This window comes from Streptomyces sp. SUK 48, assembly GCF_009650765.1.
Lineage (GTDB): Bacteria > Actinomycetota > Actinomycetes > Streptomycetales > Streptomycetaceae > Streptomyces.
The window spans coordinates 2,980,467-3,094,228 of record NZ_CP045740.1 but is presented as its reverse complement, the minus strand read 5'-3'; the positions used below and the strand labels follow the sequence as shown (position 1 = coordinate 3,094,228).

General features: G+C 72.6%; 104 protein-coding genes, 2 tRNA genes and 2 pseudogenes (2 of these 108 cut by a window edge). 69 read left to right on the top strand and 39 right to left on the bottom strand.

Going from position 1 to position 113,762, the window contains the following annotated elements; genetic code table 11:
• The 4 genes in view from GHR20_RS13070 to GHR20_RS13055 are tightly spaced (at most 5 nt apart) and all read left to right on the top strand, a layout consistent with a single transcriptional unit that may run on beyond the window.
• On the top strand, positions 1-617 hold the 3' portion of the coding sequence (locus tag GHR20_RS13070) for an ABC transporter ATP-binding protein (RefSeq protein WP_181516459.1). It extends 316 nt beyond the left edge of the window; only the last 617 of its 933 coding nucleotides appear in the window; its start codon lies beyond the left edge, outside the window; the stop codon is at positions 615-617.
• Complete coding sequence (locus tag GHR20_RS13065; RefSeq protein ID WP_111584844.1) at positions 614-1,369, top strand: ABC transporter permease; 756 nt, start codon at positions 614-616, stop codon at positions 1,367-1,369. Before GHR20_RS13070 ends, GHR20_RS13065 begins: the two co-directional genes overlap by 4 nt.
• Positions 1,370-1,374: 5 nt before the next feature.
• Positions 1,375-2,568, top strand: coding sequence for a histidine kinase (locus GHR20_RS13060; RefSeq protein WP_153815958.1), 1,194 nt, complete (start codon positions 1,375-1,377; stop codon positions 2,566-2,568).
• Positions 2,565-3,179: a response regulator transcription factor gene (locus GHR20_RS13055; protein WP_111584843.1), complete on the top strand. Its 615-nt coding sequence runs from the start codon at positions 2,565-2,567 to the stop codon at positions 3,177-3,179. Before GHR20_RS13060 ends, GHR20_RS13055 begins: the two co-directional genes overlap by 4 nt.
• Positions 3,180-3,198: 19 nt before the next feature.
• Here the strand turns inward: GHR20_RS13055 and GHR20_RS13050 are convergent, their stop codons facing one another.
• Positions 3,199-4,065, bottom strand: a complete 867-nt coding sequence (locus GHR20_RS13050; protein ID WP_111584842.1) for a transglutaminase-like domain-containing protein — start codon at positions 4,063-4,065, stop codon at positions 3,199-3,201.
• 29 nt (positions 4,066-4,094) lie between these two features.
• Complete coding sequence (locus GHR20_RS13045) at positions 4,095-5,168, bottom strand: GNAT family N-acetyltransferase (RefSeq protein ID WP_153813257.1); 1,074 nt, start codon at positions 5,166-5,168, stop codon at positions 4,095-4,097.
• Positions 5,169-5,308: 140 nt separating this feature from the next.
• Between GHR20_RS13045 and fdxA the strand changes: the two genes are divergently transcribed.
• Both fdxA and GHR20_RS13035 read left to right on the top strand, forming a co-directional pair.
• Positions 5,309-5,629, top strand: coding sequence for a ferredoxin (fdxA, locus tag GHR20_RS13040; RefSeq protein ID WP_030746389.1), 321 nt, complete (start codon positions 5,309-5,311; stop codon positions 5,627-5,629).
• A 122-nt stretch (positions 5,630-5,751) separates the two neighbouring features.
• Positions 5,752-6,843, top strand: coding sequence for a bifunctional succinyldiaminopimelate transaminase/glutamate-prephenate aminotransferase (locus GHR20_RS13035; RefSeq protein WP_153813256.1), 1,092 nt, complete (start codon positions 5,752-5,754; stop codon positions 6,841-6,843).
• Positions 6,844-6,934: 91 nt separating this feature from the next.
• Here GHR20_RS13035 and GHR20_RS13030 read toward each other — a convergent pair whose 3' ends face one another.
• A complete protein-coding gene (locus tag GHR20_RS13030) occupies positions 6,935-7,351 on the bottom strand; it encodes an ATP-binding protein (protein WP_111584839.1) in 417 nt (138 codons plus the stop codon).
• Positions 7,352-7,640: 289 nt separating this feature from the next.
• Entirely contained in the window at positions 7,641-8,633 is a 993-nt protein-coding gene (locus GHR20_RS13025) for a heavy metal transporter (protein WP_194858878.1), read from the bottom strand.
• A 97-nt stretch (positions 8,634-8,730) separates the two neighbouring features.
• On the opposite strand from GHR20_RS13025, the gene dapE reads away from it, so the two are divergent.
• Positions 8,731-9,810 carry a succinyl-diaminopimelate desuccinylase gene (gene dapE, locus GHR20_RS13020; RefSeq protein ID WP_153813255.1) on the top strand — a complete coding sequence of 360 codons (1,080 nt, stop codon included), beginning with the start codon at positions 8,731-8,733 and terminating at the stop codon, positions 9,808-9,810.
• A gap of 106 nt (positions 9,811-9,916) precedes the next feature.
• A complete protein-coding gene (locus tag GHR20_RS13015) occupies positions 9,917-10,675 on the top strand; it encodes a TIGR00730 family Rossman fold protein (RefSeq protein ID WP_111584836.1) in 759 nt (252 codons plus the stop codon).
• 15 nt (positions 10,676-10,690) lie between these two features.
• Here GHR20_RS13015 and folP read toward each other — a convergent pair whose 3' ends face one another.
• Positions 10,691-11,551: a dihydropteroate synthase gene (gene folP / locus GHR20_RS13010; protein ID WP_111584835.1), complete on the bottom strand. Its 861-nt coding sequence runs from the start codon at positions 11,549-11,551 to the stop codon at positions 10,691-10,693.
• Positions 11,552-11,686: 135 nt separating this feature from the next.
• Between folP and GHR20_RS13005 the strand changes: the two genes are divergently transcribed.
• Together GHR20_RS13005 and GHR20_RS13000 are read left to right on the top strand one after the other, a co-directional pair.
• Positions 11,687-12,049, top strand: a complete 363-nt coding sequence (locus GHR20_RS13005) for a DivIVA domain-containing protein (RefSeq protein ID WP_148027916.1) — start codon at positions 11,687-11,689, stop codon at positions 12,047-12,049.
• Positions 12,046-12,627 carry a DNA-3-methyladenine glycosylase I gene (locus tag GHR20_RS13000; RefSeq protein WP_153813254.1) on the top strand — a complete coding sequence of 194 codons (582 nt, stop codon included), beginning with the start codon at positions 12,046-12,048 and terminating at the stop codon, positions 12,625-12,627. The genes GHR20_RS13005 and GHR20_RS13000 overlap by 4 nt, the downstream gene beginning before the upstream one ends.
• 7 nt (positions 12,628-12,634) lie before the next feature.
• Here GHR20_RS13000 and GHR20_RS12995 read toward each other — a convergent pair whose 3' ends face one another.
• Positions 12,635-13,438, bottom strand: coding sequence for an enoyl-CoA hydratase-related protein (locus tag GHR20_RS12995; protein WP_148027841.1), 804 nt, complete (start codon positions 13,436-13,438; stop codon positions 12,635-12,637).
• A 369-nt stretch (positions 13,439-13,807) separates the two neighbouring features.
• Here GHR20_RS12995 and GHR20_RS12990 point away from each other — a divergent pair, with 369 nt between their 5' ends.
• Entirely contained in the window at positions 13,808-13,975 is a 168-nt protein-coding gene (locus GHR20_RS12990) for a DUF3117 domain-containing protein (RefSeq protein WP_018544333.1), read from the top strand.
• 117 nt (positions 13,976-14,092) lie between these two features.
• On the opposite strand, the gene GHR20_RS12985 is transcribed toward GHR20_RS12990, so the two are convergent.
• Positions 14,093-14,794 (bottom strand): O-methyltransferase, encoded by a 702-nt coding sequence (locus tag GHR20_RS12985; protein ID WP_243878339.1) that lies wholly within the window; start codon positions 14,792-14,794, stop codon positions 14,093-14,095.
• 234 nt (positions 14,795-15,028) lie between these two features.
• Between GHR20_RS12985 and sigE the strand changes: the two genes are divergently transcribed.
• The 5 genes from sigE (at position 15,029) to GHR20_RS12960 (ending at position 20,002) form a co-directional block, all read left to right on the top strand.
• Complete coding sequence (sigE, locus tag GHR20_RS12980; protein WP_111584829.1) at positions 15,029-15,742, top strand: RNA polymerase sigma factor SigE; 714 nt, start codon at positions 15,029-15,031, stop codon at positions 15,740-15,742.
• Positions 15,739-16,824, top strand: a complete 1,086-nt coding sequence (locus GHR20_RS12975; RefSeq protein WP_153813252.1) for a zf-HC2 domain-containing protein — start codon at positions 15,739-15,741, stop codon at positions 16,822-16,824. The genes sigE and GHR20_RS12975 overlap by 4 nt, the downstream gene beginning before the upstream one ends.
• Before the next feature lie 176 nt (positions 16,825-17,000).
• Positions 17,001-18,557: a trypsin-like peptidase domain-containing protein gene (locus GHR20_RS12970; RefSeq protein ID WP_243878337.1), complete on the top strand. Its 1,557-nt coding sequence runs from the start codon at positions 17,001-17,003 to the stop codon at positions 18,555-18,557.
• Positions 18,558-18,641: 84 nt separating this feature from the next.
• Positions 18,642-19,106 carry a sec-independent translocase gene (locus GHR20_RS12965; RefSeq protein WP_153813250.1) on the top strand — a complete coding sequence of 155 codons (465 nt, stop codon included), beginning with the start codon at positions 18,642-18,644 and terminating at the stop codon, positions 19,104-19,106.
• A 233-nt stretch (positions 19,107-19,339) separates the two neighbouring features.
• On the top strand, positions 19,340-20,002 hold the full coding sequence (locus tag GHR20_RS12960; protein WP_187279425.1) for a hypothetical protein: 663 nt from the start codon (positions 19,340-19,342) through the stop codon (positions 20,000-20,002).
• An 87-nt stretch (positions 20,003-20,089) separates the two neighbouring features.
• Here GHR20_RS12960 and GHR20_RS12955 read toward each other — a convergent pair whose 3' ends face one another.
• Genes GHR20_RS12955 through GHR20_RS12945 form a run of 3 tightly spaced genes read right to left on the bottom strand, consistent with a single transcriptional unit; the run spans position 20,090 to position 23,157 of the window.
• A complete protein-coding gene (locus GHR20_RS12955) occupies positions 20,090-21,223 on the bottom strand; it encodes an Mrp/NBP35 family ATP-binding protein (RefSeq protein ID WP_111584824.1) in 1,134 nt (377 codons plus the stop codon).
• A 43-nt stretch (positions 21,224-21,266) separates the two neighbouring features.
• Entirely contained in the window at positions 21,267-21,869 is a 603-nt protein-coding gene (locus GHR20_RS12950) for a DUF1003 domain-containing protein (protein ID WP_111584823.1), read from the bottom strand.
• Positions 21,859-23,157 carry a CBS domain-containing protein gene (locus tag GHR20_RS12945; protein WP_111584822.1) on the bottom strand — a complete coding sequence of 433 codons (1,299 nt, stop codon included), beginning with the start codon at positions 23,155-23,157 and terminating at the stop codon, positions 21,859-21,861. The genes GHR20_RS12950 and GHR20_RS12945 overlap by 11 nt, the downstream gene beginning before the upstream one ends.
• A gap of 250 nt (positions 23,158-23,407) precedes the next feature.
• Here GHR20_RS12945 and GHR20_RS12940 point away from each other — a divergent pair, with 250 nt between their 5' ends.
• Positions 23,408-24,151, top strand: coding sequence for a hypothetical protein (locus tag GHR20_RS12940; protein WP_148027835.1), 744 nt, complete (start codon positions 23,408-23,410; stop codon positions 24,149-24,151).
• Between the two features lie 22 nt (positions 24,152-24,173).
• Here GHR20_RS12940 and GHR20_RS12935 read toward each other — a convergent pair whose 3' ends face one another.
• Positions 24,174-24,689: a hypothetical protein gene (locus GHR20_RS12935; protein WP_153813249.1), complete on the bottom strand. Its 516-nt coding sequence runs from the start codon at positions 24,687-24,689 to the stop codon at positions 24,174-24,176.
• Between the two features lie 22 nt (positions 24,690-24,711).
• On the bottom strand, positions 24,712-25,839 hold the full coding sequence (locus GHR20_RS12930; protein WP_153813248.1) for a magnesium and cobalt transport protein CorA: 1,128 nt from the start codon (positions 25,837-25,839) through the stop codon (positions 24,712-24,714).
• A 502-nt stretch (positions 25,840-26,341) separates the two neighbouring features.
• Between GHR20_RS12930 and GHR20_RS12925 the strand changes: the two genes are divergently transcribed.
• Entirely contained in the window at positions 26,342-26,926 is a 585-nt protein-coding gene (locus tag GHR20_RS12925; RefSeq protein ID WP_153813247.1) for a suppressor of fused domain protein, read from the top strand.
• Positions 26,927-26,947: 21 nt separating this feature from the next.
• On the opposite strand, the gene GHR20_RS12920 is transcribed toward GHR20_RS12925, so the two are convergent.
• Positions 26,948-28,171, bottom strand: coding sequence for an MFS transporter (locus GHR20_RS12920; RefSeq protein WP_111584818.1), 1,224 nt, complete (start codon positions 28,169-28,171; stop codon positions 26,948-26,950).
• A gap of 200 nt (positions 28,172-28,371) precedes the next feature.
• Here GHR20_RS12920 and GHR20_RS12915 point away from each other — a divergent pair, with 200 nt between their 5' ends.
• The 3 genes from GHR20_RS12915 (at position 28,372) to GHR20_RS12905 (ending at position 30,697) form a co-directional block, all read left to right on the top strand.
• Positions 28,372-29,013, top strand: coding sequence for a DUF6758 family protein (locus tag GHR20_RS12915; protein ID WP_153813246.1), 642 nt, complete (start codon positions 28,372-28,374; stop codon positions 29,011-29,013).
• A gap of 150 nt (positions 29,014-29,163) precedes the next feature.
• Entirely contained in the window at positions 29,164-30,021 is an 858-nt protein-coding gene (locus GHR20_RS12910) for a PHP domain-containing protein (protein ID WP_111584816.1), read from the top strand.
• Positions 30,022-30,091: 70 nt separating this feature from the next.
• Positions 30,092-30,697, top strand: a complete 606-nt coding sequence (locus GHR20_RS12905) for a MarC family protein (RefSeq protein WP_111584815.1) — start codon at positions 30,092-30,094, stop codon at positions 30,695-30,697.
• 74 nt (positions 30,698-30,771) lie between these two features.
• Here the strand turns inward: GHR20_RS12905 and GHR20_RS36785 are convergent, their stop codons facing one another.
• Complete coding sequence (locus GHR20_RS36785) at positions 30,772-30,924, bottom strand: hypothetical protein (protein ID WP_086805833.1); 153 nt, start codon at positions 30,922-30,924, stop codon at positions 30,772-30,774.
• Positions 30,925-31,160: 236 nt separating this feature from the next.
• Here GHR20_RS36785 and GHR20_RS12900 point away from each other — a divergent pair, with 236 nt between their 5' ends.
• Positions 31,161-32,054, top strand: coding sequence for an NYN domain-containing protein (locus tag GHR20_RS12900; protein WP_153813244.1), 894 nt, complete (start codon positions 31,161-31,163; stop codon positions 32,052-32,054).
• A gap of 25 nt (positions 32,055-32,079) precedes the next feature.
• Here GHR20_RS12900 and GHR20_RS12895 read toward each other — a convergent pair whose 3' ends face one another.
• Together GHR20_RS12895 and GHR20_RS12890 are read right to left on the bottom strand one after the other, a co-directional pair.
• The gene (locus GHR20_RS12895) at positions 32,080-32,961 is read right to left on the bottom strand and encodes an alpha/beta hydrolase (RefSeq protein WP_153813243.1); all 882 of its coding nucleotides are present in this window, start codon (positions 32,959-32,961) and stop codon (positions 32,080-32,082) included.
• A 106-nt stretch (positions 32,962-33,067) separates the two neighbouring features.
• Entirely contained in the window at positions 33,068-35,701 is a 2,634-nt protein-coding gene (locus GHR20_RS12890) for a DEAD/DEAH box helicase (RefSeq protein WP_153813242.1), read from the bottom strand.
• Positions 35,702-36,204: 503 nt separating this feature from the next.
• Here GHR20_RS12890 and GHR20_RS12885 point away from each other — a divergent pair.
• Positions 36,205-36,948 carry a ferritin-like fold-containing protein gene (locus tag GHR20_RS12885; protein ID WP_181516453.1) on the top strand — a complete coding sequence of 248 codons (744 nt, stop codon included), beginning with the start codon at positions 36,205-36,207 and terminating at the stop codon, positions 36,946-36,948.
• 15 nt (positions 36,949-36,963) lie between these two features.
• Here GHR20_RS12885 and GHR20_RS12880 read toward each other — a convergent pair whose 3' ends face one another.
• The 4 genes from GHR20_RS12880 to GHR20_RS12865 form a co-directional block, all read right to left on the bottom strand.
• A complete protein-coding gene (locus GHR20_RS12880) occupies positions 36,964-37,227 on the bottom strand; it encodes a hypothetical protein (protein ID WP_111584811.1) in 264 nt (87 codons plus the stop codon).
• 173 nt (positions 37,228-37,400) lie between these two features.
• Positions 37,401-37,628: a DUF3107 domain-containing protein gene (locus GHR20_RS12875; protein WP_153813241.1), complete on the bottom strand. Its 228-nt coding sequence runs from the start codon at positions 37,626-37,628 to the stop codon at positions 37,401-37,403.
• Between the two features lie 142 nt (positions 37,629-37,770).
• On the bottom strand, positions 37,771-38,412 hold the full coding sequence (locus tag GHR20_RS12870; protein ID WP_111584810.1) for a TetR/AcrR family transcriptional regulator: 642 nt from the start codon (positions 38,410-38,412) through the stop codon (positions 37,771-37,773).
• A gap of 132 nt (positions 38,413-38,544) precedes the next feature.
• Positions 38,545-38,769: a hypothetical protein gene (locus GHR20_RS12865; protein ID WP_148027825.1), complete on the bottom strand. Its 225-nt coding sequence runs from the start codon at positions 38,767-38,769 to the stop codon at positions 38,545-38,547.
• A 203-nt stretch (positions 38,770-38,972) separates the two neighbouring features.
• On the opposite strand from GHR20_RS12865, the gene GHR20_RS12860 reads away from it, so the two are divergent.
• From GHR20_RS12860 to moeZ, 12 genes are all read left to right on the top strand, one after another.
• On the top strand, positions 38,973-40,031 hold the full coding sequence (locus GHR20_RS12860) for an alpha/beta hydrolase (protein WP_153813240.1): 1,059 nt from the start codon (positions 38,973-38,975) through the stop codon (positions 40,029-40,031).
• Between the two features lie 8 nt (positions 40,032-40,039).
• Complete coding sequence (locus GHR20_RS12855) at positions 40,040-41,557, top strand: DUF3152 domain-containing protein (RefSeq protein ID WP_243878012.1); 1,518 nt, start codon at positions 40,040-40,042, stop codon at positions 41,555-41,557.
• A gap of 56 nt (positions 41,558-41,613) precedes the next feature.
• Complete coding sequence (locus GHR20_RS38335; protein WP_310738795.1) at positions 41,614-41,709, top strand: Ms4533A family Cys-rich leader peptide; 96 nt, start codon at positions 41,614-41,616, stop codon at positions 41,707-41,709.
• Between the two features lie 178 nt (positions 41,710-41,887).
• Entirely contained in the window at positions 41,888-43,606 is a 1,719-nt protein-coding gene (locus GHR20_RS12850; RefSeq protein ID WP_153813239.1) for an ABC transporter substrate-binding protein, read from the top strand.
• A 4-nt stretch (positions 43,607-43,610) separates the two neighbouring features.
• Entirely contained in the window at positions 43,611-44,696 is a 1,086-nt protein-coding gene (locus GHR20_RS12845) for an ABC transporter permease (protein WP_153813238.1), read from the top strand.
• Positions 44,693-45,691: an ABC transporter permease gene (locus GHR20_RS12840; protein WP_111584805.1), complete on the top strand. Its 999-nt coding sequence runs from the start codon at positions 44,693-44,695 to the stop codon at positions 45,689-45,691. Before GHR20_RS12845 ends, GHR20_RS12840 begins: the two co-directional genes overlap by 4 nt.
• The gene (locus tag GHR20_RS12835) at positions 45,688-47,289 is read left to right on the top strand and encodes an ABC transporter ATP-binding protein (protein ID WP_153813237.1); all 1,602 of its coding nucleotides are present in this window, start codon (positions 45,688-45,690) and stop codon (positions 47,287-47,289) included. Before GHR20_RS12840 ends, GHR20_RS12835 begins: the two co-directional genes overlap by 4 nt.
• A gap of 220 nt (positions 47,290-47,509) precedes the next feature.
• Positions 47,510-49,180, top strand: coding sequence for a DUF3492 domain-containing protein (locus GHR20_RS12830; RefSeq protein WP_153813236.1), 1,671 nt, complete (start codon positions 47,510-47,512; stop codon positions 49,178-49,180).
• A 589-nt stretch (positions 49,181-49,769) separates the two neighbouring features.
• A complete protein-coding gene (locus tag GHR20_RS12825; RefSeq protein ID WP_153813235.1) occupies positions 49,770-50,906 on the top strand; it encodes a hypothetical protein in 1,137 nt (378 codons plus the stop codon).
• A gap of 112 nt (positions 50,907-51,018) precedes the next feature.
• Entirely contained in the window at positions 51,019-51,978 is a 960-nt protein-coding gene (locus GHR20_RS12820) for an NAD-dependent epimerase/dehydratase family protein (RefSeq protein WP_148027819.1), read from the top strand.
• Positions 51,966-52,730 carry a spherulation-specific family 4 protein gene (locus tag GHR20_RS12815; RefSeq protein ID WP_153813234.1) on the top strand — a complete coding sequence of 255 codons (765 nt, stop codon included), beginning with the start codon at positions 51,966-51,968 and terminating at the stop codon, positions 52,728-52,730. Before GHR20_RS12820 ends, GHR20_RS12815 begins: the two co-directional genes overlap by 13 nt.
• Positions 52,731-52,793: 63 nt before the next feature.
• The gene (moeZ, locus tag GHR20_RS12810; protein ID WP_111584800.1) at positions 52,794-53,972 is read left to right on the top strand and encodes an adenylyltransferase/sulfurtransferase MoeZ; all 1,179 of its coding nucleotides are present in this window, start codon (positions 52,794-52,796) and stop codon (positions 53,970-53,972) included.
• Positions 53,973-54,039: 67 nt separating this feature from the next.
• Here moeZ and GHR20_RS12805 read toward each other — a convergent pair whose 3' ends face one another.
• Positions 54,040-54,534, bottom strand: a complete 495-nt coding sequence (locus tag GHR20_RS12805; protein ID WP_153813233.1) for a MarR family transcriptional regulator — start codon at positions 54,532-54,534, stop codon at positions 54,040-54,042.
• A 179-nt stretch (positions 54,535-54,713) separates the two neighbouring features.
• Here GHR20_RS12805 and GHR20_RS12800 point away from each other — a divergent pair, with 179 nt between their 5' ends.
• Positions 54,714-55,688, top strand: a complete 975-nt coding sequence (locus GHR20_RS12800; RefSeq protein ID WP_153815955.1) for an alpha/beta hydrolase — start codon at positions 54,714-54,716, stop codon at positions 55,686-55,688.
• A 66-nt stretch (positions 55,689-55,754) separates the two neighbouring features.
• Here GHR20_RS12800 and GHR20_RS12795 read toward each other — a convergent pair whose 3' ends face one another.
• Positions 55,755-57,344, bottom strand: a complete 1,590-nt coding sequence (locus GHR20_RS12795) for an alpha/beta hydrolase (protein ID WP_153813232.1) — start codon at positions 57,342-57,344, stop codon at positions 55,755-55,757.
• Between the two features lie 140 nt (positions 57,345-57,484).
• On the bottom strand, positions 57,485-60,487 hold the full coding sequence (locus tag GHR20_RS12790) for a lysylphosphatidylglycerol synthase domain-containing protein (RefSeq protein ID WP_153813231.1): 3,003 nt from the start codon (positions 60,485-60,487) through the stop codon (positions 57,485-57,487).
• Between the two features lie 186 nt (positions 60,488-60,673).
• Here GHR20_RS12790 and GHR20_RS12785 point away from each other — a divergent pair, with 186 nt between their 5' ends.
• From GHR20_RS12785 to nudC, 5 genes are all read left to right on the top strand, one after another.
• On the top strand, positions 60,674-61,057 hold the full coding sequence (locus GHR20_RS12785; protein ID WP_148027814.1) for an MGMT family protein: 384 nt from the start codon (positions 60,674-60,676) through the stop codon (positions 61,055-61,057).
• Positions 61,058-61,263: 206 nt separating this feature from the next.
• Positions 61,264-64,746 carry an ATP-dependent DNA helicase gene (locus GHR20_RS12780; protein ID WP_153813230.1) on the top strand — a complete coding sequence of 1,161 codons (3,483 nt, stop codon included), beginning with the start codon at positions 61,264-61,266 and terminating at the stop codon, positions 64,744-64,746.
• 107 nt (positions 64,747-64,853) lie between these two features.
• Positions 64,854-68,366, top strand: a complete 3,513-nt coding sequence (locus tag GHR20_RS12775; protein ID WP_153813229.1) for an ATP-dependent DNA helicase — start codon at positions 64,854-64,856, stop codon at positions 68,364-68,366.
• Between the two features lie 47 nt (positions 68,367-68,413).
• Positions 68,414-69,817, top strand: coding sequence for a dipeptidase (locus GHR20_RS12770; protein ID WP_153813228.1), 1,404 nt, complete (start codon positions 68,414-68,416; stop codon positions 69,815-69,817).
• 158 nt (positions 69,818-69,975) lie between these two features.
• Positions 69,976-70,920, top strand: a complete 945-nt coding sequence (nudC, locus tag GHR20_RS12765; protein ID WP_111584792.1) for an NAD(+) diphosphatase — start codon at positions 69,976-69,978, stop codon at positions 70,918-70,920.
• 88 nt (positions 70,921-71,008) lie between these two features.
• On the opposite strand, the gene GHR20_RS12760 is transcribed toward nudC, so the two are convergent.
• A complete protein-coding gene (locus GHR20_RS12760; protein ID WP_111584791.1) occupies positions 71,009-71,251 on the bottom strand; it encodes a mycoredoxin in 243 nt (80 codons plus the stop codon).
• A gap of 174 nt (positions 71,252-71,425) precedes the next feature.
• Here GHR20_RS12760 and GHR20_RS12755 point away from each other — a divergent pair, with 174 nt between their 5' ends.
• The 5 genes from GHR20_RS12755 (at position 71,426) to GHR20_RS12735 (ending at position 75,338) form a co-directional block, all read left to right on the top strand.
• Positions 71,426-73,630, top strand: coding sequence for an ATP-dependent DNA helicase UvrD2 (locus GHR20_RS12755; RefSeq protein ID WP_194858877.1), 2,205 nt, complete (start codon positions 71,426-71,428; stop codon positions 73,628-73,630).
• Between the two features lie 163 nt (positions 73,631-73,793).
• A complete protein-coding gene (locus GHR20_RS12750; RefSeq protein WP_111584789.1) occupies positions 73,794-74,117 on the top strand; it encodes a hypothetical protein in 324 nt (107 codons plus the stop codon).
• Between the two features lie 171 nt (positions 74,118-74,288).
• The gene (locus GHR20_RS12745; RefSeq protein WP_037660091.1) at positions 74,289-74,657 is read left to right on the top strand and encodes a WhiB family transcriptional regulator; all 369 of its coding nucleotides are present in this window, start codon (positions 74,289-74,291) and stop codon (positions 74,655-74,657) included.
• Positions 74,654-74,977 (top strand): hypothetical protein, encoded by a 324-nt coding sequence (locus GHR20_RS12740; protein WP_148027810.1) that lies wholly within the window; start codon positions 74,654-74,656, stop codon positions 74,975-74,977. Before GHR20_RS12745 ends, GHR20_RS12740 begins: the two co-directional genes overlap by 4 nt.
• A 148-nt stretch (positions 74,978-75,125) precedes the next feature.
• Positions 75,126-75,338, top strand: a complete 213-nt coding sequence (locus GHR20_RS12735) for a hypothetical protein (protein WP_153813227.1) — start codon at positions 75,126-75,128, stop codon at positions 75,336-75,338.
• Positions 75,339-75,626: 288 nt separating this feature from the next.
• Here GHR20_RS12735 and GHR20_RS12730 read toward each other — a convergent pair whose 3' ends face one another.
• Both GHR20_RS12730 and GHR20_RS12725 read right to left on the bottom strand, forming a co-directional pair.
• Complete coding sequence (locus tag GHR20_RS12730; RefSeq protein WP_111584786.1) at positions 75,627-77,036, bottom strand: AarF/ABC1/UbiB kinase family protein; 1,410 nt, start codon at positions 77,034-77,036, stop codon at positions 75,627-75,629.
• A complete protein-coding gene (locus GHR20_RS12725; RefSeq protein WP_153813226.1) occupies positions 77,029-78,258 on the bottom strand; it encodes a TOMM precursor leader peptide-binding protein in 1,230 nt (409 codons plus the stop codon). Before GHR20_RS12725 ends, GHR20_RS12730 begins: the two co-directional genes overlap by 8 nt.
• A 219-nt stretch (positions 78,259-78,477) precedes the next feature.
• Here GHR20_RS12725 and GHR20_RS12720 point away from each other — a divergent pair, with 219 nt between their 5' ends.
• The 4 genes and pseudogenes from GHR20_RS12720 to GHR20_RS12705 all read left to right on the top strand — a co-directional run bounded on the left by GHR20_RS12720 (position 78,478) and on the right by GHR20_RS12705 (position 82,387).
• Positions 78,478-79,050: a M48 family metallopeptidase gene (locus tag GHR20_RS12720; protein WP_111584784.1), complete on the top strand. Its 573-nt coding sequence runs from the start codon at positions 78,478-78,480 to the stop codon at positions 79,048-79,050.
• A 148-nt stretch (positions 79,051-79,198) separates the two neighbouring features.
• Positions 79,199-80,922 (top strand): annotated as a pseudogene (locus tag GHR20_RS12715) (TerD family protein).
• A gap of 11 nt (positions 80,923-80,933) precedes the next feature.
• Positions 80,934-81,614: an AIM24 family protein gene (locus GHR20_RS12710; RefSeq protein ID WP_111584782.1), complete on the top strand. Its 681-nt coding sequence runs from the start codon at positions 80,934-80,936 to the stop codon at positions 81,612-81,614.
• Positions 81,615-81,631: 17 nt separating this feature from the next.
• Positions 81,632-82,387 (top strand): AIM24 family protein, encoded by a 756-nt coding sequence (locus tag GHR20_RS12705; protein ID WP_111584781.1) that lies wholly within the window; start codon positions 81,632-81,634, stop codon positions 82,385-82,387.
• Between the two features lie 108 nt (positions 82,388-82,495).
• On the opposite strand, the gene GHR20_RS12700 is transcribed toward GHR20_RS12705, so the two are convergent.
• A complete protein-coding gene (locus GHR20_RS12700; protein ID WP_153813225.1) occupies positions 82,496-83,017 on the bottom strand; it encodes an NUDIX hydrolase in 522 nt (173 codons plus the stop codon).
• Entirely contained in the window at positions 83,014-84,501 is a 1,488-nt protein-coding gene (locus tag GHR20_RS12695; RefSeq protein ID WP_153813224.1) for a zinc-dependent metalloprotease, read from the bottom strand. Before GHR20_RS12695 ends, GHR20_RS12700 begins: the two co-directional genes overlap by 4 nt.
• A 191-nt stretch (positions 84,502-84,692) precedes the next feature.
• Here GHR20_RS12695 and GHR20_RS12690 point away from each other — a divergent pair, with 191 nt between their 5' ends.
• From GHR20_RS12690 to GHR20_RS12680, 4 genes are all read left to right on the top strand, one after another.
• Complete coding sequence (locus tag GHR20_RS12690) at positions 84,693-85,817, top strand: SDR family oxidoreductase (protein ID WP_148027803.1); 1,125 nt, start codon at positions 84,693-84,695, stop codon at positions 85,815-85,817.
• A gap of 92 nt (positions 85,818-85,909) precedes the next feature.
• Positions 85,910-86,371, top strand: a complete 462-nt coding sequence (locus GHR20_RS12685) for a molybdenum cofactor biosynthesis protein MoaE (protein ID WP_111584777.1) — start codon at positions 85,910-85,912, stop codon at positions 86,369-86,371.
• Positions 86,372-86,626: 255 nt separating this feature from the next.
• Positions 86,627-86,800, top strand: coding sequence for a hypothetical protein (locus GHR20_RS36780; RefSeq protein ID WP_167532281.1), 174 nt, complete (start codon positions 86,627-86,629; stop codon positions 86,798-86,800).
• 49 nt (positions 86,801-86,849) lie between these two features.
• Positions 86,850-87,947, top strand: coding sequence for a PDZ domain-containing protein (locus tag GHR20_RS12680; protein ID WP_194858876.1), 1,098 nt, complete (start codon positions 86,850-86,852; stop codon positions 87,945-87,947).
• Between the two features lie 162 nt (positions 87,948-88,109).
• Here GHR20_RS12680 and GHR20_RS12675 read toward each other — a convergent pair whose 3' ends face one another.
• On the bottom strand, positions 88,110-88,652 hold the full coding sequence (locus tag GHR20_RS12675) for a PPA1309 family protein (protein ID WP_111584775.1): 543 nt from the start codon (positions 88,650-88,652) through the stop codon (positions 88,110-88,112).
• Positions 88,653-88,816: 164 nt separating this feature from the next.
• Between GHR20_RS12675 and GHR20_RS12670 the strand changes: the two genes are divergently transcribed.
• The 4 genes from GHR20_RS12670 (at position 88,817) to GHR20_RS12655 (ending at position 94,059) form a co-directional block, all read left to right on the top strand.
• Positions 88,817-91,720: a UPF0182 family protein gene (locus tag GHR20_RS12670; RefSeq protein WP_194859117.1), complete on the top strand. Its 2,904-nt coding sequence runs from the start codon at positions 88,817-88,819 to the stop codon at positions 91,718-91,720.
• A 41-nt stretch (positions 91,721-91,761) separates the two neighbouring features.
• Positions 91,762-91,835, top strand: a tRNA-Met gene (locus tag GHR20_RS12665).
• A gap of 238 nt (positions 91,836-92,073) precedes the next feature.
• On the top strand, positions 92,074-93,885 hold the full coding sequence (locus GHR20_RS12660; protein WP_187279421.1) for a tetratricopeptide repeat protein: 1,812 nt from the start codon (positions 92,074-92,076) through the stop codon (positions 93,883-93,885).
• A gap of 100 nt (positions 93,886-93,985) precedes the next feature.
• Positions 93,986-94,059: transfer RNA gene (locus tag GHR20_RS12655), tRNA-Met, on the top strand.
• A 139-nt stretch (positions 94,060-94,198) separates the two neighbouring features.
• On the opposite strand, the gene GHR20_RS12650 is transcribed toward GHR20_RS12655, so the two are convergent.
• Entirely contained in the window at positions 94,199-94,615 is a 417-nt protein-coding gene (locus tag GHR20_RS12650; protein ID WP_111584773.1) for a Fur family transcriptional regulator, read from the bottom strand.
• 146 nt (positions 94,616-94,761) lie between these two features.
• Between GHR20_RS12650 and GHR20_RS12645 the strand changes: the two genes are divergently transcribed.
• Positions 94,762-96,216 carry a catalase gene (locus tag GHR20_RS12645; RefSeq protein WP_153813223.1) on the top strand — a complete coding sequence of 485 codons (1,455 nt, stop codon included), beginning with the start codon at positions 94,762-94,764 and terminating at the stop codon, positions 96,214-96,216.
• 99 nt (positions 96,217-96,315) lie between these two features.
• Here GHR20_RS12645 and GHR20_RS12640 read toward each other — a convergent pair whose 3' ends face one another.
• Both GHR20_RS12640 and hisN read right to left on the bottom strand, forming a co-directional pair.
• Complete coding sequence (locus GHR20_RS12640; protein WP_111584771.1) at positions 96,316-96,723, bottom strand: CBS domain-containing protein; 408 nt, start codon at positions 96,721-96,723, stop codon at positions 96,316-96,318.
• 149 nt (positions 96,724-96,872) lie between these two features.
• Positions 96,873-97,673 (bottom strand): histidinol-phosphatase, encoded by an 801-nt coding sequence (gene hisN / locus GHR20_RS12635; protein WP_111584864.1) that lies wholly within the window; start codon positions 97,671-97,673, stop codon positions 96,873-96,875.
• Between the two features lie 193 nt (positions 97,674-97,866).
• Between hisN and GHR20_RS12630 the strand changes: the two genes are divergently transcribed.
• Complete coding sequence (locus GHR20_RS12630; RefSeq protein WP_153813222.1) at positions 97,867-98,460, top strand: TetR/AcrR family transcriptional regulator; 594 nt, start codon at positions 97,867-97,869, stop codon at positions 98,458-98,460.
• A gap of 33 nt (positions 98,461-98,493) precedes the next feature.
• Here GHR20_RS12630 and GHR20_RS12625 read toward each other — a convergent pair whose 3' ends face one another.
• The 4 genes and pseudogenes from GHR20_RS12625 to GHR20_RS12610 all read right to left on the bottom strand — a co-directional run bounded on the left by GHR20_RS12625 (position 98,494) and on the right by GHR20_RS12610 (position 102,078).
• On the bottom strand, positions 98,494-98,817 hold the full coding sequence (locus tag GHR20_RS12625) for a multidrug efflux SMR transporter (protein ID WP_111584769.1): 324 nt from the start codon (positions 98,815-98,817) through the stop codon (positions 98,494-98,496).
• A gap of 83 nt (positions 98,818-98,900) precedes the next feature.
• Positions 98,901-99,911, bottom strand: a complete 1,011-nt coding sequence (gene rsgA, locus GHR20_RS12620; protein WP_153813221.1) for a ribosome small subunit-dependent GTPase A — start codon at positions 99,909-99,911, stop codon at positions 98,901-98,903.
• Positions 99,912-99,920: 9 nt separating this feature from the next.
• Positions 99,921-101,260, bottom strand: a pseudogene (aroA, locus tag GHR20_RS12615) (3-phosphoshikimate 1-carboxyvinyltransferase).
• A gap of 95 nt (positions 101,261-101,355) precedes the next feature.
• Positions 101,356-102,078, bottom strand: coding sequence for a M50 family metallopeptidase (locus GHR20_RS12610; protein WP_111584766.1), 723 nt, complete (start codon positions 102,076-102,078; stop codon positions 101,356-101,358).
• Between the two features lie 50 nt (positions 102,079-102,128).
• Between GHR20_RS12610 and GHR20_RS12605 the strand changes: the two genes are divergently transcribed.
• The 8 genes from GHR20_RS12605 (at position 102,129) to GHR20_RS12570 (ending at position 109,518) form a co-directional block, all read left to right on the top strand.
• The gene (locus tag GHR20_RS12605; RefSeq protein ID WP_153813220.1) at positions 102,129-102,944 is read left to right on the top strand and encodes an SOS response-associated peptidase; all 816 of its coding nucleotides are present in this window, start codon (positions 102,129-102,131) and stop codon (positions 102,942-102,944) included.
• A gap of 9 nt (positions 102,945-102,953) precedes the next feature.
• Positions 102,954-103,580 carry an alpha/beta family hydrolase gene (locus GHR20_RS12600; protein ID WP_153813219.1) on the top strand — a complete coding sequence of 209 codons (627 nt, stop codon included), beginning with the start codon at positions 102,954-102,956 and terminating at the stop codon, positions 103,578-103,580.
• A gap of 255 nt (positions 103,581-103,835) precedes the next feature.
• Positions 103,836-104,531: an RNA polymerase sigma factor SigR gene (gene sigR, locus GHR20_RS12595; protein ID WP_153813218.1), complete on the top strand. Its 696-nt coding sequence runs from the start codon at positions 103,836-103,838 to the stop codon at positions 104,529-104,531.
• The gene (gene rsrA, locus GHR20_RS12590; protein WP_111584762.1) at positions 104,528-104,851 is read left to right on the top strand and encodes a mycothiol system anti-sigma-R factor; all 324 of its coding nucleotides are present in this window, start codon (positions 104,528-104,530) and stop codon (positions 104,849-104,851) included. The genes sigR and rsrA overlap by 4 nt, the downstream gene beginning before the upstream one ends.
• Positions 104,852-105,069: 218 nt before the next feature.
• Complete coding sequence (locus tag GHR20_RS12585) at positions 105,070-106,050, top strand: hypothetical protein (RefSeq protein WP_111584863.1); 981 nt, start codon at positions 105,070-105,072, stop codon at positions 106,048-106,050.
• Positions 106,051-106,122: 72 nt separating this feature from the next.
• A complete protein-coding gene (gene def / locus GHR20_RS12580) occupies positions 106,123-106,773 on the top strand; it encodes a peptide deformylase (protein ID WP_153813217.1) in 651 nt (216 codons plus the stop codon).
• A 289-nt stretch (positions 106,774-107,062) separates the two neighbouring features.
• Positions 107,063-108,148 carry an epi-isozizaene synthase gene (gene cyc1, locus GHR20_RS12575; protein WP_148027793.1) on the top strand — a complete coding sequence of 362 codons (1,086 nt, stop codon included), beginning with the start codon at positions 107,063-107,065 and terminating at the stop codon, positions 108,146-108,148.
• The gene (locus GHR20_RS12570) at positions 108,145-109,518 is read left to right on the top strand and encodes a cytochrome P450 (protein ID WP_153813216.1); all 1,374 of its coding nucleotides are present in this window, start codon (positions 108,145-108,147) and stop codon (positions 109,516-109,518) included. Before cyc1 ends, GHR20_RS12570 begins: the two co-directional genes overlap by 4 nt.
• A 68-nt stretch (positions 109,519-109,586) precedes the next feature.
• Here GHR20_RS12570 and GHR20_RS12565 read toward each other — a convergent pair whose 3' ends face one another.
• Positions 109,587-110,549, bottom strand: coding sequence for a helix-turn-helix domain-containing protein (locus tag GHR20_RS12565; protein WP_111584758.1), 963 nt, complete (start codon positions 110,547-110,549; stop codon positions 109,587-109,589).
• Positions 110,550-110,674: 125 nt separating this feature from the next.
• Here GHR20_RS12565 and GHR20_RS37490 point away from each other — a divergent pair, with 125 nt between their 5' ends.
• On the top strand, positions 110,675-110,881 hold the full coding sequence (locus GHR20_RS37490; RefSeq protein WP_237520498.1) for a hypothetical protein: 207 nt from the start codon (positions 110,675-110,677) through the stop codon (positions 110,879-110,881).
• On the opposite strand, the gene GHR20_RS12555 is transcribed toward GHR20_RS37490, so the two are convergent.
• Both GHR20_RS12555 and GHR20_RS12550 read right to left on the bottom strand, forming a co-directional pair.
• Entirely contained in the window at positions 110,794-111,807 is a 1,014-nt protein-coding gene (locus GHR20_RS12555) for a ribonucleotide-diphosphate reductase subunit beta (protein ID WP_111584756.1), read from the bottom strand. The two genes, GHR20_RS37490 and GHR20_RS12555, sit on opposite strands and share 88 nt — an antisense overlap.
• Positions 111,807-113,762, bottom strand: partial view of a ribonucleoside-diphosphate reductase subunit alpha gene (locus GHR20_RS12550; protein ID WP_111584755.1) — the 3' portion only. It continues 402 nt past the right edge of the window; the window shows 1,956 of its 2,358 coding nt (coding positions 403-2,358); its start codon lies beyond the right edge, outside the window; its stop codon occupies positions 111,807-111,809. The genes GHR20_RS12555 and GHR20_RS12550 overlap by 1 nt, the downstream gene beginning before the upstream one ends.

The following is a 113,762-nucleotide window of genomic DNA, read 5'->3' as shown; positions in this document are numbered from 1 at the left end:
TCAAGCTGTCCTGCTCCCTGCACCCGCGGCCGTACAAGGCCACCGATGTGATGGCCCGCGCCGGCATCGCGCAGATCGCCGACCGCAAGGTCAACAAGCTCTCCGGCGGCCAGGCCCAGCGCGTCCGCTTCGCGCTCGCCACCGCCGGCGACAGCGACCTGATCATCCTGGACGAGCCGACCACCGGCATGGACGTCACCGCCCGCCAGGCGTTCTGGGCCACCATGCGCGAGCAGGCCGACCAGGGCCGCGCGGTCCTCTTCGCCACGCACTACCTCGAAGAGGCCGACGCCATCGCGGACCGGGTGCTGGTGCTGCACCGCGGCCGCCTCCTCGCCGACGGCACCGCCGCCGAGATCAAGGCCCGCGCGGGCGCCCGGCGGATCGCCTTCGACCTGGAGGGCACCCTCGACGAGGCCGCCCTGCGCGCCCTGCCCTTCCTGACCGGCATCGACGTGTCCGGGCAGACCGTGCGCATCCAGTCCTCCGACGCCGACGCCACTGTGCACGCCCTGTACGGCCTGGGTGTCTACCCCCGTAACCTCGAGGTCGCCGGCCTCGGCCTGGAACAGGCGTTCGTCGCCATCACGGAGGCCGAGGAGGCCAAGCAGTCATGATGAACACCTCTGCCACGCGGGCCCTGATCAAGCTCGAACTGACCCGGGCCCTGCGCAACAAGAAGTTCCTGTTCTTCTCGGTGCTCTACCCGGCGGTCCTCTTCCTGATCATCGCGGGCAACGCCGACAACGCCAAGATCGACGGCACCGGGCTGACCCTGGCCACGTACATGATGGTGTCCATGGCCTCCTTCGGCGCCCTGACCGCCGTACTGATGGGCAACAGCGAGCGCATCGCCAAGGAACGCGAGAGCGGCTGGGTACGGCAGCTGCGGCTGACCCCGCTGCCCGGGCGCGGCTACGTCCTCGCCAAGACCGCCAGCGCCGCCGTGGTGAGCCTGCCGTCCATCGTGGTGGTCTTCCTGGTCGCCGCCCTGGTCAAGGACGTACGGCTGGACGCCTGGCAGTGGCTCGCGCTCACCGGGATCATCTGGGCCGGCAGCCTGGTCTTCGCCGCGCTCGGCGTGGCCATCGGCTACCTCGCCTCCGGTGACGCGGTCCGCCCCCTCACGATGATCGTGTACTTCGGTCTGTCGATCCTCGGCGGCCTGTGGATGCCCACGACCTCGTTCCCCCGGTTCCTCCAGGACATCGCCAAGTGGCTGCCCACCCACGCGTACGCCGCGCTGGGCCGGGCCATCGAGCAGAGCCAGGCCCCGCACACCACGGACATCGTCGTCCTCGCCGTGTACTTCGTCCTCTTCGCGGGCGGCGCGGCCTGGCTGTACCGGAAGGACACGCTGAAGGCGTGAGCACCATGGCGGACGACCCGAGAACGGCCGAGGACCGGCCGGAGGCACAGATCCGGATCGGACAGGGCCCCCGCAACCGGCGTGAGCTGCTGATCAAGGTCATGTGGATCGGGGTGTGGCTGGTCTTCCTCAGCTCCCCGATCCGCGATCTGACCGGGGGCCGGCACACCACGGCCGCCACCGCGGCCGGAGCGGTGGGCCTCGCCGTCTTCGTCGGCGCCTATCTGACGCTGGTGCTGCGGGGCATGGGGCGGCCCTTCTCGCAGCGGGCCGTGATCGGGCTGCTGGGGGTCCTCGCCGTCCTCGCGACCGTCCTCGGCCTCGGCCTGGGCCTGCCGTGGACCGGGCTGTTCATCTACGTCTCGGTGGCCTGCGGGGCGACCCTGCCGCCGCGGGTCGCGGCCTGCGCGATCCCCTGCTCCGCCACCGTGATGTACCTGGTCCAGGCGCGCTGGGGCGACTTCGCCCTCGACGAGGGCCTGGTGATGGTCGTGCTGATCGGGTTCGCGATGATCGGCGTCAGCCAACTGATCAGCACCACCCGCGAGTTGCGCAAGGCCCGGGCCACCGTCGCCCAGCTCGCCGCCAACGAGGAGCGGCTGCGCCTCGCCCGCGATCTGCACGACCTGCTGGGCCACTCGCTCTCCCTGATCACGCTCAAGAGCGAGCTGGCCGGGCGGATGCTGCCCGAGCACCCCGAGAAGGCGGCGCAGCAGGTCAGCGACATCGAACAGGTCAGCCGCCAGGCCCTGGTGGACGTCCGGGAGGCCGTCACCGGCTACCGGCGCCCCCGGCTCGCCGTCGAGCTGGCCGGCACCCAGGTGGCCCTCACGGCCGCGGGCGTCACCGCCGAACTGCCGGCCGAGCCCGACCTCGCCGGGGTGCCCGAGGAGGCCGAGTCGGCGCTCGCCTGGGCGCTGCGCGAGGCGGTCACCAACGTGGTGCGCCACAGCGGCGCCGACCGGTGCGCGGTACGGCTCACGCACCGCCAGACGCTGGACGGCCCGACGTTCGAACTCGTCGTCGAGGACAACGGATCGGGCACCGGCAACGGCGGCTTCGGCAACGGTCTGACCGGGCTGACCGAACGCCTGGAGAAGGCCGGCGGGACGCTGGAGGCGAGCCGGTTCAGGCATGGCTTCCGGCTGGTCGCCCGCGTGCCCGCGGCCCCCGCCGGGGACGTAGGATCCGGGGCATGACGAGCACCATCAGGGTCCTGCTGGCCGAGGACCAGTCCATGGTCCGCGAGGCGCTGGCCGCGCTGCTCGGCCTGGAGGACGACATCGAGGTCGTCGCGCAGGTCGCGCGCGGGGACGAGGTGCTCGGCGCGGTCGCGGCGCACGACGTGGACGTGGCGCTGCTGGACATCGAGATGCCGGGCTGCACCGGCATCGAGGCCGCGGCCCGGGTCCACCGGGAGCACCCCGGGGTCAAACTGGTCGTGCTGACCACCTTCGGGCGGCCCGGCTATCTGCGCAGCGCCATGGAGGCGGGGGCCGACGCCTTCCTCGTCAAGGACGCGCCCGCCGCCCAACTCGCCGCCGCCGTCCGCAAGGTGCTGGCCGGGGAGCGGGTCATCGACCCCACGCTGGCCGCCGCCGCGCTCGCCGGGGGCGCGAACCCGCTCACCGAACGCGAGCGCGAGGTGCTGCGCGCCGCCGCCGACGGCTCCACCAACGCCGAACTGGCCAAGGCCCTGCACCTGTCCCAGGGCACGGTCCGCAACTACCTCTCCACGGCCATCCAGAAGCTCGCCGTCCGCAACCGGGCGGAGGCCGTGCGCACCGCGCGGGAGAAGGGCTGGCTGTAGAAGCAGCCGGTACGGGGGCTCAGTTGAGCTTGGACCGGGCGGTGCGGGCCTGCTGCCGTACCCGCTCGGCGGCCGGTTCGTCGACGACCTCGATCAGCTCGGCGTACGCGTCCAGTTCGTCCGCCCCGGCCGTGAACTGTCCGCGCTGCACCAGCAGTTGCCCGCGCTCGTAGCGCAGCCGGGCCGGGTGGGCCGGGATCAGCAGCGACAGCTCCACCGCGCGCAGCGCCACGTCCGAGCGCTCGGGGCGGGCCGCGGCCCACGCGCGGATGTTGTTCAGGATGCGCTGGACGACCTCCAGCGGGGGCGCCGGCTCCAGCATCCCGGGGTCCGGCGGGGCCCCGGTCGCCCCCACCACGAGCAGCTCGGCGTCCGGTCCGGTGAGCACCCGCCCACCCTCGAACGGGTCGGCCAGCACCTGTTCCCCGGCCGGGCCGAACCCGACCACGAAGTGCCCGGGCAGCGCCACCCCGTACACCGGGGCCCCGGCCCGCCGGGCCACCTCCAGCCACACCACCGACAGCAGGATCGGCAGGCCGCGCCGGCGCCGCAGCACCTCGTGCAGCAGCGAGGACTCCAGGCGCTGGTAGTCGCCGGGCGTGCCGTGGAACTCGTAGCGTCCGCCGAGCAGCCGCCGTACCGCCTCGGCCCAGGCACGCGGCCCGCCGGGCCGGTACGGCAGCTCGCCCGCGAGCCGGTCCAGCTCGGCCTGCGCGGTGTCGATCCCGGCCTCGTCCAGCGAGCCGTCCGCCTCCGCGCCGATCAGCAGGCACAGCGCCGCCAGGTCCGGCCGCTCGGACCGGGCCTCCTCGGCGAACCGCGCCCGCAGCTCGGCGGACCGCTCGGGCGGCGGCGGATACGGGGGCGGCAGGTAGGGATGGGACATGGCGGGTTCTCGCCCTTCCGGGAGGATGTCTACGACGGGCCGTGAGCGGGCTGTTCCCGGGGCTCCCGGAAGTGGTGGTAGGCGTGGTGCCGGGAGAAGCCCAGAGCCGTGTACAGGGCCCTCGCGGGCTCGTTGTCGCTCTCCACCTGGAGCCAGCCGGCCGAGGCGCCCTCGGCCAGCGCCCGGCGGGCCAGCGCGGCCATCACCTCGGTGGCCAGGCCCTGCCGCCGCCGCGCGGGGTCCACCTCGACCGCGGCGAAACCGGCCCAGCGGCCGTCCACGACACAGCGCCCGATCGCCGCCGGGGCCCCGCCCGGCTCGCCCGGCACGGTGGCGAACCACACCGAGGGGCCTCCCGAGAGCACCCGCAGGGCCACCTCGCTCACCCCCTTGCGCCGGTACCGCGCGAGCCACGCCTCGTCCGCCTCGCGGCCGAGGACCACGTCCGCGCCCTCGGGCCGGTCCGCGAGCGGGGCGAGCGCGCCGATCCACACCTCGGCACTCACCTCCCGCACCCAGCCGCGCCGCTCCAGCTCCGCGCAGAGCAGTTCCTGCGTGCCCTCGGCGCCCGTCGCGGCCTGCACGTAGGCGGGCAGCCCGCGCTCGCCGTACCAGCGTCGTACGGCCGTCAGGGCCGCGTCGAGCGGACGCCCGGGGTCCCCCAGCGGCAGCACGCTGTTGGCCCGCCGGGTGTAGCCCTCCCGTCGCCCGGCCGCCACCTGGGCCGGACGCGCCTCGCGCGGCCCCTCCTCGACCGCGGCCCGCAGCTCCCACTCGCCGAGCCGCTCGCTCTCCAGCGGGGGCCAGCCGCGCGAGGTGACCCGCGCCAGCTCCGCGTAGCCCGCCGCCGGGCCCCTGCGGCGCGCCGGGGCGGCCGGTACGACCTTGCCCGCCACGAGCGAGGTTTCCGGGAACCGGACACTCGTACCGCCCCGCTGTGTGATCATGAGCACGCCATGATCCCAAGATGTGAGAACGCCTACCGTGTCGGTGAACTTCTCCCGCGCCGCACCGGGTTCGCTCAACCGCCGTACGGAGACGCGTTTTCCCACGTCAGCGGGGGTGATTCGGACTTCCAGGCGCCCTTGTGCCGAGATTTCCACCGGTCAGTTCACCCCTCCTGTTCGGATCGTGCTCCGGAACGGAGATACTAGGGGCGGGCATCGACGACGCCGCGCTCCCGCGCGCCAGGCGGCGGAGCCTGGAGAGGCCCGCCAGCGCCCTATCGAGGAGGAACGACAGCGTGACCTACGTCATCGCGCAGCCTTGTGTCGACGTCAAGGACAAGGCGTGCATCGAGGAGTGCCCGGTCGACTGCATCTACGAGGGCCAGCGGTCCTTGTACATCCACCCGGACGAATGCGTCGACTGTGGTGCCTGTGAGCCGGTCTGCCCGGTCGAGGCGATCTTCTACGAGGACGACACTCCGGAGGAGTGGAAGGACTACTACAAGGCGAACGTCGAGTTCTTCGACGAGCTGGGCTCGCCCGGCGGCGCCAGCAAGCTGGGGCTGATCGAGCGCGACCACCCCTTCGTCGCCGCGCTGCCGCCGCAGGGCGAGTGACCGTTTAGCGCCCAAGCGGCCCGCGAACGCGCCGCCTCGGTCCCGTACGGCCCCGATCGCCCAGATCGCCGCCGCACGGGACCGAGGCGTTTGCCGCACCAGACGAAAGTGAGCCACTGATCGTGTCCGCAGTCTCCGACCGGCTTCCCACCTTCCCCTGGGACAAGCTGGAGCCGTACAAGAAGACGGCCGCGGCCCATCCGGACGGCATCGTCGACCTCTCCGTCGGCACCCCGGTCGACCCGGTCCCCGAGCTGGTCCAGAAGGCCCTCGTCGACGCGGCCGACTCGCCGGGCTATCCGACGGTCTGGGGCACGCCCGCGCTGCGGGACGCGATCTGCGGCTGGCTGGAGCGGCGCCTGGGCGCGCGCGAGGTGACCCACCGGCATGTGCTGCCGGTCGTCGGCTCCAAGGAGCTGGTGGCCTGGCTGCCGACCCAGCTGGGCCTCGGCCCCGGCGACCGGGTGGCCTACCCGCGCCTCGCGTACCCGACGTACGAGGTCGGCGCGCGGCTGGCCCGCGCCGGGTACGAGACGTACGACGACCCGCGCGACCTCGACCCGGCCGGTCTGAAGCTGCTCTGGCTGAACTCCCCGTCCAACCCGACGGGCAGGGTGCTGGCCAAGGAGGAGCTGACGGAGATCGTCGCCTGGGCCCGCGCCCACGGCGTCCTGGTCGTCTCCGACGAGTGCTACCTGGAGCTGGGCTGGGAGGCCGACCCGGTCTCGGTGCTGCACCCGGACGTCAACGGCGGCTCCTACGACGGCGTCGTGGCCGTCCACTCGCTCTCCAAGCGCTCCAACCTGGCCGGCTACCGCGCCGCCTTCATCGCGGGCGACCCGGCCGTCCTGGGCCCGCTCCTGGAGATCCGCAAGCACGGCGGCATGATGACCTCCGCGCCGACCCAGGCAGCCGTGGTGGCCGCGCTGGGCGACGACGGCCATGTGCACGAGCAGCGGGCCCGCTACGCCGCCCGCCGCGAGGCCCTGCGCGCCGCCCTGCTGTCCCACGGCTTCCGCATCGAGCACAGCGAGGCCAGCCTCTACCTGTGGGCCACCCGCGACGAGCCCTGCTGGACCACCGTCGCCCACCTCGCCGACCTGGGCGTCCTGGTCGCCCCCGGCGACTTCTACGGCCCGGCGGGCGACACCTTCGTCCGCGTGGCGCTGACGGCGACGGACGAGCGGATCGCGGCGGCGGTCGCGCGGCTGTAGGTTCCGCCCGCGCCCGGCGCCGCTCCCGTGAACGCCGAACGGGGTCCAGGGGGAACGTCCCCTGGACCCCGTTTCACCGGCCGGCCGCGGCTCAGGTGAGGGGCAGGCCCTGCATCGGCAGGTTGGCGGTCGGCAGGCCGCCCTTCGTGGCGCCGGCGGCCGCGTCGCCCAGGGCGTTGCCCGCGGCGCCGGCGACGCCGCCCGCGGCCTGCTGGGCCGCCGGGGCGGCCTTCTTCACGGCACCGCCGGCCGTCTTGCCCGCGGTCGGCACGGCCGACTTCACGGCGTTGCCGCCCGCGTTGCCCGCCAGCGAGGTGGTGTGCTGCGCGGCACCGTCGACGGTGTCGCCGACGTGCGCCGCGTCCAGCGCGGTCAGGCCGCCCAGGTTCGCGGTGGCCGGCAGGTTCGTGGCCGCACCGGCGGAGCCGGCCGCACCGACCCCGGCGGCCGCTCCCGCTGCGACGAGCAGCGCGGCACGGGCGATCCGGCGGGTCAGGGGGAGGGACATGATGCTCCATTCGACGGGAGAAGAACGCTCTCTGTCGTCCGGACCCGGCACCGGGTCGGACGCCATGACTACCGCTCGAAGCCGCCGAAGGTTGCGGACGCCCCGGGTAAAGAACCGATAACGCATCGCATTATCAGGTGGGGATAAAAACGGGCAAAGGGCGTCCGTGAGGGCGCCCGGCAGAATCCTTCCGCCCCTTGCGCCCCAAGGGCTCCCGGCCGGGTTCCCCGGCTCGCCCGTTTGGCCGCGTGTGAAACGCCGACGCCACCCGTCGGCGCGATGACCCGTACTACTGTCCGGTCACGATCTGGACAACGCCGACGGACTTCTCCGCCCCCGCGGCCCCCTGCGGGCGCACCTGCTGCCAGGCCCCGCCGTCGCTGCCGGCGGTCCACACCCGGCCCGCGTACGTCACCCGGTGGATGTGCAGCGCCGAGGAGTTGGCGACCGCCCAGTGCGCGAGCTGCCACCCCCGCTCCCGCTCGTCGCGCCCGCTCGCGTCCGTCCGCGTCCCGAGCGGCACCGGCACGGTCACCGTCCGCCCGCTCGCGGTCGCCGTCACGCTCGGCGAGGGGGACGGCGAGGGCACCGGTGCCCCGCCCACCTCCGCGCCGGTCTCCTGGAGCGCGTCCCGCCCGAAGTCCCGCACCAGCGCGGCCCGTACCGCGTCCGGGCCGATCGCCCCGGCCGCCGGGTCGAAGCGCCCGTCGCAGGTCAGCGTGGCCGCCGCCTGGCCGGTCAGCGCCGCCGACAGCAGCTCGGCGTCCGGCTCGTGCTTGGCGTACGCCTCCGGGTAGCCGCTGCGCTGCACCTTCTGCGCGGCCACGGTGAGCGGCAGAGCGGAGTAGTCGGGCACCTTCGCCAGGTGGGCGTAGAAGATCCCGGCCGCGTACGTGGGGTCCATGATCTGCCGCTCGGTGCCCCAGCCCTGCGAGGGCCGCTGCTGGAACAGGCCGAGCGAATCACGGTCGCCGTGCTCGATGTTGCGCAGCCCCGACTCCTGGAGCGCGGTGGCGAGCGCGATCGTCACGGCCCGCTCGGGCATGTTCCGGCCGGTGCCGACCGCGGCGATCGTCGCCGCGTTCGCCGCCTGCTCGGGCGTGAAGTCGTACGACGCCCCGGCGCCGGTGGCCGAGACCACCTTGCAGCCGCGGGAACCGCCGCCTCCGGTGACGTACTGCACCACGAGGTAGGCGGCGACGCCGCACAGGACCAACAGGGCCGCACAGGACCGGAGAAGACGGCCGCGGCGCTTGGGACGGGTGGGGGACGGCTGTGACACGCGTACAAGGTAGCGGAGCGATCACCACCGCTCACCAGTGGTCCGCCGCCGTGCGCGGGAACGGGGTGCCCCGGGGCGGCGCGCTAGGGTCGGGGCCATGGCCGACACCTCGCTTGACCTCACGCTGGACGCCGCCACGCTCACCGCGCGGCTGGTGGACTTCGCCTCCGAGAGCGGCTCCGAGAAGCCGCTCGCCGACGCGATCGAGAGCGCGCTGCGCGCCCTGCCGCACCTGGCGGTGGACCGCTACGGCAACAACGTGATCGCCCGTACGAACCTGGGCCGCGCCGAGCGTGTCGTCCTGGCCGGGCACATCGACACCGTGCCGATCGCGGACAACGTGCCCTCCCGCCTGGACGAGGACGGCGTGCTGTGGGGCTGCGGCACCTGCGACATGAAGTCGGGCGTGGCGGTCCAGCTGCGCCTCGCGGCCACCGTCCCGGCCCCCAACCGCGATCTGACCTTCGTCTTCTACGACAACGAGGAGGTCGCCGCCCACCTCAACGGCCTGCGCCATGTCGCCGAGGCGCACCCCGAGTGGCTGGCGGCCGATTTCGCGGTGCTTCTGGAGCCCTCCGACGGCGAGGTCGAGGGCGGCTGCCAGGGCACCCTGCGGATGCTGCTGCGCACCGAGGGCGAGCGGGCGCACTCGGCGCGCTCCTGGATGGGCGCCAACGCCATCCACGCGGCCGCGCCGATCCTGGCCCGGCTGGCGGCCTACGAGCCCCGCTACCCGGTGATCGACGGCCTGGAGTACCGCGAGGGCCTGAACGCCGTGCGCATCGGCGGCGGGGTCGCGGGCAACGTCATCCCCGACGAGTGCGTGGTCGCCGTCAACTTCCGCTACGCCCCCGACCGCACCGAGGAGGAGGCGATCGCGCACGTGCGCGAGGTGTTCGCGGACTGCGGGGTGGCCGAGTTCACGGTCGACGACCACAGCGGCGGCGCCCTGCCCGGCCTCTCCCACCCGGCCGCGGCGGCCTTTATCGAGGCGGTCGGCGGCATCCCGCGCCCCAAGTACGGCTGGACGGACGTGTCCCGTTTCGCCGCGCTCGGCATCCCCGCGGTCAACTACGGCCCCGGCAACCCGCACCTGGCGCACAAGCGGGACGAGCGGGTGGAGACGGCCAAGATCCTCAAGGCCGAGGAGCGGCTGGCCGACTGGCTCACCGCGTAGTACGGCCGAGCCCGGCGCACGCCTGGCGGACACGCATATGTCCCCCCTGCTTAACCCGCGTAGATCTAGGCTGGGAGCGAACCACCGGCAAGCGGAGGGAGCGCATATGCCTACCGGGAACCCCGAGGGTAAGAAGCAGCCGCCGGACGAGCAGCGGCTCGGCCCCGTCCTGCGGCGGCGGGGCCAGGTGACGCGGAGCACCACCGATCAGCGGCTGCTGGACGCGGGCGGCCCCTCCGACTGGGTGCACACCGACCCCTGGCGGGTGCTGCGCATCCAGTCGGAGTTCATCGAGGGCTTCGGCACGCTGGCCGAACTCCCGCCCGCGATCAGCGTGTTCGGCTCGGCCCGCACACCCGTGGACTCGCCCGAGTACGACGCCGGGGTGCGGCTCGGCCGCAGCCTCGCGCAGGCCGGCTGGGCCGTGATCACCGGGGGCGGCCCCGGCGCGATGGAGGCCGCCAACAAGGGCGCGAGCGAGGCGGACGGCGTCTCGGTCGGGCTCGGCATCGAGCTGCCCTTCGAGCAGGGGCTGAACCCCTACGTCGACATCGGGCTGAACTTCCGGTACTTCTTCGTCCGGAAAATGATGTTCGTGAAGTATGCCCAGGGCTTTGTCGTGCTGCCCGGCGGCCTCGGCACCCTGGACGAGCTGTTCGAGGCGCTGACCCTGGTGCAGACCCAGAAGGTCACCAGCTTCCCGATCGTCCTGTTCGGCAGCGCGTACTGGGGCGGACTGGTCGACTGGCTCAAGAACACCCTGGTGGCCGGCGGCAAGGCCCTGGAGAAGGACCTCCTGCTCTTCCACGTCACGGACGACGTGGAAGAGGCGGTCGCCCTGGTCTCCAAGGAGGCCGGCCGCTAGGACCTCCCGTCCGGCTCAGGCCAGCCCGCGCCGGGCCACCGCAGGGGGGCGGTGGCCCGCGATGGACGAGACCATGTCGAGGACCTGGCGGGTCTCGGCGACCTCGTGCACGCGGTAGACCATCGCCCCGAGCCAGGAGGACACCGCCGTCGTCGCCAGCGTCCCGATCAGCCGCTCCTTGACCGGCCGGTCCAGCGTCTCCCCGACGAAGTCCTTGTTGGACAGCGACACCAGCACCGGCCAGCCCGCGGCGACCATCTCGTCCAGGCGCCGCGTCGCCTCCAGGCTGTGCCGGGTGTTCTTGCCGAAGTCGTGCCCGGGATCGATCAGCACCGACTCCCGGGGCACCCCGAGCGCCACCGCGCGCTCCGCGAGGCCCACGGTCACGTCCAGCACGTCCGCCATGACGTCGTCGTACGTCACCCGGTGCGGGCGGGTGCGCGGCTCGGCACCGCCCGCGTGCGTGCACACCAGGCCCACCCGGTGGCGCGCCGCGACCTCGGCCAGGCCCGGGTCCGCGCCGCCCCACGCGTCGTTCAGCAGATCGGCGCCCGCGGCGCACACCGCCTCGCCGACCTCGGCCCGCCAGGTGTCCACGCTGATCACCACGTCCGGGAACCGGCGCCGCACCTCGGCCACGAAGCCGACCGTGCGCCGCGCCTCCTCCTCGGCGGAGACCTCCTCGCCGGGGCCCGCCTTCACCCCGCCGATGTCGATGATCGCGGCACCCTCGGCCACCGCCTGCTCGACCCGCGCCAGGGCCGGCTCGTCGCTGAACGTCGCCCCGCGGTCGTAGAAGGAGTCGGGGGTCCGGTTCACGATCGCCATGATCACTCGTTCGTGCGGTCCGAATTCCCGCCTGCCCAGCCTGAGCATCCGCTGTGACCTCTTCCTCGTACGTCCGGCACTGCGACCGCCAGTGACCCTAACTGTCAGACGCGCATGGCACGATCGGAGCTGACAGATTCCGCGTCCGGCAGCGTGCCGGCACCCGAGCTGGGGGCCTCGACGATGGTGATGTTCCTGTTCCTGGTCGTCGCACTGGCCGTCGTGGTCGCCGCGGTGACCCTCGCCGTGGTGGGCGGCGGCAAGGAGGGTGACGGCCCGCTGCCGGACGCCGCGCCCGAGCGGCTCCGGGACCCGCTGCCCGACGACCGGCCGGTGGGCCGCGAGGACGTGGAGAGCCTGCGCTTCCCGCTCGCCGTGCGCGGCTACCGCATGTCCGACGTCGACGACGCCCTCGGCCGCCTCGGCGCCGAACTCGCCGAGCGCGACGCCCGGATCGCGGGCCTGGAGTCCGCGCTGGCCGGCGCCCGCGCCGCCGCCCCGCGCCCCACCCTGGACAAGTCCCGGCACCCGGAGGACCAGCAGTGACCGCCGCCGTCGTGGGCCCGGACGGCGCGCCGCGCTGCCCCTGGGCCCTGTCCACCGACGACTACGTGTCGTACCACGACGAGGAGTGGGGCCGCCCGGTCCACGGCGACGACGCCCTCTTCGAGCGGCTCAGCCTGGAGGCGTTCCAGTCGGGCCTGTCCTGGATCACCATCCTGCGCCGCCGGCCGGGCTTCCGTACCGCCTTCGCGGGTTTTTGCATCGAGAAGGTCGCGGCCTTCACCGACGAGGACCGCGAGCGCCTGCTGGCCGACCCGGGCATCATCCGCAACCGCGCCAAGATCGACGCCACCCTCGCCAACGCCCGCGTCCTCGCCGGCTGGGCGGCCGGCGACCTGGACGAGCTGATCTGGTCCCACGCCCCCGACCCGGCCGGCCGCCCGGCCCCCAGGACCCTGGCCGACGTCCCGGCGGTCACCCCGCAATCGACGGCCCTGTCCAAGGAGTTGAAGAAGCGGGGCCTGAAGTTCGTCGGCCCGACGACGGCGTACGCGCTGATGCAGGCGTGCGGGCTGGTGAACGACCACCTGGAGACGTGCGTGGCGAGGAACAGCGGCTAGGGACGCGTCAGCGCCCCAGGTACTTGGGCTTCTCCTTGTTCACGAACGCCTGCACCGCGATCAGGTGGTCCTCGGACTGCCCGGCGCGCGTCTGGAGCTCGTCCTCCTTCTCCAGCGTCTCCTCCAGGGTGTGCGTCAGCCCGAAGGCCACCGCCTCCTTGATCGCCGCGTAGGCGACCGTCGGCCCCGCGGCGAGCCCGCGCGCCACCTTCTCGGCCTCGGCGCGCAGCTCGGCCGCCGGTACGACCCGGTTGGCGATCCCCAGCTCCAGCGCGTCCCGCGCGCCGATGCTGCGCGGGAACAGCAGCAGGTCCTGCGCCCGGCTCGGTCCGACCACCCGGGGCAGGGTCCAGGAGATCCCGGAGTCCCCGGTCAGCGCGACGCCCACGAACGAGCTGTTGAAGGACGCGGTGTCGGCGACGATCCGGTAGTCCGCCGCGAGCGCGAACCCGAAGCCCGCCCCCGCCGCGACGCCGTTCACCGCGGCGACCACCGGCTTGGCCGCCCCCGCCAGCGCCCGCACGATCGGGTTGTAGTGCTCGCCGACCGTGCTCATCGTCTGCCCGGAACCGGTCTCCCGGTCCTGCGCCAGCAGCCCGATGTGCTCCTTGAGGTCCTGGCCCACACAGAACGCGCGCTCCCCGGCGGCGGTCAGCAGGATCGCCCGTACGGCGGTGTCCCGGGCCGCTTCCTCGGCCGCCTCCCGCAGCGCGACCTTGGTCGCCACGTTCAGCGCGTTCATCGCCTCGGGGCGGTTCAGCGTGATCGTCGCGAGCCCGTCGCTCACCTCGTAGAGCACGGTGTCGGCCATGGCGCATCCCCTCCGGTTCGCGGTGGTGACGTACCGCGCGGTACGTCCCTGTCCGATCACAGCATGGCGGAGATCACCGGCCAAGGGCCCGGCGGCGGGTGTGAGCTGCGTCAAAGAAAACCGGGGCCCGGGTGGCCGGAGGGCGTCCGTGCGGTGGCGCAGTATCGCAGCCACATCCCCGAATTGAGTGGTTTTGCTCGCGCGCGTTGCCCAAGCGATGCCGACCGATGTTGGTCATCGGGTCCTGAGATGCGGGATAATGGCTTAGAAGCAATGTGTTCGATGCCGGTGTCGCGTGTCCGGTTCGGTCCCGCGGGTGCCCGCAGGCCATCGGCAGACGATGAGCTGGTTTCAGGAAGGGGAACGAGCATGGCGGCCATGAAGCCGCGGACGGGCGATGGTCCGCTCGAGGTGACCAAGGAGGGGCGGGGCATCGTCATGCGCGTTCCGCTCGAAGGCGGCGGTCGACTCGTCGTCGAGCTGACCCCTGACGAGGCCGAGGCGCTCGGCGACGCGCTCAAGAAGGTCGTCGTCTGACGCGCGCACGAGTCGGTCCTTGCGGCCGCCCCGGCATCGTACGCGGTGCCGGGGCGGCCGTGTTCCCGGGCGGAGCCTGCCCGCCGGGACCCGCCGGGGCGAGGTACCCCGCCGCCGTCACCGCTTGACGGCGCACAGCAGTCCGTCGCCGACCGGCAGCAGCGAGGGCACCAGCTCCTGGCTCTCGCGCACCGTGCGCAGCAGCTCCCGCAGCCGCAGCACCTCCGAGGGCTGCGGCCCCGAGTCGACCGTACGGCCGCCTGCGAAGACGCCCTCGAAGACCACCAGGCCGCCGGCCCGCAGCAGCCGCAGCGACTCGGCGAGGTACTCCGAGTACTCGTGCCGGTCCCCGTCGCAGAACACCAGGTCGTAGCCCGCGTCCGCGAGCCGGGGCAGCACCTCCAGGGCGCGGCCGGGGATGAAGCGGGCCCGGTTGCTGGCGAAGCCGCAGGCGCGGAACGCCTGCCGGGCGAACTGCTGGTGCTCCGGCTCCGGATCGACCGTGGTCAGCACGCCGTCCGGGCGCATGCCGTGCAGCAGATGGATTCCGGACACCCCGCAGCCCGTGCCGATCTCCGCGACCGCCTTCGCGTCCACGGAGGCGGCGAGCAGGCGCAGCGCGGAACCCGTGCCGGGCGACACCGAGCGCAGTCCTGCGTCGAGGGCGCGGTCGCGGGCCCACAGCAGTGCTTCGTCCTCGGCGGCAAAGGCGTCGGCGAAAGCCGAGCTCGTCTGCCGGTTGCCGGTAATGACCCTCTCCTGTCGTCCCCATGGATGCCTCGGCGTGACTGTATCCGTTGGCGTCGGGAACCCGCAGATGGGACCGGGCGTTTATAGGGAAGAGACAAGGGTGGGGGACGGTCCGGGGGGCGAGAGGTGGAGCAGGGCACCGCACAACTGCTGACGCAGCGGCACGAGCCGGCGCAGCAAGTATCAAATTCTCGTAAAAACGCTTATCCGGAGCTAACGGGCGAGGTGGCTATGGTAGGGGCTCCACTGGACACCACCAGAGCCGACAGGGGAGGTGCGGCCGCACCCGAGGACCGGGGTGGAGTGCTACGGCGCTTCCTCGGATCGGCGGGCAGGCCGAAATCCGTGACCGACACCGCTGCTGACAGCCACGCCACCGGCACCGCCGGGCGCGACACCCAGACCGCGACCTTCACCAGTGACGCGGACGGGCAGGCGTGGACCCCGCCCACCTGGGACGAGATCGTCAGCACCCACAGCGCCCGCGTCTACCGCCTGGCCTACCGCCTCACCGGCAACCAGCACGACGCGGAGGACCTCACCCAGGAAGTCTTCGTCCGCGTCTTCCGCTCCCTGTCGACGTACTCGCCGGGCACCTTCGAGGGCTGGCTGCACCGCATCACCACGAACCTGTTCCTGGACATGGTCCGGCGCAAGCAGCGCATCCGCTTCGACGCCCTCGGCGACGACGCGGCCGAGCGCCTGGCCAGCCGCGAACCCACCCCGCAACAGCTCTTCAACGACGCGCACTTCGACGCCGACGTCCAGCAGGCCCTGGACACCCTGGCGCCCGAGTTCCGCGCCGCCGTCGTCCTGTGCGACATCGAGGGGCTGTCGTACGAGGAGATCGCCGCGACCCTCGGCGTGAAGCTCGGCACCGTCCGCTCCCGTATCCACCGCGGCCGCTCCCAGCTCCGCAAGGCGCTCGCGCACCGCTCCCCGGAGGCCCGAGCGGCCGAGCGGCGCTCCTTCATGGCCCGGGTCCCCGCACTGGGGGGAGGGGGCGCGACGGCGTGAGCGGATCACGACAGAAACCGGTCGAGGCACATCTCGCCGAGCAGCATCTGGGAGACCGGCTCTCCGCCTTGGTGGACGGAGAGCTGGGTCATGACACCCGCGAGCGCGTCCTCGCGCACCTGGCCACCTGCGCCCGCTGCAAGGCGGAGGCGGACGCCCAGCGCGCGCTGAAGAGCAAGTTCGCGACCGCGGCCCCGCCCCCGCCCTCCGCGAGCCTGCTGGCCCGCCTCCAGGGCCTTCCCGGGGGCGGTGACGGCGACGCCGGCACCCCGGCCGCCGGACCGTTCGGCCCCGGCGCCGGTACCGGCGGCGAGAACCAGGCCCCGGGCGACCCGGGCACCTTCGGCATGCGCCGGGGCTTCTCCTTCGGCTATGTCCCCGCGCGCCCGCAGGACACCGGCTCCGGGCGGACCGGTTTCGCCGAGGGGACCGGCTTCGGCGGGCCCGGCGGTCCGCTCGGCGAGGGCGGCTTCCGCATCCATCCGGTCGGCCGCCCGGACGACGGCCGTTCCGCCTCCCGCGGGCTGCGCTTCGCCTTCGCCGCCGCCGGCGCGGTGTCGCTGGCCGCGGTCGCCCTCGGCGGCGTGACCACCGCCATCCCCGGCTACCCGGCCGCGGACGCCCGGGGCTCCGGCAGCAATGTGATCCCGGCCCGCACCACCGGCGGGGGCACCGGCGCCACGGCCTCCTCGGACTCCCAGCGCCGCCGGCAGGGACCGCTGACGGCCCAGGGCGGCGGAGCACCGCTCGGGCGCACGGCACCGCCGACGGCCGCCGTGACCGCGCCCCTGGTGCCGGGCGCGTCGGACATCGCGGCCGGCTCGTCCGAGGACACCGGCGGCCGGACCACCGGACCGCTGCGGGCGGGCGTGAACGCCGTGACGCCGCTGATACGCCCGCTGGACAAGGCCCTGGACCTGCGGCTGGGCAAGTGGTCCACGGCACCCATGGTCCCGGGCATGCTGTCCGACCCGGACCCCGGCCCCGAACCGGCCCCGCACAACCCCATGCGCCCTCCGGCGTCCGCGACCCCCCTGGTGGCGCCCCTGGCGGCTCCGGCGACACCCCCTCGGACGCCCTGACCCGGGCACCGCGACGGGCCCTGCGCCGGGGCCCGTGACCTGGTTGAATCCGGGCATGCAGTCGATGTTCCGGGGCCGCCGCGGTGCGGGGCCCCGGTCAGCTTGGGGAGAGCATGGACGAGGGGAACGGCGTGGCGCCGGGGGCGGAGCCGGCCGGAGCGGCGGGGGCCGGCCCGATGCCGGACGGTGACTTCGAACTGGCCAGGCCGGCGCGCCCCAGCCCGTTGCACGAACCGGATCCCTACAGCACCCCGCCCTACGGCGAACCGGGCCCCTGGGCCCCCGCCCCACCGGTCCAGCACCCGGCGGCACCACCGGCGCGCGGCACGGCCATGGCACCGCAGGCGGCGGGCGCCGTCCCCCCGGACCCCGCACCGGCACCCACGGCACCCCCGGCACCCGTGCCTGCCGTACCCCCGGCCCCGGCCTCCGCGCCCGCGCCCGCCGTACCCCTGGCCACCGCGCCTGCCGCACCCCCGGCAGCCGTGCCCGCCGTCCCCCCGGCGCCCGCCTCCCCGCCCCTTTCCGCCCCGCGGCCCCCGGCCGACCCCTGGGCGCGCTACGGCGCCTGGGAAGCGGGGCCGCTCCGGCAGCCCGGGACCGTGCCGGTGCACGGCGGACGGCCCCGGCGGCGGCGCGCCGCGCTCGGCCGGACGCTCGCCCTCGTCGTGGTCGCGGCCGCGCTCGGCGGGCTCGTCGGCGGCTATGCCGAGCGCGCGGGGACCGGCGGCGATACGCGACCGACGCGGGCCGGGAGCGTGCCCGCCGGGCGCGCGCCGGACAGCGTGGCCGGGATCGCCGCCCGCGCCCTGCCCAGCGTCGTCACCCTGCATGTCTCCGGCTCCGACGAGGACGGCACCGGCACCGGCTTCGTGCTGGACGACCGCGGCCACATCCTCACCAACAACCATGTCGTCGCGCCCGCCGCGTCCGGCGGCACGATATCGGCGACGTTCAGCGACGGAACCTCCGCCAAGGCCACCGTCGTCGGCCGGGACAGCGGCTACGACCTCGCCGTGGTCCGGGTGAGCGGCGTGCACGGACTCGCCCCGCTGGCCCTCGGCGACTCCGACGACGTCCGGGTGGGCGATCCCGTCGTCGCCATCGGCGCCCCCTTCGACCTGGCCAACACCGTCACCTCCGGCATCATCAGCGCCAAGGAACGGCCCATCACCGCGGGCGGCGAGAAGAGCGACGGCAGCGATGTGTCGTACGTGGACGCCCTCCAGACCGACGCGCCGATCAACCCGGGCAACTCCGGCGGGCCGCTGCTCGACTCCCGGGCCCGGGTCATCGGCGTCAACTCGGCCATCCGCTCCGCCGACAGCGGCTCGGCGACCGGGAGCGGCCAGGCCGGCTCCATCGGCCTGGGCTTCGCCATACCGGTCAACCAGGCCAAGCGCGTCGCCGGGGAACTGATCGACGACGGCCGCGCCACCCACCCGGTCATCGGCGTCAACCTCGACATGGGCTACACCGGCGACGGCGCCCGCGTCGGCAGCCGCGCCCCGGACGGCGGCCCCGCCGTCCTCAAGGACGGTCCGGGCGAGCGGGCCGGGCTCAAGGCGGGTGACCTGATCACCGGGGTGGACGGCACCCCGGTGCACACCGGATCGGAACTGATCGCCGGAATCCGCGCCCGCAAACCCGGCGACCGGCTGCGGCTGACGGTCGAACGCGGCGGGACCGAGCGGGACGTCTCACTCGTCCTGGGCACCGCGGAGCAGAACTGACAGAAGTCTCACCTCGGGACGGTACCGGTCGGACCAGTACGCCGGGTACCGTGGACCGACCGAGGACATCGCAAGGAGCGTCAGGTGTTCAATGACATAGGGCCAATGGAGCTACTGACGATCATCGTCATCGCGGTGCTCGTGTTCGGTCCGGACAAGCTCCCCAAGGTCATCCAGGACGTCACCCGCACGATCCGGAAGATCCGCGAGTTCTCGGAGAGCGCGAAGCAGGACATCCGCAGCGAGCTGGGGCCCGAGTTCAAGGACTTCGACTTCGAGGACCTCAACCCCAAGGCGTTCCTGCGCAAGCAGCTCGGCAACGACGACCTGGGACTCCAGGAGATCCGCAACGGCTTCGACCTGAAGAAGGAGATGGCCGAGCTCACCGACGCGGTGAACGGCCATGACGTCAGGTCGTCCTCGTCCTCCTCGTCGTCCTCCGACTCCGCCGCGGCCGCGCCGTCCGCCGGCGGGAAGATCGACATGACGAAGAAGCCCGAGGAGTCCGAGAAGGACGACCGGCCGCCGTTCGACTTCGACGCCACCTGAGCCCCACCCCTCCCGTCCGGCCTCCCGACACGCGCACGTGACGCGCGTCATAGCCCGCGCCCGTCCCGAACGGCCTGAACAGGTCGTTCGGGGGACCCCGGCGACAGGCGCCTGCCCGGCGGCTCTCAGCGGTGTGGATATGCTGCCGAGTTGTTGTGCGGACCGGACGAGTACGCCCGAAGGGGGGCGGGCCGCCGCTTCGGTCCGACGAGCGCGAGGAGGCGTCCGGGCAGATGGAGACGACGAGTCGGGTGGGCGCGACGGCGCCGGCCACGGAGGGCGGACAGGGCCTCGCCGCCGACCGCGGTACGGTCGACGGTTACCTGCGGGCGCCCTTCCCCTGGTACGGGCTCGACGAGGCGTTCACGGGGCCGCGTTGGCTGATGCAGGTCGGCATGGCGGCCGACGGGGCCGTGGAGCACGGTTCGATCGGGCACGGTGACACACCGTCCGTGCTGCACGACAGTGCCTTGGCCGAGCCCAGGGAGAAGTTCGCGGCCGTGGTGACCGTCGCGGCGCATCCGTCCCGGCAAGTGGCCGACGGCTCGGGGATGCTGGAGGCGACGTCCGTGTCGTCGGCGGCCTGGCTGGCGGGCGTGGGGCTGCTGTCCTTCACCTGGCCCGGGCAGATGGACCACGCGCTGCGCGACGACTGGCTGGCCCAGCAGACCGAGGCGGCCTGGGAGCTGGCCGACGACCTCGACGGGCCGGAGTGGTCCAAGCTCTCGCTCCCGGTGGACGGGGTGGCCGCGTCCTTCCGTTACCGGGAGTCGGAGTTCGGCTGGGTGCTGGCCGGGTCCACGGACGCGGGGGTGCATCTCGGCGCGTACGGGCGGGGGATGAGCGCGTACGGGCTCGGGTTCGCCGTGGTGCAGGACGTCTCCGCGTACGTGTGACGCCAGCGGGAACCTCAGGGGCGCCGGGTGATGCCGGCGCCCCTTTCCCGTGCCGTGCGGCTCAGGGCTCGTCCCGTGCCGTACGGCTCAGAACTTGTTCCTCGGGGTCAGACCCAGCGACATGCCCGACAGGCCGCGCTGGCGGCCGCCCAGCTTGCCCGCGATGGAGCGCAGGGCGTTGCCGGCCGGGGAGTCGGGGTCGGTCAGGACGACCGGCCTGCCCTCGTCGCCGCCCTCGCGCAGCCGGACGTCGATGGGGATGGAGCCGAGGACCGGCACGTTCGCACCCGTCGTACGGGTGAGGCCGTCCGCGACCAGCTGGCCGCCGCCGGTGCCGAAGACGTCGACCATCTCGCCGCAGTGCGGGCAGGGCAGCCCGGACATGTTCTCGACCACGCCGACGATCTTCTGATGGGTCTGCACCGCGATGGAGCCCGCGCGCTCGGCCACCTCGGCGGCCGCCTGCTGCGGGGTGGTGACGACCAGGATCTCGGCGTTCGGGACCAGCTGGGCCACGGAGATCGCGATGTCGCCGGTGCCCGGCGGCAGGTCCAGGAGCAGGACGTCCAGGTCGCCCCAGTACACATCGGCCAGGAACTGCTGGAGGGCGCGGTGCAGCATCGGGCCGCGCCAGACCACCGGTGCGTTGCCCGGGGTGAACATGCCGATCGAGATGACCTTCACGCCGTTCGCCGACGGCGGCATGATCATGTTCTCGACCTGGGTGGGACGCCCCTCCGCGCCCAGCATGCGGGGCACCGAGTGGCCGTAGATGTCGGCGTCCACGACGCCCACCTTGAGGCCGTCGGCCGCCATCGCCGCCGCGAGGTTCACCGTGACCGAGGACTTGCCGACGCCGCCCTTGCCGGAGGCGACCGCGTAGACCCGGGTGAGGTTGCCCGGCTTGGCGAACGGGACCTCGCGCTCGGCCTGGCCGCCGCGCAGGGCCGCCGCCAGTTCCTTGCGCTGCTCGTCACTCATCACGTCGAGCGTGACGTCCACCCCGGTGACGCCCTCGACGCGGGAGACCGCCTCGGTGACCCGCTGGGTGATGGTGTCGCGCATGGGGCAGCCGGAGACCGTCAGGTACACGGTGACCGCGACCGCGCCGTCCTCCCCGATCTCCACCGATTTGACCATCCCCAGTTCGGTGATGGGGCGGTTGATCTCGGGGTCGTTCACCGTCGCCAGTGCCTCGCGCACCGCGTCTTCCGTAGCCATAAGGACGATGGTACGGCGCGCCGAGGGCCCTCCGGGTAGCTCCTCAGCGGTCGTCTGCGTCACGTCCCGGCGGGCGTTCCGTCCGTTCCGCCGGGAATACGACCGGGCCGCCGTGACCGCGCCGCTCCTCCATCTCCTTGAGCATGTCCTGGAGCTCGGCCCGGATCCAGTCGCGGGTGGCGACCTCGCCGAGACCCATGCGCAGCGCCGCGATCTCCCGGGTCAGATACTCGGTGTCGGCGATGGACCGCTCGTTCTGTTTGCGGTCCTGCTCCAGGTTGACCCGGTCGCGGTCGTCCTGCCGGTTCTGCGCGAGCAGGATCAGCGGGGCGGCGTAGGACGCCTGGAGCGACAGGGCCAGGGTCAGGAAGATGAACGGGTACTCGTCGAACCGCAGATGCCGGGGCACCACCACGTTCCACAGCACCCAGAGGATGATGACGATCGTCATCCAGACGATGAAGCGTCCGGTGCCGAGGAACCGGGCGATCCGTTCCGACAGCCGGCCGAACGCCTCCGGGTCCCACTCGGGCAGGAACCGGCGCCGGGGCGGGCGCGGCTGGTCGAGCCGGGGCGCGCGCGGGCGGCCGGCGGCCGTGGCACCGGCGGGCGTGCGGTCACGCTCGCGGTCGCGCTCAGAAACCATGGCCGGCCCCCTTGTCGCCCTCGGGGCTCTCCTCCAGATGGAACTCGGTCTCACGCCAGTCGTCGGGCAGCATGTGGTCCAGTACGTCGTCGACGGTCACGGCGCCCAGCAGCGACCCGGCCTCGTCCACCACGGGCGCGGCCACCATGTCGTAGGTGGCGAAGAACCCGGCGATCACCGGCAGCGAGGCGTCCGGGGACAGTGGCTGGAGATCGTCGTCCAGGAGCGAGCTGACCAGGGTGTACGGGGGGTCGCGCAGCAGCCGCTGGAAGTGGGCGGTGCCCAGGTACTTGCCGGTCGGGGTCTCGTCCGGCGGCCGGCAGACGTAGACCTGGGCGGCGAGCGCGGGGGAGAGGTCGGGGTTGCGGACGCGGGCGAGCGCGTCGGCGACGGTGGCGTCCGGGCGCAGCACGATCGGCTCGGTGGTCATCAGACCGCCGGCCGTGTGCTCCTCGTACGACATCAGGCGCCGCATGTCGGCCGCGTCGCCGGGCTGCATCAGGCTCAGCAGCCGCTCCTTGTCCTCCTCCGGCAGCTCGGAGAGCAGGTCGGCCGCGTCGTCCGGGTCCATGGCCTCCAGGACGTCGGCCGCGCGCTCCTCCTGGAGCTTGCCGAGGATCTCGATCTGGTCGTCCTCCGGCAGCTCCTCCAGGACGTCGGCGAGCCGGTCGTCGTCCAGCGCGGCGGCGACCTCGGCGCGCCGCTTGGGGGAGAGGTGGTGCAGCACATTGGCGAGGTCGGCGGGGCGCAGCTGCTCGAAGGTGGCGAGCAGGTTCTCGGCGCCCTGCCCGTGCTCCTCCAGCGAGAACCCGGAGACGCCGGACCAGTCCACGGTCAGCGTCTCGCCCTTGACCCGGCGGAACGCGCCGCCCTTGCGGCCCTTGCGGACGAAGACGCGGTCGATCTCCCAGTCCCGGCGCGCGGGCAGCTGCTGCACGGACATGTCGAGGACGGTGGCCTCCTCGCCGGTCTCCACCAGGGTGACCCGCCGGTCCAGCAGCTCGCCGAAGACCAGCCGCTCGGTGGGCCGCTGCTCGAAGCGGCGCACGTTCATCACCCCGGTGCTGATGACCTGGCCGGACTCGATGCCGCTGATCCGGGTCATGGGCAGGAAGATGCGGCGCCGGGTGGACAGTTCGACGACGAGGCCGAGCACGCGCGGGGGTCTCTTGCCCACGCGCAGCATCACGACAAGGTCGCGTACGCGCCCCACCTGGTCGCCGTTCGGATCGAAGACGGGGACCCCGGCGAGGTGCGAGACGAAGATCCGGGGGGCGCCGGCTGCCATGGTTCTGCTTCCTTGTCAGGGAACGTGCGTACGAGGTTTACATCGGGGTCTGCGCGAAGTGGTTTGCGACCAGGATTGCTTTTGTCGGTGAATTGCTCGGATTTGCCCGCACGGTTGCGCTTCAGGCTAGCCCGTACCGCTCGGATACGCCCTGGTGGGGGGTCCGGACGGACTGGCTCCGCCGGGCGCCCGGAGCACCGGTACGCTGCGGTACGCCGCTGAAGGAACCGTCGGAAAGGCGACCTCACCTGTGACTGCGATTCCCCTCGGCCGTACCCTCCCGGTGACCGCGCTGTGCGCGCTGGCCGTGACGGGCGCGGCGGTGCTGACCGGATGCGGCGGCGGCGATCCGGACGCGGGCACGAACGGGGTCGGCAAGCTGTCCGCCGGAACGATCCAGGCGCGCACGCGATCGGCCGCGCGGGGCGCCTCGGCGGTCCGGCTGTCCGGGACCGTGGTGACCAGCGGCCGTACGTACCGGCTCGACATGCGGCTCAAGGACGACGGCGGGACCGGCTCGGTGACCTCGGGCGCCGACACGTTCAAGCTGCTGCGGGTCGGCACCCAGCTGTATCTGAAGGCCGACGCGGCCTTCTGGGCACAGCCGGACGCCAAGGGCGGCGACGGGAGCGGGGCGGCGGCCAAGCTCGACGGGAAGTACGTGAAGGTGCCGCAGGGGGACCCCGCGTACAAGAAGTTCATCGGCTTCACGGACAAGGACGTCCTCCTCTCGGGTCTGCTGACACTGCACGGCTCGCTGGCGACCGACGGGCGGCACACCGAGGCGAGTACCCCGACCATCCGCATCGCGGGCGACCACGGCTCGGGCGGCACCCTCGACGTCTCCCTCAAGGGCACCCCCTACCCCCTCGCCCTCACCCGCGCGGGCAACGCGGGCACGCTCCGCTTCTCCGACTGGGGCGCGGACTTCACCGTCACGGAGCCGAAGGACTCGGAGACGGTGGACTACGGGCAGCAGCTGCCGGCGTCGTAGCGGAGGAGGCCCCCCGGGGGGCTTACCGCCCCTTGCGGCGCTTGGCGAGCAGCTTCGGCAGCGCCGCCGGCACCGGGCGGCGCGTGGTCGCCGGGGTCGGCACCGGTCTCCGCGCCAGGTCGCCCTCGGGCAGCGCGGCCACCGCACCCGTCGGCACCAGCCGCAGCACCCGGCACTCACGCGCCCAGCGGTCCGTCATCACCTCGGCGTCGGGGGCGTTCAGCCGCTTGCCCTTCAGCTCGGCGACCGCCGCCTCCCACCCGGGCGAACCGGGCGCCGGCTCGCTCACCGCGGCCGTGAAGGAGACCAGCCGGCCCCCCTTGTCCTTGCTGCGCACGGTCACCTCGGCGACGCCCCCGTCGGCCAGCCCCGTCAGCGGCTGCTCCCCGGGCCCGTCGCCGACCAGGCACACCGCGCCCTCGTGCCACACATGCCACACGGCATGCGCGGCGGACGCGTCCGCGCCCCGCACCCACAGCAGGCCGGACTTCTTCGCGGCCTCCTCGATGAGAGCCCTCTCGAGCAGCTCGCCAGTCATGCGTCCACCCTATCCGCGCCGCTCACAGCCACCCGTTGCGCTTCAGCACCCGGTGGATGCCGACACACACGGCGACCGTGAAGGTCAGCACCATGGGGTAGCCGTACTTCCAGTGCAGTTCCGGCATGTGCTCGAAGTTCATCCCGTACACACCGGTCACCATCGTCGGCACGGCGATGATCGCGGCCCACGCGGTGATCTTCCGCATGTCCTCGTTCTGGGCGACGGACGCCTGCGCGAGGTTGGCCTGGAGGATGGAGTTGAGCAGTTCGTCGAAGCCGACCACCTGCTCGTGGACGCGGGCGACATGGTCGGCGACGTCCCGGAAGTACTTCTGGATGTCCGGGTCGATCAGCCGCATCGGCCGCTCGCTGAGCAGCTGCATGGGCCGCAGCAGCGGCGCCACCGCCCGCTTGAACTCCATGACCTCGCGCTTGAGCTGGTAGATCCGCGCGGAGTCCACACCGCGCGAGACCCCGCCCCGCCCGGGCGAGAAGACCTCGGTCTCCACCTCGTCGATGTCGTCCTGGACCGCGTCGGCGACCGCGATGTACCCGTCCACCACATGGTCGGCGATCGCGTGCAGCACCGCCGAGGGGCCCTTGGCCAGCAGCTCCGGGTCGTCCTGGAGCCGGTGCCGCAGCGCCCGCAGCGAGCCCTGGCCGCCGTGCCGCACGGTGATGAAGAACTCCCGGCCGGTGAAGCACATCACCTCGCCGGTCTCCACGACCTCGCTGGTCGCGGTGAGCTGGTCGTGCTCGATGTAGTGGATCGTCTTGAAGACGGTGAAGAGCGAGTCGTCGTACCGCTCCAGCTTGGGCCGCTGGTGCGCCTGCACGGCGTCCTCGACGGCCAGCGGGTGCAGCCCGAACTCGCCGGCGATACCGGCGAATTCGGCCTCCGTCGGCTCGTGCAGCCCGATCCAGACGAAGCCGCCGTCGCGCCGCACCTGGCGCATCGCCTCCTGCGGGGTGAGCGGCTTCGCGCTCGCCAGGCGCCGGCCGTCGCGGTAGACGGCGCAGTCCACCACGGCCGACGGGGTGGCGGGGTCACGCGTGGTGTCGTACGACGCGGACGGCGTGCTCGTGGCCTTGCGCGGCGAGACACGGGAGGGTCGGACCACGGCGCGCAGGTCGCGGATCATCGACATGGGCAGGCTCCTTTGCGACAGGCAACGAAAGACCGCCGAAGACGGGTGGAACTACCCGGAATGGGGACGTCCTGAAGGAATTTCCCCGGCCGGGGCGGGGGAAGGTGTTCGGCTCGTCCACAAAGCGGGGAGCACCGCGCCGTCGCGGTGGCGATTTCGCTGCTGATGCAGAACTGACGCAGATCAGGCAAAGCGAGACGAAGTGCTCTTCCGAACAGTGACGCGCACGGGAAGGCGGCAGCCGGCCAGAACGGAAACCGGTCAGTGGCTACGACAGCCAGTGACTACATTCAGCGGGCGGAAGAGCGAGTGGTACTACCAGGTCGACTTCGATCCATGACAGCCCCACCTCCTCCGGCCGGTCCCTCGTAAGGGAGTTCCCAGGGTTCCGGGCTTGACAGCACGCTTGGCGCGCCGCCCCGAACCGCCGGCTCAGAGTACCAGCCGCCCTTGCTGTCAAGGTGCCGCTTTGCCCGCAGCTGACGAGTTCTATGCTCACCGCATGGTTGATGTTCTTCCTCTGGTCGAGGCACGGTTGACCACCGCGCTGGGCGCCCCGGACGCGCGCGCGGCCGTCACCTTCCTCGGCACGGACCGCATCGAGGTACTCCGCTTCACCGAGGGGGACGTCGTCCGCTACGCGACCCTCGGCATGTCCGCGCACCCGATGAGCGATCCCACCGCGCTGGTCGCCGACCCCGTCGAGGGACCCCGCGCCGAACTGGTCCTGTCCGTGCGCGCGGGCGTCGCCGACACCGACAAGGTGCTCCGCCCGCTCGCCGTGCTCGCCGCCTCCCCGCAGGTCGAGGGGCTGGTCGTGGCCCCGGGTGCCTCCCTGGACGTGGGCGATCCGCTGTGGCCCGGCGCGCCCTTCACCTCGGTCCTGGTGGGCGAGGCCGGCGGACTGGTCGAGGACCTGGAGCTGGACGGTCCGCTGGACCCCGTACGGTTCCTGCCGCTGCTGCCGATGACCCCGAACGAGGCCGCGTGGAAGCGGGTGCAGGGCGCCCAGGCGCTCCAGGAACGCTGGCTGGCGCACGGTACGGACCTGCGGGATCCCGTCCGCAGGTCCGTACCGCTGGAGTGAGCAACCTCACGGGGCCAGGGGTCAGTTGGCGAAGACCGTGACCCCGTCCTCGGTGGCGTGCCGCGGCGCCAGCTCCGCGGCCTCGTGGGTGAGGGCGCGGCGCCGTACGACGACCACCACGGCGCCCAGCAGCGCGGTGACCGCGGCCACCACGAACGGGATGTGGATGTCGGTCCACTCCTCGATCTTCGGCGCGAAGTAGGGCGCGGCCGCCGCCGCGAACCAGCGGACGAAGTTGTAGCCCGCGCTCGCCACCGGGCGCGGGGCGTCCGAGACGCCGAGCGCCAGCTCGGTGTAGACGGTGTTGTTCACGCCGATGAAGGCACCGGACAGGATGGTGCAGACGATCGCGGCCGTGTGGCTGCCGTAGCCGAGCACCAGGACGTCGGCCGCGAGCAGCACCAGCGAGCCGCCGAGCACCTTCAGCGAGCCGAACCGCTCCTGCATGCGCGGGGCGACGAGCACCGAGAAGACCGCGAGCAGCACACCCCAGGCGAAGAACACCGCGCCGGAGCGGTACGGGGTCATGTCCAGGACGAACGGCGTGAAGGCCAGCACGGTGAAGAACGTGTAGTTGTAGAAGAACGCCGAGACCGCCGCCGAGGCCAGACCGCCGTGGCCGAGCGCCTTGAGCGGGTCCAGGATCGAGGTCTTGCGGGCCGGCTTCGGCTGCTCCTTCAGGAACACCGTGATGCACAGGAAGCCGATCGCCATCAGCGTGGCCGTGCCGAAGAAGGGGTAGCGCCAGCTGATGTTGCCGAGGACCGCGCCGAGCAGCGGGCCGCAGGCCATGCCGAGGCCGAGCGCGGACTCGTAGAGCAGGATGGCCGCCGCGCTGCCGCCGGCCGCCGCGCCGACGATGACCGCGAGCGCGGTGGAGACGAACAGCGCGTTGCCGAGGCCCCAGCCCGCCCGGAAGCCGACCAGCTGGCCGACCGTGTCCGAGGTGCCGGCGAGACCGGCGAAGAGGATCACGAAGGCGAGGCCGAGCAGCAGCGTCTTCTTGCCGCCGATACGGCTGGAGACGAAGCCGGTCAGCAGCATCGCGACCGCGGTGATCAGGAAGTACGAGGTGAAGAGCAGCGACACCTGGCTGGGGGTGGCGTCGAGGCCCTGCGCGATCGACGGCAGGATCGGGTCGACCAGGCCGATGCCCATGAAGGCGACGACGGAGGCGCCGGCCGTGGCCCAGACGGCCTTGGGCTGCCGAAGGATGCTGCCGGCTCCCGCGTCTAGGGGGTCCATGTGCTTCTCCCGTTCTGCTGGATAGCGCGTAGGGGGCTGATGGATAGTTGGCGTTTACACATACTAAGTTAGCTCTGCTAATTAATGCAAGATGCACCTACTTGGCCGGGTCGGGGCGCCCGGACGGAGTGCCCGGATGGGGCGCCCGGACGGGTGATCGTCCTTGACGTGGACGGGCCGGGGTAGGACCGTGGAGCCCTATGAGGGGCGAACCCAGTTGCCCGCGGTGTGGTGGCCGGGTCAGGGCTCCCGGTCTCTTCGCCGACACGTGGCAGTGCGCTGTGCACGGGGCGGTGTTTCCGCTACAGCCCGTGATCCCGCCCAGCGTCGAGGCCCTCGGTGCGGTGGCGCAGCGCATGCATGTCCCGCTGTGGATGCCGTGGCCGCTGCCGGTCGGCTGGCTCTTCACGGGCGTGGCCTACGCGGGTGACGAGCGCAGCGGCGGTCGCGCGAGCGCCGTCGCCTGCTCCGGACCCGGCCCGCTCGGCGGCCCCGGCGAACTGATCCTGGTCGCCGAGGAGATGGGCGTCGGCCTCGGCGCGCACTACGCGGGACTCGACGGCCCGGACCCGGGCCCGTACATGAACGTGGAGAAGCCGCCCCAGACCAAGGTGCTCGCCGCCGGCCGCCCCACCCCCCTCTGGCACGTCTACCGCACCCCGGACGACCGCGCCGTCTTCGCCGGCGAGGCGCTCGGCATGTGGCTGTGGGCGGTGATGTGGCCCGAGCCGGCGGGCCTGCTGCTGTACGACGAGCTGGTGCTGACCGACCTGCGCGACGTGGGCGCCGAACTGGACCTGGTGCCCTGCGGCGCGCTGTCCCCCCGGCTGCTGCGCCCCTAAGGGGCCACAAGGGAGGGCCATAAGGGGTCGTAGGGTGCGGGCCGGGGAGTGCTGTAGGGGGCGTACCCCCGGATCGGTCGTGACAAAGCGGGTGTCCCGGGCGGTTATCCTGAGGTGTCCTCTTCCGTCATTGGCCCGTCTGGAGTCACCGTGCGCATCGATCTGCACTGTCACTCCACGGCGTCCGACGGCACGGACACCCCCGCCGAGCTGGTGCGCCACGCCGCCGCGGCCGGTCTGGACGTCGTCGCGCTCACCGACCACGACACCACCCGCGGGCACGCCGAGGCCATCGCCGCGCTGCCCGCCGGGCTCACCCTGGTCCCCGGCGCCGAACTGTCCTGCCGCATCGACGGCGTCTCGATGCACCTGTTGGCCTACCTCTTCGACCCCGAGGAGCCCGCCCTGCTCGCCGAGCGCGAGCTGGTCCGGGACGACCGGGTGCCGCGCGCCAAGGGCATGGTCGCCCGGCTGAACGCGCTGGGTGTGCCGGTCACCTGGGAGCAGGTCGAGCGGATCGCCGCCGGCGGCTCCGTGGGCCGCCCGCACGTGGCGTCCGCGCTGGTCGAGCTGGGCGTGGTGAAGACGGTGAGCGACGCGTTCACCGAGGAGTGGCTCGCCGACGGCGGCCGCGCCTACACGCCGAAGCACGAGACCGACCCCTTCGAGGCGATCCGGCTGGTCAAGGGCGCGGGCGGGGTCTGTGTGTTCGCGCACCCGGCCGCCGCCAAGCGGGGCCGCACGGTCCCCGAGTCCGCGATCGCCGAGATGGCCGCGGCCGGCCTGGACGGCATCGAGGTCGACCACATGGACCACGACGACGCCGCCAAGGACCGGCTGCGCGGCCTGGCGAAGGAGCTCGGCCTGCTGGTCACGGGCTCCTCGGACTACCACGGCAGCCGCAAGACCGTCGCACTCGGCGACTACACCACCGACCCCGAGGTGTACGGGGAGATCACCCGCCGGGCCACCGGCGCGTTCCCGGTCCCGGGGGCCGGCGGAGTCTGAGGCCGCCCCGGCGGCCGACGCGCGCCCACACCCTCAGTTCTTCTTCTTTCAGCAAGGCCAGTACTTCCGCATGTTCGACATCGCCGTCTTCGGCTCTCTGTTCCTGACCCTTTTTGTCATCATGGATCCCCCTGGGATCACCCCGATCTTCCTCGCCCTGACCGCAGGCCGGCCGGCGAAGGTGCAGAAGCGGATGGCCTTCCAGGCCGTCTGCGTCGCGTTCGGGGTCATCGCCGTCTTCGGCGTCCTCGGGCACCAGATCCTCGACTACCTGCATGTGTCCGTGCCCGCCCTGATGATCGCGGGCGGTCTACTGCTCCTGCTGATCGCGCTCGATCTGCTCACCGGCAAGAACGACGAGCCGAAGGCGACCAAGGACGTCAATGTGGCCCTGGTGCCGCTCGGCATGCCGCTGCTCGCCGGGCCCGGTGCGATCGTGTCCGTCATCCTGGCCGTGCAGAAGGCCGGCAGCGTGAGCACCCAGATATCCGTGTGGGTCGCGATCCTCGCGATCCATGTGGTGCTGTGGCTGGTGATGCGCTACTCGCTGCTGATCATCCGGATCATCAAGGACGGCGGCGTGGTCCTGGTGACGCGGCTCGCGGGCATGATGCTCTCCGCGATCGCGGTGCAGCAGATCATCAACGGGATCACCCAGGTGATCCACGGGAGCTGACGCTCAGGTGATCCGGGGGGACCGGGCCGTCGTACACGACTCGGTTCCCCCGGAAGGCTTGAGCGGGAACCCCGTTATGAGGCCGGGGTCTCGGCCGGGCGGATCCACAGGCGCTGCCCCACTGCGGCTGCCTGCTGAACGATCCGGTTGACGGAGGCGGCGTCCACGACGGTGCTGTCCACGGTGGTGCCGTCGACCTCGTCGAGTCGCATGATTTCGAAGCGCACAGGCTTCTCCCTTCGTCTGGTCATCCTCCTGCGGAGAACTACTTGGTGCGCCGGATGTGTATCCGGCGTCGTACTGAGTCAACGTGCCGCGTGTTACAAACATTCCCTACGCTAAAGAAATTTTTCGAACGTCTAACTACCCACTGGTAAGTAGTCGATGGTGACCGTATGAGTTCGCCTGGGACCCACCGGGACCAGTTGTGTTCACAGTGTGACGACGAGGAGAATGGGGGGCGATGAACGACGACCTGGCGCATCTCGCCACCCGCATCGACCGTACGAACGAGCTGCTGGAACGCATGCTCGCCGAGGTGGCGAAGACGCCCTCGACCCACGCGATCTTCGTGGACGCCGGGTATCTGTACGCGGCCGCGGGCCGCCTGATCGCCGGGACGGAGGACCGCAGGGCCTTCGACGTCGACGCCGAGGGCCTGATCGACGCGCTGATCGACCGCGCCCGTACCGTCTTCGCGGACAGCCGGCTGCTGCGCGTCTACTGGTACGACGGCGCCCGGCGCCGCATCCACACCGCCGAGCAGCAGTCCATCGCCGAACTCCCGGACGTCAAGGTCCGCCTCGGCAACCTCAACGCCAACAACCAGCAGAAGGGCGTCGACTCGCTGATCCGCACGGACCTGGAGTCGCTGGCCCGCCACCGCGCCATCAGCGACGCGGCCCTGCTCGGCGGGGACGAGGACCTGGTCTCCGCGGTCGAGGCCGCCCAGGGGTACGGCGCCCGCGTCCACCTGTGGGGCATCGAGGCGCCCGAGGGCCGCAACCAGGCCGAGCCGCTGCTGTGGGAGGTCGACAGCCAGCGCACCCTGGACCTGGAGTTCTTCAAGCCGTACGTCTCCCGGCGCACCGCCGCCTACGAGGCCGGCGCCGGGGCCCGGCCCAGCCGCGACGACGTCCGCTTCGTCGGCGCCCAGATCGCCGCCAAGTGGCTGGCCTCCCGGGGCCGCGACGCCTTGGTCGAACTGCTGCCGGGCCACCCCTATCTGCCCGGCTCCGTCGACCAGGACCTGCTGGTCGAGGCCGAGGGTCTGCTCCAGTACTCGCTGCGCGGCCAGGCCGATCTGCGCCGGGCCCTCAGGGACGGGTTCTGGGACCACTTGCAGGCGCAGTACTAGGGTCTTTCGTTTGGATCAGGCCGGATCAGCGGTTCTCGCCGGTGCCGTCCCAGAAGTCGGCGAGGGCGCGGGCGGTCTCCAGCGGGCGCTCGGTGTTGGGGGAGTGCTCGGTGCCGTCGACGATCGTGCGGCGCGCGCCGAGCCGTATCGCCATCTCGTCCAGCAGCGGGACCGGCCAGGTGTCGTCGTGGGCGCCCGACACGACGTGGAACGGCAGCGCCACCGCGGCCAGTTCCGCGACCCGGTCCGGCTCCGCGTCCAACTGGCGCCCGGCGGCGAGGAGCTGGGCGGGCTTCGTGCCCATCCAGCGGCGCCGCATGTCCTCCTGGATGCCCGGGGTGTCGTCCGGCTCGGGGGTCCCGGTCTGCTCGGGCGTCTCCATCTCCCGCATCGCGGCCCACACTTCGGCCATGGTCAGCACGGCGAGCGCGTCGCGCAGCAGCCGTACCCGCTCCTGCTGGGCCTCGGAGATCCGCGCCGGTCCCGATGCCATCAGGGTCAGCGACCTGAAGGGGGCGTGGTCCAGCAGGACGGCGGCGCGGGCGACCTGGCCGCCGAAGGAGTGGCCCAGCAGATGCACCGGCCCGCCGAGGGCCGCGGCCTGCGCCAGCACGTCCGCCGCCAACTCGTGCTGCGCGTAGGCGGATTCGTCGCTCTCGGGGCCGTCCGACTCGAACTGCCCGCGCCCGTCGACGGCCACGGTCCGGTACCCGCGCCCGGCCAGCGGCGCGTGCAGCGGGTTGAAGTCCTCCTTGCTGCCGGTGAACCCGGGCAGCAGCAGCACGACCCCCTTCGCCTCGACCCCCTCGGCCACCGGAGCGTCGACGACGGCGAACTCCCCGCGCGCGGTGCGCAGCGCGTACGCACGGGCGCCGGGGGGCGGTACGAAGGTATCGGGCCTGCTCATGGGGGAGAGGTTAGCCGGAGGGGTCCGGGGGGACGCCGACGGCCCGGTCCACCGAGGTGAACCGGGCCGTTCGGGGCTGCGGTGCCGCCGCGCGGGCGGCGCCGGATCAGGCGTCCGGGGCCTCCACGGCGGCGGTCGCCTTGCGGGTGCGGCGGCGCGGCTTGGCCTCCGGCTCGCCGGTGGCCTGCGCCGGGATCTCCGCGGTGGCCGTCTCGGCGACGGCCTTACGGGTCCGGCGCGCCTTCGGAGCCGCAGGCTCGACCCCGTCGGCCGTCTCCACGGCGGCGGCGGTCTTCCGCGTGCGGCGCGGCTTGGCCTCCGCGACCTCGGCGGTGTCCGTCGTGGCCTCGGCGGTCGCCGCGGTCTTGCGGGTGCGGCGGGGCTTGGCCTCGACCTCGGGGGCGTCGGTCTCCGGCTTGGCGGCGGCGGTCTTGCGGGTGCGGCGCGGCTTGGCCTCGGCCTCCACCGCGTCCGTCTCCACCGCGTCCGCCTTCACGACGGCCGCCTTGCGGGTGCGGCGCGGCTTGGCCGCCGCGGGGGCCTCCTCCGCCGTGGCCTCGGCGACCGGCTCCACGGCCTTGCGCGTACGACGACGCGGCGCGGCCTCGGAGTCCTCGGTCGCCTCCACGGCGGCGGCGGTCTTCCGCGTGCGGCGCGGCTTGGCCTCCGCGACCTCGGCGGTGTCCGTCGTGGCCTCGGCGGTCGCCGCGGTCTTGCGGGTGCGGCGGGGCTTGGCCTCGGCCTCGGGGGCGTCGGCCTCCGGCTTGGCGGCGGCGGTCTTGCGGGTGCGGCGCGGCTTGGCCTCGGCCTCCACCGCGTCCGCCTCCACCGCGTCCGCCTTCACGACGGCCGCCTTACGGGTACGGCGCGCCTTCGGCTCGGTCTCGGCGACCTCGGCCTCGGCGGTGACCACGGGGGCCTCGGCCGCCTTGCGGGTACGGCGGCGCGGCTTGGCCTCCGCCTCCGCCGTCTCCACCACGGCCTCGGCGACCGGCTCGGCCGCCTTGCGGGTGCGACGGCGCGGCTTGGCCTCCGCCTCGGGCTCCGCGACGACGGCCGGGGCCGGCTGCGGGGCCGCGACGGTGGCGGTCTCCACGACGGTCGCCTCCACCGGCTCCGCGGCCACGGTCTCCGCGCTCTTGCGGGTACGACGGCGACGCGGCTTCTCCGCACTCTCCGCGACCTCGGCGGCGACCGGGGCCGGGGCGGACACGGGCGCCTCCTGCGGCGCCTCGGTGCTCACCTCGACGGCCGGCGTCACCCCGGCCGGAGCCTGGGCGCCGTTCCGGGTGCGACGGCGGCGGCGCGGGGTGCGGGCCGTCGGCTCCTCCGCGGACGCGGACTCGGTGACCGGTGCCTGCGTGGCCGCCGCGTCCATCGGGGCGCCGCCACGGGTACGGCGGCGACGGCGCGGGGTGCGCGCCGGGCGCTCGCCCTCGGCGGCGGGGGACTCCGCACGGTCGGGGCGGCCCTGCCGGTCCTGGCGCTCGCCCCGGCCACCGCGGCCACGGTCGCGCTCACGGCCCTGGCCACGGGCGCCGCGGCCGCCGGTCTCGCCCAGGTCCTCCAGCACCTCCGCGTCCAGACCGGCACGGGTCCGCTCCGAGCGGGGCAGTATGCCCTTGGTGCCCGCCGGGATTTTGAGGTCGGAGAACAGGTGCGGGGAGGTGGAGTACGTCTCCACCGGGTCGTTGAAGTCCAGCTCCAGCGCCTTGTTGATCAGCTGCCAGCGCGGGATGTCGTCCCAGTCCACGAACGTGATCGCCGTACCCTTGGCGCCCGCGCGGCCGGTGCGGCCGACGCGGTGCAGGTACGTCTTCTCGTCCTCGGGGGACTGGTAGTTGATGACGTGCGTGACGCCCTCGACGTCGATGCCGCGCGCGGCGACATCGGTGCAGACCAGGACGTCGACCTTGCCGTTGCGGAACGCGCGCAGCGCCTGCTCGCGGGCGCCCTGGCCGAGGTCGCCGTGGACCGCGCCGGAGGCGAAGCCGCGGCGCTGGAGCTGCTCGGCGATGTCGGCGGCCGTGCGCTTGGTGCGGCAGAAGATCATCGCGAGCCCGCGGCCCTCGGCCTGGAGGATGCGGGCGATCATCTCCGGCTTGTCCATGGAGTGGCCGCGGTAGATGAACTGCTTGATGTTCGCGACCGTCGCGCCCTCGTCGTCCGGCGCGGTGGCGCGGATGTGCGTGGGGCGGGACATGTAGCGGCGGGCGAGTCCGATGACCGCGCCCGGCATGGTCGCCGAGAACAGCATGGTCTGGCGCCGGACCGGAAGCATGTTGATGATCTTCTCGACGTCGGGCAGGAAGCCCAGGTCGAGCATCTCGTCGGCCTCGTCGAGGACCAGGCTCTTGACGTGCTTGAGGTCGAGCTTCTTCTGGCCCGCGAGGTCGAGCAGCCGGCCCGGGGTGCCGACGACGACGTCGACGCCCTTCTTCAGGGCCTCGACCTGGGGCTCGTAGGCCCGGCCGCCGTAGATGGCCAGCACGCGTACGTTGCGGACCTTGCCGGCCGTCTGGAGGTCGTTGGTGACCTGCGTGCACAGCTCGCGGGTGGGGACGACGACCAGCGCCTGCGGGGCGTCGGTGAGGGCGTCGGGGGTGGCGCGTCCGGCCTCGACATCGGCGGGGACGGTCACGCGCTCCAGGAGGGGGAGACCGAAGCCCAGCGTCTTGCCGGTGCCGGTCTTGGCCTGGCCGATGACATCCGTGCCGGAAAGGGCGACGGGGAGGGTCATCTCCTGGATGGGGAAGGGATTGACGATGCCGACGGCCTCCAGGGCCTCGGCGGTCTCGGGGAGAATCCCAAGGTCTCGAAACGTCGTAGTCAGGGTGCTGCCTCTTCTGTGTGGCGCGGTGCGAGGCGAGCGCGGGGGTCATGGCTGACCGTGCCGGGACGTCGGCTGCCGTACGGGCGAACCTGTCAAGGCACGCCGTAAAGCACGGGACCTCTGCCGACGCTCTAGCGCTCGTACCGCTGAGGGTGTCCCTCCGGTCGTCGTACGTACTCAGCCGTACGGCCACGGAGGTCTGTCGGGTCGGAGCCGATCGGGCCACCGACCGGGCATCCTCATGCGTGCGCCCTACCGGAACACGTCGAACATCGTCGACGCACTCCCAGGCGCATTACCACCATACCCCGGATTCGCGCACATGCGATGGCCGAATAGGTCACGTAGTGGCGGTCACAGTGATCGACCGGGGGCTTGAAGGGGGCGCCAAGCGGGCTATTGTGCGCCTCATGACTAGCTCTGACAAGCCTGAGAACGCGTCCGCCGCCCCCGTACGGACCGGTGTCGCCGCGCAGGACTGGGCGCAGGCCGCCGCCGAGCCGCACTACCGCGCCGCCGTCGTGGATCTGCTCGGGGCGCTCGCCTACGGAGAGCTCGCGGCGTTCGAACGGCTCGCGGAGGACGCGAAGCTGGCACCGACCCTCGGGGACAAGGCCGAGCTGGCGAAGATGGCGTCGGCCGAGTTCCACCACTTCGAGCGGCTGCGGAACCGGCTGACGGAGATCGGCGAGGACCCGACGGCCGCGATGGACCCGTTCGTCGCGGCGCTGGACGGCTTCCACCGGCAGACGGCGCCCTCGGACTGGCTGGAGGGCCTGGTCAAGGCGTACGTCGGCGACTCGATCGCGAGCGACTTCTACCGGGAGGTGGCGGCGCGGCTCGACACCGACACGCGGGAGCTGGTGCTCGCGGTGCTCGACGACACCGGGCACGCGGAGTTCGCGGTGGAGAAGGTGCGCGCCGCGATCGACGCCGATCCGCGGGTCGGCGGCCGGCTCGCGCTGTGGGCCCGGCGGCTGATGGGCGAGGCGCTGTCGCAGTCGCAGCGGGTGGTGGCGGACCGGGACGCGCTGTCCACGATGCTCGTGGGCGGAGTGGCCGACGGGTTCGATCTGGCCGAAGTGGGGCGGATGTTCACGCGGATCACGGAGGCGCACACGAAGCGGATGGCCGCGCTGGGCCTCGCGGCGTAGCGAAAGGCGCGCCCGTCATGCCGTCAGGGAGCGGCGGGCTCGTGACGGGCGCAGGAGGAGGGACAGGGAAGCGGCCGAGATGATCGCCGCGCCCAGGACGGGGACCACGAGGGAGCCCGGGCCCACAGCGCTGCGGGTGACGAAGTCGCCCAGCAGAGCGCCCGCGATGCCGGTCGAATAGACCAGGGGGCGGTTCGGGAGGCGGTGGGCGAGGCGGACGGTCGCTGCCCAGGCGAGCAGGAGACCGAGAACGCCGGTGCCGAGTGCTTCCAGGATCATGACGGGGGGTCCCTCCCACGGCCGGTCTGTCTTGAACGGTCGTAGCCCGTCATACCCCTGACCTGCGGACTGCAATCCTCCGCTATGGGGGAGTTGTGCCGTCTCTGTGTGCGAATCCGCTCAGCACAAGGGCCCGGCGGCCGAGTGCCGCCGGGCCCTTGCCATGGCCTTGCCTACAGCGCGCCGAAGCCCACCTTGCGCACGGCCGGCGCGCCGAGCTCCACGTACGCCAGCCGGTCCGTCGGCACCATGACCTTGCGGCCCTTCTCGTCCTCAAGGGTCAGCAGCTGCGTCTTCCCGGCGAGCGCGTCGGACACCAGACGCTCGACCTCCTCGACGCTCTGGCCGCTCTCCAGAACGATCTCGCGGGGCGCGTGCTGCACGCCGATCTTGACCTCCACGGCTTTGTCCCTCCGACGGTCAGTTGTGTGCGCGATCATCCGCGCCGTACCAGCACACATTAGCCCGGTGAGGGGACGCGCACGCGTCCGGCCGGGCACGCCAACAGCGAACACCGTCCGGGAATGAACAGCGTGACGCGACTCAGTGGTGCTCGTTGCCGTGCAGCGGGAAGCCCGCGATGCCGCGCCAGGCGAGCGAGGCGAGGAGGTGCACCGCGTTGTCGCGCGGCACACTGCGGTCGCTGTGCAGCCAGGAACGGGCCACCACCTGCGCGAGCCCGCCGAGACCCGAGGCGAGCAGCATGGACTCCGCGCGCGAGAGGCCGGTGTCCTCCGCGATCACCTCGCAGATCGCCTCGGCGCACTCGGTGGTCACCTTGTCGACGCGCTCGCGCACGGCGGGCTCGTTCGTCAGGTCCGACTCGAAGACCAGCCGGAAGGCGCCGCCGTCGTCCTCCACATAGGCGAAGTAGGCGTCCATGGTCGCCCGCACCCGCTGCTTGTTGTCGGTCGTCGACGCCAGCGCGCCGCGCACCGACTGGATCAGCGACTCGCAGTGCTGGTCCAGCAGCGCGAGATAGAGGTCGAGCTTGCCCGGGAAGTGCTGGTAGAGCACCGGCTTGCTGACGCCGGCCCGCTCGGCGATGTCGTCCATCGCCGCGGCGTGGTAGCCCTGTGCGACGAAGACCTCCTGGGCCGCGCCCAGCAACTGGTTCCGTCGGGCTCGGCGCGGCAGCCGGGTGCCGCGCGGGCGTGCTGCCTCTGTCTGCTCGATGGCTGTCACGCCGCCTCCCAATGTCGTCCACATGCGGTGTCGACCGCGCGGCCATCGTACTTTTGGGTAACCGTGGTGTGCGCGGTGCGAACGCAGAATTTCATGTACCGGACGACGGCGAAAGCCGAGCCGCACGGGCGATCAGCGGTAGTCGTCCTCGTCGAGCGAGACCACGCGCGCCTGTTCGAGCAGATCGGCCTCGTTCGCCCGGTCCTTCTTCTCCGCCGTCAACGTGTCGTCGCGCTCGGGCCGGACATCGGCCTGCTGCTCGACGGCGTCCACTTCCGGGTCCTCGACGCCCAGCTCGGGGGCCGTCTCGTCGTCCAGTTCCTCGATGGTGTCGGGCTCGGTCGGATCCTGGGCCATGATGGGCTCCCTTCCTACGAACGTCCCTGGGCACGGCAGGGGCCACACGCGGGTGCCCTCTGGTACGAGCCTAGGAGACGGCCGATTCGGACGCCATGCCGTGCGCGCCCGAATCGCCGCACCGGTCGTCCCCCGGCGGAACGGCTCGTTCTGTGACGGCGAACACACGAACCCCGGTGTGATCACCTCGTAACATTGCCCGCATGTCTTCCACCGAGTCGCCCTCCGCGCCGGCCGCCAGCGTCCTCCCCCGGGTGGCGCCCGTCCGGGTCGGCGAGGGGGAGCGGCTGCGGACGGTGGGCCTGCCGGGGGTCACCCTGTCGGTGCGCTGCCGGCCGCCCGCGCGCGAGGACCTGCCGCGCGCCCTGTACGTGCACGGGCTCGGCGGCTCCTCGCAGAACTGGTCGGACCTGATGGCCGAGCTGGACGGCGTGGTGGCCGGCGAGGCGGTCGACCTGCCGGGCTTCGGCGACTCCCCGCCCCCGGACGACGGCGACTACTCCGTCACCGGGCACGCGCGGGCCGTCATCCGCTACCTGGACGCCTGCGGGCACGGTCCCGTCCACCTCTTCGGCAACTCGCTGGGCGGCGCGGTCACCACGCGGGTGGCCGCCGTACGCCCCGATCTGGTGCGCACCCTCACGCTGATCTCGCCCGCGCTGCCGGAGCTGCGGATCCAGCGCAGCGCGGTGCCGACCGGGCTGCTCGGGGTGCCCGGCATCGCGGCCCTGTTCACCCGGATGAGCAAGGACTGGACGGCCGAGCAGCGGGTGCGCGGGGTCATGGGCCTTTGTTACGGCGATCCCGGTACGGTGACGCCGGAGGCGTTCCGGCAGGCCGTGGAGGAGCTGGAGCGGCGGTTGCAGCTGCCGTACTTCTGGGACGCGATGGCCCGCTCCGCGCGCGGCATCGTCAACGCGTACACGCTCGGCGGGCAGCACGGACTGTGGCGGCAGGCCGAGCGGGTGCTCGCGCCGACCCTGCTCGTCTACGGCGGCCGGGACCAGCTCGTCGGCTACCGCATGGCCCGCAAGGCCGCCCGCTCCTTCCGCGACTCCCGGCTGCTGTCCCTGCCGGACGCCGGGCACGTGGCGATGATGGAGTACCCGGGCGTGGTGGCGCGGGCCTTCCGGGAGCTGATGGCGCAGGCCGGGGGAGACGGCGGCGCGGAGCCCGGCGGCAGAGATGACGGCGGCAAAGACGACGACAGCACGGAGACGGGCGGCCGGGGAGCCGCCGAGGGCACGGAAGCGGGGAGCTGAAGGACACCGTGGGACGCCACAGCCGCCGAGGACCGGCCGAACCGGCCGCGCAGGACGAGGGTCCGGAGATAGCGGCGAAGAGTGAGCGGGGGGCGGCGGGCCGCGGCACGCCGAGACCGCCGGAGAAGAAGCCGGGCCCCGCGGTGCCGAGATCCCCGGAGGGCGCGGCGGGGCGTGGCGCGCCGCGCGGTCCCGAGGGGGCGGCGGGGCGCGCTGCCGCGCGCGGTCCCGAGGGGACTCCGGCCCGCAGCAAGCCGCGGCTGCCCGACGGCACGCCTCCCGGCGGGGTCGACAAGGTGTCCGACGGTTTGCCCGTGCACGGCGTGCCGCGTGCTTCCGGTAGGGGCGCCGCGCGTGGCGGGCATCCCGAGCAGCGGGAACCCGGCGGCGGCTGGGGGGAGTTCCCGGAGCGCACCGGGTCCGGGGCCGGTGGGCACGGGGCCGTGCTGCCCCGGCAGCGGCAGGCGGGACCCGCCGGGCCGGGCGGCTCCGCGGGGCCTGCCCGGCGTGGGCCCCGGCAAGACTATCTGGACGCTTTCGACGGCGGCGCCGGCGGCGGCGGGGCGTCCGGAGACCTCCGGACGAAGGAGCAGCCGGGCGAGGAGCCGAGGCCGAAGTCGAAGCCGATGCCGAAGTCGAAGGAGAAGCCGAAGTCGAAGGAGAAGCCGGAGGAGAAGTCGCAGCCGGATCTTGAGCCGACGGAGAAGACGCCGGCCGCCGGTGCGGACAAGGCGGGGCTGCCGCGCGGGAACAAGGGGCGGGCCTTCACCGGTATCGCCGCGGCCGCCGTCACCACCGTGCTCGCGGTGGTCGTCGCCGGGCAGGTGACCGAGAGCCGCGACGACGGCGCGAAGGCGGGGCACTCCGCGGCGGACCAGGGCGCCGGTGCGCAGGCCGGGTCCGCCGCGAAACCGAACGCGGCGCCGTTGACGTACGAGCAGAAGATGGACCGTACGTACCCGCTGAGCGCCACCCTGAAGGCGTCCGGGGCGTTCGGCACCGTCCCCGGCTTCGACAAGGCGCCCGGTACCGGCCAGAAGTACCGCTACCGGGTGGACATCGAGCAGGGACTCGGCCTGGACGGCGCGCTGTTCGCCGAGGCCGTGCAGAAGACGCTGAACGACGACCGGAGTTGGGGGCACGGCGGCACCCGTACCTTCGAGCGGGTCTCCTCCGGCAAACCCGACTTCGTGATCACCCTGGCCAGCCCCGGCACCACCGCCACCTGGTGCGCCAAGTCCGGCCTGGACACCACCGAGGACAACGTCTCCTGCGACTCGGCCGCCACCCAGCGCGTGATGATCAATGCGTACCGGTGGGCTCAAGGAAGCAAGACATATGGCGACAAAATCCATATGTACCGGCAAATGTTGATCAACCATGAAGTCGGCCACCGGCTCGGCCACAACCACGTCACCTGCGAGAAGAGCGGCGAACTGGCGCCGGTCATGCAGCAGCAGACCAAGTTCCTCGACCACGACGGGATCCACTGTCTGCCCAACGCCTGGCCCTATCCCAGGAGTTGACGACCTGCGCTTATGTCACATTGACATGAGCCGCGAGTTCGTTCATATTTCTGCGCATGTGGTCTAGTCATGCCGTCTCCTTCAGCGCCGCCATCGAGCTGGCGCTGATCGGCGTGACCGCGCTCTGCGTGGCCGACATCCACTGTCGCTGACGCCGCCCCTCTGGCGTTCGCGTCGCGACCTTTTCCTTTTCCCCTCCGTGGCCCCGGTCACGGATTTTTCGACGACCCGACGCCGGGGCCGACGTCTGTCCAGAGACGTCTCACTCCTCGTCTCTTTGTCTCACTTTTCGAGAAACCCTCGAATCTCCCCCGAGAGGTCGTCATTCCGATGCGTCAACCGTCCGTCATAGCGCGCCGCGTGGCAGCGGCATCCGTCAGCCTGGTCGTGGCCGCGGGCGCCGCCGCCTGCGGTCCGAAGGACAGCGGTGCGAAGGGCTCCGGTGGCGACGTGACGCCCCACAAGGGCGGCACGCTCACGGTCCTGAACGCCGAGCCGCAGACCGATTTCGACCCCGCGCGGCTGTACACCTCCGGCGGCGGAAACGTCCCCTCGCTGGTCTTCCGCACCCTGACCACGCGCAACCGGGCGAACGGCGCGGCCGGCGCCAAGGTCGTGCCGGACCTCGCCACCGACACCGGGCGTCCCAACAAGGACGCGACCGTGTGGACGTACACCCTGAAGAAGGGCCTGAAGTACGAGGACGGCACCCCGATCACCTCGGCCGACATCAAGTACGGCATCGAGCGCTCCTTCGCCCCCGAGCTCTCCGGCGGCGCCCCCTACCTGCGCGACTGGCTCACCGGCGCGGCGGACTACCAGGGGCCGTACAAGGACAAGAAGGGCCTGTCGGCGATCGGGACGCCGGACGAGCGGACCCTCGTCTTCCATCTGAACAAGCCCGAGGGCGAGTTCCCGTTCCTGGCCACCCAGACGCAGTTCGCGCCCGTGCCCAAGGCCAAGGACACCGGCACCAAGTACGAGGAGCACCCGGTCTCGTCCGGCCCCTACGAGGTCGTGAAGAACGAGAACGACGGCGAGCACGTGCTGCTCAGGCGCAACCCGAACTGGTCGGCGGCCACCGACGACCAGCGCAAGGCGTACCCGGACACCATCGACGTCCGCTCCGGCCTCGACTCCTCGGTGATCGACCAGCGGCTCTCCGCCTCCCAGGGCGCGGACGCCGCCGCCGTCACCACGGACACCAACCTCGGCCCGGCCGAGCTCGCCAAGGTGACCGGCGACAAGGAGCTGGCCGCGCGCGTGGGCACCGGCCACTTCGGCTACACGAACTACATCGCGTTCAACCCGAAGGTGAAGCCGTTCGACAACCCCAGGGTGCGTGAGGCCATCGCGTACGCCGTGGACCGCTCCTCGGTGGTCAACGCGGCCGGCGGCAGCGCGCTCGCCGAGCCCGCCACGACCTTCCTGCCGAACCAGAAGTCCTTCGGGTACACGCCGTACGACCCGTTCCCGGCGGGCGCGTCCGGCAACCCGGCGAAGGCCAAGAAGCTGCTGGCGCAGGCCGGTTACAAGAACGGGCTCACCGTCACCCTGACGCACTCCAACGCCAAGGACTTCGCGACCAGCCCGGAGATCGCCACCGCCCTCCAGGACGCCCTCAAGAAGGCCGGTATCACGGTCAGGCTCCAGGGCCTGGAGGACAACGACTACCGGGACACCGTCCACGGCGTGAAGACCGAGCCCGGCTTCTTCCTCGCCGGCTGGGGCGCCGACTGGCCCTCCGGCGGTCCCTTCCTCGCCCCGATCTTCGACGGCCGGCAGATCGTCAAGGACGGCGCGAACTTCAACGCGAGCCAGCTCGACGACACGTCGGTCAATGACGAGATTGACTCGATCAACAAGTTGACCGACCTCGACGCGGCAGCCAAGCGCTGGGGCGCCCTGGACAAGAAGATCGGCGAGAAGGCCGTCGTGGTGCCGCTGTTCCACCCCGTCTACAAGCGCCTGGTCGGCAAGGACATCCGCAATGTCGTCATCAGCGACTGGACCGGCGTGCTGGACATCTCCCAGGTCGCGGTGAAGTGACGCCGTGACCGAGTCACTCCTCGCCACCCCGGCCGCCGGGACGGACCTCCCCGTCCCGGCGGCCGCGGGGGCCCGCCGGTTCTGGCGGCGGCTGCGGGCGCAGCGCGCCGCCCTGGTCGCCGCGGCCGTCGTCGCGCTGCTCGTCCTGGTCGCGCTCGCCGCGCCGCTGCTCACCGCCCTGGAGGGCCAGGACCCCTTCACCTACCACCCGTCCCTGATCGACTCCGCGCGCGGGGGCGTGCCGGTCGGCTCCCTCGGGGGCATCGGCGCGGAGCACTGGCTGGGCGTCGAACCCCAGACCGGCCGCGACCTGTTCGCCCGCCTGGTCTACGGCGCCCGGGTCTCGCTCGGCGTCGCCCTGGCCGCCACCGTCATCCAGATCACCATCGGCGTGGCCGTCGGCGTGGCGGCCGCCCTCGGCAATCAATGGGTTGATCAAGTGTTGAGCCGGATCACGGACATCATCGTCGCCATGCCGCTGATGATCATGTCGCTGGCGCTGCTCGCGGTCGTCCCGGCGAGCTTCCCGCGGCCCGTCCTGGTCACCCTCGTCCTCGGCCTGATCGGCTGGGGCGGCATCGCGAAGATCGTGCGCGCGCAGGCCCTGTCCCTGAAGGGCCTCGACTACGTCTGTGCCGCCCGGCTCAGCGGCTGGCGGACCTGGCGGATCGCCCACCGGGAGCTGCTGCCCGGCCTCGCCGCGCCCATCATCACGTACGCCGCGCTCCTCGTGCCCTCGAACATCTCGGCGGAATCGGCCCTGTCCTTCCTCGGCGTCGGCGTCAAGCCGCCCACGCCCTCCTGGGGACAGATGCTCACCGCCGCCGACGTCTGGTACCAGGCCGCCCCGCAGTACCTGCTGCTGCCGGCCGGCGCCCTGTTCGTCACCATCCTCGCCCTCACCGTGCTCGGCGACGGCGTGCGCACCGCCCTCGACCCGCGCGCCGCCTCCCGGCTGCGGGTCGGCACCGGCCGCAAGAAGAAGGCCAGGGGCACGGGCACGGCCAAGGGCACGGAAGGCACGGAGACGTCCAGGGGCACGGAAAAGGGCACGGCCGAGGACGCGGTCAAGAAGGAGGCGACCCTGTGAGCGGCTTCGGCGGATTCCTGCTGCGCCGGGCCGTGGGCGCGGTCATCACCCTGCTCGCCGTCTCGGTCATCGTCTACGTCGTCTTCTACGTCACCCCCGGCAACGTCGCCCAGATCACCTGCGGCCCGCGCTGCTCGCCCGCCCAGGTGCACCAGGTCGCCGAACAGCTGCACCTCGGCGACCCCCTCTACGTGCGCTACTGGCACTTCCTCCAGGGCCTTTTGGCCGGCCAGGACTTCTCCACCGGCACCTCCGTGGAGCACTGCGCGGCGCCCTGCCTCGGGCAGTCGTACCAGACCGGGCAGCAGGTCCTGGACATCATCCTCGGCAAGCTGCCGGTCAGCCTCTCGCTGGTGCTCGGCGGCATGGTGCTGTGGCTCGCCCTCGGTGTCGGCACCGGCATCCTCTCCGCCTGGCGGCGCGGCCGCGTCTCGGAGCGGGTGCTCACCGCGATCACCCTCGCGGGCACCGCCACCCCGGTGTTCGTCATCGGTTTGGTGCTGATGATCGTCGTCTGCGGCGAACTCCAGCTGCTGCCCTTCCCGGAGTACGTCGCCTTCACCGACGACCCCCAGCAGTGGGCCTGGAACCTGCTGCTGCCCTGGCTGTCGCTGGCCCTGATCGAGGCCGCGACCTTCGCCCGGCTGACCCGCGCCGCGATGCTGGAGACCCTCGCCGAGGACCACGTACGCACCTTCCGCGCGTACGGCGTCGGCGAGCGGGCCATCGTCGGGCGGCACGCGCTGCGCGGCGCGTTCGCCCCGGTCATCGCGCTCAACGCCAACAACGTCGGCTCCGCCGTGGGCGGCGCCGTCCTCACCGAGACCCTGTTCGGGCTGCCCGGCATCGGCCAGGAGCTGGTGCACGCGGTGAAGGTCGTCGACCTGCCGGTGGTCGTCGGCATGGTCCTCGTCATCGCGTTCTTCGTGGTGCTCGCCAACGCCGTCGCGGACGTGCTGTACGCGGTGGCCGACCGACGGGTGGTGCTCGCATGAGCCTGGTGGAAGTGACCGGTCTGAGCGTCGGGTTCGGCGCGCTGAAGGCCGTCGACCATCTCTCCTTCAGCCTGGCCGAGGGCGGCGCGCTGGCCCTGGTCGGCGAGTCCGGCTCCGGCAAGTCCACGGTCGCGGGCGCCCTGCTGGGCCTGCACCGCGGCACCGGCGCCCGGGTCGACGGCACCGTGCGCGTCGCCGGCACCGATGTCCAGGAGGCCGGCGAGCGCGAGCTGCGGCGGCTGCGCGGCGCCAAGGCCGCCATGGTCTTCCAGGACCCGCTGTCCTCCCTCGACCCCTACTACGCCATCGGCGACCAGATCGCCGAGGTGTACCGGGTGCACACCCGTGCCGGGCGCCGCGCCGCCCGCGCGCGGGCCGTCGAGGTCCTGGACCGGGTGGGCATCCCGGACGCCGCCCGGCGCGCCCGCGCGCGCCCGCACGAGTTCAGCGGCGGCATGCGCCAGCGCGCGCTCATCGCCATGGCGCTGGCCTGCGAGCCCGAACTGCTGATCGCCGACGAGCCCACCACCGCGCTCGACGTCACCGTGCAGGCCCAGATCCTCGACCTGCTGCACACCCTGCGCACCGAGACGGGCATGGGCCTGCTGCTGGTCACCCACGACGTGGGCGTGGCCGCGGAGAGCGTCGAGGAGGTACTGGTCATGCGGCACGGCCGGGCCGTCGAGCACGGTCCGGCCGGGGCGGTCCTCGCGGCGCCCCGTAAGTCGTACACGCGCGAACTCCTCGACGCCGTCCCGCGCCTGGACGCCCGCCGCACCGGCTCCCCGGCCACCGGCGAGGTGGTCCTGGAGGCCACCGGCCTGCGGCGCGAATTCGGGCGCGGCAAACGGGCGTTCGCGGCCGTGGACGACGTCTCGCTGACCGTGCGCAGGGGCGAGACCCTCGGCGTCGTCGGCGAGAGCGGCAGCGGCAAGACCACCCTCGGCCGGATGCTGGTCGGCCTCCTGGAGCCCACCGCGGGCCGGATCCGGTACGCGGGCGAGCCGCACACCGGGGTGAACCCGGCCGTCCAGATGGTGTTCCAGGACCCCGTCTCCTCCCTCAACCCCCGCCGCAGCGTGGGCGAGTCCATCGCCGACCCGCTGCGCGCCCGGGGCGGGAAGGGCGCGGGGGCCGAGGAACGGATCAGAGGGCGGGTGAGGGAACTCCTGGAGCGCGTGGGGCTCGAAGCGGCGCACTACGACCGCTACCCGCACGAGTTCAGCGGGGGCCAGCGCCAGCGCATCGGCATCGCCCGCGCGCTGGCCGCCGACCCGCGCGTCATCGTCTGCGACGAACCCGTCTCCGCGCTCGATGTCACCACCCAGGCCCAGGTGGTCGCCCTGCTCGGCGAGTTGCAGCGGGAACTGGGCCTCGCGCTGGTCTTCATCGCGCACGACCTCGCCGTCGTCCGCCAGGTCAGCGACCGGCTCGCGGTGATGCGCCGGGGCCGGCTGGTCGAGTACGGCCCTGCCGACGAGGTCTACGACAGCCCGCGCGAGGAGTACACCCGGCAGCTGCTGGCCGCCGTACCCGCCCTCGATCCGGAGCTGGCGGCCCGGCGCCGGGCCGCGCGCGGCGAGCCGGCGGCGGCCTGACCGGGCGCCGGACGGCGCGCCCGGTGTGACGTCCCGTGCCCGCGTGAACGCCTAGCGCGACAAAACGCGTTCCGCACGAGAAAGTTACGCGCGTTCACCCCTTTTGGTGGCGCGACGGACAACCGTCCGTCGCGCCACCCTCTTGTCCGTTTACGTTCGTCCCGCTGTGAGCCGCCGGGACCAACGGCGGCCGACCAGGAGGAAGATCGGGGGTGCACGCGTGCGCACGGGACTGCTGACAGAAGGCGGCTATCCGTTTGCGGGCGGGGACGCCGGCCTCTGGTGCGACCGGCTGGTGCGCGGGCTCGGACAGCACGAGTTCGACCTCTACGCGCTCAGCCGCAGCAGGCACCAGGAGGAAGCGGGCCTGCTCCCGCTCCCGCCCCAGGTGACCCGGGTCCGTACGGCACCGCTGTGGACGGCCGGGGGCGAGAGCGGGGCGGTCGGGTACGGACGGCGCGCGCGCCGGCGCTTCACCGAGCACTACGGCGAGCTGGCCGCCGCGGTATGCACGGCGGCGGACGGCGGCACGGGCGGTACGGCCGCGGACCACAGCGCCTCCGGTGCCGTGGCGGACCGTTTCGCCAACGCCCTGTACGGGCTCGCCGAACTCGCCCGTGAGGAGGGCGGACTCGGCGCGGCGCTCCGCTCCGACCTCGGCGTCCGCACCCTGGAGCGCGCCTGCCGGGCGCCCGGTGCGCCGCGCACGGCGCGCGAGGCGCGCGTGGCCGACCTGCTCACCGTCACCGGCCATCTCGAACGCGCCCTGCGCCCCCTGTCCCTCGACTGGTACGGCGACGACGCGCTCGGCGCGGCCGACCTCTGCCACGCCACGTCCGGCGGCCCCGCCGCCCTCCCCGGGCTGCTCGCCCGGCACTTTCGCGGGGTGCCGCTGCTGGTCACCGAGTACGGCGTCCATCTGCGCGCCCAGTACCTGGACCGGGGGCCCGGGGCGGCGCCCGCGGTGCGCGCCCTGCTCGCCGCGTTCCACGGACGGCTCGCCACCGAGACCTACCGGCGCGCCGAGATCCTCACCCCGGGCAACGCGCACGCCCGCCGCTGGCAGGAGCGGTGCGGTGCGGACCGGGCCAGGATTCGCACCGTGTACCCGGGCATGGCCGCCGACGGCTTCGCCGAGGCCGGCGAGTCACCGGACCGGGCGGACCCGGACACCCTGGTCTGGGTCGGGTGCGTCGAACCCGCCAAGGACCTGGTCGCGCTGCTGCACGCCTTCGCCGAGGTGCGCAGGCGGGAGCCCCGGGCCCGGCTGCGCATCGTCGGTACGGTGGACGGACCCGAGTCAACGGCGTACCTCGGGCACTGCCGGGCGCTCGCCGCGCAGCTCTTCCCGGACGAGGCGGAGGGGGCGCACACGGTCGGCTGCAACCCGGTCTCCTTCGAGGAGATCGGCAGCCCGTACGCGCCCACGCTGCCCGAGGTGTACGCCTCCGGCGCCGTCGTCGTGCTCTCCAGCGTGGTGGAGGGCTTCCCCACCGGGCTGATCGAGGCCATGTTCTGCGGCCGGGCGACCGTGTCGACGGACGCCGGCGCGGTGGTCGAGGTGATCGGCGGTACGGGACTGGTCGTGCCCCCGCGCAATCCGCGAGCGCTCGCCGACGCGTGTGTGGCGCTGCTGCGCGACCCCGAGCGCCGTGCGCGGCTCGGGGCGGCCGCGCGGGCCCGGGCGCTGGAACTGTTCACCGTCGAGCAGAACATCGCGGCGTTTCACGGCATTTACCTGGAGATCGTCTCGCACTGCCCGGTCCGCCGCGACCTCCTCGACGCGTCCGGCGCGCCGCTGCCCTTCGCCGCCCCCGCCGAATCCCACGTCCCCGCCCACTGGCCCGCCACCCCCACCTGGGCCCTCCCGACCACGGAGCCCGCCCGATGAGCGACACACCGAGAAAGCCGAGCGGCGGGGTGCCGTGGGGCGCGGAAGCGGGGCCCTCGGCCGGGATGGCTCCGGGACCGGCCAAGGTGGCCTCGGAGTCGGGGGAGCGGCCTTCGGCCGGGGCGGCTCCGGGGGCGAGAGAGCGATCCTCGGCCGGGGTGGCGTCGGACGTGGGGGAGTGGCCGCAGGCGCCGGTCGGAGTGAACCGGGGGGCCCCTGTAGCCGGCCCGTACGGCGGCGAGGACCCCGTGAGCTGGCCGGACGCCGCCGACGGCGTGCCCTCCGCGCCCGGTGCCGGGGCGCTTGGCTTCGACATGCCTGGCGTCAACGTCCCTGGCCTCAACACCTCTGGTGTCAACCCCCCTGGCTTCAACCCCCCTTCTGACATGCCCAGTTCGGCCGAGGGTTTCCCTCGCACGGGCGCGACCTCCCCGGAGCGGCCGGGCGCCTCGGCGGCGACCCCCCGCTCCGTGCCCGCGTCCTCCGGTTCCGGGGTGGTCCTCGCCAAGTCCCGTGCCGGTGAGCCCCGTACCTCCGCGGCCCTCGTCGACCACCCGCCGCCCGCCCCGCGAGCGGGCCGTCTGCGCCCATGCCCGCCCCCTCCCATGGCGCCACCCCCCGCCGCCCCTCCGGCGACCCCGTCAAGGCGTTGCTCCACCGGCACCGCGACCTGTGCGAACAGGCCGTCGACGCGCTGGAGATCGCGGCCGGGCTGGAGGCACAGGGGATCACCGACCGGACAGCGGCGCGGTTCCGGCACCGGGACGTCTTCTCGCTGGCCGAGGAGCTGTACGCGCGGGTGCCGCGGACCGGGGAGCCCCCGCCGGAGCCGAAGCCGGCCGTCCCCGTGCCCCGGATCAACGCGGCGTGGGCGCTGCTGAGCCTGCTGCCCGGGGCCGCCGCGGCGGGCACCGCGGCCGGGACGCGGCTCACCCAGGGACAGCCGCGGCTGCTCGTGGCCGCGGCCGGGATCGTCGTCGTCGCCCTCACGGCCCGCGCGGCGCTGCGCACCGGACCCCTGGCCGTGCGCGACGGGCACCGGCGCCCCCGCCCCTGGCAGGGATCCCTCGTCAGCTGGACCCTCTGGCTCCTCGGCTACGCGCTGTTCGGCGACGGCCTGCTGCACGACGTGCTCACCGGCGGCCCCGACGCGCTGCCCGACGGCGCGCCCGGCGGCGCCTGGCCCACCACCACCGCGCCCGCGCTCGCCCTCACCCTGGCCCTCGCGCCCGCCGCCTGGTGCGCCCATCTCCTCGCCGCGGGCGCCCGGCGCACACTCGCCGGCAGCCGGGGCCTCGACGACTTCACGGCCGCCGCGCGCCCCCTGCTGCTCGGCGCCTTCGCCCTGTTCCTCGGCGCGCTCGCCGCGCTCCTCCTGGCGTGCGGAAAGGTCCTCGGCGAACCCGCGGCCCTCCCGCAGGCGCTCACCCTCGGCGCCCTGCTCCTGCTCGCCCGGCTGCTCATCGCGTACCGGCACCGGCGCGCCCCCGTCCTCGCCCTCGGCGCCGCCGCGGTCACCGAGGCGATGGCCCTCGCGCTGCCCCTCGCCGGGCGGCTGCCCCACTGCCGGCTGCTCGCGCTGCCCGTGCGGACCCTCACGGACACCGTGGGCGAACCCGCCGTACCGGCCCTCGCCTGCGGCACCGCCGCCCTGGCCCTGCTGCTGCACGCCGGCCGCACCCTCACCCGCGCCTCCGCCCACGCACCCACCGGAGCACCCGGGTGAGCACCGGCTCGCGCCGCCCCCCGAACCAACAGCACCACCCCGTTGAAGGAGACCTCCAGATGTCCACCTCCCACCAGGGAGCCCCCGAAGCCCTCACCCAGGGAGCCGCCCGATGAGGGTCCTGCTGATCGGAGCCAATGGTTACCTCGGCCGGTTCGTGGCCGAGCGGCTGCTCGCCGACCCCGCCGTACAGCTCACCGCGCTCGGGCGGGGCGACGACGCGGACGTCCGGTTCGACCTCGCCACCGGCAGCCCGGGCGCGCTCACCCGGTTCCTGGGGGCGGTGCACCCCGGGGTCGTCGTCAACTGCGCCGGTGCCACCCGCGGCGGTGCCCGCGAGCTGACCCGGCACAACACCGTCGCCGTGGCCACCGTGTGCGAGGCGCTGCGGCGCAGCGGCTGCGGCGCGCGGCTGGTGCAGATCGGCTGCGGCGCGGAGTACGGGCCCAGCCAGCCCGGCTCGTCCACGGCCGAGGACGCCGTACCGCGGCCCGGCGGTCCGTACGGCGTCAGCAAGCTCGCCGCCACCGAACTCGTCCTCGGCTCCGGTCTGGACGCCGTGGTGCTGCGCGTCTTCTCGCCCTGCGGACCCGGCACCCCGGCCGGCTCCCCGCTCGGCCGGCTCGCCGAGGCGATGCGCCGCGCGATGCAGTCCGGCGACGGGGAACTGAAACTCGCCGGACTCGGTGTGCAGCGCGACTTCGTGGACGTACGCGATGTCGCCCGCGCCGTGCACGCCGCCTCGCTCTCCGCCGCGCAGGGCGTGATCAACATCGGTTCGGGCCGTGCCGTACGGCTGCGGGACGCCGCCGGAATCCTGGCCCGCGTGGCCGGCTACGGCGGCGCGCTGCACGAACTCGACGCCCCGTCCGGGGTGTTGCGCGGCGGCCTCGGCCACCCCCGGGCCGAGTCGGAGCACACTGCCCCGGCCGCGTTCCCCTACCCGGACGGCTGCGGCGGCTGGCAGCAGGCCGATGTGCGCACCGCGCGCGACCGGCTCGGCTGGCGGCCGCGCATCAACCTCGAAGAGTCCCTGGCCGACATCTGGATGGAGGCGGCATGCCGCATCTGACCAGCACCGGCACCACCGAGGACGCCTTGGGCGCCACCGGCACCGCCGTCCGCACCGCCCTCGGCGTCCCCGGCTTCGCCCACCCGCTCGTCGCCCCCGCCCAGTGGGCCGCGCTCGCCCGCCCCGGCACCCCGCTGGACTGGGTGGCGCTCGACGTGGCCGGCGGCCCCGGCGCCCGCCCCGACCCGCACTGCCTGACGGCGGCTCAGGCGCTGCACCACGCGGGCACGCGCGTCCTCGGCCGCCTCGACCTCGCGCAGGGCGTCCGCGCCCACGCCGACCTGGTCCGCGACGCCCACCGCTACCTCGACTGGTACCGGGTCGACGGCTTCCTCCTCGACCGCTGCCCCCACGGCCGCGCCGAACTCGACGGCGTCCGCCGGGTACTCGGGGAGCTGCGGGCGATCAACGACAGTGCCCGTCTCGTCCTCGGCCACGGCACCCACCCGCACCCGGGCTACGCGGACCACGCCGACCAGCTGGTGACCTTCTCCGGCTCCTGGTCCGACTACCGCTGGTCACAGGTCGCGGAGTGGACCGCCGACCATCCGCCCGAGCGGTTCTGCCACTTCGTGCACGGGGTGCCGCGCGGGCATCTGGAGGAGGCGCTGCGCGTCGCGCGCTGGCAGGGCGCGGCCACGGTCTACTTCACGGACCGCACCGGAGGCCGTGGCTCGGGGGACCCCTGGGAGGCGATGCCCGGCTACTGGGACGAAATCGTCTCGCGCCTCGGACCGGGTGTCTCGGAATGAAGAAGGGCGTGGCAGTGTTACCAGGAGAACAAATGTAGTGATCGACCGACCAACGGAGTCCCCGTGTCGCTGCCACCCCTGGTCGAGCCCGCTTCCGAGCTCACCGTAGACGAGGTCCGCAGGTACTCCCGCCACCTGATCATCCCCGATGTGGGCATGGACGGGCAGAAGCGGCTGAAGAACGCCAAGGTGCTGTGCGTGGGCGCCGGCGGCCTGGGTTCGCCCGCGCTGATGTACCTGGCCGCGGCGGGTGTCGGCACGCTCGGCATCGTGGAGTTCGACGAGGTCGACGAGTCGAACCTGCAGCGCCAGATCATCCACAGCCAGTCCGACATCGGCCGCTCCAAGGCCGAGTCCGCGCGCGACACCGTCAAGGGCATCAACCCTTACGTGAACGTGGTCCTTCACGAGGAGCGGCTCGAAGCCGAGAACGTGATGGACATCTTCGGCCAGTACGACCTGATCGTGGACGGCACGGACAACTTCGCCACCCGCTACCTGGTCAACGACGCCTGTGTGCTGCTGAACAAGCCGTACATCTGGGGTTCGATCTACCGCTTCGACGGCCAGGCGTCGGTCTTCTGGTCCGAGCACGGCCCCTGCTACCGCTGCCTCTACCCGGAGCCCCCGCCCCCGGGCATGGTCCCCTCCTGCGCCGAGGGCGGTGTGCTCGGCGTGCTGTGCGCGTCGATCGGCTCCATCCAGGTCAACGAGGCCATCAAGCTCCTCGCGGGCATCGGCGACCCGCTGGTCGGCCGGCTGATGATCTACGACGCCCTGGAGATGCAGTACCGCCAGGTCAAGATCCGCAAGGACCCGGACTGCGCGGTCTGCGGCGAGAACCCGACCGTCACCGAGCTCATCGACTACGAGGCGTTCTGCGGCGTCGTCTCGGAGGAGGCCCAGGAGGCGGCGGCCGGTTCGACGATCACTCCCAAGCAGCTCAAGGAGTGGATCGACGACGGCGAGAACATCGAGATCATCGACGTCCGCGAGCCGAACGAGTACGAGATCGTCTCCATCCCGGGTGCCACGCTGATCCCGAAGAACGAGTTCCTCATGGGCACCGCCCTGGAGACGCTGCCCCAGGACAAGAAGATCGTCTTGCATTGCAAGACGGGTGTCCGCAGTGCGGAAGTCCTCGCGGTCCTGAAGTCCGCGGGCTTCTCCGACGCCGTCCATGTCGGCGGCGGCGTCATCGGCTGGGTCAACCAGATCGAGCCGGACAAGCCGGTCTACTGAGCGGCCTCCGTCTGCGTCGAGAAGCCCGCGCCCCGAACTCGCGTTCAGGGTCGCGGGCTTCGTCGTGTCATCCGGCCGTCACGTTCGTGGTGAGCAGCCGCAGCAGGTGCTTGGCCGTGGCGTCCTGCTCGGCGGTGAGGCCCATCGCGTCGCCGATGGCCAGGGGGACCGCGCGGGCCCGCTCGCGCAGGGCGCCGCCGGACCCGGTGAGCCGGACGGTGACGGAACGCTCGTCGTCGGGGCGGCGCTCGCGGCGCACCAGACCGGCCGACTCCAGTCGTTTGAGCAGCGGGGAGAGTGTGCTCGACTCCAGCTGGAGCGCGCCGCCCAGGTCGCCGACGGAGAGCGCGTCCCGCTCCCAGAGGGCCAGCATCACCAGGTACTGCGGATAGGTCAGGCCCAGCTCGTCCAGCAGGGGCCGGTAGCGCGCGGTGACCGCGCGCGAGGCCGCGTACAGGGCGAAGCACAGCTGGTCCTGGAGCAGGAGCGAGCCCGGCGCGAGGGCGGGGGTGCCCGGCTCGGGGTCGGGGGTGCCCGCCTCGGGGTGGGTGACCTGGTCCATGACGGGCGTCCTCCCTCGGGTGAATGAAAAGTCCCATTTTAACAGTGGTCCATCGATCGCGATTAGATCGTGCACAACTTAGTTGCGCGCGATCTAATTGGGCGGTACCTTTCTTCTCGTACCCGCCGGCCGGCCGATCCGACCGCCGGCCCGACCGTCAGGAGCTCCTCGTGTCCGAGATCACCGAGTCCGCCGAGACTGCCGCCCGCCCGGTGCTGGAGCCGGCCGCCGCCGCCTTCGCCGAGGCCACCGCGAACCCGCCGTACCTCTTCGACCTCGGTCCGGTCGAGGGCCGCAAGGCCGTCGACGAGGTGCAGTCCGGGGAGACCGCGAAGCCGGCCGTGGACGAGGAGTGGGTGAATGTGCAGGGCGGGCCCACCGGTTCCGTCCGCGCCCGCGTCGTCCGCCCGGCCGGAGCCACCGGCACCCTCCCGGTGATCGTCTACATCCACGGCGCCGGCTGGGTGTTCGGGAACGCCCACACCCACGACCGCCTGGTCCGCGAACTGGCCGTCGGCGCCCGCGCGGCCGTCGTCTTCCCCGAGTACGACCTCTCGCCCGAGGCCCGCTACCCGGTCGCCATCGAGCAGAACTACGCCGTCGCCCAGTGGGTCGTCCGTGAGGGCGCCGAGCGCGGCCTGGACGCCACCCGGATCGCGGTCGCCGGTGACTCGGTCGGCGGCAACATGTCGGCCGCGCTCACCCTGATGGCCAAGGAGCGCGGCGACGTCCCGCTGCTCCAGCAGGTGCTGTTCTACCCGGTCACCGACGCGTCCTTCGACACCCCGTCGTACCACGAGTTCGCCGAGGGCTACTTCCTGCGCCGCGACGCCATGCGGTGGTTCTGGGACCAGTACACGACCGACGAGAAGCAGCGCGCCGAGATCACCGCGTCGCCGCTGCGCGCCACCCTGGAGCAGCTCACCGGACTGCCCCCGGCGCTGGTCGTCACCGGCGAGGCCGACGTGCTGCGGGACGAGGGCGAGGCGTACGCCGCCCGGCTCCGGGCCGCCGGGGTGCCGGTGACCGCCGTGCGCTACCAGGGCATCATCCACGACTTCGTGATGCTCGACGCGCTGCGCGCGACCCACGCCGCCGAGGCCGCCATCGCCCAGGCCGTCGCCGTCCTGCGCACCGCGCTCGGCACGGTGTGACCCGGGGGCCCCACTACGGCGTCCGGCCCGCACGGGTTCTCCCGTACGGGCCGGTTCGCGCGCGGCTCAGCCGCAGACCGCACCCGCCTTCGGGATCGTGCCGTGCAGCAGGTACGCGTTCACCTTGCTCTGCACGCACGGGTCCTTGCTGTCGTACGCGCCGTGCCCCTGGCCCTTGAACGTCAGCTGGACGCCGACGCCCTTGCCGAGGGCCTCCGCCATCCGCCGCGCGCCCTCGTAGGGGGTGGCCGGGTCGCCCGTGTTGCCGACGACCAGGACCGGCGCCGATCCGGGGGCGCTGACATCGGGGTGGTAGGCGGCGCCCGGCACGGCCCAGTCGGTGCAGCCGACCATGCCCCAGGCGAGGAAGTCCCCGAACAGCGGCGAGGCGGCGCGGAACCGGGGAAGCGCGCGCTGCACGTCGGCGACGGTGTAACGGGGCTTCTCGTCGGCGCAGTTGATCGCCACGTTCGCCGAGGCGATGTTGCTGTAGTGGCCGTTCTCGTCCCGGCCGTTCATCGCGTCGGACAGCACCATCAGCACCTTGCCGTCACCGTCGTACGCCTGCTCCAGGCCCTCGGTGAGGTACTCCCAGAAGTCCTTGGAGTACAGGGACTGCGCGATGCCGTTGGTCGCCGCGGTCTGGGTCAGCAGGCGCGGGGCGATGCCCGGGATCGGCTTCTTCTCCAGGTCGGCCAGGAGTTTCGCGATGCGGTTCTCGACGTCCTGCCGGGTGTCCCCGAGCGGGCAGCCCTCCGGCTTGGCGACGCAGTCCTCGGCGAAGTTGCCGAGCGCCAGCTGGAAGCCCTTCGCCTGGCCGAGCGCGCTCTCCTCGGGGTTCTGCGTGGGGTCCACCACCCCGTCGAACACGGCCCGCCCGACGTGCGTGGGGAACAAGTGGGCGTAGACACCGCCGAGTTGGGTGCCGTACGAGATGCCGAAGTAGTGCAGCTTGTCGTCGCCGAGCACCCGCCGCATCAGATCGATGTCACGGGCCGCGTCGGTGGTGCGCACATGCAGCAGCACCTGTCCTGACCTGCTCTCGCAGCCCGCGTTGAAGTTCCGGGTGCGCTGGACGAGTCGGGTGCGCTCGGCGGCGTCGTCCGGGGTCGCGTCCTGCTGGAAGAACGTGTCGAGCTGGGCGTCGGTCTTGCAGGTCACCGGCGCGCTGCGGCCCACCCCGCGCGGATCGAAGCTGACCAGGTCGTAGCGGGTGCGCAGGGTCGCGTAGTCCTGGGCGAACGCGGGCAGCGTGGTGACACCGCTGCCGCCGGGCCCGCCGAAGTTGAAGATGAGCGAGCCGATCCGCTCGCTCGCGGGCCCGCTGGCCTTGGCCCGGATCAGCGAGATGCCGATGGTGGGCCCCTGCGGCTTGCCCCAGTCGAGGGGCGCCCGCATGGTGGCGCACTCCCAGGTGGTGCCGTTCGGCAGCGGGGACGGCGCGCTCCCGCCGCCCTCCGCCTCGTCCGGGGCCGGGCAGGCCGCCCAGTCCAGCGTCTGCGTCGTCAGGGACGCGAGGGACGCGGTGGCGCCGGTGCTGACATCGTCGTCGCCGCAACCGGCCAGCAGGGCGGCCAGCAGCACGGCGGCCGTCGTCAGGGCGGTGGTACGCGGCCAGGGGGGAGCGGCGGCTCGCAGCCGGGAGGGAGAGGCCATGCCCCCATCCTGCGGGCGCGCGCGCCGGGCCGCGCGGGGCACGGGCCGTACGAGGTACGGCCTTTCGGGGCCGCCCCCTACGGGCTCCGTAGGGCACCCGCGGGGGCGCGCGCCGCTCCCGGCCCGGACCGGGAGGGGGCCTACAGGGCTCCCTTACGGCTCAGGTGGTTGAACGCCAGCCATCCCGGCAGCACCGGCAGCCACAGCGTCATCAGCCGGAACAGCAGTACGGCGGGGGCCGCGACCTCCTTGGGCAGGCCGAAGGCGATCAGACCGAGGGTGAGGCTCGCCTCGATCGCGCCGACGCCACCGGGGGTCGGCGCGGCCGAGCCGAGCGCGTTGCCGGCGAGGAAGACGACCGCGACGCTGGCGATGCTCAGCGTGGTCATGCCGTGGCCGAAGGCGCGCACGGCGGCGTCCAGGCACATCACGTTGCACGCGGTCAGCAGCAGCATGCCGCCGATGCCGGTGACCAGCTTCTGCGGCCGCTGGAGCACATCGAGCATGCGCGGCACGACACCGGCGAACAGCGACCGGACCCGGGTGACCACGAACTTCCGCAGGAACGGCACCGACGTCACCACCAGCACCAGCACCGCGACGGTCAGCAGACCCGCGATCACGGTCCGGGACGGCGACAGCGACGGCGTCTTCTCGGTGCCGGTCAGATAGCCGAAGGACAGCAGCATCAGGATGTGGCAGCCGAGCCCGAACAGCTGCGAGGCGCCGACGCTCGCCACCGCGAGCCCCGGGCGCACGCCCGCGCGCTGGAGGAAGCGCGTGTTCAGCGCCACCCCGCCGACCGCCGCCGGTGCCACGATCTTCACGAAGGAGCCGGCGACCTGCGCCGCCACCGTCCGCGGGAACGGCACCCGCTCCGGCACGAAGCCCAGCAGCGCCATCGCCGCCGCCACATAGCTGAGCGCCGAGAACAGCGCCGCCGCGATCACCCAGCCCCACTGGGCCTGCGAGAACAGCGTGCCGAACTCGATGTGGGTGAGCTGCGTCAGCAGGAAGTACGCGCCGATCGCACCGGCGATGAAGCTGATCAGCGTGCGCGGCCGCACCCGCTCCAGGCGGGCCGGCTGCACCGGGGCCTGCGGCCTGATCCGCAGCACCTGGTGCCGGATCTGGGTGAGCAGATCCTCCTCGCGGGACTCCTCTATGGCCTCGTCGATCGCCCGCCGCTCGGCCCGCTGCTCCGCCCGTACGACCTTCTTGTTCGACTTGTCCGACTTATCGAGCCTGTTGAGCTGCTCCTCGGCGTCGGCGCCCTCGGCGAGGGTCGTCCCGTTCGCCTCCGCGGCCTCCCGCAGCCGGGTCAGCTTGGCCTGGTGGGACGCCTCCAGGACCGCCTCGCGCTCGCGCTGGGCCCGTTCGCGGCCCAGCCGGCGCAGGGTGTTGCGGGTGGAGCGGGTGAGCGCGATCGGCTGGAGCATCGGCAGGCAGTCGGCCACCGCGTCGGGCCCGAGCACCCCGACCGCCGAGGCCACCGCGCGCTCCGCGCCGACCCGCAGCCCCAGCGTGGTCAGCAGCTGGGCCACGTCCATGCGCAGCAGCAGCTCGCCGGCCGCGATCTCGCCGCCGCGCAGTTCGGCCAGGATCACCTCGCCGGACGGGTCGACCAGGATCGCGTCCCCGGCCAGCCTGCGGTGCGCGATGCGCCGCGACTGGAGCGCGCGCACCTGCGACCAGGCGCTGCGCAGCAGATCGTCGGTGATCTCCTCGTCGGCCAGCGCGTCCAGCGTGCGGCCACCGGTGTGCTCGTAGACCAGCATCACCGCGTCCGGGCCGAGCTCGGAGGTGGCGATCAGCTTCGGCGCGTTGGCGCCCGCCGCGATCGCCGCGTAGGCCAGCAGCGCCTCCTGCTCCAGCGCCTGGCGCAGCGACTGGAGGCTGGAGCGGGTGGCGAAGCCGCGCAGGGTGAGGTTGCGCCACGCCCGGTAGAAGAAGCCCTGGGCCTGCTGTTCCCGGTCCACGACCGTGACGTCCAGCGGCGGGCCGTCCTCCAGGGTGACGAAGTAGCGCCGGCCCCGGTCGCCGTTCTCGCTCTCGACGACCTCCTCACGGGCCGCGCCGACCGGGCGGAAGCCGACATGACGCAAACCCGCCAGCAGGGTCTGGCCGGTGGGGCGGACGTTGGGCGAGCCGACCGCGTACAGCGTGCCGTAGGCCACCGACCAGCCGATCAGCACCGTCAGGACGATGGAGAAGGCGGTCGTGTAACCGGTCACCAGCATGGAGAACGCGTCGAGCAGCAGCACGATCCACAGCACCGAGCGCCAGCGGGGTCTGCGGGACATGCCGACGGCCGTCATATAGGCGATGACGGGCGCCAGGTAGCCGTGCACCGGGTCGGTCAGGGCGTGCACGTCGACCGGGGAGGGCTGGGTCAGGGCGTCCTGGATCGAGCCGGGGGCGGCCCGCGCGACCCACAGGTCGGTGGCGAGGGTCACCCCGTGCGCGAGGACGGCGGCCAGGACGCCGTCGGCGATGCGCAGCCCGTCCCGTTTGATCAGCCGTTCGATCGCGAAGGCGACCGGGACCAGCAGGATCGCGATGCTGGAGGCCAGCCCCGCGAATCTGATCAGCAGATCGGGGGCCTGCCCGGTGCCCTTGTTGATGTCCTGTTCGAGGCCGGAGGTGGTGCCGTGCGCGAACGCGGCGACGGCCAGCAGCACCACGATGGCGAGCAGGCCGACCAGGAGCCGCATCAGGTCGGAGGGGCGGTGCACCCGGGCGGGCAGCAGGGGCTCGTCACCCTCCACCGGGTCCGGATGGTCAGGGTCCGGGCGGTCAGGGTCCGGGCGGTCAGGGTTCGGGCCGTCCGGGTCCGGGTGGCCCGGGTCCGGGTGGTCCGGGTTCAGATCGTCCGGGTCCGGGGCCGGGTGCGGGTGGCCGGCGTGCGGCTCCGCGTGCGGACCGCCGTCGTCTGCGTCGCCTCCGGAGCCGCTCCGGTCGGTCGGCGGGTTCTGCGGGATGTGCGCCCCCTCGGTGCGTTCCGCCGCGGTGCGTTCCGGGTCCGCGGGGTGCGGGTCCGGGTGGGCGGACCGGCCGCCCTCGCCCGTACGGCCGGTGTTCGGGCGCGCGCCGGCGTCAGGGGTGCCCGACCCGCCCTCGGGGTGCACTCCCTGCTGTTTCATGATCTCTTCTTGGTCTCGTATCACCGGTCACCGCCCGCACGATGGTGGCATGTCCCACCGACACACGCGGGCGCCAGGGTGTGGATGCGCGGTCGCACAGTCTGCCGGAAGCGCCGCCCGGGGGCGAGAGGAACCTTCGCTCCGCCGGGCTCCACGATGTCCGCGGGGTGCGGCAGGATGGGGCGAATGAGCGAGCAGAGCCCCGGCGCGGAGCCCCCTGGAACGCACCCGGACGACCTGCCCGAGTACGCCGAGCGGGTCCTCGAGGTCGCCGAGCTGATCCCGCCGGGACGGGTCATGACGTACGGCGATGTCGCCGAGTGGCTGGAGGAGGGCGGCCCGCGCCAGGTCGGCCGGGTGATGTCCCTGTACGGCGGCGCCGTGCCGTGGTGGCGCGTCGTACGCTCCGACGGGGTGCTGCTGCCGGGCCACGAACTGCGCGCGCTCGCGCACTACCGGACCGAGGGCACACCGCTGCGCGAGGCGAGCAGGAGTGCCGAGGGTCACCTGCCGCGGCTCGACATGCGGCGGGCCCGGTGGGACGGCGGCGCGGACACGGGTCACACCTGACAGCTTCCGCCATCGGAGGCGGTCGGCGGCAACCTGTCCTCCGTACGGGTGATACCCGGGACGTCCGCGGCATGCCGTACGTTCGAGAGTCGGCGGTATCGCGCCGGCGGCCCGTGCGCACCTCACCCGGGGCTCACCGCCCCGCGCGCGCGACCACCCGCTCGCCCGCACGACCAGCAGTACGACCACCAGGACCGGCCAACCACGTGAGCTCCTCCTCCTTCACCGGACACCCGCCGCACCCCGAGGCGCGGCGGGGGAGCCGCGGCGCGTACCGCCTGGTCCGTACCCCGCCAGCCCGGACGGCTCCTCCTGTTCTGGACGCCGCCCAGCGCGCCGTGGTTGACCACCGCGACGGACCCCTGCTCGTGCTCGCGGGACCCGGCACCGGCAAGACGACCACCCTGGTCGAGTCGGTGGCCGCGCGGATCGCCCAGGGCACCGACCCCGAGCGCATCCTGGTGCTCACCTTCAGCCGCCGGGCCGCCGTCGACCTGCGCGACCGGATGGCCCTGCGGATCGGCGCGGCCCGCGCCCCCCGGGCGACCACGTTCCACTCGTACAGCTACGCGCTGGTCCGCGCCCACCAGGACAGCGGGCTCTTCGTCGAGCCGCTGCGGCTGCTCTCCGGCCCCGAGCAGGACGTCACGGTCCGCGAGCTGCTGGCCGGACAGCCCGAGCTGGAGCGGCTGGGCCTGACCGCGGTGCGCTGGCCGGACGAGCTGCGCGCCTGCCTGACCACGCGCGGCTTCGCCGACGAGGTCCGCGCCGTCCTCGCCCGCAGCCGCGAGCTGGGGCTCGCGCCGGACGCCCTGGACGCGTTCGCCCGCCGCATCGGCCGCCCCGACTGGCGCGCGGCCGCCGCGTTCCTCGCCGAGTACCTCGACGTGCTCGACCTCCAGGGCGTGATCGACTACGCCGAGCTGGTGCACCGCGCGGTCCTGCTGGCCCGCCGCCCCGAGGTCACGGCGGACCTCGCCGCGCGGTACGACGCCGTGTACGTGGACGAGTACCAGGACACCGACCCCGCCCAGGTACGTCTCCTGCACGCGCTGGCCGGCGGCGGCCGCACCCTGGTCGCGCTCGGCGACCCCGACCAGTCGATCTACACCTTCCGGGGCGCCGACGTGAACGGCATCCTCGGCTTCCCTGAGGCGTTCCCGCGCACCGGCGGCGCACCGGCGCCCGTCCAGGTGCTGCGCACCAACCGCCGCTCCGGCGCGAGGCTGCTGGACGCGACCCGGCTGATCACCCAGCGGATGCCGCTGACCCGGCTGCCCGCCGACAAGGTGCGCGCGCACCGGGAGCAGGCCGCGGCCCGGGACGGCGGCCGGGCCGAGGTCTACACGTACCCGACCCCGGGCACCGAGCTGGACAACATCGCGGACATCCTGCGCCGCGCCCATCTGGAGGACGGCCTCCCCTGGCGCGAGATGGCCGTCCTGGTCCGGGCCGGCGCCCGCTCCCTGCCGACGCTGCGCCGCGCCCTGACCGCGGCGGGCGTCCCCCTGGACATCGACGGCGACGACCTCCCGCTGCGCCACGAGCCCGCGGTGGCCCCCCTGCTGACGGCACTGCGCGCGGTGGCGAGGGCGGAGTCACGGGGGAGGGGCGAGCCGGGCGGAGCGGCCCGGGACCGCGAGGTGCGGGAGCCGGGGGAGCGGGACCCAGTGGAACGGGACCCAGTGGAACGGGACCCGGTGGAGCGGGACCCAGTGGAACGGGACCCGGAGGAGGCCACGCCCGGCTCTCCGGAACTCGCGGAGCCGCCCGCGCCCGACTCCGCCGACCCCGCCGACCCCGCCGAGCAGCCCCGCTGGCTCGACACCGAGACCGCGCTCACCCTGCTCACCTCGCCCCTCGCCGGTATGGACGCCGCCGATCTGCGGCGGCTGGGGCGGGCGCTCCGGGAGGAGGAGCGGTCCGGCGGGAACATGGTGCCGCCGCCCTCGGACGAACTGCTCACCCGGGCGCTCGCCGAGCCGGAGCGGCTGGCGGTGCACGATCCGGCGTACGCCCGCGGCGCCCAGCGACTCGGCGCGCTCCTGCGCACGGCCCGCGAGCGCCTCGCGAGCGGCGGCACCGCCGAGGAGGCGCTGTGGGACCTGTGGAACGGCACGCCCTGGCCCGGCCGCCTGGAGCGCGCCGCCCGGCGCGGCGGTGCGGCCGGCCGTAACGCCGATCGCGACCTGGACGCCGTCTGCGCCCTGTTCGCCACCGCCGCGCGCGCCGAGGAGCGCACCGGCGGCCGGGGCGCCCTGAACTTCCTGGCCGAGATCGAGGCCGAGGACATCGCCGCCGACACCCTCACCCGCCGCGCGGTACGGCCCGACGCCGTCCGCCTGATGACCGCGCACCGGGCCAAGGGCCTGGAGTGGCGCCTGGTCGTCGTCGCCGGCGTCCAGGAGGGCCTGTGGCCGGACCTCAGGCGCCGCGGCTCGCTCCTGGAGGCCGACCGCATCGGCCGCGACGGACTCGCCGAACCGCTCACCCCGGGGGCGCTGCTCGCCGAGGAGCGCCGGCTCTTCTACGCCGCCGCCACCCGCGCGCGCGACCGCCTGGTCGTCACCGCCGTGAAGGCACCCGCCGAGGACGGCGACCAGCCCTCCCGGTTCCTGACCGAGCTGGGCGTCGAGCCGAAGGACGTCACCGGGCGCCCCCGCCGCCCGCTGGCCGTCGCCGCGCTGGTGGCCGAGCTGCGCGCCACCACCGTCGACCCGGACGCCTCTCCCGCCCTGCGCGAGGCCGCCGCCCGCCGTCTGGCCCGGCTCGCCGCGCTCGCCGACGAGGACGACCGGCCCCTCGTACCGGCCGCCCACCCCTCCCGCTGGTGGGGCATGTTCGAGCCGACCGAGAGCAAGGTGCCGCTGCGTCAGCGCGACCAGCCCGTCGTGCTGTCCGGCAGCGCCCTGGACCAGCTCGCCAACACCTGCGCCCTCCAGTGGTTCCTGGGCCGCGAGGTGAAGGCCGACGCGCCCGCCACCACCGCCCAGGGCTTCGGAAACGTCGTCCATGTGCTCGCCGACGAGGTCGCCTCCGGGCGCACCCCGGCCGACCTGGACGTCCTCATGGAGCGCCTGGACTCGGTGTGGAACGCGCTCGCCTTCGACGCGCCCTGGAAGTCGCGCCAGGAGAAGGACAACGCCCGCGCGGCACTCGAACGCTTTCTCAACTGGCACGTGATGAACCGCGCCACGCGCACGTCCGTCGCCAGCGAGCAGGACTTCGACGTCACCCTGGAGGCGGGCGACTACCAGGTCCGTATCCGCGGCCAGATGGACCGGGTCGAGACGGACGCCGAGGGCCGCGCCTACGTGGTCGACTTCAAGACCGGCAAACAGGCGCCCACCGCGCGCGAGGTGGAGCACCACCCCCAGCTGGCCGTCTACCAGCTCGCCGTCCGCGAGGGAGCCGTCGACGCCGCCTTCGACGGGGAGCACCCCGAGCCCGGCGGCGCCGAACTGGTCCACCTGCGGCAGGGCGCCGCCCAGCGCGACGGCGGCGAGACGCTGCCCAAGGTGCAGACCCAGGAGCCGCTCACCGGGGAGTGGGTCGGCGGGCTGCTGGCGACCGCCGCCGGAAAGGTACTGGACGAGCGGTTCGGCCCGAGCGCCGGCCAGCACTGCGCCCACTGCGCCTTCCGCGCCTCGTGCAGCGCGCGGCCCGAGGGGCGGCATGTGGTGGAGTGACGTACGGCACCCCGCGTACCGCACCCCGAGCCCCTGACCTGCGCTTCCCCCCGCCCGGGGGATCGGCGCGCACGGGACTGTCAGTGCCTCCCGCTACCTTTTTGGACATGCCCGCCCATCTCACCGATCCCGAGCAGCTCAAGGAGCTCCTCGGCATCCCCTTCACCCCGGAGCAGACGGCCTGCGTCACCGCGCCGCCCGCCCCGCAGGTGATCGTGGCCGGCGCCGGTTCGGGCAAGACGACCGTGATGGCGGCCCGCGTGGTCTGGCTGGTCGGCACCGGACAGGTCGCCCCCGAGCAGGTCCTCGGGCTGACCTTCACCAACAAGGCCGCGGGCGAACTGTCCGAGCGCGTCCGCAAGGCCCTGATCAAGGCCGGCGTCACCGACCCCGACGCGATCGACCCGGACAATCCCCCGGGCGAGCCGGTCATCTCCACGTACCACTCCTTCGCCGGCCGCCTCCTCACCGACCACGGCCTGCGCATCGGCCTGGAGCCCGCCTCCCGCCTCCTCGCCGACGCCACCCGCTACCAGCTCGCCGCCCGCGTGCTGCGCGAGGCCCCCGGCCCCTACCCGGCGCTCACCCGTTCCTTCGCCGATCTGGTCGGCGACCTGCTCGCCCTGGACTCCGAACTCTCCGAACACCTGGTGGAACCCGGCGAACTGCGCGCCTGGGACGCGGAGTTGCTGACCACCCTCCAGGGCGCCAAGCTCAGCAACGCCGAACTGCGCAAGGTCCCCGAGACCGCCACCGCCCGCCGCGAACTCGCCGAACTGGTCGGGCGCTACCGGAGCGCCAAACGCGCGCGCGACCTGCTCGACTTCGGCGACCAGATCGCCCTCTCCGCCCGCCTCGCGACCCTGCCCGAGGTGGGCCGTGTGCTGCGCGAGGAGTTCCGGGTGGTCCTCCTGGACGAGTACCAGGACACCTCCGTCGCCCAACGCGTCCTGCTGGCGGGCCTGTTCGGGGCCGGCACCGGCCACCCGGTGACCGCTGTGGGCGACCCCTGCCAGGCCATCTACGGCTGGCGCGGCGCCTCCGTCGCCAACCTGGACGACTTCCCCGACCACTTCCGCCACGCCGACGGGACCCCCGCCGCCCGCCAGGCGCTCAGCGAGAACCGCCGCAGCGGCGGGCGCCTCCTCGACCTCGCCAACGGGCTCGCCGCCCCCCTGCGCGCCCTGCACGCGGGCGTCGAGGCCCTGCGCCCGGCCCCCGGCGCCGAGCGCGACGGCCTGGTCCGCTGCGCCCTGCTGCCCACCCACGCCGAGGAGCTGGACTGGCTCGCCGACTCCCTCGCCCACCTGGTGCGCACCGGGACCCCGCCCGGCGAGATCGCCGTCCTGTGCCGTACGGCCGCCGACTTCGCCGCGATCCAGGGCGCGCTGGTCGCCCGCGAGGTCCCGGTCGAGGTGGTCGGCCTGTCCGGGCTGCTGCACCTGCCCGAGGTCGCCGACCTGGTCGCCGTCTGCGAGGTCCTCCAGGACCCCGGCGCCAACGCGAGCCTGGTACGGCTGCTGACCGGCCCGCGCTGGCGCATCGGCCCCCGCGACCTCGCCCTCCTCGGCCGCCGCGCCCGCCTGCTGGTCGCCCACGCGGGCGCCGGTGACACCGACGACCCGGACCGCCGCCTCGCCGCCGCCGTGGAGGGCACCGACCCGGCCGAGGTGATATCGCTCGCCGACGCCCTGGACACCTTCCTGGACGCCCGCGGCGGGGACGAGGACGGGCTGCCGTTCTCCCCGGACGCCCGGGTGCGCTTCGCCCGCCTCGCCACCGAACTGCGCGATCTGCGCCGCGCGCTGTCCGACCCGCTGATGGACGTCCTGCACCGCGTCCTCGCCGTCACCGGCCTGGAGGTGGAGCTGTCGGCGTCCCCGGGAGCCCTGGCCGCCCGCCGCCGCGAGACCCTCGCCAACTTCCTCGACGTCGCCGCCGCCTTCGCCGCGGGCGACGGCGAGGCCGGCCTGCTCGCCTTCCTGGGCTTCCTGCGCACCGCAGCCCAGTACGAGAAGGGCCTCGACAACGCCCTGCCCGGCGGCGAGAACACCGTCAAGGTGCTCACCGCGCACAAGTCCAAGGGCCTGGAGTGGGACGTGGTGGCCGTGCCAGGACTGGTCACCGGCGCCTTCCCCAGCGCCCAGGGCCGCGACAAGTGGACCGCGCAGGCCAAGGTGCTGCCGCACGCCCTGCGCGGCGACGCCGCCACCCTGCCCGACGTGGCGGGCTGGGACGCGCGCGGCATGAAGGCGTTCCACGAGGCCGTGAAGGAGCACCAGCACACCGAGGAACTCCGCCTCGGCTACGTCACCTTCACCCGCCCCCGCTCCCTCCTGCTCGGCTCCGGCCACTGGTGGGGCCCCAGCCAGAAGAAGAAGCGCGGCCCCTCCGACTTCCTCCGGGAGCTGTACGCGCACTGCGCCGACGGGTACGGCGAGATCGAGGTCTGGGCCGAGGAGCCCGCCGACGACGAGGAGAACCCGGCCCTGCGGGAGCCCGAAGCCGACCTGGCCTGGCCGCTGCCCCTGGACGCCGGCGCCCTCGCCCGCCGCCGCGCCGCCGCCGAGACCGTCCTCGCCCACCTCGACACCCTGCCCGCCACCGGCCCGGCCCCCGCCGACCCGGCCGCCTGCGAGGACCCCGACTGGCCGGCCCCGCCGGAGGAACCGCCGTACGACGAGCCGTACGACACCGAGCCGCCCTACGACGAGCCGCCCTACGACGAGCCGCCGTACGACGAGGTCCACGACGAGCCGCCGTACGAAGACCCCTACGACGCCGGGCCGGGCCACGAGCCCCCCGGCGACGACCCGTATACCGGCGCCCCCGCCATCCCCCACCAGGCACCCGCCCCCGCCGGGCCGGGCCCCGGACCCTCCCTCACCCCCGAGGAATCCCGCCTGATCGCCTCCTGGGACCGCGATCTGGAGGCGCTCGCCGGGGAACTGCTGCTCGCCCGCCGCGCCGTCACCGACGTCCCCCTGCCCGCGACGCTGACCGCCACCCAGCTGCTGCGGCTGGCCGAGGACCCGGACGGGCTCGCCCAGGAACTCGCGCGCCCCATGCCGCGCCCCCCGCAGCGGGCCGCGCGCCGGGGCACCCGCTTCCACGCCTGGGTGGAGTCGCGCTACGAGGAGCTGGCGCTGCCCCTGCTGGAGCCCGACGAGCTGCCCGGCGCGGACGCCGAGATCGCCGACGAACAGGACCTTGAGGCCCTCAAGGAAGCGTTCGAGCGCACCGCGTACGCCCGCCGCACGCCGTACCGCGTGGAGGAGCCGGTCCAGCTCGTCCTCGCCGGGCGGGTCGTGCGCGGCCGGATCGACGCCGTCTACCGGGAGGGCGAGGGCGCGACGGCGACGTACGAGATCGTGGACTGGAAGACCGGCCGGGAGCACACCGCCGACCCGCTCCAGCTCGCCGTGTACCGGCTGGCCTGGGCCGAACAGCAGGGCGTCCCGCTCCACGCGGTCACCGCCACGTTCCTGTACGTGCGCACCGGCGAGGCCGTACGCCCCCGGGACCTGCCCGGCCGGGCCGGGCTGGAGCGGCTGCTCACAGGCGGGTCCGGGGCGGCCGGCGGCGCGGGCGACGTGATCCAGCGCGCCCCCCGAGTGTGACGAACCGCCCGCCGAGGACGCGGCCGCGGGCCGATAGGCTCGTGAGCATGAGCCAGACCCCGGACAGCGCCGTCCGCACGTACATCGAGCAGCACCGCGCCGCCTTCCTCGACGACCTCACCGCGTGGCTGCGCATCCCCTCCGTGTCGGCCCAGCCCGACCACGCGCCCGACGTGCGGCGCAGCGCGGACTGGCTCGCCGCGAAACTGACGGAGACGGGCTTCGCGACCGTCGAGGTCTGGCCCACCGCGGGCGCCCCGGCCGTCTTCGCCGAGTGGCCGAGCGACGACCCCGCCGCGCCGACCGTGCTGGTCTACGGCCACCACGACGTACAGCCCGCCGCACGCGAGGACGGCTGGAACAGCGAGCCCTTCGAGCCCGTCGTCCGCGGAAACCGCCTCTACGCGCGCGGCGCCGCCGACGACAAGGGCCAGGTCTTCTTCCACACCCTGGGTGTCCGCGCCCACCTCGCCGCCACCGGCCGCACCGCCCCCGCGGTCCACCTCAAGCTGCTGATCGAGGGCGAGGAGGAGTCCGGCTCCCCGCACTTCCGGGCCCTGGTGGAGGAGCGGGCCGAGCGTCTGGCGGCCGACGCCGTGATCGTCTCCGACACCGGTATGTGGGCCGAGGACACCCCGACGGTGTGCACCGGCATGCGTGGCCTCGCCGAGTGCGAGATCCGGCTGTACGGCCCCGACCAGGACATCCACTCCGGCTCCTTCGGCGGCGCCGTGCCCAACCCGGCCACCGCCGTCGCCCGCCTGGTCGCCGCCCTGCACGACGAGCGGGGGCACGTGGCCGTCCCCGGCTTCTACGACGGTGTCGTGGAACTGACCGACCGCGAGCGCGAGCTCTTCGCCGAGCTGCCCTTCGACGAGGAGCGCTGGCTGCGCACCGCCAAGTCCCGCGCGACCCTGGGCGAGGCCGGGCACACCACCCTGGAGCGCATCTGGGCCCGCCCGACCGCCGAGGTCAACGGCATCGGCGGCGGCTACCAGGGCCCCGGCAGCAAGACGATCATCCCGTCCTCCGCCCTGGTGAAGCTGTCCTTCCGGCTGGTCGCCGGGCAGGACCCCGACCACGTCGAGAAGGCGGTCCGCGCCTGGGCCGCCGAGCAGGTGCCCGCCGGAATCCGCTGCGAGATCGACTTCGGCTCGGCCACCCGGCCCTGCCTGACCCCGCTCGACCACCCGGCGCTCCAGTCGGTGGCCCGCGCGATGGGCCGCGCCTTCGAGGGCCCGGTCCGCTTCACCCGCGAGGGCGGCTCCGGACCCGCCGCCGACCTCCAGGAGGTCCTCGGCGCCCCCGTCCTCTTCCTGGGGATCTCCGTCCCCTCCGACGGCTGGCACGCGCCCGACGAGAAGGTGGAACTGGACCTCCTCCTCAAGGGCGTCGAGACCAGCGCCTACCTGTGGGCCGACCTGGCCGAGAACTGGCGGCCCACGCCCTGACCAGCGCCGCCGTGGGAAAGAGCGCCGCGGGCGAGAGGCACACTGGAGACACCGCCCCGCGCCCGCGCCCGACCCGGTGCGCCCCGTACGCCGTGCCGTACGTCCGCCCGAACCGACCGCCGAACCGAACCGCCGTACTGGGGGAGTTGGAAGCACCCGTGACCACCTGGACCGACGACACAGCCGACCGACCCATCTCGCTGACCGCCCCCTGCGGCATCGACCGCGCCGCCCACCACCGGCTGGACGAGGCATGGCTCGCGGCGGCGTGGAGCCACCCCACGACCCGCTGTTTCGTGGTCTCCGGCGGACAGGTCCTCATCGACGAGACGGCCGACGGCCGCACCGAACTCGTCATGACCCCCTCCTTCGAGGCCCCGCTCACCGAGGCGCACCGCTACTTCCTCGGCATCGACGAGGACGGCGTCGCCTACTTCGCGCTCCAGAAGGACGGCCTGCCCGGCCGTATCGACCAGTCCGCGCGCCCCGCGGGCCTGCGCGAGGCGGGTCTGCTGCTGTCCGCGCGCGACACCGCGCTCATGGTGCACGCGGTCGGCCTGGAGAACTGGCAGCGCACCCACCGCTTCTGCTCTCGCTGCGGCGAGCGGACCGTGATCGCCGCGGCCGGGCACATCCGCCGCTGCCAGGCGTGCGGCGCCGAGCACTACCCGCGCACCGACCCCGCCGTGATCATGGCCGTGACCGACGCGGACGACCGCATCCTGCTCGGCCGCCAGGTGCACTGGCCCGAGGGCCGCTTCTCCACGCTGGCCGGCTTCGTGGAGCCCGGCGAGTCCATCGAGCACGCGGTGCGCCGCGAGGTCGCCGAGGAGGTCGGCGTCACCGTCGGCGGCGTCGAGTACGTGGCGAGCCAGCCCTGGCCCTTCCCCTCCAGCCTGATGCTCGGCTTCATGGCCCGCGCCACCACCACCGAGATCGACGTCGACGGCGACGAGATCTCCGAGGCCCGCTGGTTCTCCCGCGAGGAGCTGCACGACGCCTTCGAGGCCGGTACGGTCCTGCCGCCCTACGGCATCTCCATCGCCGCCCGCCTGATCGAGATGTGGTACGGCAAGCCGCTGCCGACGCGCAGCTTCGTCTGAGACACGAACGCCGTCCACCACACGAAAAGGGCGCGCCCCCGGGCATCGGGGGCCGCCCTTTCTCGTTGTCGCGCCAGGCCGGGGAGCGTCAGGCCGCGAGCTTCTGCTTGACCTGGGCCAGCGAAGGGTTCGTCAGCGTGGTGCCGTCCGCGAAGAGCACGGTCGGGACCGTCTGGTTTCCGCCATTCGCCTTCTCCACGAAGGCCGCGGACTCGGGGTCCTGCTCGATGTTGATCTCGGTGTAGCCGATGCCCTCCCGCTCCATCTGGCTCTTCAGCCGACGGCAGTAACCGCACCAAGTCGTGCTGTACATCGTCACAGTGCCCTGCATGTCTCTCGCGCTCCTCTAGCAGCTCGGAAAGGTCGTCCGGGGGGAGAACGCGGGAGAGCGCTCCACCATTCCCACCGGGGGTATGCCGCTCCCACCAGGGCGTTAGTACGACAATGGGGTCCCGCCTGTGGACAACCGCCGCGGCCCTCTCCGGCGACCTGGCAGCATGGCTGTGTGACAGCAGCAACGCACTCCCCCCTCTTCCCGCAGGTACCGGCCGTCCCGGAGTCGGCCGACGCGGTGCTCGAAGGGCTCGACCCCGAGCAGCGCGAGGTGGCAACGGCCCTGCGCGGCCCGGTGTGCGTGCTGGCCGGCGCGGGCACCGGCAAGACCCGGGCGATCACCCACCGCATCGCCTACGGGGTGCGCTCCGGCCTCCTCCAGCCCGCCAGCGTGCTCGCCGTCACCTTCACCAACCGCGCCGCGGGCGAGATGCGCGGCCGGCTGCGCCAGCTCGGCGCCCAGGGCGTCCAGGCCCGCACCTTCCACTCCGCGGCCCTGCGCCAGCTCCAGTACTTCTGGCCGAAAGCCGTCGGTGGCAGCCTGCCCCGGCTGGTCGACCGCAAGATCCAGCTGGTCGCCGACGCGGCCGCCGGACTCGGCACCCGGCTCGACCGCGGCGAGCTGCGCGATGTCACCAGCGAGATCGAATGGTGCAAGGTCACCCAGACCATTCCCGCCGATTATCCGTACGCGGCCGCGAAGGCCGGCCGTGAAGCCCCCCGCGACCCCACCGAGATCGCCCACCTGTACGCGGCCTACGAGGACCTCAAACGCGACCGCGCGGTGATCGACTTCGAGGACGTCCTGCTGCTCACCGTCGCCGTCCTCCAGGACCGCCAGGACATCGCCGACCAGGTGCGCGCCCAGTACCAGCACTTCGTGGTGGACGAGTACCAGGACGTCAGCCCGCTCCAGCAGCGCCTGCTCGATCTGTGGCTCGGCGACCGCGACGACCTGTGCGTGGTCGGCGACGCCAGTCAGACGATCTATTCGTTCACCGGAGCAACGCCCGACCATCTGCTCGACTTCCGCGCCCGCCACCCCGGCGCCACCGTCGTCAAGCTCGTCCGCGACTACCGCTCCACCCCCCAGGTCGTCCGCCTCGCCAATGGCCTGCTCGCCCAGGCCCACGGCCGCGCCGCGGACCACCGGCTGGAACTCGTCTCCCAGCGCCCCGCCGGACCCGAACCCGGCTACACCGAGTACACCGACGAGCCCGCCGAGGCCGAGGGCGCCGCCCGCCGCATCCGCGAGCTGATCGACGCCGGTGTCCCGGCCGCCGAGATCGCCGTCCTCTTCCGCACCAACTCCCAGTCCGAGACCTACGAGCAGGCGCTCGCCGACGCCGGCGTCCCGTACCAGCTGCGCGGCGCCGAGCGCTTCTTCGACCGGCCCGAGGTGCGCAGGGCCGGCCTCGCCCTGCGCGGCGCCGCCCGCTTCGGGGGCAACGACTCCCGCCTCGACGACGTCGTGGACCTGCCCTCCCAGGTGCGTGCCGTGCTCTCCGGCGAGGGCTGGACCACCCAGCCCCCGGCCGGCTCCGGCGCCGTCAGGGAGCGCTGGGAGTCCCTCGCCGCCCTGGTCAGCCTCGCCCAGGACCTCACCGCCGCCCGCCCCGCCGCCACCCTCGCCGACTTCGTCGCCGAACTGGACGAGCGGGCGGGCGCCCAGCACGCCCCCACCGTCCAGGGCGTCACCCTCGCCTCCCTGCACGCGGCCAAGGGCCTGGAATGGGACGCCGTCTTCCTGGTCGGCGTCGCCGAGGGCATGCTGCCCATCACCTACGCCAGGACCGACGAGCAGATCGAGGAGGAACGCCGCCTGCTGTACGTCGGCGTCACCCGCGCCCGCGAGCGCCTCCACGTCTCCTGGTCCCTGTCCCGCTCGCCCGGCGGCCGCCACAGCCGCAGGCCCAGCCGCTTCCTCGACGGACTGCGCCCCGGCACCACCCCCACCGTCGGCCGCGGCGCCGGGTCCGCCGGGGGCGTCGAGCGCGGCGTCCGGGGCGCGGAGACCACCGCGGTGCCCCGGCGCGCCCAGCGCACCCCGGCCCGCTGCCGGGTCTGCGGCCGCACCCTCACCGACGCCGGCGAGATGAAGCTGATGCGCTGCGAGGACTGCCCCTCCGACATGGACGAGGGGCTCTACGAGCGGCTGCGCGCATGGCGCGCCGTCCAGGCCGCGAACAGCGGACAGCCGGACTTCTGCGTCTTCACCGACCGCACCCTGATGGCCATCGCCGAGAACCGTCCGGACAGCCCCGCCGAACTGTCCCGCATCCCCGGCGTCCTCAGCCGCAAGCTGCGCAGCTACGGAGCCGAAGTCCTGGCCATCTGCGCAGGTCAGGAGCTTGATGGCGAGATCGCGGGGGACTGATGCGAACTCGTCGCAAAAATAGTTTGCGCGCGCGCCGCGAATCCCCATAGGTTCTAGGCACGGCAGCAGCGGCCTTCTCCAAGGCCCGCCCGCCGTGATGTACTTGCACATACGAAACGGACCGGTTCACCGGTCCCTGAGACGCCGAGAGGAGGCGAGTCCAGTGATCAGCATCAACGTCAGCGACATCCGCACGGCCAAACTGACCGATCGCTCGGCCGTCTCCCTGTGCCTGCTCGGCGCCTTCGACCGGGGCACCGGTCTGTCCGGCATCCGTGCCGCTCACCCGGCGTCCTCCCTGCCCGTCGCGGGCCTTCCCGTCCGCGATGAGCGCAATGAGCGACCGACCAAGGCACTGGGAGCAGTAGAGGCGCAGGCACATGCCTATGCCTTTACGGCGACTGGTGCCGGATTCCGGAAGCAGACGACGCAGCACCACCAGATGTGGGCCTTCCGTGGGCCAAAACCCTGGAGTTATCCAGCCTGATCCAGATCAGGCCGGCGCCTTCAGGGCCGCGGAACCCCATCCGGGATCCGCGGCCCTTCAGTTTTTCCCGAACGGGAAGGACGACGCGAAGGGGCCTCGGGCAGAGAAAAGAACCCGGTACCAGCCGACACCCGGTCAACCGGCCGGACGACCAGACGAGGAAGACCACCCGTGCAACTCGAAGCGCACGCCCCGTCAGTACCGCCTTCGCAAACGATCCCCCCGCCCGGCCTCACGGAGGACTCCACCTTGATCCCGCTCACCGCGCTCACCGCGCTCGACGACGCCATCGAGAACCTCGGCGTACCCGTCCCGTGCCGCTCCTACGACCCGGAGGTCTTCTTCGCCGAGTCGCCCGCGGACGTGGAGTACGCCAAGTCCCTCTGCCGCACCTGCCCCCTGATGGAGGCATGCCTCGCCGGGGCCAAGGAGCGGCGTGAGCCCTGGGGCGTCTGGGGTGGCGAGCTGTTCGTCCAGGGTGTCGTCGTCGCCCGGAAGCGGCCGCGTGGCCGCCCGCGGAAGAACCCGGTCACGGCATGAACACCGCAGGAACAATCGACCGTCCCCTCACGCACGACCCCAAGAAGCAGGCCCCGATGAAGCCGTCCACCAGCGAGCCCGCAGGCTCCGCGACCCCAGACTCCACCACCTCCGGCGCGACCGAAGCCCGCCAGAACAGGACCCGTGAGATGCAACTCATGCAAGAAGCCCTGGCTCGTGCGCATATGCACGACCGCCTCCATGACGCCCACCGGCAACGCCAGGCCACCCGCCTGGCCGTCGCCCAGCGCATGCAGCGCCGCGCCGAACGCGCTTCGCTGCGTGCCCGCCGTGCGCTCGCCATGGCCGTCATGCAGTAAATCCCGCAGACGACACGAAGGTGCTTCCCCGTGCGGGGCGGCACCCGAGCGATGTGGTGACTCCCCGCGGGGGCCGGTCCGGCCGAACGGACCGGCCCCCGCGGTGCGTTCTGGGTGCCGCCCGACGGTCACGGAGTATCGTCGCCGGATGACGAGTCTCCCCCCGGGAAGCGATCAGGGCGGCTCTGCGGAGCGCCCGGTCCCGCTCGTGTGCGACCGCTGCGGTGTCCCCGCCCCCGCCCCCCACCCCGCCACCTGGACCTGCTCCGTGGAGGACGGCGCGCCCCGCTACTTCTGCGACGCCTGCTCCCGCGACCACCTCCGCGCCATCGAGGGCCGCCTGGACTCGACCTGGTGGTGACCGCCACCCGCCCGCCACGCCCTCAGCCGCCGCCCGCCACGGAACACATGATCATGAAGGCGCCCTCCCCGACGAAGCCGTGCCGGCGCTGTAGCGCGGGCGATGCCTCGGGGTGCGCGAGGACGCGGGCCCGGCACTCGTGGTGCCCCGCTCCTCGGACGGCGGTCGTCCCCGGCCCGGAGGACGGCCTGCTCCGTCGCCCGGGCCCGGTGTCTCTCCGCCGGTGTCATTCCCCATTGGAGCACGCGGCACGGCCCCGGGGCCTGGGCTTTTCCGGGGTGCCCGGCGTCACGCCTCCGCGGCCGACCCCCCGGTGAGTTCCTCCTCCAGGAGCTCCTCCGCGCCTTCCTCGTCCTCCGGCTCGTCCGTGGGGAAGAAGCCCGGGAGCCAGGACTCCAGTTCCTCGCGGAGGCGGACCGTGGCGCCCAGCTGGCACAGGACGCCGATGGTGCTGAGCGTGACCCGGTGGATGAGGAGGTAGGCAGGGGGGAGGTTGAGCTGCTTGCCGAGCTGGTAGGCGGGGGAACGGGGGTCGGCGATGCGCGCCGCCTGGCTGCGCATCCAGGAGCGGGTGAAGGTGAACGCGTCGACCCGGGCCGGCTCGATGATCGGCAGCAGATAGTCGAGGACCGCGTCGGGATCCAGCTCTATGGATTCCTTGACGAACCCCTCCTCGCGGAGCAGCTCGTAGACCGTCTCCGCGTCGCCGTCCAGCGTCATCCGCAGGGAGACCCCGATCGGCTCCGGCAGCCCGCCGGGAAGCCGGTCCACGGTGCCGAAGTCCAGGACCCCGAGCCGCCAGTCGTCCTCGCCGTCCGGGCCGCCCGGCAGCAGCCGGAAGTTGCCCGGGTGCGGGTCGGCGTGCAGCAGCCCGGTGCGGGCCGGGCCCGAGAACAGGAAGCGGGCGAGCAGCTGACCGGCCCGGTCCCGCTGCTCCGGCGTGCCGCCGGCGATGATCTCCGACAGCGGGATGCCGTCGATCCACTCCGTCACCAGCACCTGCTCGCACTGGTGCACCACCGCCGGGACCACCACGTCCGGATCGTCCGCGAACTCCTGCGCGTGTGCCGTCTGGGCGGCGGCCTCCAGCCCGTAGTCCAGTTCCTCGGAGACCCGGTCCCGTAGCTCCGCGATCAGTGGCTTTATGTCCACGCCCGGGATGAGCGGCCCCAGCAGCCGGGCGAACCGGCCCAGTTGGATCAGATCGGACAGCAGGGCCTCACCGGCGCCCGGGTACTGCACCTTGACCGCCACCTCGCGGCCGTCGTGCCACACCGCCCGGTGCACCTGGCCGATCGAGGCGGCCGCCGCGGGCTTGTCCTCGAACTCCTCGAACAGCTCCCGCCAGTTCGGCCCGAGCCGCTCCGTCAGTACCGCGTGCACCGTACGGGTCGGCATCGGCGGCGCCGCCTCCTGGAGCTTGGTCAGCGCCGCCCGGTAGGGCCCCGCGACCTCCTCGGGCAGCGCGGACTCGAAGACGGACAGGGCCTGCCCGAACTTCATCGCCCCGCCCTTCAGCTCGCCGAGCACCTTGAAGAGCTGCTCCGCCGTGCGCTGCTGCAGCTCCCGGCCGACGATCTCCGCGGACTCGCCCACGATCCGCTTGCCCAGCCCCCAGGTCGCCCGGCCGGCGAAGCCGAGCGGGAGCGCGGCGAGCTTGGCGGTCCGGGTGACCGCCTTCCGGGGAAGATCAGACATGCGCCCTCCAAGTCCCTGTCGGCCGTGCCGCGCCCGCTTCGCGTGCCCGCTCCGTCGACGGCCGTTGCACCGCCATTGTCGCGCGTGACCGGCCCGGGGTTGAGGAGTGCTCCCCCTCGGCTTTTCCAGCCGGCCTTCCGGCCGCGCCGCAGCGGCAGGCCGGGTGCGGCACGACCGGGCGGGAATGCCAGTTCAGACCGGGTAGGGACACCTCCCAGCGGGCGCCCGCGCCGGACGGCGACGCGCCGTCCAGGAAGGCGAGGGCGTGGGCCGCGGCCAGTCCGGCGACCGTCGTGGAAAGGGCGAGGTCGCAGGCGCCGACCGAGCGGGAGCCGGCGCCGGAGCGCCACTGGGCGAGCAGCCGGGGCCAGGCCGGATCACGGTCCGTGCGGGACTCGTGCAGACACCCGGCGCAGGCGGTCTCGCCCGGCAGCACCAGCGGGCCCACGACTCCTGTGTTCTCCACCACACCCGCGTACAGATGCGGGGTGCCCGAGGCCAGCAGCGGCTGCGCGGCGGGCGGATCCGGGGCGTGCACGGCCACCTCGTCCCGGGGCGCGAGGATCACCAGGGAGAGCCCGGGTTCCCCGGCGCCGGACCCGGGGGAGTGGGCGCGGCGGGGCGGGCGGTCCGGGGCGGCGCGGCGGACGGCCGCCGCCGCTGCCGTGGCCCGGCGCTCACCGACCGACTCGGGCGGCAGCCCGCCCGGCGCCACGTCCCAGGGCCGCACCCGCCCCTCGTCCCGCACCTCCACCTCCCCGACACCCGCGCCCGACAGCACCGCCGCCACCACGGCCCCCACCCGTCCGGCACCGAGCACCCGGACCCGCAGCGCGCGGCGGGCGGCGAGCCGGGCCGGCGCGCCGCCCGGCTCGGGGACGGTCAGGGAGAGCGAGGCGAGGTCGGGGCGCAGCCGCCGCAGCACCTCCGTCCTTGCGCGCAGCGCGGCCGCGGCCGGTCCGCCGCCGCGCGCGTCGTCCACGAGGCCCGCGCGGGCCAGCCGGTCCACCAGCGTGTCCACCCGGCCGTCCGGCAGCTTCAGCCGGCGGCCCTCCGCGCGCAGCAGCGGCAGCCCCCGGGTGCCGTTGAGCAGGTCGAGGAAACGGCTGGTGGCGGTGTCCACCGGACCCAGCGTCAGCGCGTGCGCGGGAGTCATCCCGAACTGCGCCGTGCCGAGATCACGCCAGCCGCGCCGCAGCGCGGGCTTCAGTACCGGATGCATGACAGGCCCCCATATCCGTGCATCTGCGCATCTCTCAGGACATCGGCGGACCGGTCATATTCCGGTCGTGTTCCGCCGACGCCTGCCAGCATGCCCCCTCGGCCCGCGGGGCGTGGAAAGTTATCCACAGGTGGTGGGTGATCTTCATATGAACCGGCAGGCGCGTCGAACCGTCCGGGAGCCGGGACTTTGCCCCTGCCCAGCGGGTAACGTCGGGGCGTGTCCGCCGACCCACTTCAGCACCGCGCCGGAAAGACAGAGCGCAGCGCGACGAGCGCGATCGAGGTCCGCAGGAGTGCCCGACGCCGCCGGACGGTCTCCGCGTATCGCGAGGGCGACCGCACCGTCGTCCTGATCCCCGCCCGGATGTCGAAGGCGGAGGAGCAACGCTGGGTGACCGTCATGCTCGACAAGCTCGCCGCCCAGGAGAGCCGGCGGGTGCTCGGTGACGCGGAACTGACCGAGCGCGCCGAGCGGTTGTCGGCGCAGTTCTTCGACGGCGGCGCCCGCCCGGCCTCCGTGCGCTGGGTCACCAACCAGAACACCCGCTGGGGCTCGTGCACCCCGGCCGAGGGCAGCATCCGCCTCTCCCACCGGCTCCAGGGCATGCCCGAGTACGTCATCGACTACGTGCTCTGCCATGAGCTGGCGCACCTTCTGGTGCCCGGGCACGGCCCCGACTTCTGGCGGCTGCTGGAGGCGTATCCGCGCACCGAGCGGGCCCGCGGCTACCTGGAGGGCGTGGTCGCCGCCGCCCGGCTGCCGCACGCGCCCGGCACACGGGGCGAGTGACCCGACCCCGCGCGTCCCCCGTGTGTGTGGCCGGAATCGGTTCTGTACCGGGTCTGTACCGACCGGGACCGGCCGGGGTGGTTGTCGGCCACAGCCGTTAGCCTGGCGCGACGCACTCATATCTCGGGATGGGGGACGGTCGTATCGCATGGCCAGGGAATTCCAACGCGGCCACAAGGCCCGGATCAGTGACCTCACGGCGGGCACCGATCTGTACGTAGGCGTGCAGATCGCCGGCCCCGGACTGACCTTCGACATCAGCTGCTTCGGCCTGGACGCCGAGGAACGGCTCTCGGACGACCGGTACTTCGTCTTCTTCAACCAGCCGAAGTCGCCGGAGGAGTCCCTCCAGCTGCTCGGTGCCCAGGCGGGCGACACGGAGTCGTTCCGGGTCACGCTCGACCGGATTCCGGACGGCATCCGCAAGCTGTCCTTCACGGCGACCATCGACGGCGCCGGGCAGATGTCGCAGGTCGGTCCCGGCTACCTGCGCATCGTCGCGGGCGGCGAGGAGGTCGCCCGGTACTCCTTCACCGGCGCGGAGTTCTCCACCGAGCGGGCCGTCATGCTCGGCGACATCTACTTCAAGGACGCCTGGCGGTTCGCCGCGGTCGGACAGGGCTTCGACGGCGGCCTGGAGGCGCTGCTGAAGAACTTCGGCGGCGAGGTGCTGGAGGAGGAGGCGCCCGCCGCCCCGGAGCAGCAGCCGCAGTCCGGCGCCCCCGGCTTCGCCCCGCCCGCGTTCGCCCCGCCCGGCGAGACCGCCGCCCCGCCCGCCTTCGCCGCCCCACCGGCCGGCGATACGCCCGCACAGGGCTTCACACCGCCGGGGTCCACGCCCCCGCAGGGCTTCCCGGCCCCCGCCGACACGCCGCCGCAGGGCTTCACGCCCCCCGGCCAGACCCCGCCCCCGGCCCCGGCCGCACCGGACGTGCACGGCGCGCCGACGGTCATCGCCCCGCTGGCCCCGCCCCCGGGCCGGCGGGCACCGTCCCGCCGCCCGCCCCGGCACCCGCGCCCTACGGCCGGCCGCCGCAGCAGCCGTCGTACGGCGGCCGGCCCCCGCAGCCCTCCTACGGAGGTCAGCCCACCGCCCCGCTGCCCCCCGGCCACGGTGCCCAGCCCGGCGCGCCCATGCCCCCGGGCTACGGCCAGGTCCCCGGTCAGCAGACCGCCTCCTACGGCGTGCCCCAGGGCGCCCCGCAGGGCGGTGCCGGTGTGGGCGCGGCCCTCCAGAAGTTCAAGGAGACGCCCACCGGGCAGCGCTGGACGCAGCAGAACAAGAAGCTCATGCGCGTCGACCTCGGCATCGGCGGGCAGCCGGTGCTGGCCAAGCAGGGCAGCATGGTGCTCTACCAGGGCAAGGTCGATTTCAGCTACAAGGGCGCCGGTATCGCCGGCCGTATCGTCGGCAACGCCACCGGCCAGGAGATGCAGCTGATGCGCTGCACCGGCCAGGGCCAGGTGTTCCTCGCCGAGAACGCCACCTATCTGCACCCGATCGAGCTCCAGGGCGACGCGATCTGCGTCTCCGCCGAGAACGTGCTCGCCTTCGACGAGACCCTCCAGTACGAGGTCCGCCGCATCGAGGGCCACGGCATCCCCGGCGGCGCGCTGTTCACGATGCAGTTCCAGGGCACCGGCACCATCGTCGTCAAGACGCACGGCACGCCCGTGGTACTGCCGGTCACCCCGACCACCTTCGCCGACTGCAACGCGGTGGTGGCCTGGTCGGCGGCGGCCCAGGTGATCGTCTCCAGCCAGGTCCGGATGCGCCGCAACGCCTACCCCGGCGACACCGGCGAGAGCGTCAACCTCCAGTTCCGGGGCGCGCCCGGCAACTTCATCGTCGTCCAGCCGTACGAGGTCTGAGGGAGCCCGTCATGAACCAGCCGCTCGCGGGCTTCGCTCCCGCACCCGTCACCGCCCGCATGGAGAACCACGGGCACCACATGCTCAAGGTCGCCATGCAGACCGGCAACGACCTCTTCGCGCGCGTGGGCTCGATGGTCGCCTACGAGGGCTTCGTGCAGTACGAGCCCAACCCGCCGGCCGTCCGCCAGATCGCCCGGGACTGGATCACCGGCGAGGGCGCCCCGCTGATGAAGTGCTCCGGGGACGGACTGCTCTACCTGGCCGACTACGGTGCGAACGTCGTCGTGATCAACCTCGACGGCGACGGCATCTCCGTCAACGCCACCAACCTCCTCGCCTTCGACGCGCACCTGAGCTGGGGCGTGGAACGGGTGAAGGGGCTCGCGAAGTTCGCCGGGCAGGGCCTGTGGAACACCCGGATCTCCGGGCAGGGCTGGGTCGCGCTGACCTCCCGGGGCACGCCGATCGTCGTGGACTGCGGCGGCGGCGAGGACGAGACGTACGTCGACCCGGACGCGCTCGTCGCCTGGTCGCCGAACCTGAAGGTCAAGGGCAAGCGCAGCTTCAAGGCGCAGTCGCTGATCGGCCGGGGCAGCGGCGAGGCATACCAGATGGCCTTCTCCGGACAGGGCATCGTCGTCGTCCAGCCCAGTGAGGACAGCACCGACCGCCTGCGGGTCCGGGGCTGAGGGGGAGTCAACACGCCATGCAGAGCCCGATTTTCGCGTACAACGACAACCAGACGCAGGAACGCTGGAGCCTCCAGAACGCGCAGCTGCTGCGCGTCGTCATGGAGGGCCACGACGACATCCTCGCCCGCAAGGGCAGCATGGTCGCCTACCAGGGCCTGGTCGAGTTCGACGCCGAGTACCACAGCGGCAACCAGCGGCGCGCGCGTGCCCACACCGGCGAGGGCCTGGACCTGATGCGCTGCCACGGGCAGGGCACGGTCTATCTGGCCAACCTCTCCCAGCACGTGCACATCATGGACGTGGAGCAGGACGGGCTGACCGTCGACAGCTCCTACGTGCTCGCCATGGACTCCTCGCTGCACCACGAGGTCATCGCCGTCGACAGCCTCTACGGCATCTCCGGCTCCGGGAAGTACCAGCTCAACATCACCGGGCGCGGCCGGGTCGCCCTGATGACCTCCGGGTCGCCGCTGCTGCTGCGGGTCACCCCGGACCGGTACGTGAACTGCGACGCCGACGCGATCGTGGCCTGGTCGACCGGGCTGCGCGTGCAGATGCAGGCCCAGACGCACTCCTCCGGGGTGTGGCGCCGGCGCGGCAACACCGGTGAGGGCTGGGAGCTGAGCTTCATGGGCTCCGGGTTCGCGCTGGTCCAGCCCAGCGAGCTGCTGCCGCCGCAGAACGCGGTGATCGGCCAGGGCATCGCCGCCCAGTTCGGCATGGGCCAGCACGGGGCGCGCGGCGGGAACCAGGGCAACGTCTGGAGCTGACCGCCCGGGAAACGCACATCCGTAGGGCAGAAGTAAGGGGCGACCGCCTAGCGGTCGCCCCTTACTGCTGTACGTCGCCCCGTACCGCTTCACGGCCCGGCGACCGCCTCACAGTCTCGCGCGGGTCGCGTCCACCAGCCGTACGACCGACTCGTCCGCCACGCCCGCGACCTCGTCGTAGCGGAACCAGCGCAGGTCCAGGGACTCGTCGCTGATCGCCGCCACGGCACCGGCGGGGGCCAGCGCCGCGTACTGGACGTCGTAGTGCCAGTGGCACGGCGCGGGGATCGGATGCCGGTCCAGGCGCACCGGGCCGCCGGGCAGCAGCGTGAGCCCGGCCATGCCCGACTCCTCCGTCGCCTCGCGCAGCGCGGCCGCCGAAACGGTGGCGTCGCCCGGCTCGCAGTGGCCGCCCATCTGGAGCCACATCCGCAGCTTGCGGTGGAGCGTGAGCAGCACCCGGCCGCGCTCGGGGTCGATCACCAGGGCGCTCGCCGTGACATGGCCCGCGTGACAGGGCTTCCACATGCCGTCCGGGTGGGCGGCCAGGTGGTCCAGGTAGGACTGGCGCAGCTCGTCCTGGCCCTCGTACCCCTTCAGGACGAGGACCGCGTCGTCGTACAGGCTCACTCGGTGTCGTCGCCCTCGGCCTTGTCGTTCTTCTCGGAATCCCTCTCGGAATCCTTCGCAGGGTCCTTCTCGGCGTCCTTCCCGGTCTCCTTCTTCAGGTTCGGCTTGCCGGCGGCCTCGCCGAGCATCTTGTCCAGCTCGGAGAAGTCCATCTGCTCGCGGTGCACGAAGCCGTCCGGGTCGTCCAGGTCGGTCGCGGTCGGCAGCATGTCCGGGTGGTGCCACAGGTCGTCCCGGCCGTCGACACCGCGCGCGTCGGTGAGCGAGGCCCACAGGCGGGAGGCGTCGCGCAGCCGCCGGGGGCGCAGCTCCAGGCCGATCAGCGTGGCGAACGTCTGCTCGGCCGGGCCGCCGGTGGCACGACGGCGGCGCAGGGTCTCGCGCAGGGCGTCGGCGGACGACAGACGGGGCTTGGCGGCCGCGTGGACCACCGCGTCCACCCAGCCCTCCACGAGCGCCAGAGCGGTCTCCAGACGCGCCAGGGCGGCCTTCTGCTCGGGCGTGTCCTCGGGCTGGAACATGCCCTGCTGAAGCGCGTCCTGAAGCTGCTCGGGGTTCTGCGGGTCGAACTGGCCGACCACGTCCTCCAGCTTGGCGGTGTCGACCTTGATGCCGCGGGCATAGCCGTCGACCGCGCCGAACAGGTGCGAGCGCAGCCACGGCACATGCGCGAACAGGCGCTGGTGGGCCGCCTCGCGCAGCGCCAGGTAGAGCCGCACCTCCTCCAGCGGCACGCCCAGGTCCTTGCCGAACGCCTCCACATTGGCCGGAAGCAGCGCGGCCTTGCGGGCCGGGCCGATCGGCAGGCCGATGTCCGTGGAGCCGACGACCTCGCCCGCGAGCACCCCGACGGCCTGCCCGATCTGCGTGCCGAACATGGCGCCGCCCATCGAGCGCATCATGCCGATCAGCGGGCCGGCCATGGCCTGCATCTCCTCCGGCAGCACATCGCCCATGGCCGCGCCGACCCGCTCGGCGACCGGGTCGACCAGTTCCCGCCAGGCGGGCAGGGTCGCCTCGACCCACTCCGCGCGCGACCAGGCCACCGCCGAGGAGGCGCCCGACGGCAGCGAGGTGGCGTCGTCCAGCCACAGATCGGCCAGGCGTACGGCCTCCTCCACGGCCTTGCGCTCGGACGGGCCGACGCTGGCGTCCTTGGAGCCGTCCGCGGTGCCCTGGGCGACCGTCTGGCGCGCGATCTGCTTGGCCATGTCCCAGTTCACCGGGCCGCCCTCGTAGGAGAGCATCTGGCCCAGCTGCTGGAACGCGGCACCGAGGTCGGTGGGGTTCAGCGAACCGAACATGGCAGCGAGCGGATTGTCGGCTCCGGGGCCGCCAAAGCCGCCGGCTCCGGGCATACCGCCGAAGCCGAAGGGGTTGGCCGGTCCCTGACCACCACCGCTCTGCTGGTCCTTCTTCTTGCCCTCGTCGCCGTCCTCCGGCTCCTCCGGCGGAAGGCCAAAACCGAATGGGGTGTCACTCACGGGATTCCTCGGCTGGTAAGGCCACCGGTCTTCTCCGGCGGCGCGGCTGCCCGACAACACCACCCAGCGTAGACACCCGGACCCGATCGGGCCTCGATGCTCCGCCCGCGGAAGCCCTGCGGCAGGATGGATGCACCTCGTACGTGCGCGTCTCTCACGCCCGTACAGAAGACAACCGCTGGAGATGCCGGGTGAGTTCCCCAGATCCGCAGGTTCGCGCAGCGCGAAACCACTCAGACGCGTCCGCCGGGCGCAAACCCGCCGTGCGCGGGCCCGTCGTGGCGGTCACCGGTGCCGCGACCGGCGTCGGAGCCCTGCTCACGGCGCGGCTGGCCGCCTCGGAGGAGATCCGGCGGGTCGTCGCGATCGACGAACGGCGCGGGGAGTGCGAAGAGGCACAGTGGCACATCCTCGATGTCCGCGATCCGGCCATCGCGGACAAATTGCGCGGCGCCGACGTGGTCGTCCACCTCGCGCTCGACCTGGATCTCGGCAGCGACGCGGCCGCGCGGACCGCTTACAACGTCCGGGGGACCCAGACCGTGCTGACCGCCGCGGCGGCGGCCGGCGTGCACCGGGTGGTGCTGTGCACCTCTGCGATGGTCTACGGCGCGCTGCCCGACAACGAGCTGCCGCTGTCGGAGGACGCCGAGCTGCGGGCGACGGCCGAGGCGACCGGGGTCGGCGACCTGCTGGAGATCGAGCGGCTCGCCCGCCGCGCGCCCCGCGCCCACCCCGGCCTGAACGTCACCGTCGTACGCCCTGCTGTGCTCGTCGGTGGCACGGACACCGCGCTGACCAGGTACTTCGAGTCGCCGCGCCTCCTTGTGGTCGCCGGGTCGCGGCCCGCGTGGCAGTTCTGCCATGTCGACGACCTGTGCGCGGCCCTGGAGTACGCCGTCCTGGAGAAGGTCGAGGGCGAGCTGGTCGTCGGCTGTGACGGATGGCTGGAGCAGGAGGAGGTCGAGGAGCTCAGCGGGATCCGGCGCATGGAGCTGCCCTCGGCGGTCGCGCTGGGCGCGGCGGCACGGCTGCACCGCATCGGGCTCACCCCCTCCCCGGCGGGCGACCTGGCCTACACGATGTACCCCTGGGTGGTCAGCGGGAGCCGGCTGCACGACGCGGGATGGCGGCCGGGGTGGACCAACGAGGAGGTCCTCGCGGAACTGCTGGAGGAGGCCGCGGGGCGGCATACGGTGGCCGGCCGGAGACTCGGCCGCAAGGACGCCACGGCGGCGGGCGCGGCCGGAGCGACGGTGGCCCTGCTGGGCGCGGCGGCGGTGGTCCGCCGGGCCCGCAAGGCCCGCCGGCGGTAGGAGGGGGTCCGTACGAGCATCCAACACGTCCGCGCCCAAGCCGGGTGAACCTCGTATTCCTCGGCGTTGCGGACGTGCGGCACGATGGGGGCATGGCTGAGATGAGCGAGCACCCCGGGGAGCGGGCCGCGCAGGACCCCGTCAAGCTGATCGGCGTCAGGGAGAGCGCGCTCTCGGTGGACGAGGTGTTCCGGGCGGTCGGGGACGACGCGGCCGGCGGCATCGCGCTGTTCGTGGGGACGGTGCGCAACCACGACGGGGGCGCCGACGTGGACGCGCTCGGCTACTCCTGCCACCCCAGTGCCGAGGCCGAGATGCGGCGGATCGCCGAGAAGGTCGCCGCGAACCACCCGGTGCGGGCCCTGGCCGCCGTGCACCGGGTCGGCGAGCTGCGCGTGGGGGACATCGCGGTGGTCGTCGCCGTGGCGTGCCCGCACCGCGCGGAGGCGTTCGAGGCGTGCCGGAAGCTGATCGACGACATCAAGCACGAGGTGCCGATCTGGAAGCACCAGACGTTCTCGGACGGCACCGAGGAATGGGTCGGGGCCTGCTGAGAACCGACGGGCGGCCCGCCGAAGTGAGCGGGCGGCCCGCCGAAGCAAGCGAGCGGCCCGCCGGAGCGAGCGGGAGGCCCGCCGAAAACGGGCGGGAGCTACCGAAACAGGGCGAAGCGCTGCGCCGAACCGGTCACTCCCGGCCCATCACCGCCTCCGGTTGCGTAACCGCCCCCCGCACGTGAGCGTTGTCAGTGCGGATGGTTAATCTGCTGATCAGTCCGTTGCGGACGCTCACGGCGTAGGGAGGTCGGCATGGGCGCGCTTGTCTGGCTGCTGATTCCGCTTATGGGTGCGGTCGGCGGCGGGCTGTGGGGCAGTTGGGCCAACCGGACGCGCAGGGCGCGCAGCGACGGGCCCGAGCTGGACGGATACGCCCGGTTCCGCGAGGCGATGGAGCGGTCCCGCACGGGCGCGGACGGCGCCTGACGGGGGTACCTGACAGTGCGCCGACAGGTGTGTCACGTACTGTCGGGGCATGCCACGCCGCACCGCGACGATGCTCGCCTCCACCCTGATGCTGATCGCGCTCCTGTGCGCCGGAGTGCTCATCCCCGTGCCGTACGCGGAGATGTCCCCCGGCCCGACCGTGAACACGCTCGGGAACCACCAGGGCGAGCCGGTGCTCCAGATCTCCGGGCGCAAGACGTACCCGGCGGACGGTCACCTGAACATGACCACCGTGCGCGTGACCAGCGTGGACTTCCGGATGAACCTGGTGGAGGCCGTCTACGGCTGGCTGTCGCGCGACAGCAAGGTCGTGCCGCACGACACGCTCTACCCGAAGGGCACGACGGAGGAGCAGTCCTCGCAGCAGAACGCCGAGGAGTTCAGCCAGTCCCAGGAGAGCGCCAAGGTCGCCGCCCTGAAGCAGCTGAACGTCCCGGTGAAGTCCTGGGTGATCGTCTCCACCGTGGTCAAGGACTCCCCGGCCGAGGGCCGGCTGCACGCCGGTGACGTGATCAAGGCCGTCGACGGCCACACGGTCGGGCAGCCCTCGGACGTCGCCAAGTTCGTCACCAAGCACAAGGCGGGCCAGAAGGTGGTCTTCACCGTCGTCCCCGCCAAGGAGCAGGCCGCCGCCGAGAAGGCCCACAAGACGGCCACCGGGACCCAGAGCGTCGCGATCACCACGGCCGCCTCCGACGACAGCGGGCCCCAGCGGGCCATCGTCGGGATCTCGGCCGGGACCGATCACACGTTTCCGTTCAGCATCGACATCAAGCTCGCCGACGTCGGCGGCCCCAGCGCCGGTCTGATGTTCGCGCTCGGCATCTACGACAAGCTCACCCCGGGCGACCTGACCGGCGGCAAGTTCGTGGCCGGCACCGGAACCATCGACGACAACGGCACGGTCGGGCCGATCGGCGGCGTCGACATGAAGACCGTCGGCGCGCGCGACAAGGGCGCCCAGTACTTCCTGACGCCCGCCGACAACTGCGCCGAGGCCGCCGCGGACAAGCCCGGCGGGCTCACCCTGGTCAAGGTGAAGACGATCAAGGACGCCCTGGGCGCGCTCAAGGACATCCGCGACGGGAACACCGCGGCCCTGCCGCAGTGCACCGCCAAGGGCTGAGACCCCGCGCGCTGTGACATGACATGACCGGGGGCGCCCGCTCCGACGAGGGGCGCCCCCGGCGCGGTGACCAGCGGTGACCAGTGGTGACAAGCGATGACAAGGAGCGGGGGCGCCCCCGGCGGTCAAGGCCGGCGGCGCCCCCGCTGTCGTACGGGAGGGTCAGTCGGCGAACGTCGCCGACAAGGCGTCCGCGAGGCCCGGGACCAGGTCCGGGCCGGTCAGGACCTCGGTCGGGGTGTCCTTCTCGCGCAGCCGCAGCGCCGAGTCGCGGGTGCCGTCGCGCAGCACCGCCACCGTCATCCGGACCTCCTGGCGCTCGGGGTGGCCGGCCACCCACTTGGCCAGCTTGGCCTCGCTGAGGTTCTTCGGGACCTGCGCCTCGGCGGACGGCGGCAGCATCAGCCGCTCCACCGTGAGCGCGCAGCCGGCCACCGCGTCGGGCCAGGCGATGGTGGCGAGGAACTCGTCGAGCGGCTTGCCGGACGCGATCTCGTCCTGCTCGATCGGGGTGAGACCGACGGTCTCGGACTCGCCCTCGAGGCCCAGCTGGGCCGCGAGCGCGGGTTCCTGGCTGCGCAGCCGAGCGGTGTCTACGAGGGCGAAGAGGCGAGCGGGCTGGTCCCAGCCGAGGCCGGAGGCGTACTCGTCGATCTCGAGTACGGCCCGGGTGAGCGGGTTCGCTGCCATGGGAGTGTTGGACATGGTCACAATCCTGCCTCGTTCCCCACCGGAATCGGGAACCGAGCAGGGGATGAGTAAGTTGCATATGTGTCGGCCCGCGATCACGGGGGGCCACCGGGGCCCGCGGAGCACGGGGGCCCGATGGATCGAGAGCGAATTTCGAGGGGCGCACCTTGGCTTTCCAGATGCCGGACCGCGGCCAGGGCCCAGCGGGGCCACGGACGGGGGCGGGCCGACCATCCCGGCGGGTCAGGGTCCTGCTCCTGACGCTGGGCGTGCTCGCCGTCCTCGGTATGACATTCAGCATGTTCGCCGGCTTCTGGACGAACTGGCTGTGGTACCGGTCGGTGCACTACTCGTCCGTGTTCACCACCACACTGTGGACCAAGATCGGGCTGTTCTTCGTCTTCGGTCTGCTGGCGGCGGTCATGGTCGGCCTCAACATCTGGCTGGCCCACCGGCTGCGGCCCCCGCTGAGCGCCATGTCCATGGAGCAGCAGAGCCTGGACCGCTACCGGATGGGCCTCGCGCCGTACAAGACCTGGCTGCTGGTCGGCGTCTGCGCCCTGGTCGGGCTGATCGCGGGCGCCTCGGCGGCCGGCCAGTGGCGCACCTGGCTGATGTGGGTGAACGGAGTCCCCTTCCACCAGAAGGACCCCAAGTTCCACCTCGACATCTCCTTCTACGCCTTCGAGCTGCCCTGGTTCCGGTTCCTGCTGGCCTTCGGCTTCGCCGCCGTCATCCTGTGCCTGATCGCCGCCGCCTTCACGCACTACCTGTACGGCGGCTTGCGCCTGACCAGCCCCGGCGCGCGTGCCACCGCCGCCGCGACCAGCCACCTCTCGGTGCTGCTCGGCCTGTTCGTCGCCCTCAAGGCGGTCGCCTACTGGCTGGACCGGTACGGCCTGGCGGTGAAGTCCAGCGACTTCAAGTCGACCGGTGACTGGACCGGCCTGCGCTATGTCGACGCCAACGCCTATCTGCCGGCCAAGACGATCCTGTTCTGCATCGCCGTCATCTGTGCCCTGCTGTTCTTCGCCACCCTGTGGCGGCGCACCTGGCAGCTGCCCGTCATCGGCTTCGGCCTGATGGTCCTGTCGGCGATCCTGATCGGCGGGCTCTACCCGGCGATCGTGCAGAAGTTCCAGGTCGAGCCCAACGAGCAGGCCAAGGAAGCCCCGTACGTACAGAAGAACCTCACGGCGACCCGCGAGGCGTACGGCATCGACGACGCCAAGGTCTCCTCGTACGACGGCAAGTCCACCGCCACGGACGACACGAAGCTGCGCGCGGACGCGAACGACGCGGCGAGCATCCGGATCATGGATCCGAACATCGTCTCGCCCACGTTCGAGCAGGCGCAGGAGATGAAGGACTACTACAGCTTTCCCGCCAACCTGGACGTCGACCGCTATCCCACCAAGGACGGCAAGCTCCAGGACACCGTCATAGGTCTGCGCGAGCTGAACCTGAACGGCGTCCCGAAGCACAACTGGATCAACGACCACTTCCGTTACACGCACGGCTACGGCGTGGTCGCCGCCAAGGGCACCGAGGCCGACGACGGCCAGCCCGTCTTCACCGAGTACGACCTGCCCTCCAAGGGCGATCTGGGCACCTACGAGCAGCGGGTCTACTACGGCGAGAAGACCACCACCTACTCCATCGTCGGCGGCCCCCAGAAGGAGATCGACCACCCCACCGACAACAACGGCGAGGTGACCACCAGCTATGCGGGCAAGAGCGGGGTGAACCTCGACAACCCGCTCAACCGGGCCGCGTACGCGATGGCGTTCAACGAGCCGCAGATCCTGTACTCGGGCGCGATCGGCAAGGGCTCGCGCATCCTGTACAACCGCACGCCCAAGGAGCGCGTCGAGGCGGTCGCCCCCTGGCTGACCATCGACGGCGACGCCTACCCGGCCGTCGTCAAGGGCCGCATCCAGTGGATCGTCGACGGCTACACGACGTCGAACGGCTACCCGTACTCCTCCCGTACGACCCTCGGCGACACCACGGCCGACTCGCTGACCGCCGGCAGCGACAACCGCAGCGTGGTGGCCCCGCAGAACCAGGTCAACTACATCCGCAACTCGGTGAAGGCGACCGTCGACGCGTACACCGGCGAGGTCAAGCTGTACCAGTGGGACACCCAGGACCCGGTGCTGAAGACCTGGATGAAGGCGTTTCCCGGCACGGTGCTGCCGAAGAGCGCGATCTCCCCGGCGCTGCTGTCCCATCTCCGGTATCCCCAGGACCTGTTCAAGGTCCAGCGCGAGCTGCTCACCCGCTACCACGTGACGGACCCGCAGACCTTCCTCACCGGCAGCGAGGTGTGGCAGGTGCCCGACGACCCGACCAACAAGTCGGGCGACGCGGTACCGCCGTACTACCTGAGCATGAAGATGCCCGGCCAGAGCAAGCAAGCGTTCTCGCTGTCGACGACGTTCACGCCGACCGGCCGGGACAATCTCAGCGCCTTCATGTCGGTCGACTCCGAGGCGGACAGCAGCGACTACGGCAAGATCAGAATCCTGAAACTGCCGACCAGTACGACGGTCGACGGGCCCAAGCAGGTCCAGAGCCAGTTCAACTCCGAACAGGACGTCGCCGCCGCGATCAAGTACCTCAAGGGCGGGGACTCGGCGGTGGAGTACGGCAATCTGCTGACCGTGCCGCTGGACGGCGGACTGCTCTACGTGGAGCCGGTCTACGTACGCGGCGGGGGACTGAAGTACCCGTTGCAGCGCAAGGTGCTGGTCACCTATGGGGACCGGCCGCCGGCCTTCGAGAACACCCTCGGCGAGGCGCTGGACAAGCTCTTCGGCACCAGCTCCGCCGCGGCCGGACCACCGGACGGCGGCTCCAAGGCGCCGCCCGCGGCGAGCGATCCGGGCGTCCAGCAGGACCTGGCCGACGCCCAGAAGGCGTTCGACGCCGGGCAGCGGGCGCTGAAGCAGTCCGGCGGACCCGACTGGGACGCGTACGCGAAGGCGCAGAAGGACCTCAAGGCGGCGCTGGAGCGGGCCCGGGACGCGCAGCGGCAGCAGAAGCAGGACCAGTCGCAGCAGCCGCGGCGAAAAGGCTGATCAGCACCGTCCCGCGCCGTGATACGGTTGGCTCACAACGGCGCGGGGTGGAGCAGCTCGGTAGCTCGCTGGGCTCATAACCCAGAGGTCGCAGGTTCAAATCCTGTCCCCGCTACTGAAAACGAAGGCCCGGATCCTCTAAGGATCCGGGCCTTCGTGATGTGTGAACCCGATGGCGTGTGTGAACTCGCCGTGTGTGAACACAAGTTGGGGAGAGACCCGCCGCCGCGCCGCCGTGTGGAGTCGGGTGCCGTGTGTTTGACTTGTCGTCCTGTGGGCATGTCGACAAAACGCTGAAGTGACCTCACGGGGTGGGGTATACCGGGTGTACCCAGGTTGCGGGTGGTGCGACGATGGACGTTATGGGGGACAAGGCAACTCTGTTCGAGTCAGGGCGATTTGTACAGACTTTCGGTGAGGGGCCGGTCCGCGACGAGGTGGGCGACATGGCCGAAGCCGCCGACGAGGTTCGCCTCGCGCTCGCCGCGCGCAGCGGTGACGCGGAGGCCGCCAGCGTCCTCGGCGCCATGCTGCTGCGCCGCGGCGACCTCGACGGCGCCGAGACCCATCTGCGGGCCGCCACCGCGGCCGGTGACCGGGCCGCCGCCAACAACCTCGGTGTCCTGCTGCACCAGCGGGGATACGGCGAGGAGGCCGCCGGCTGGTGGCGCATCGCCGCCGTCGCCGGTTCCGCCGCCGCCGCGCACGCGCTCGGCCGCTACCACCGCGAACGCGGGGACGAACCCGCCGCCGAGTACTGGCTGCGCCAGTCCGCCGAGCAGGGCCATGTCCTCGGCGCCTACGCGCTCGCCGATCTGCTGGAGCACCGCGGGGACGCGGCGGCCGGGCACTGGATGCGGCTCGCGGCCGAGCGCGGGCACCGGGAGGCGGCGTACCGGATAGCGCGCGCGCTCGACCGGGAGGCCGAGGACCGGGGCGAGAGCGGGGGTGACAACGCTGTCGCGGAGGCCGAGCAGTGGTACCGGCAGGCCGCCGCGCGCGGGCACCGGCGGGCCGCCCTGCACCTCGGGGCGATCCTGGAGCAGCGCGGCGAGCTGAAGGAGGCCGGGCGCTGGTACCTGACCTCCGCCAAGGACGGCGAACCCCGTGCCGCCTGCGCCCTCGGCTTCCTGCTGCGGGACGCCGGGGACACCGAGAGCGCGGCCGTCTGGTGGCTGCGCGCCGCCCAGGAGGGCGACGGCAACGCGGCCAACGCGCTCGGCGCGCTGCACGCCGAGCGGGGCGAGACCCAGACCGCCGAGCGCTGGTACCGGGCGGCACTGGACGCGGGGGACGACAACGGCGCGTACAACCTCGGGCTGCTCTGCGCCGAGCAGGGGCGCACCGCGCAGGCCGAGCAGTGGTACCGGCGCGCCGCCTACGCCGGGCACCGGGAGGCCGCGAACGCGCTGGCCATCCTGCTGCTCCAGGTCGGCGACACCTCCGGCGCGGAGCCGTGGTTCTCCAAGGCGGCCGAGGCGGGCAGCGTGGACGCGGCCTTCAACCTCGGCATCCTGTACGCCGGGCGCGGCGAGGTGACGATGGCGCTGCGCTGGTACGAGCGGGCGGCCTCGGCCGGGCACACCGAGGCCGCGCTCCAGGTCGGCATGGCCCGGCTGCGCGAGCGTGACGAGCAGGCGGCCGAGCGGCATCTGCGCTGCGCCGCGGGCGGCGGCAGCGCGGAGGCGGCGTACCGGCTGGCCGCCCTGCTGGACGCCCGCCGCCCGCCCCGGCCCGCGCACGAACTGGGGGAGAGCGCGCACGAGAAGGCCGAGTGCGAGGAGTGGTACGAGCGGGCGGCGCAGCAGGGCCACCGCCGGGCGCAGGTGCGGGTCGGCATGCTCGCCTCCGCGCGCGGCGACGTGGTCGAGGCGGCGCGCTGGTACCGGGCGGCGGCCGAGGCGGGGTCGCGCAACGGCGCGTTCAACCTCGGGCTGCTGCTGGCCCGTGAGGGCAGCGAGCCGGAGGCCGTGGTGTGGTGGACGCGCGCGGCGAACGACGGGCACGGCCGCGCCGCCCTGCGCCTCGCCCTGGTCTGCGCCCGCCGCGGCGATCTGGACGAGGGGCAGCGCTGGGCGACGCGCGCGGCGGAGCTGGGCCCCGCGGAGGTCACCGAGCGGGCGGGCCGGCTGCGGGACGCGCTGCGCGAGGAGCTGTCGGCGTGAGGACCCCGGCGGAGGCGGCCCCGGCGGAAGTGGCGCTGGTCACTCGGGGTGGAATGGATTTGCCTTCGCCGGCTCCCCCGCGTAATGTCGTGTTCACCGACGCGGGGTGGAGCAGCTCGGTAGCTCGCTGGGCTCATAACCCAGAGGTCGCAGGTTCAAATCCTGTCCCCGCTACTGAAGGCCGAGGGCCGGAATCCAGAAATGGGTTCCGGCCCTCGGTCGTATGCGGCAGTCGTATGCGACGTGCTCGGGGCAGGGTACGAAAAAGGAGGGGGCCGGTGGCCCCCTCCGTCACGTCGTGATCGCTACGGCGTCACGCGCCCGCGCACTCCGGGCACAGTCCCCGGTACGTCACCTCGACGTCCGACACCGTGAAGCCGAAGCGCTCGGTGGCGGGGAGGTCCGCCAGCGGGTTGCCCGTGGGGTGGACGTCGCGGATCGCGCCGCAGCGGGCGCAGACCAGGTGGTGGTGCGGCTGGTGCGCGTTCGGGTCGTACCGCTTGGCGCGCCTGTCCGTCGAGACTTCCAGCACCTCGCCGAGGGTGACCAGCTCGCCCAGCGTGTTGTAGACGGTCGCCCGGGAGATCTCCGGCAGCTTCGCGACAGCCCGTGCGTGGACCTCGTCGGCCGTCATATGGACGTGCTCGCCGTCGAGGACCTCGGCCACCACGCGTCGCTGCGCGGTCATCCGCCATCCGCGTCCGCGCAGTCGTTCCAGAAGGTCGCTCATGGCTATCAGCCTAACAGCAAGGAGGACCAGGACGGGAATAGGTGTGAGATTGGAATCTTATTTGACTTGGACTTAGTCCAATGTAGGATCGGGAACGGCTTTGGCCAAGGGACAGGCTTGGCCGGCGTAGACCGCAGGAGGCGCACGTGACGCAGGGACCGCTCACCACGGAGGCCGGTGCTCCGGTCGGCGACAACCAGAACAGCGAGACGGCGGGCGTCGGCGGCCCGGTGCTGGTCCAGGACCAGCTGCTGCTGGAGAAGCTGGCCCACTTCAACCGTGAGCGCATCCCGGAGCGGGTCGTGCACGCCCGCGGCGCCGGCGCCTACGGCACCTTCTCGGTGACCGCGGACGTCACGCCGTACACCAGGGCCGCCTTCCTCTCCGAGGCCGGCAAGGAGACCGAGGTCTTCCTGCGCTTCTCGACGGTGGCCGGCAACCTGGGCGCGGCGGACGCGGTCCGCGACCCGCGCGGTTTCGCGGTGAAGTTCTACACCGAGGAGGGCAACTACGACCTCGTCGGCAACAACACCCCGGTCTTCTTCATCCGGGACGCGATCAAGTTCCCCGACTTCATCCACACCCAGAAGCGCGACCCCTACACGGGCAGCCAGGAGGCCGACAACGTGTGGGACTTCTGGGGGCTGTCGCCGGAGGCGACCCACCAGGTGACCTGGCTGTTCGGCGACCGCGGCATCCCCGCGTCGTACCGGCACATGGACGGCTTCGGCTCGCACACCTTCCAGTGGAACAACGAGGCGGGCGAGGTCTTCTGGGTCAAGTACCACTTCAAGACCGACCAGGGCATCAAGAACCTCACCGCCGGCGAGGCGGCGGTGCTCGCGGGTACGGACCCCGACTCCCACCAGCGCGACCTGCGCGAGTCGATCGAGCGGGGCCGGTTCCCGAGCTGGACCGTGGGCGTGCAGATCATGCCGGCGGCGGACGCGGCGTCGTACCGTTTCAACCCGTTCGACCTGACCAAGGTGTGGCCGCACGCGGACTACCCGGTCATCGAGATCGGCAGGCTGGAGCTGAACCGCAATCCGCGGAACGTCTTCGCCGAGGTCGAGCAGTCGGTCTTCAGCCCCTCGCACTTCGTGCCGGGCATCGGCCCCTCGCCGGACAAGATGCTCCAGGGCCGGCTCTTCGCGTACGGCGACGCGCACCGCTACCGCGTCGGCGTCAACGCCGACCACCTGCCGGTCAACCGCCCGCACGCCACCGAGGCCCGCACGCACTCCCGTGACGGCTCCCTCTACGACGGCCGGCACGGCGGCGCCAAGAACTACGAGCCCAACAGCTTCGGCGGGCCCGCGCAGACCGGCCGGGCGCTGTGGCAGCCGTTCGACGGCTTCGGCGGGGGCACCGGCGACCACCCGACCCCGCGGCACGCCGAGGACGACGACTTCGTGCAGGCCGGTGACCTGTACCGGCTGATGTCGGAGCAGGAGAAGGAGCGGCTGATCGCCAACCTCGCCGGGTCGATCTCCCAGGTCTCGCGCGAGGACATCGCGGAGCGCGCGATCGCCAACTTCGCGGCCGCGGACGCCGACTTCGGCAAGCGCCTGGAGGCGGCGGTGCGGGCCCTGCGCGACTGAGACGGCGGCATCCGTCCGCCGGGCGGGCCGGATCCCCGGTGCTCGGGGTCCGGCCCGTTCGTCGCGTCCGGGACGTCGCGCGCCGGGGGTCGGGCGGACTCAGGAGCCCGCCCGGGCCAGCGCGGCGCTCTCGCGGGCCGGGGACCAGCAGCGGATGATGTCCCGGACCGAGACGATCCCGGCCACCTCGCCCCGGTCGAGGACGATCAGGTGCCGGAAGCCGCCGTGCGCCATGGCGCGAGCGGCCTCCTCCAGGGTCCAGGTCGGCGCCGCGAAGACGACGTCGGTCGTGGTGTGGGCATGGGCGCGCTCGGTGTCGGGGTTCTGCCCGAGACCGACGGAGTTGAGGATGTCGCGCTCGGTGAGGATGCCGATGCCGCCGGCGTCCGGATCGAAGACCACGGCGGCGCCGATGCGCCGGGCGGACATCAATGTGGCTGCTTCACGGAGGGTGTGGGCGGGGCCGAGGGTGAGGATCACCGTGCTCATGGCGTCGCGGACCAGCATGGGTGGGGCCACCTCCTGGGGATCCGGGGACCTTGTCCCCGGATTCACAAATTCACAAGTGGGGGTGACTTCAGAGTCTCAGGTCAAGGCCGGGGCAACAAGAGGGCGCGCGTGGTCCGCCGGGGGCGTGCGCAAGCGTCCCGCCTGCCTCACTGGCGCCGGTTGAGATACCCCAGCAACTCGTCGTGCAGCAGACCGTTGGACGCCGCCGCGTTGCCGCTGTGCGGTCCCGGGCGGCCGTCGAGCCCGGTGAAGGTGCCGCCGGCCTCGGTGACGACGATGGCGGGGGCGGCCATGTCCCACAGCGACAGCTCCGGCTCCGCGCAGATGTCCACGGAGCCCTCGGCGACCATCATGTAGGGCCAGAAGTCGCCGTACGCGCGGGTGCGCCACACCTGGCGGCCGAGGTCGAGGAAGCCGTCGAGACGGTCCTGCTCCTCCCAGCCGGACAGGGACGAGTAGGCGAAGGAGGCGTCCGCGAGGGTGTTGACGCCGGAGACGTGGATGCGGCCCGCGGAGGTCAGATTGCGGCCGGTGAAGGCGCCGTGGCCCTTCGCGGCCCACCAGCGGCGGCTGAGCGCGGGGGCGGACACGAGGCCCACGACCGGGTGGTAGCCCCCCTCGCCGGCCTCCATCAGCGAGATCAGCGTGGCCCACACCGGGACACCGCGCACGTAGTTCTTGGTGCCGTCGATCGGGTCGATCACCCAGCGCCGGGGGCCGCTGCCCTCGGCGCCGTACTCCTCGCCGAGGACCGAGTCTCTGGGGCGGGCGCGCTGGAGCTGGCCGCGGATGAGCTCCTCGGCCGCCTTGTCCGCTTCGCTCACCGGCGTCATGTCCGGCTTCGTCTCCACCTTCAGGTCCAGGGCCTTGAAGCGGTCCATGGTGATGGCGTCGGCCGCGTCCGCGAGGACATGGGCGAGACGGAGGTCGTCAAGGTAGTCCGGCATGTACGCCACGCTATCGGCTCGGCGGGCACGGGAGCCACCGGGGGCGTGCGCGTGTCGGACCGGGCGGCGCGGCGCCCGAGGGGGCGCGGGCGGGGCCGGCGGTCGCGCCCCCGCTCCCGGCGGGAGACCCCTTGACGTCATCCGAAAGTCCGTCAAATCTGGGCGGAACGCCGTTGACTCCAGGGAGACGACGATGGCCGCTGCCCGGGAATCCTTGCTGGAGGCCGCTTCCGCGGCGCTGGCGCGCCGGCCGTGGCCGACGGTGCGCATGGTGGAGGTGGCCGCGGCGGCGGGCGTGTCCCGGCAGACCCTGTACAACGAGTTCGGCGGCAAGGACGGCCTCGCCCGGGCGCTGGTACGGCGGGCGGCCGACGGCTATCTCGCCGGTGTGGAGCGCGCCCTCGCGGTCGGCGGCGGCGACTGGGAGCGGCTCACCGCCGTCGCCGAGTGGACGGTGAGCGCGGCTCAGGACGACGCGCTGGTACGGGCGTTGCTCACCGGCTGCTGGAGCGCGCGGCTGCCCGCGCCGCCCCGGGACCCCTCCCCGGTACCGGCGCAGCGCCGACCGGAACCGCCGCTCCCCTCGCCCCCCGAACTCGTCGGGCTGGTCCGCGACCGCGCCGTCACCGCGCTGTCCGGCCCCGGCACGGGCCCCACCGCCACCGTCGAACTCGCCCGCTCCTGCGAACTGGTCGTCCGCCTCGCCCTCTCCTGCGCCGCGGCACCGCCGGGGGAGGGCGGGGTGGCCGCGCTGATCAGGCCACTCGAACCCCGCGCGGCGCTCTGACCGGCGGCCGGGCCGCGCCCCGCACAGCCGGTCCTAGTGGCTCGACCCCGACAGCTGAAGGCCGATGATCCCCACGATCACGAAGCCGATCGAGACGAGCTTCAGGGTGGAGACCACGTCGCCCAGGAAGACCATGCCGTAGACCGCCGTGCCGGTCGCGCCGATGCCGGTCCAGACGGCGTACGCGGGGCCGACGTCGAGCTTGCGCAGGGAGAGGGTCAGCAGGCCGAAGCTGCCGAGGGCGAAGGAGGCGAAGGCGATGGTCGGCCACAGGCGGGTGAAGCCGTGGGAGAGCTTGAGGCACACGGCGAAGCCGGTCTCCAGCATTCCGGCGACGATGACCAGCAGCCACGCCATGCGCTGTCCTCCCGTTGATCCGGATCTCCGGCCCGGTGCGATTATGCACGTGCCGCACCGTGGGCCGGGCGACAACGCGAAGGTCAGTCGCCTTCCGTGCGCTCCCGCGTGGCCAGCAGCCGCCGCAGCGAGTACAGCCGCGCCGGGTCCGCGTGCCCCGCCTCCACCCACGCGTCCAGCGCGCAGTCCGGCTCGTCGTGGCTGCACGCGCGCGGGCAGTCCGCCGTACCGGGTTGCAGGTCGGGGAAGGCGTTGATGACCCGGGACGGATCGATGTGCGCCAGGCCGAACGACCGGACGCCCGGAGTGTCGATCACCCAGCCGTCGTCGCCCGCCAGCGGCAGCGCCAGCGCCGAGGTGGTGGTGTGCCGGCCGCGCCCCGTCACCGCGTTGACATGCCCCGTCGAACGCCGCCGCTCCGGTGGCACCAGCGCGTTCACCAGGGTCGTCTTGCCCACGCCGGAGTGCCCCACGAACGCGGTGATCCGCCCGTCGAGGAACTCCCGCACCCGGTCCGCCGCGTCCCCGTTCTCCAGTTCCTCGCGGCTGGTGACCACGTACGGGATGTCCAGATCGCCGTACAGCTCCAGGATTTTGTCCGGCGGGGCCAGGTCCGACTTGGTCATCACCAGCAGGGGTTCGAGCCCCCCGTCGTACGCCGCGACCAGGCAGCGGTCGATCAGCCGGGGCCGCGGTTCGGGGTCGGCGAGGGCGGTGACGATCGCGAGCTGGTCGGCATTGGCGACCACCACGCGCTCGTAGGGATCGTCGTCGTCCGCCGTGCGCCGCAGCACCGAGGCCCGCTCCTGGATGCGCACGATCCGCGCGAGCGTGTCCTTCGCGCCGGACAGATCGCCGACCAGCATGACCCGGTCCCCGACCACCGCCGCCTTGCGGCCCAGCTCCCGCGCCTTCATCGCCATCACCACCCGGTCCTCCACCAGGCAGGTCAGCCGCCCCCGGTCCACGGTCAGGACCAGCCCCTCGGCCGCGTCCTCGTGCTTGGGCCGGATGTTCGTCCGCGGCCGGTTGCCCTTGCGGTTGGGGCGGGTGCGGATGTCGTCCTCGTCGGTGTGCTTGCCGTAGCGGCGCATGGCGTGTCCCTACTGCCCGAGCATCCCGGTCCACAGCTCGGGGAAGTCCGGCAGGGTCTTGGCCGTCGTCCCGATGTTCTCGATGCGTACGTCCTCGACCGCCAGGCCGATGATCGCGCCGGCGGTCGCCATGCGGTGGTCCTCGTAGGTGTGGAAGGTGCCGCCGTGCAGAGTGCGCGGGCGGATGTGCAGACCGTCGGCCGTCTCCGTGACGTCGCCGCCGAGTTCGTTGATCTCCTTGGTGAGCGCGGCGAGCCGGTCCGTCTCGTGCAGCCGCAGATGGGCCACCCCGCGCAGCGTCGAGGGGAGTCGGCGAGCGCGGCGACGGCCGCGATGCCCGGGGTCAGCTCGCCGACGTCGCCGAGGTCGACGTCGATGCCGTGGATCGCGCCGGAGCCGGTGAACACCAGCCCGGACTCGGTGAGTTCGCAGGAGCCGCCCATCTCCGTGAAGATCTCGCGCAGCCGGTCACCCGGCTGGGTGGTGCGCTCCGGCCAGTCCGGGATCACCACCTTGCCGCCGGTCACCAGCGCCGCCGCCAGGAAGGGCTGCGCGTTGGAGAGGTCCGGCTCGATCGTCAGGTCCCGGCCCAGCAGCGCGCCCGGCGTCACCCGCCATACGTTCGGCTCGCCGCCCGACTCCGGGGTGTCCACCTGGGCGCCGACCGCGCGCAGCATGTCCACCGTCATCCGGATGTGCGGCACGGACGGCAGGCTCGTACCGGTGTGCCGGACCTCGACGCCCTGGTTGAAGCGGGGGCCCGAGAGCAGCAGCGCGGAGACGAACTGCGAGGAGGACGACGCGTCGATCGACACCGGGCCGCCGTCCAGCGCCCCGCCGCCGTGCACGGTCAGCGGCAGCGCGCCCCGGCCGTCGTCGTCGATCCGCGCGCCCAGCCGGCGCAGCGCGTCGATCACGCCGTGCAGCGGACGCTCGTACGACCGCGGGTCGCCGTCGAACCGGATGGGGCCGTCGGCCAGCGCGGCCACCGGCGGCAGGAAGCGCATCACGGTCCCCGCGTTGCCGACGTCCACCGTGGCCGGGCCGCGCAGGCCGGTCGGCAGCACCCGCCATGCCTCGCCGGTGCCGTCCGGGCCGCCCGCGACGGAGGAGCTGGACGACACCGTCTCCTCGATCTCCACGCCCATGGCCCGGAGGGCCTCCGCCATCAGCAGGGTGTCCCGGGAGCGCAGCGGGCGGCGCAGCCAGCCGGGCTCGGAGGCGAGGGCGGCCAGCACCAGGGCGCGGTTGGTGACCGATTTGGACCCCGGCACATGGACGGTGGCGTCGACGGCGCCGCTCGCGTGCGGAGCGGGCCAGAGGGCGGAGGAGGCGGTGTTCGGGGCCATGGGCCCACTTTATAAGGAGGGCGGGGCCGCAACCTTCCGGCAACCGCCCCGCGGTCCGGGACGAACGGCCCGTGGACCCCGGCGGCCGGGTGTCCTCAGACCTCCAGCAGCCACCGCCCGCCGCCGATCAGCGAGCACAGGCACACGGCGTAAAACAGGAACAGCCACAGAGCCGCCGGGACATGCGTCAGCCGGGACAGCTGGTCCGCGTCCGAGTCGCCGGCCTCGCCCCGGCGCCGCTTGCGCTGGAGCTCGAACGGCGGTCGTACGCCCCCGAACAGCAGGAACCACACCACCGCGTACGCGAACGCCGCCTGCACCTGCGGTCCCGCGAGCCACGACACCAGCAGGAAGGCCCCGCCCGCGAGCACCACGGTGAGCACGCCGTACGCGTTGCGGATCATCACCAGCATCACCGCGAGCAGCGCCGTGGCCGCCCACAGCAGCAGCGTGATGCGGCCCGCGGCGAGCAGGGCCGCGCCGCCGAGGCCGAGCAGCGAGGGCGCGATGTAGCCCGCGGCGGCGGTGAGGATCATGCCGAGCCCGTACGGCTTGCCCCGGCTCACCGTGAGCCCGCTGGTGTCGGAGTGCAGCCGGATACCGGTGAGCTGCCGGCCGGTGAGCAGGGCGACCAGCCCGTGGCCGCCCTCGTGCGCGATGGTGATCGCGTTGCGCGACACCCGCCACAGCGGATGCGGTACGACCACCGCCAGCGCGGCGGCGAGGGTGGCGAGCACCACCCACAGATCGGGGTCGGGCTGGATACCGGTGAGCCGGTCCCAGAGGCCGGACGGCGCGAGGGCGGCGAGGCTGTTCATGTGTCCGAGTGGCTCCCTGGTGGCGGGCGGAGTCTGGCAGTGTGGCACGTATGTGCGGACGGTATGCAGCCAGTCGTGGGCCCGAGGACCTCGCCAGAACCTTCGGGATCGAGCGGTGGGAACCCGAGGAGACCCTGGAGCCGGACTACAACGTGGCCCCCACCAAAGAGGTCCACGTCGTGCTCGACCGTCCCTTGAAAGACGCGGACTCCCCGCGTCCGGTTCGCCAGCTGCGCACGCTCAGGTGGGGACTGGTGCCCTCCTGGTCCACATCCCCCGAGGGCGGCGCCCGGATGATCAACGCCCGCGCGGAGACCGTGCACGAGAAGCCGTCCTACCGCCGCGCCTTCGCCGCCCGCCGCTGCGTCGTGCCCGCCGACGGCTACTACGAGTGGGTGACCGGGAAGGAGGAGCGGGACCTGGAGGTCGAGGGCCGCAAGAAGCGGCCCCGCAAGCAGCCGTACTTCGTGCTGCCCGCCGACGGCTCGGTGTTCGCGATGGCCGGCCTGTACGAGTTCTGGCGCGACCGCACCCTGCCCGACGACCACCCCCGGGCATGGTGGGTCACCTGCTCCGTGATCACCACGGAGGCCGAGCGGACCCCGCTGGCCGTCGCCCCCGCCGACGGGCCGCGCTCGCTCGCCGACATCCACCCCCGGATGCCGCTGATGCTCACCCCGGACCGCTGGGACGCCTGGCTCGACCCCTCCCGCACCGACCCGGACGAGCTGCGCGCCCTGCTCGCCCCGCCCCCGCCCGGCCTGATGCGCGCCTACCCGGTCGCCACCGCCGTCAGCAACGTCCGCAACAACGGCCCCGAACTGCTGAAGGAGCTGGAGGCCCCCGAAGAGGGCACACTCTTCTAGCCTTCTCGCGTGATCGAGATTGTCGAGACCGACGCCGGAACCGCCCGCATCACCTGGCACCGGGCCACGGACCCCCGCGCCGTCCTCGCGCTGAGCCACGGCGCGGGCGGCGGGATCGAGGCGCGCGACCTCCAGGCGCTCGCCGGGGCGCTGCCCGGGCACGGGGTGAGCGTGGCCCTCGTCGAACAGCCCTGGCGGGTCGCGGGCAAGAAGGTGGCGCCCGCCCCGAAGACGCTGGACACCGGATGGCGCGGGGTCTGGCCCGCGCTGGCCGGCATGGAGCTGCCGGTGCTCTCCGGCGGCCGCAGCGCCGGCGCCCGCGTCGCCTGCCGCACGGCCCGCGAACTGGGCGCCCGCGCCGTCCTCGCCCTGAGCTTCCCGCTGCACCCGCCGGGCAGGCCCGAGAAGTCCCGCGCGGACGAACTCCTCGGCACCGGTGTGCCCACCCTCGTGGTGCAGGGCGGCAACGACCCCTTCGGCAAGCCCGCCGAGTTCCCCGAGGGCGGCTTCCGGATGGTCGAGGTGCCGTACGGGGATCACGGCTTCGCGGTCCCCAAGCGCGCCGGGATCGGCCAGGAACGGGCCCTGGAAGTCATCACCGACGCCGTCGTGGAGTGGACCTCGTCACTCGCGTGACCCCCGGGAATGCTGCGCGCCGCAGCGCTGTTGTGACGCACAGGAGTGCTGAGGTCTCGGCACCGACGTCGTGGGAAGGGAAGTCCGCCGCATGGGTTCGACCATCTGCCCGGCCCGCCAGACCGGCGCTGAGCTGGACTGGACGGTGCTCCACGCGCCGAAGACCACCTCAATTCGAGGGCGGCGGGTACGGGTCGTGTTCTATCCTCCGAATCGAGTGGGACCACTCCCGGTCCCGCCCGGGATCTTGAGGAGGTGGGTCCGGTCACAGGGACCGACGCGGGGACCGACAACGGCCGGGCGGAAGAGCCCGAGGGCCGGGGCACGAGCGCGGCGGCGTCCGCCGAGTCGGCCGCGGAGCGCAGCGCGCGCTTCGAGCGGGACGCGCTCGAATTCCTCGACCAGATGTACTCGGCCGCCCTGCGCATGACGCGCAACCCGGCCGACGCCGAGGACCTCGTGCAGGAGACGTACGCCAAGGCATACGCCTCCTTCCACCAGTTCCGCGAGGGCACCAACCTCAAGGCGTGGCTGTACCGGATTCTCACCAACACCTTCATCAACTCGTACCGCAAGAAGCAGCGTGAGCCCCAGCGCTCCGCCGCCGAGGAGATCGAGGACTGGCAGCTCGCCCGAGCCGAGTCGCACATGTCGACGGGGCTGCGCTCCGCCGAGTCGCAGGCCCTCGACCATCTGCCCGACTCGGATGTGAAGGAAGCGCTCCAGGCGATCCCCGAGGAGTTCCGCATCGCCGTGTATCTCGCGGATGTGGAGGGGTTTGCCTACAAGGAGATCGCGGACATCATGGGGACACCCATCGGTACGGTGATGTCCCGGCTGCACCGGGGCCGCCGTCAACTGCGCGGCATGCTCGAGGACTACGCCCGTGAGCGCGGGCTGGTCCCGGCGGGCGCCGGAGAGTCGGACGAAGCGAAAGGCTCGGGCTCATGAGCTGCGGAGAGCCGCACGAGACGGACTGCGGTGAGGTCCTGGACCATCTGTACGAGTTCCTCGACAGCGAGATGCCGGACGTCGACCGCGACAAGTTCCGGCACCACTTCGAGGAGTGCTCGCCGTGCCTGGAGAAGTACGGCCTGGAAGAGGCCGTGAAGAAGCTGGTCAAGCGCTGCTGCGGGCATGACGACGTGCCCGCGGACCTGCGCGCCAAGGTCATGGGACGACTGGACCTGATCCGCTCCGGACAGCCCGCGCCCGACCACGACATCACCACCACGGCCGGCGACGTCACCTCCACGGCCCAGGACAACTGAGCCCACGCGCCGCACGCGCCCCGCACCTCCCCGTCGGGCCCGCCCGGCTCCGCCGTCGGCACGGGCGAGACGTACGGCACTGTCTGATCCCGCCCGCACCTGGGTAACCCATGGGTAATGAGCGCCGTTCCCACCGCACGTGGTTGGATGCGAGGGAGAGGGCGCCTGGGGGCACAAGCCAGCCCACTGTGCGGAACTGGAACTGGCAGGCGGGAATCGTGAGGATCTTCGGCAAGGTACGGCACCGGCCCTCCGCCTCCTGGCGGCAGGCCACCGACCGCGCGTTCACGCTCATCGGCGACGGCCGGTACGAGGACGCGGGCGAACTGCTGACCCGCGCCGCCGACCTGGAACCCTGGCTGTCGGAGTCCTGGTTCAACCTCGCGCTGCTGCACAAGTTCCGGCACGACTGGGAGCAGGCCCGCGCCGCCGGACTGCGCGCCGTCGCCCTGCTCGACCGCGAGACCGGCGCCCCCGACTGGTGGAACGTGGGCATCGCCGCGACTGCCCTCCAGGACTGGCCGCTGGCCCGCCGCGCCTGGCAGGCGTACGGCCTGAAGGTGCCCGGGGGCGCGACCGCCGCCGGGGAACCCCTCGGCATGGAGCTGGGCAGCGCGGCCGTACGGCTTTCCCCGGAGGGCGAGGCCGAGGTGGTGTGGGGCCGCCGGCTGGACCCCGCGCGCATCGAGGTGCTGTCCATCCCGCTGCCCTCCTCGGGGCGGCGCTGGGGCGAGGTCGTCCTGCACGACGGGGTCCCGCACGGGGAGCGCACCACGTCCGCCGGGCACAGCTACCCCGTCTTCGACGAGATCGAGCTGTGGGCGCCCTCGCCCGTGCCCACCTGGGTGGTCCTCCTGGAGGCGGCCACCGAGGCGGACCGGGACGCGCTGGAGCAGCTGGCCGCGGACGCCGGGTTCGCGGCGGAGGACTGGTCGTCCTCGGTGCGGCTGCTGTGCCGGATGTGCAGCGAGTCCCGGATGCCGTCCGACGAGGGCGAGGGGGAGCACCTGGACCCCCACGACCACAGCGAACCCGGCCACCCGGGCCCCCTGGGCCACCGCACGGACGGGCAGCTGTGGGTGCCGGAGCGGGAGTGCGGGGTGGCCGCGCCGCCCTCGCTGGTGCGGGGGCTGCTGGACGGATGGGTCGCCGACAGCCCGGATTCGCGGGACTGGCGGGATCTGGAAGAGGTTTGCTGAGCAGCGGGTGACCGGCCCCTTTAGGCTGTACACGCAGAATTTTCCAGGCTTGCAGGAAGGCGTACGTCGGTCATGGCGCAGCAGGACACCGATCAGCAGCACGCGGGCGTGCTCCCCGTCGACGACGAGGGCTATGTCGTGGACACGGAGGACTGCGAGGGGCGCGAGACGGCCTGGCGGGAGAGCGGCACCTCGCGGCCGATCACGGTCGTCGGCAACCCGGTGCTGCACAAGGAGTGCAGGGACGTCACCGAGTTCGGCGAGGAGCTGCGGCAGCTGGTCGCCGACATGTTCGCCAGCCAGCGCACCGCCGAAGGCGTGGGCCTGGCCGCCAACCAGATCGGCGTCGATCTGAAGGTCTTCGTCTACGACTGCCAGGACGACGAGGGCGCCCGGCACGTGGGCGTGGTGTGCAACCCGAAGCTGGTCGACCTGCCCGCCGAGCGGCGCCGGCTCGACGACAACAACGAGGGCTGCCTGTCGGTGCCCGGGGCCTACGCCGAGCTGGCGCGCCCCGACTACGCCGAGGTGACCGGCCAGGACGAGCGGGGCAACCCGGTCAAGGTCCGCGGCACCGGATACTTCGCTCGGTGTTTGCAGCACGAGACCGACCACCTCTACGGCTACCTCTACATCGACCGGCTGTCCAAGCGCGACCGCAAGGACGCGCTGCGGCAGATGGGCGAGAACGAGCCGCGTTACCCCGTGGTCGCCAACGACTAGGTTTCGCAGGACCGTTGGGCGCCGGGCCGGGATCACTCCCGGCCCGGCGCCCTTCTTCTTGCCCTTCTTCGCTCATCAGTGCGTCGCACAAATGGTCGTTTTTATGGTGCCGGTGATCATTAATCAGTCACGCAGGGGAGGAATCTCGGCACCATGGGGTAGTGAGGGGCGCAAATCCGTTCCCACGACGGTCAGTTGTGGTGCTGAATGGGAACTGCGGGATAGGTAACGAGACGCACCGGTCCCACCCGAGCGGGTGCGTATCCGGCGGCTGAGAGGGGTTTGTTCTGTGCAAGCTTTCCCACACAGCACCACGGAGACGACGACGGCGGTCGTGGTACCACCCTCGCTGGCACTCCCGGTGATCGAGTCCGGCTTTCCCCGGCGACTGCACCCGTATTGGCCGCGGCTCCAGGAGAAGACCCGGCTGTGGCTGCTGGAAAAGCGGCTGATGCCGGAAGACAAGGTGCGGGAGTTCGCCGACGATCTGCGCTACACCGACCTGATGGCGGGCTACTACACGGACGCCCGCGACGAGGTGCTCCAGGCCATAGCGGACTACAGCGCCTGGTTCTTCGTCTGGGACGACCGGCACGACCGCGACATCGTGCACGCCCGCCCGGGCGACTGGCGGCGGCTGCGCCACCGGCTGCACGCGGCCCTCGACGCACCCAGGCACCATCTGCACCACCCGGACCCGCTGGTCGCCGGGTTCGCCGACAGTGTGCTGCGGCTCTACGGCTTCCTGCCGGACACCTGGAACCAGCGCTTCGCCCGGCATTTCCACACGGTCATCGAGGCGTACGACCGTGAATTCCGCAATCGCATCCAAGGATATGTGCCCGGCGTCGAGGAGTATCTCGCCCTGCGCCGGCTCACCTTCGCGCACTGGATCTGGACCGACCTTCTCGAACCCAGTGCAGGATGCGAACTCCCCGATGCCGTAAGGAAAAACCCCGCCTATCGCCGGGCCGCCCTGCTCAGTCAGGAATTCGCCGCCTGGTACAACGATCTGTGCTCACTCCCGAAGGAAATCGCGGGCGATGAGGTCCATAATCTCGGAATCAGTCTCATCACCTACGAGGGGTTGACTCTCGAAGAGGCGGTGAACAATCTCAGGCGGCGCGTCGAGACATGCATCGACGAATTCCTCGCGGCCGAACGCGAAGTACTCCGGTTCGCGGATGCACTGGCCGACGGATCGGTACGCGGCAAGGAATTGAGTGTCGCCGTCCGTACCTGCGTCGGCAATATGCGCAACTGGTTCAGCTCGGTCTACTGGTTCCACCACGAGTCCGGCCGTTACATGGTGGACAGTTGGGCCGACCGCTCCACACCCCCGTATGTCACCAACGAAGCGGCAGGTGAGAAATGACCGTAGAGTCCGTGCAGCCCGAGACCTCCGTCGCCCCGGCACAGCTGCGTGAACCACCCCTGGCCGGCGGTGCCGTCCCGGTCTTCGGGCACGGCCTCAAGCTGGTGCGCGACCCGCTGGACTTCATGTCCTCGCTGCGCGCCCACGGCGACATCGTGCGCCTCAGGCTCGGCCCCAAGACCGTGTACGCCGTCACCACCCCGGAGCTGACGGGCGCGCTCGCCCTCAGCCCCGACTTCAAGATCGACGGCCCGGTGTGGGAGTCGCTGGAGGGCCTGCTCGGCAAGGAGGGCGTGGCCACTGCCAACGGCCCGCTCCACCGCCGCCAGCGGCGCACCATGCAGCCCGCGTTCCGGATGGACGCCATACCGGACTACGGCCCGATCATGGAGGAGGAGGCGCACGCGCTGACCGAGCGCTGGCGCCCCGGCACCCCCATCGACTGCACCTCGGAGTCCTTCCGGGTGGCCGTGCGCATGGCCGCCCGCTGCCTGCTGCGCGGCGAGTTCATGGACGAGCGCGCGGAGCGGCTGAGCACCGACCTCGCCACCGTCTTCCGCGGTATGTACCGCAGGATGGTGGTGCCGCTGGGGCCTCTGTACAAGCTGCCGTTTCCGGCCAACCGTGAATTCAACCGCGCATTGGCCGATTTGCATCTGCTGGTGGACGAGATCGTCGCCGAGCGGAGGGCATCTGGTCAAAAGCCGGACGATTTGCTGACGGCATTGCTGGAGGCGAAGGACGACAATGGGGAGCCCATCGGGGAACAGGAGATCCACGACCAGGTCGTCGCGATTATCACCCCCGGCGCCGAAACGATCGCGTCCACGATCATGTGGCTGCTCCAGGCGCTCGCGGAACACCCGGAGCATGCCGAGAAGGTGCGCGCCGAGGTCGAATCCGTGACCGGCGGCCGGCCCGTCGGATTCGAGCACGTCCGCTCCCTCAGGCACACCAACAATGTGATCCTGGAGGCCATCCGGCTGCGCCCCGCCGTATGGATTCTGACGCGCCGGGCGACCGCCGACACCGCGCTAGGGGAGTATCGCATTCCGGCCGGTGCCGACATCATCTACAGCCCGTACGCCATTCAGCGCGACGCCCGCTCGTACGACCGCCATCTCGACTTCGACCCGGACCGCTGGCTTCCGGAACGGGCCAAGGAGGTGCCGAAGTACGCGATGAGCCCCTTCAGCGTCGGCAACCGCAAGTGCCCCAGCGACCACTTCTCCATGGCCCAGCTGAGCCTGATCACCGCGGCGATCACGGCGAAGTACCGCTTCGAACCGGCCGAGGACTACGACGACAGCGTCCGGGTGGGCATCACGCTGCGCCCGGACAACCTGCGGCTGCGGCCGCTGCCCTGGTGAGACACCGGTGACACACCGGTGAGAGGCGCCGGGTGACGCCAGGAGCGGATGCCGCTACCGGCGCGTGTTCAGGCGGCCTGCGGGCCCCGGAACGCGCGCCGGTAGGCGTTCGGGGTGGTCCCGAGCGCCCGCACGAACTGATGGCGCAGCGCGGCCGCCGTACCGAATCCGGTGCGCGCGGCGATCGCGTCCACCGTCTCGTCCGTGCCCTCCAGCAACTCCTGGGCGCGCAGCACCCGTTGGCGCAGGATCCAGCGGTACGGCGTGGTCCCGGTCTCCTGCTGGAAACGGCGGGCGAAGGTGCGCGGCGCCATATGGGCGCGGGCGGCGAGCTGTTCGACGGTCACCTCCAGACCGAGGTGCTCCTCCATCCACACCAGCACCTCGCCGACGGTGTCGCACGGGGCCTTGGGCAGCGGCCGTTCGATGTACTGGGCCTGGCCGCCGTCCCGGTGCGGGGGCACCACCATCCGGCGGGCGATCTTGTTGGCGACCTCGGGACCCTGCTCCTTGCGCACCAGATGCAGACAGGCGTCGATGCCGGCCGCGGTACCGGCGGAGGTGATCACCGGGTCCTCGTCCACATAGAGCACGTCCGGCTCGACGGCGAGCCGCGGGTAGCGCCGGGCCAGCTCCTCGGCGTGGTGCCAGTGCACCGCGCACCGGCGCCCGTCCAGCAGCCCGGCGGCGGCCAGCATGAACACCCCGGAACAGACGCTGAGCACCCGGGCGCCCCGCTCGACGGCCCGCCGCAGCGCCGCGAGCAGCTCGGGCGGATAGTCCCGGTCCACATAGCTCTCACCGGCCGGTACGGCGATCAGATCGGCCTCTTCCAGCCGCTCCAGACCGTGCGGCGTGGACAGGGTGAAGCCGCAGTGGGTGCCGAGGTCGGGCCCCTCGGCCGAGACCACGGCGAAGTCGTACACCGGCAGCCCCTCGTCGCTGCGGTCGATGCCGAACACCTCGCACACGACGCCCAGCTCGAAGGGGTGCACTCCGTTCAGCAGCACGGCGGCCACGTTCTTGAGCATGGCCCCAGTGTGCCTCAGCGGTGGCAGTAATTCGAGGGTGTCCGGCAGTCCTGCCACTCCCGGTCAGCAGTGTCCGGCAGGACAGTGGTGGCATGACCGGAAATCAGATCCAAGGCATGATCGGAATGACCGCGACCCTCGGGATCCTCGTCCTCCTGGTCCTTCCCTCCGTACTCGGCATCCTGCGCGAGCGGCGCATCGACCGGCAGATCAGGAAGGCCCAGGAGGCCCACGGGAAGGAGGCTCAGAAGTCCTCGTCCAGGTCGACGGTGCCCTCCACCGCCACCTGGTACGCCGACGGGCGGCGCTCGAAGAAGTTGGTCAGCTCCTGAACACCCTGGAGCTCCATGAAGGAGAAGGGGTTCTCCGAGCCGTAGACCGGCGCGAAGCCCAGCCGGGACAGGCGCTGGTCGGCCACGCACTCCAGGTACTGCCGCATGGAGTCGGTGTTCATGCCCGGGAGGCCGTCACCGCACAGGTCGCGCGCGAACTGCAGCTCGGCCTCGACGGCCTCCCGCAGCATGTCGGTGACCTCCTGCTGGAGCTGGTCGTCGAACAGCTCCGGCTCCTCCTTGCGGACGGTGTCGACCACGTCGAAGGCGAAGGACATGTGCATCGTCTCGTCGCGGAACACCCAGTTGGTGCCGGTGGCGAGGCCGTGCAGCAGACCCCGGCTGCGGAACCAGTAGACGTACGCGAAGGCGCCGTAGAAGAACAGGCCCTCGATGCACGCGGCGAAGCAGATCAGGTTGAGCAGGAAGCGCCGGCGGTCCGCCTTCGACTCCAGCCGGTCGATCTTGTCCACCGAGTCGATCCACTTGAAGCAGAACTCGGCCTTCTCGCGGATCGAGGGGATGTTCTCGACCGCCGCGAAGGCCGCCGTGCGGTCCTCCGGGTCGGGCAGGTAGGTGTCCAGCAGCGTCAGATAGAACTGGACGTGCACCGCCTCCTCGAACAGCTGACGGCTCAGGTAGAGCCGCGCCTCGGGGGAGTTGATGTGCTTGTACAGCGTCAGCACCAGGTTGTTGGCGACGATCGAGTCACCCGTCGCGAAGAACGCGACCAGGCGGCCGATCAGGTGCTGCTCGGCCGGGCTCAGCTTCGCGAGGTCGGCGACGTCCGAGTGGAGGTCGACCTCCTCCACGGTCCAGGTGTTCTTGATGGCGTCCCGGTAGCGCTCGTAGAAGTCCGGGTAGCGCATCGGACGCAGGGTCAGTTCGAAGCCCGGGTCGAGCAGGTTCTGGTTACGGGTGGACATTACTGGCATGCCTCGCAGGACTCGGGGTTTTCCAGGGAGCAGGCGACGGCGTCGGGGTCGGCGACCTGCTGGACGGGGATGGTCTTCTGCGCCTGGGCGGCGCGGGCGATCCGGGTCGCCGGACGCGAGCGCAGGTAGTACGTCGTCTTCAGCCCGGACTTCCAGGCGTACGCGTACATCGAGGAGAGCTTGCCGATCGTCGGCGTCTCCATGAACAGGTTCAGGGACTGCGCCTGGTCCAGGAACGGGGTGCGCGCCGCCGCCATGTCGATCAGCCCGCGCTGCGGGATCTCCCACGCGGTGCGGTACAGCGCCCGCACCTCCTCGGGGATCCACGCGAAGCCCTGCACCGAGCCGTTGGACTCGCGCAGCGCCTCCCGGGTGCGCCCGTCCCAGACGCCCAGGTCCTTCAGGTCCTGCACCAGGTAGGAGTTGACCTGGAGGAACTCACCGGACAGCGTCTCGCGCTTGAACAGGTTGGACACCTGCGGCTCGATGCACTCGTAGACCCCCGCGATGGAGGCGATGGTGGCCGTCGGCGCGATCGCCAGCAGCAGCGAGTTGCGCAGGCCGACCTTCGCCATCCGGGTCCGCAGCGCCGCCCAGCGCTCCGGCCAGGTCTCCTGGACGCCGTAGTGGTCGGGGTGCAGCACACCGCGCGCGGTCCGGGTCTGCTCCCAGGCCGGCAGCGGGCCGCTGCGCTCGGCGAGGTCGGTGGACGCCTCGTACGCGGCGAGCATGATCCGCTCGGCGATCTTCGTGGACAGCGCCTTCGCCTCGGGGGAGTCGAAGGGCAGCCGCAGCTTGAAGAAGACGTCCTGGAGACCCATCGCGCCGAGGCCCACCGGGCGCCACTTGGCGTTGGAGCGGCCCGCCTGCTCGGTCGGGTAGAAGTTGATGTCCACGACGCGGTCGAGGAAGGTGACGGCGGTGTGGACGGTCTCGTCCAGGCGCGCCCAGTCGATGTCCCCGTCGACGACGAAGGCACCCAGGTTGACGGAGCCCAGGTTGCAGACCGCCGTCTCGCCGTCGTTGGTGACCTCCAGGATCTCCGTGCAGAGGTTGGAGGAGTGGATGACCTGGCCCGGCTCGGCGGTCTGGTTGGCGGTGCGGTTGGCGGCGTCCTTGAACGTCATCCAGCCCTGGCCGGTCTGCGCGAGGGTGCGCATCATGCGGCCGTACAGCTCGCGGGCCGGCATGGTCTTCTTCGCCAGGCCCCTGCGCTCCGCCTCGCGGTAGGCGGCGTCGAACTCCGCGCCGTACAGGTCCACCAGCTCGGGCACGTCCGCCGGGGAGAACAGCGACCACTGCCCGTCGGCGTTGACCCGGCGCATGAACTCGTCCGGCACCCAGTGCGCGAGGTTCAGGTTGTGCGTACGGCGGGCGTCCTCACCGGTGTTGTCCCGCAGCTCCAGGAACTCCTCCAGGTCGGAGTGCCAGGTCTCCAGGTACACCGCGGCCGCGCCCTTGCGCCGGCCGCCCTGGTTCACCGCGGCCACCGAGGCGTCCAGCGTCTTCAGGAACGGCACGATGCCGTTGGAGTGCCCGTTGGTGCCGCGGATCAGCGAACCGCGGGCGCGGATACGGGAGTACGACAGACCGATGCCGCCGGCGTGCTTGGAGAGCCGGGCGACCTGGTGGTAGCGGTCGTAGATGGAGTCCAGCTCGTCCAGCGGGGAGTCGAGGAGGTAGCAGGACGACATCTGGGGGTGCCGGGTGCCCGAGTTGAACAGCGTGGGGGAGGAGGGCAGGTAGTCGAGCCGGCTCATCAGGCCGTAGAGCGCGGCGACCTCGTCCACGGCGCGGGCCGAGTCGTCCTCGGCGAGGCCGGCGGCGACGCGCAGCATGAAGTGCTGGGGTGTCTCGATGACCTGACGGGTGATCGGGTGGCGCAGCAGATAGCGGCTGTGCAGGGTGCGCAGGCCGAAGTAGCCGAAGCGGTCGTCGGCGGCGCG

Coding starts and splice junctions, on each gene's coding strand:
- GHR20_RS13065 (WP_111584844.1), top strand. CDS start 614: ATGATGAACACCTCTGCCACGCGGGCCCTGATCAAGCTCGAACTGACC.
- GHR20_RS13060 (WP_153815958.1), top strand. CDS start 1,375: ATGGCGGACGACCCGAGAACGGCCGAGGACCGGCCGGAGGCACAGATC.
- GHR20_RS13055 (WP_111584843.1), top strand. CDS start 2,565: ATGACGAGCACCATCAGGGTCCTGCTGGCCGAGGACCAGTCCATGGTC.
- GHR20_RS13050 (WP_111584842.1), bottom strand. CDS start 4,065: ATGTCCCATCCCTACCTGCCGCCCCCGTATCCGCCGCCGCCCGAGCGG.
- GHR20_RS13030 (WP_111584839.1), bottom strand. CDS start 7,351: ATGTCCCTCCCCCTGACCCGCCGGATCGCCCGTGCCGCGCTGCTCGTC.
- dapE (WP_153813255.1), top strand. CDS start 8,731: ATGGCCGACACCTCGCTTGACCTCACGCTGGACGCCGCCACGCTCACC.
- GHR20_RS13015 (WP_111584836.1), top strand. CDS start 9,917: ATGCCTACCGGGAACCCCGAGGGTAAGAAGCAGCCGCCGGACGAGCAG.
- folP (WP_111584835.1), bottom strand. CDS start 11,551: ATGCTCAGGCTGGGCAGGCGGGAATTCGGACCGCACGAACGAGTGATC.
- GHR20_RS13005 (WP_148027916.1), top strand. CDS start 11,687: ATGGTGATGTTCCTGTTCCTGGTCGTCGCACTGGCCGTCGTGGTCGCC.
- GHR20_RS12995 (WP_148027841.1), bottom strand. CDS start 13,438: ATGGCCGACACCGTGCTCTACGAGGTGAGCGACGGGCTCGCGACGATC.
- GHR20_RS12990 (WP_018544333.1), top strand. CDS start 13,808: ATGGCGGCCATGAAGCCGCGGACGGGCGATGGTCCGCTCGAGGTGACC.
- GHR20_RS12970 (WP_243878337.1), top strand. CDS start 17,001: ATGCCGGACGGTGACTTCGAACTGGCCAGGCCGGCGCGCCCCAGCCCG.
- GHR20_RS12960 (WP_187279425.1), top strand. CDS start 19,340: ATGGAGACGACGAGTCGGGTGGGCGCGACGGCGCCGGCCACGGAGGGC.
- GHR20_RS12955 (WP_111584824.1), bottom strand. CDS start 21,223: ATGGCTACGGAAGACGCGGTGCGCGAGGCACTGGCGACGGTGAACGAC.
- GHR20_RS12950 (WP_111584823.1), bottom strand. CDS start 21,869: ATGGTTTCTGAGCGCGACCGCGAGCGTGACCGCACGCCCGCCGGTGCC.
- GHR20_RS12945 (WP_111584822.1), bottom strand. CDS start 23,157: ATGGCAGCCGGCGCCCCCCGGATCTTCGTCTCGCACCTCGCCGGGGTC.
- GHR20_RS12935 (WP_153813249.1), bottom strand. CDS start 24,689: ATGACTGGCGAGCTGCTCGAGAGGGCTCTCATCGAGGAGGCCGCGAAG.
- GHR20_RS12930 (WP_153813248.1), bottom strand. CDS start 25,839: ATGTCGATGATCCGCGACCTGCGCGCCGTGGTCCGACCCTCCCGTGTC.
- GHR20_RS12925 (WP_153813247.1), top strand. CDS start 26,342: ATGGTTGATGTTCTTCCTCTGGTCGAGGCACGGTTGACCACCGCGCTG.
- GHR20_RS12920 (WP_111584818.1), bottom strand. CDS start 28,171: ATGGACCCCCTAGACGCGGGAGCCGGCAGCATCCTTCGGCAGCCCAAG.
- GHR20_RS12915 (WP_153813246.1), top strand. CDS start 28,372: ATGAGGGGCGAACCCAGTTGCCCGCGGTGTGGTGGCCGGGTCAGGGCT.
- GHR20_RS12905 (WP_111584815.1), top strand. CDS start 30,092: ATGTTCGACATCGCCGTCTTCGGCTCTCTGTTCCTGACCCTTTTTGTC.
- GHR20_RS12900 (WP_153813244.1), top strand. CDS start 31,161: ATGAACGACGACCTGGCGCATCTCGCCACCCGCATCGACCGTACGAAC.
- GHR20_RS12895 (WP_153813243.1), bottom strand. CDS start 32,961: ATGAGCAGGCCCGATACCTTCGTACCGCCCCCCGGCGCCCGTGCGTAC.
- GHR20_RS12890 (WP_153813242.1), bottom strand. CDS start 35,701: ATGACCCTCCCCGTCGCCCTTTCCGGCACGGATGTCATCGGCCAGGCC.
- GHR20_RS12885 (WP_181516453.1), top strand. CDS start 36,205: ATGACTAGCTCTGACAAGCCTGAGAACGCGTCCGCCGCCCCCGTACGG.
- GHR20_RS12880 (WP_111584811.1), bottom strand. CDS start 37,227: ATGATCCTGGAAGCACTCGGCACCGGCGTTCTCGGTCTCCTGCTCGCC.
- GHR20_RS12865 (WP_148027825.1), bottom strand. CDS start 38,769: ATGGCCCAGGATCCGACCGAGCCCGACACCATCGAGGAACTGGACGAC.
- GHR20_RS12860 (WP_153813240.1), top strand. CDS start 38,973: ATGTCTTCCACCGAGTCGCCCTCCGCGCCGGCCGCCAGCGTCCTCCCC.
- GHR20_RS38335 (WP_310738795.1), top strand. CDS start 41,614: ATGTGGTCTAGTCATGCCGTCTCCTTCAGCGCCGCCATCGAGCTGGCG.
- GHR20_RS12850 (WP_153813239.1), top strand. CDS start 41,888: ATGCGTCAACCGTCCGTCATAGCGCGCCGCGTGGCAGCGGCATCCGTC.
- GHR20_RS12835 (WP_153813237.1), top strand. CDS start 45,688: ATGAGCCTGGTGGAAGTGACCGGTCTGAGCGTCGGGTTCGGCGCGCTG.
- GHR20_RS12825 (WP_153813235.1), top strand. CDS start 49,770: ATGCCCGCCCCCTCCCATGGCGCCACCCCCCGCCGCCCCTCCGGCGAC.
- GHR20_RS12820 (WP_148027819.1), top strand. CDS start 51,019: ATGAGGGTCCTGCTGATCGGAGCCAATGGTTACCTCGGCCGGTTCGTG.
- GHR20_RS12815 (WP_153813234.1), top strand. CDS start 51,966: ATGCCGCATCTGACCAGCACCGGCACCACCGAGGACGCCTTGGGCGCC.
- GHR20_RS12805 (WP_153813233.1), bottom strand. CDS start 54,534: ATGGACCAGGTCACCCACCCCGAGGCGGGCACCCCCGACCCCGAGCCG.
- GHR20_RS12795 (WP_153813232.1), bottom strand. CDS start 57,344: ATGGCCTCTCCCTCCCGGCTGCGAGCCGCCGCTCCCCCCTGGCCGCGT.
- GHR20_RS12790 (WP_153813231.1), bottom strand. CDS start 60,487: ATGAAACAGCAGGGAGTGCACCCCGAGGGCGGGTCGGGCACCCCTGAC.
- GHR20_RS12785 (WP_148027814.1), top strand. CDS start 60,674: ATGAGCGAGCAGAGCCCCGGCGCGGAGCCCCCTGGAACGCACCCGGAC.
- GHR20_RS12775 (WP_153813229.1), top strand. CDS start 64,854: ATGCCCGCCCATCTCACCGATCCCGAGCAGCTCAAGGAGCTCCTCGGC.
- GHR20_RS12770 (WP_153813228.1), top strand. CDS start 68,414: ATGAGCCAGACCCCGGACAGCGCCGTCCGCACGTACATCGAGCAGCAC.
- GHR20_RS12760 (WP_111584791.1), bottom strand. CDS start 71,251: ATGCAGGGCACTGTGACGATGTACAGCACGACTTGGTGCGGTTACTGC.
- GHR20_RS12740 (WP_148027810.1), top strand. CDS start 74,654: ATGAACACCGCAGGAACAATCGACCGTCCCCTCACGCACGACCCCAAG.
- GHR20_RS12735 (WP_153813227.1), top strand. CDS start 75,126: ATGACGAGTCTCCCCCCGGGAAGCGATCAGGGCGGCTCTGCGGAGCGC.
- GHR20_RS12730 (WP_111584786.1), bottom strand. CDS start 77,036: ATGTCTGATCTTCCCCGGAAGGCGGTCACCCGGACCGCCAAGCTCGCC.
- GHR20_RS12725 (WP_153813226.1), bottom strand. CDS start 78,258: ATGCATCCGGTACTGAAGCCCGCGCTGCGGCGCGGCTGGCGTGATCTC.
- GHR20_RS12710 (WP_111584782.1), top strand. CDS start 80,934: ATGAACCAGCCGCTCGCGGGCTTCGCTCCCGCACCCGTCACCGCCCGC.
- GHR20_RS12705 (WP_111584781.1), top strand. CDS start 81,632: ATGCAGAGCCCGATTTTCGCGTACAACGACAACCAGACGCAGGAACGC.
- GHR20_RS12685 (WP_111584777.1), top strand. CDS start 85,910: ATGGCTGAGATGAGCGAGCACCCCGGGGAGCGGGCCGCGCAGGACCCC.
- GHR20_RS36780 (WP_167532281.1), top strand. CDS start 86,627: ATGGGCGCGCTTGTCTGGCTGCTGATTCCGCTTATGGGTGCGGTCGGC.
- GHR20_RS12680 (WP_194858876.1), top strand. CDS start 86,850: ATGCCACGCCGCACCGCGACGATGCTCGCCTCCACCCTGATGCTGATC.
- GHR20_RS12675 (WP_111584775.1), bottom strand. CDS start 88,652: ATGTCCAACACTCCCATGGCAGCGAACCCGCTCACCCGGGCCGTACTC.
- GHR20_RS12670 (WP_194859117.1), top strand. CDS start 88,817: ATGCCGGACCGCGGCCAGGGCCCAGCGGGGCCACGGACGGGGGCGGGC.
- GHR20_RS12660 (WP_187279421.1), top strand. CDS start 92,074: ATGGACGTTATGGGGGACAAGGCAACTCTGTTCGAGTCAGGGCGATTT.
- GHR20_RS12650 (WP_111584773.1), bottom strand. CDS start 94,615: ATGAGCGACCTTCTGGAACGACTGCGCGGACGCGGATGGCGGATGACC.
- GHR20_RS12640 (WP_111584771.1), bottom strand. CDS start 96,723: ATGCTGGTCCGCGACGCCATGAGCACGGTGATCCTCACCCTCGGCCCC.
- hisN (WP_111584864.1), bottom strand. CDS start 97,673: ATGCCGGACTACCTTGACGACCTCCGTCTCGCCCATGTCCTCGCGGAC.
- GHR20_RS12630 (WP_153813222.1), top strand. CDS start 97,867: ATGGCCGCTGCCCGGGAATCCTTGCTGGAGGCCGCTTCCGCGGCGCTG.
- GHR20_RS12625 (WP_111584769.1), bottom strand. CDS start 98,817: ATGGCGTGGCTGCTGGTCATCGTCGCCGGAATGCTGGAGACCGGCTTC.
- rsgA (WP_153813221.1), bottom strand. CDS start 99,911: ATGCGCCGCTACGGCAAGCACACCGACGAGGACGACATCCGCACCCGC.
- GHR20_RS12610 (WP_111584766.1), bottom strand. CDS start 102,078: ATGAACAGCCTCGCCGCCCTCGCGCCGTCCGGCCTCTGGGACCGGCTC.
- GHR20_RS12605 (WP_153813220.1), top strand. CDS start 102,129: ATGTGCGGACGGTATGCAGCCAGTCGTGGGCCCGAGGACCTCGCCAGA.
- rsrA (WP_111584762.1), top strand. CDS start 104,528: ATGAGCTGCGGAGAGCCGCACGAGACGGACTGCGGTGAGGTCCTGGAC.
- def (WP_153813217.1), top strand. CDS start 106,123: ATGGCGCAGCAGGACACCGATCAGCAGCACGCGGGCGTGCTCCCCGTC.
- GHR20_RS12570 (WP_153813216.1), top strand. CDS start 108,145: ATGACCGTAGAGTCCGTGCAGCCCGAGACCTCCGTCGCCCCGGCACAG.
- GHR20_RS12565 (WP_111584758.1), bottom strand. CDS start 110,549: ATGCTCAAGAACGTGGCCGCCGTGCTGCTGAACGGAGTGCACCCCTTC.
- GHR20_RS37490 (WP_237520498.1), top strand. CDS start 110,675: ATGACCGCGACCCTCGGGATCCTCGTCCTCCTGGTCCTTCCCTCCGTA.
- GHR20_RS12555 (WP_111584756.1), bottom strand. CDS start 111,807: ATGTCCACCCGTAACCAGAACCTGCTCGACCCGGGCTTCGAACTGACC.